Here is a 111,377-nt window from a genome sequence, read left to right as displayed (position 1 = left end):
GCTGTACGCGGGTTGACCGACCGGGAATCAAGGAACCCGGCATACCCGAAGGTATCCCACGCACAGCCACCGCGACACGTAGGTTCAGAAAGACTTCTGAATCCGGTCCTGGGCACTGGCACGCCTTGATTGAGTCGGACGGTCAAATCCGATCGCTGATTCGTCAGCGACCCGGAAACGATAGAGCCCACCCTCAAGGCGCACAAGCCGGCGGATTCTGGCGGATGCGTAGGCAAAGGCGCAAGGTTGCGTGGCTTTGCGGACATAAACTTCAACACTCTTCAACGAAGGTTTCCGTAGGCCCGAAAACGACAAAACCCGCGCTCCCCGTTGAAAGGAAGCGCGGGTTTACATAGTGGGGACTGGTAAATAAATGCGTCCCTTTTTTGGTACGTCCCTTTTTTCGCCTTTTTTCCGATTTTTTCCGTCAACTTTGACAGTAGCGACGAGTGGTCATGTGCCCAGGTTTGTCTTCATCGATTTCCAGCCGGCGGAAAAACCACAAAGGAAAGTCTGAAATACACAATTGGACAGATATACATAGTTATCGCGAACAACTCGCCACCCCGCAAAAACAACAGATCTGACTCTCGCCAAATTACCCCTGAAAACACTTGGAAAATAATCGCGAATACAAAACCTGCCGCGTTCGCTTAGTCTCGGCTCTTAGTTGCCATACCACCACGATTAAACTAATCGTCGACCGTAACCAAACATTAAATTCATCTGTAGAAAATGGATGCTCAATAATGTCTCCACAAAACAACGACGCCTCCGTTTCGGCGAATGCACTGCAAAAAAAAAAAACAATTCAGACCATTACAAACTTCATCAGCGATGAATACGCCGTTGAACGCCTCGACTGGAAATGCAACGAAATCCTTGTTCCGTGTGTGGAAGACAGCACATTCGACCGACTTCATCGCAACGGTAAAGTGTCGCTTTCCATACTTCTACGCCACGAGGATTTTCACTTTGTCCGCGCTCGACGCAAGATTCCGGACAACGCGGTTTTTCTGCTGGACGAGCATGGACGTCTCTACTTCAGTTACCGCAACATGGTCGCCAGCAACGACCGGCCCGCTACCCCCTTTGTTTCTCCCCGGGATATCACCGCGGATGTCGCAGGGCTGGCGAGCTTTGACGACAGCCTCGAACTTCTGGCCAAGGTCGCGGAACTCACTGGCGGGTGGATCATTACGGGAAACGAAGTCACGGTCGGCCAGTGGCTGCGATTGAACGGGCTGCAAGTGCCGGATACCGAACAAGACACCCGCAACTTGCTCGATCTGTTGAACTTCTCGACATTGCCTGAGCCTCCGAAGTTCGGAAACTATTGGCAACTTCTGGACGCGCCCGACGAGTCGCCGTTCAAACTTGTGGGAAACAAGCGGGTCATGATTCTTGATCTGACACAAAGTTGCAGGCAGGGTTCTGAAGCCATCATCAATGGCCTCGGCAGACGTGTGCTGATTGAAAGCGTACCGGGCGACGGCGCTACAACCAGCACGGACTATCGCCTGCAGCAAGTGCTCGAAAGTGCGGCGTCCCGGCACGGGCAATATTACTTGTCGAAATTGGGCTGGCTTGATGAACCAGCAGCAACAAACCAAACGACTGAGCTGGCAGAACAACTGGCGGCTGCCGTGATCTTGCTGGACCTCGACCCGGGGCTCAATATCGCCAATACCCACTTCGCCGGCTTCGATCTGTATTCAAAAAGCTACTTCAAACAGCACCCCTCCCGGATTCGGGTCGACCTGGAAGCGCATCTGATCAAGAACCTGCACGTCGCCCCCCCACTCGCGCCGCTGGTGGCACAAATGGTTTTGGCAGGCATGGCCCCCGAGTACCTTTTTCCAGACTGGCCGCCCAGCCTGCAGATGGGAACACCGGCCTGCGTGATCGCTACGCAGGCTATACATCTGGTTGAAGCGCTGGTTCCCGGCGCCAGCCGCAAAATGACCTATCAACATTTGATGGGGTTCAGCCAGTCGACTAAATCACTCGCGCCACTGGCGTCATTGCAGGCGGAGGGATCGGTGGACCCGGTGGTGACCTGGGCCTGGATGAACGGCCTCATCACACGCGATGCGCAAGGCAATCTCAAGCCCGATGACATCGAGCACGCCATACGCGAGTACGACCAGTACGTCGCCATAATGCTGGAAGCCACCGAACGTTTTTCCAGGCCATTTCCTGATCGCAGACAGCTCGCACTGCAAGAACTCAAGTCCCGGGAACCGGAATGCGACCCCGATGAACTGCTGGTCAAACACCGTGGCAGTGGCGGTGGCGCCGGTCGCAAAGTGTCGGTGCTGGATCTCTACATGAGTGACGAACTGCACACCCGGGACTGGGATCGCATCAGAGGCACCAGTATCTACAAATCCTTTGCGAGGCTGCCCGATCTGTTTCCCGTTGCCGAGCTTTACGAAACGGCGACCGCCAGTCATTTCGACGCCGTCCTCGAAGGTCTGACGCGCAACATCCAGATCGCCATTTCACAGCTGTTTCCGGAAGATGCAGCGTCTATTGAAGATGGAGCGATCGGTATCTATTGCGTTCAGCAGATGAACTACAAACCGGCGAGAGTCACCGGTCGTTATGGCTTCAGCCCTGCCACTTACATCCCGGGAGAAACCGGCCGTTATGGCGTCATTCTCTGTGTACAGCATGGCTACGCCATCAAGTGTTTTGAGCTGTTTCCTCTGCGGATGGAGTGTCGGCACAACCCTGATCTGGAAACACTCTTCAATCCGCTGGTTTCCGGAAGCGTCTTCCAGCTCGACACTCGATTCACCGATCAGAAGCAACTCGAAAGAGCCCCCGTTGATCTACAGGCCTACCTGCAAAACGTCACCCCCAGGGCCAACGTCAAATCCAGAATCCAGGTGCGCAAGATTGGTGCGTTTGAAGCCCCCGCCCCGTATAAAAACCGGGACGATCAAACACCCCTGTACCGATCCGCACGCGTGAAAGACCTGGGTTCACTGATCGCCAGAAAAAATCCGTATATCACCGAGCAGGAAATCCACCAACTGGGTCTGCAACAAACGGTACGGGAGAAGGCGATCGAGAAGACCGAGGCCATCTTCAACATGATTCTTAACCTGATCATCCCCTTCAAGAGCTGCGTCGAAGGACTGACCTCAGGGGATCCGAAGAAACAGGGTGGTGCAATTTTCGACTGCATTGTCGATGCCGCCGTTCTCGCAATGACCCTCTTCGCTGCGCCAGCGGCAATCGCTGCCGCCGCCAGTAAAGCCGCGAGCATCGCCGGCAAACTACTGTCGGCTTCGCGGGTTCTGGCCAGCACGGCCCTCAGTCTGTTCAACCCGTTATCCGGTTTGCCGCAACTGCTTAAGGTCGGTGGCAAACTGCTCGGCCGAGGTGTTGCGAAATTGAGCGGAAGTGCCCGCTCACTTGCGCACCAGGCGAAACAGCAACTGAGATACCTGACCGGCGCCAACAGTTATGACCTGCTCAAAGTCATTGATCACAGCGGCTCGGCAGCGCACGCGCGGATGTCGCTGGACACGGTTTCTCATGCTCGGGCACTGCTCAAAAGCGATGCCATCGAAACGGTACAACACGTCGTTACGCGTTTGAGCGACAAGAATTTCAAGCTGCCCAAAGGGGCAACTGAAACAGAATGGCGCCACCTCGCGAACAACGCCGTGAAGGAATCCGCTTACCAGTCGAAACAGGCAGGCGATCTGGAGTCGCTGATCGGTCGAGGGGCTTTGGAAGAACTGACAGAAGCATTCATCAAGGGCCACCCCGTCCAGCTCAACGATGCGCGCAGCACGGTGCAGGGTTACACCGAAACACTGGCTGTCCTCTACGAACTCGAGAGCAGAAAAGCCCGATACATGAAGGGCTATCAGCAAGACATTCTGAAACTGGATCTGGGCAAATCGCCGTACAACGACGTGATGCCGGAAGCGAGCTTCAATCCCCTTGGCTATACCGATCCTTCACAACGAGCCACCGCGTGGATGTTGAACGGCTCGAGCTCCAGTGGTAACGACTTCGACAATGTCCTTGGGGTATTGCGCGATTACACCGCGAACAAGGCCCCCCTGAACGACCCGAACGTGATCAGGGAGGTTCATCGAAAACTGGTACCGGAAGCTTTCGGCAAAGTGCGCGATGCCGGTGCCCCTACCAAATACGGCAGCAGCCCTACCGGATTCGCGCTGCTCGAACAACATCTGAAAACCCTGGACCCAAGCCATCCGCACTTTGATAAACAGGTATTGGGCGCGGTAGTCGGCTTTCAGGGCTTCGGTGACGGCAACGGTCGTACGGCCAGCGCGCTGTATTCGATCAGCCAACTGCGAAATAACCGATTTACGGCCATGCCGCCCCACGTTTTCCGGGAACTCAACGGCATTTTCTGACGATGCCTGATTGATCTGACTACAAGCTGATCCGTACTCCACTTGCCGGAGTACGGATCAGGGCAGCAGCAAATACCCCGCACTTACAGCCAACAGCAACGCCATCACCCGGTTGAACAAGCGCATCCCCGCCGGGTTGTGCAGATAGCCGCGCAAAAACGTCCCGGCGTACACCCAGCAACCCACCGACAGATAGCAGATCACCAGATACACCGCCGCAAACTGCCACACCAGCCGCGCCTCGCCATCGGCGACAAACGCGCCCATCCCCGCCACGCAGGCCAGCCAGGCCTTGGGATTGAGCCATTGCATCACTGCGCCGTAGAGCATCGATGGTGCTCTGCCTGATTCCCCGGCATTCAACTGTCCGTCATCGGTGGCCAGTTTCCAGGCCATGAACAGCAGAAACGCCACCCCGGCCAGTTGCACCACGCGGGTCAGCGACGGCCACAGCGCAAGCACTTCATGCAGCCCAAGCCCCATCAACACCAGCAACAGCACAAACCCCAGCGTCGCTCCGGCTACATGCCGCTGGCTGGCGCGAAAGCCGAACTGCGCCCCCGAGCTCAACGCCACGATATTCACCGGCCCCGGAGTAATGGACGCGGCCAGGGCAAACGCCGCCATCGACACAATCAGACTCATCGCACACCTGCTTCAAATCGAGGAACAAGGCGCTCACGGTAGCCGGCGCACAGCAGGCGGTATTGAAGGAAATTACCCCCCCGCTCGCGCAGACCCACTACGCTCTGGCTATGCGATTACTCACGATCTGGAAGTCTGTCCTCGATGATTCTGATTCTGTTGCCCTGCGCCGATTACGACCCCACCGAAAGCAGCGTGCCCTGGCAGGCGATGCGTGATGCAGGCATTGAGGTGCGTTTTGCCACGCCCCAAGGCTTGCCTGCCCACGCCGACCCACGGTTGGTGGATGTCGGCTTCGGCCCGTTGAGTTCGCTGCTGATGACGCGCAAGGCCGATCTGGACAGTTACGCGAAAATGATCGAATCCGAAGCGTTCAGGCAGCCGCTGGCGTATGCCGATGTCGACACGAGCCGGTTCGATGGTCTGCTGATTCCCGGCGGACATGCCAAAGGGATGCGCACACTGCTGGAATCCAAACAGGCCCAGCAAATCACACTGCAATTTTTCAAAGCCGAAAAACCCGTGGCGGCGGTGTGTCATGGCGTGCTGTTGCTGGCGCGCACGCTCGACCCCGATACCGGGCGTTCGGTGTTGTTCGGGCGCAAGGTCACGGCGTTGCTCGCGGCAACCATGGAGTTGCCGGCGTGGCTGATGACCGCTGCCTGGCTGGGGCGCTACTACCGCACCTACAAGCAGACCGTCGAAGCGGAAGTGAAAACCGCGCTGGCCAGCAAATCCGACTTTATACGCGGGCCGCTGGTCGCCAAACGAGATTGCGCGCAGGCACCACAAACGGGATTTATGGTGCGCGACGGGCAACTGCTGACGGCGCGCTGGCCCGGCGATTGCCATCGATTCGCCGCCGAGTGGGTGGCCATGTTGCAGGCCCCCAAACGCCGATCCGCTTGATTAGTCCAGACGCGGCACGGTGAAACGGAACTCACTGCCCTGCCCCGGCTCGCTCTCGGCAACAATCTGCCCGCCATGGGCCTCGACGATGCCCTGCGTGATGTACAGCCCCAGCCCGGTGCCGGTCGGATTGCCTTCCTTTACCGTCCAGTAACGGTCGAACACGTGCGGCAAGTGATCCTTGGGAATGCCTTCGCCGCTGTCGCGTACCGTGAAGACGATATCGTCGCCGACCGATTTGGCATATACATCGACGGTGCCCAGGCGCGGGGTGAATTTGATCGCGTTGCCGACCAGATTCGACAACACCTGAAACAGCCGCTCGGGGTCGGCATGAATGCTCAGGTCGGGATCAGCCTCGAACGAGATGCTGATGTCTTTGTCCAGCGCCAGCGGCGCAAGCAGTGATTGAGCCTCTTCAAACATCTGCGCGACATCGAGTTTCTGCGGCGCGATGGTGTAGCGCCCGGCGTCGATTTTCGAGGTGTCGAGCAAGTCTTCCAGCAGCGTGTTCATGCGCCCGGCGGCTTGCTGCATGGTGTCGATCGCGGTCGAGATGCGCCGCGAAGTGTGCGGCCCGTCGGAGCTGAAGGCCTTTTGCATCATGCCGCACAGCATCGAAATGACCGTCATCGGGTTGCGCAGATCGTGGGACACCACCGCCACCAGCTCGTCGCGCGCGCGCACCGCTTCCTGCTCGCGGCACACCTGGCGGGCCAGGTCGTTTTCCAGTGCCGAGCGACGCAGGTCGTTGGCCGCAAACAAATCGCCATGGCTCCACTTGGTGGAGATTCCGGCCATCTCGACCTTCCAGATTTCGAACGAGGTACGCGGCCGCAGGCGCAGGCCGGCGTCGGAGTTTTCCAGGTCCAGCGGCTTGCGTGGATCACCGCTCCAGTTGATGTTCTCTTTGACTTCCGGGCGGAACCACAGCACGCCGTTGTCCACCGGTTTGGGCAGGCTCATGGCCAGCACGCCGCTGGCGACCTGCTGATAGTGCGCGGCCGGCGGATAGACACTGGCCAGGTGGTGACTGGCAAACACCGGCTCGCCGCGCTCCTGCAACCATTTGTGCAGCGCGCGAATCTCTTCCGGCTCCGGGCAATTGCCGTAACGGTGCAATTGCTTGTCTTCGATGATCGCGATGCCGCCGGCATTGGCCAGCGCCATCAGGACCTGCGGCTGGTTGGCCAGGCCATCGAAGACATTTTGTGGCGAGTCGATCATCGCCTGATTGAGCAGCGCCAGCGCTTCGACCTTTTCCTCGCGCTGCCGGCTGACTTCCAGCGCTTCCATCGCACTGATCTGCAACGACAGCACCTGACCGATGGTCTGGCACGCGGTGCGCAACTCGTGCGGCACATGCAGCGGCTGGCGATTGCCGCAACTGATCAGGCCCCAGAGCTTGTCGCCCTTGAGCAGGGAAATGCTCATCGACGACAGCACGCCCATGTTCTTCATGTACTGGCAGTGGATCGGCGACACGCTGCGCAAGGTGGCGAAGCTCAGGTCCAGCGGGGTCTGGGTGTCCGGGCGCAGCTTGGGGACCAGCGGCACTGGTTGGTAATCAGCGTTCGGGATGATCCGCAACCAGTTGGTGCGATACAGCTCCCGAGCCTGCTCGGGGATGTCCGAGGCCGGGAAGAACAACCCGTTGAAAACTTCCATCGACGGATCGGACGCTTCGGCGATGACCTGGCCGTGGCCCTCCTCTTCGAAGCGATAGATCAGCACCCGGTCGTAACCGGTCATGGCCTGGATTTCCTTGACGCTGATGTCGTACAGCGCCTGCAGGCTCTGGGCTTTTTGCAAACGTGCGAGCATCCGCCCCAGGTGGGTTTCAGTACCGGCGACGTTGCGCGGCTGGAAGTTTTCGACGTGGATTTCCAGCTCCAGGATCAGCACATCCTGATGCCGGTGCAGCAAACCTTCGAACGCCGTGCCATTAAGGCGAAAGTGCAGCGGCGGCGCATCGGCCCAGGCCGGTTGCTGCAACGCTTCGCGAACCTGCGCGGCGTGGGCATCACCGATCAGGCTTTGCAATGGCTGGCCGATCAGCTCTTGCGCCGGGCGCGCGAGCAAGGTCTCGACGTTGGCGCTGATCTGGATAATCGAAAGCTCCGGCTCGCTCAGGGTCAGCAGCAGACCGTGCGGCTGGATCGCGCCGGGAAAGCGGATCGGCTCGTCGGCGCAGTTGGCCAGCAACTCTTCAAAGGCTTCTTTGTCTTGCGGGGTCATACCAGAACCTCCTGGCTTTCGAGCCAGCGCTCGAAACAGCTGAATGTCGTGTGGGCAGCCGCTACAACGGCCTCACGCTCGTCGGCGTCCATCGGGCGGCTGCCCAGGTATTCGATGAAGTTGCGCCAGCGTCGGCCGGTGGCAGCACCGTAGATATCCAGAAACGCCGCGCCGTTGTTCGCGCCCAGATTAAGCCGTGTGGCGATTTCCCGGCGCAGAATCTGACCGCCGAGCGTCGCGCCTTCCAGCACGTACAGCACGCCCAGGCAGGCGGCGGTGGAGTCGATGGCGGGCAACTGGCGGCACAGCGAAAAGTCCCCGTCACTTGCGCCCAGCGCGTGCAGATCGCGTTTCAGCGTCGGCGTTTTGAGGCGCGAAACCAGATCGAAATCGGCGGGGAGTTGGCCACTGTCCTGCAATGCGCTTTCCAGTGGCTGGTAGAAGCCGTAATAGGCGCGCATCAGTCGCTCGAAAGCTTGCAGATCAAGGGTGTCGGAGAAAAAAGGAAGGCGTTTTTCCAGCGCAATGTGCAGTTCGGCCGTGCCAGCGCGCAGATCTTGCAACACCGGTGGCACATGAACCTCGCGAGCCTTTGCTTGCATGTAGTCGCTCGTACAGTGGGCCGCCTGCGGCCATGGGGGAATGGAAAAGCTTGGCGTGAAAGCTTACACGGCAATTGTCCTTTCTGACCCATCAGATGGTTTTTTCTGGCAGATTTATCACCCTGTAACGGTTTCAGAGTTGACGGTACGGTAGAAAGTTCGAATGGATTCACGCCCGTCCATCGCTGTACCGCGACTCTGCTGCCTGACTGTACGGTTCGGCCTCACTCGCGCACATGATAAAAATAGCGCTCCCGTCACCGGAGCCCGCCCCATGGATCTCGCCACCCTCTCCCTGTTTCTGCCCGCCTGTTTCGCCTTGAACATGGCGCCGGGGCCGAACAACCTGTTGTCGGTCAGCAACGCCACTCGCTACGGCTATCGTCGCGCCTGCGTTGCCGGTATCGGCCGGTTGCTGGCGTTCGCCGGGATGATCGCCCTCGCGGCGGCGGGGCTGGCGGTGGTGCTGCAAACGTCGGAACTGTTGTTCTACGGGATCAAGATTGTTGGCGCGGGGTATCTGCTGTATCTGGCGTGGCAGTTGTGGCGGGCTATGCCTGCCGCCGAAGACGCCATTGCGGCGCCGGCGAACGGGCTTCTGGCCCTGGCACGTCAGGAGTTTTTGGTGGCAGCGGGCAATCCCAAGGCAATCCTCATCTTCACCGCATTCCTGCCGCAATTCGTCGACCCGACCCGCGCCATCACTCCGCAGTTCACGCTGCTTGGCGTGCTGTTCCTGCTGCTGGAATGGATCGCCATCAGCGCCTACGCCTACATGGGCCTGCACATGCGCCGCTGGTTCGCCGAGCCGCGCGGCAAGCGGATTTTCAATCGCTGCTGCGCGGGGCTGTTGTCGGCGGCGGCTTCGGTGTTGCTGATGGCCAAACGGGCCTAAGCTTCGGACGGGCCTTTGAGTTCGACCTGATTGCCGTCCGGGTCGAAGCAGTACAGCGACAGGCCGTTGCCCTCGGCGCCAAAACGGGTGGCGGCCTTGTCGACGCTCAAGCCACAGGACTGCAGATGGCTGACCAGCGCCGCTTCATCGAACGGTTCGATGCGCAGGCAGAAATGATCGACATTGCGCCGTTCGCTGCCTGCAGCGGCGCCGCCCTTGCGGCCGATTTCGCCGTCGAGGTCGACCAGGTCGATCATCGACGTGCCGGCGCGCAAATGCACCAGACCGAACTTTTCGTTGCGCTTGACCACTTCGGCGCCGAAGACCCGGCCGTAGAAATCAATGCTGCGTTGCAGATCGGCAACGCGCAGCACGATGTGATCGATGTGTTGAATCGTGAACGGTGGCATACCTTCATTTCCCGAGTTGTAGCGACCCGATCACTGTAGTGCAGCGGCCCGAAAATTCACTGTCGATTTTTCGGTGGAGCCATCGAATAACTGGTTTTATCCTCGGCCCATGAACATACAGACCGCTGCCCTGCCCCCTCACGCCGAAATGGTTCGCGCCATGCTCGCAAGCGACACTGCCTATGAAGGCGTGTTCTTCACGGCGGTGAAAACCACCGGGATTTTTTGCCGCCCTACCTGCACGGCGCGCAAGCCGAAACCGGAAAACGTCGAATTCTTCGCCCACGCTGACGACTGCCTGTCCGCCGGTTATCGCGCCTGCCTGCGCTGCAAACCGCTGGACGCTGCCGCCATCGCCCCGGACTGGATACAACGGCTGTTGAAAGCCGTCGACGCCGATCCGGAACTACGCTGGAGCGATGCGCAATTGCTTGCCGAGGGCATCGAACCGCTGAAGCTGCGGCGCTGGTTCAAGCAGCATTTCGGCATGACCTTCCATGCGTGGCTGCGCACCCGCCGGCTCGGCATGGCGTTGGGCGGGATCAGGCAAGGCACGTCCATCGACCACGCCGCGTTCGATTCCGGCTATGAATCCCTCAGCGGTTTTCGCGATGCGTTTCAGAAGTCGTTCCACATCACGCCGGGCCGTGCAGCGGCCAGCGAACCACTGCTGTTCACCCGTCTGACAACGCCGTTGGGCCCGATGATCGCCATGGCCGAGCGGCGTGGGCTGGTGTTGCTGGAGTTTCTCGACCGCCCGGCGCTGACGAGGGAAGTCGAGGAGTTGCAGAACCGCTACGGCTACGTGGTCGCACCGGGACACAACGCACATTTGCAGCAGATCGAAAACGAACTGGCGCTGTACTTCGCCGGCAAGCTGAACGAATTCAGCGTGCCCTTGCACCTGCCCGGCAGCGAGTTTGCCCGTCAGGTCTGGGCCCAACTGCGACTAATCCCCTACGGCCACACCAGTACCTACGGTGCCATCGCCGCCCGGCTGGGCAAGCCCGGCGCCAGTCGCGCCGTGGGCCTGGCCAACGGGCACAATCGGCTGTCGATCGTGGTGCCATGCCACCGGGTGATCGGTGCGGACGGCTCGCTGACCGGTTATGGTGGCGGGCAACCGCGCAAGGCGTTTCTGCTCCGGCTGGAAAATGCCGCCGTGCAACTGACGCAACCTTTGGCGTTCTGACACACCGACACTCACGCCTTCCCGGCTTTCAAATCAATGGATCACTGACGTTGCCGATACCCGATCCCTACCAACCGGCCAGCGCGTTTCTGGCCAGCCTCGACACCGACTGGCAACGCCATATCGCTGCGGTCGGCCCATGTCTGCATCGGCCGCACCCGGCGCGTGATCCCTATGAATCGCTGGTGCGGGCCATCGCCTATCAGCAACTGCACGCCAAGGCCGGGGATGCAATTGTCGGTCGGCTGGTGGGGTTGTTTCCCGAACAGACGTTTCCACGTCCCGAGCAGATTCTGGCGACAGACTTCGAACGGCTGCGCAGTTGCGGGTTTTCGGCGGGCAAGATTGCGACGATTCAGGGGATTGCTCAGGCGACCCTGGACGGCGTGGTGCCGGATTACGCCACGGCACTGGTGATGGAGGATGAAGCGCTGATCGAGCGCTTGGTCAACCTGCGCGGGGTTGGGCGCTGGACGGTAGAAATGCTGTTGATCTACAGCCTGGAGCGACCGGATATTCTGCCGGCCGATGACTTTGGCGTGCGCGAGGGTTATCGGCGATTGAAGGGGCTGGAGGTGCAGCCGACGCGCAAGCAGATGATCGATATCGGGTTGGCGTGGCGCCCGTTTCGCACAGTGGCGGCCTGGTATTTGTGGCGGGTGCCAAAAGCGGTTTCAGCCTGATCCTCCCGCAATCTCGGGAAGGCTGGACAAGCGTATTCAGGTGCAATCCCCCGCCAGTTCTTACGGGAAAATCATTTTTATTTCCTTGTCCGAGTAGCTGTAGTTCCAACGCAACTCGGTTCCTGCCGGAATATCCTGTGAGGCAAACATCGCGTTCAGGACGTATGGCCGGTTGACCAGCCGGTCACCGATCAGAATGTCCGCTTCGACCTTGAAACCAACGGTCTGAACGTTGTAGCCGTCCGGCGCTTGACGAACCGGCTTGCCCGAGGCGTCGTATTCAAAGTTCGTGTTGATTCGCGAAATGATGTTGTCGCCGATGACCACTACCGGCTCTTCAATGAACTTGCCCGGTCCGTAACGCAAGTACACGCCCGCCAGCATGGTGAATGTCTGCTCTTCGCGCCTTATCAGGCGCAGCGGGCTGAGTGTTCCGCCATAAAGGCCCAGCGCTTCGCCTTTGGCGATGCGCCGGTTGGCGACCACCATGTTTTGTCCGATGAGGGCTTTTTCGCCCGGAACCTTCACGTCGGCCTCGGTAAAAATGCGCAGTTCGAGATTTTCTTCATAGAGCCTAGCCACGTTTTCATAGCCTTCAAACTGGATGTAAGGCTTGATCGGCCCCGAGCGAAATCGCTCACCCGTGGTCAGGGTGGCCAGGGTTTCCAGTTTGCGGATCCGCACCGGCCTGCCAAAGGTATCGCGCAACGGGTATTTACCATTGTTGGCGCGGTCGTAGGTACCGAGGCGATTTCCCCGCAACGAATAGCAAACCTCCTGGCGCATGGTGTCGAGTTCCTTTTCGGTGAAGGGCTTGATCGGCATGGATTCCGAAGCCAGCTCGAACTCGTCATCGGAAGAGTCGTGGCGCGGCCGTCCTTCATCGCCCTCCGGGCGAGACACGTTTTCCAGCGTCGCGTCGGCATCAGTGCGCGGATCGGGGATGCGGTAGCGCTCCGTGGCAAACTCCTCAAGCGGGTGCCAGACCCGGCCGTCGCTGTCGCGCTCCAGAACCGGGCCGGAGGGGTTGGTTTCGCTGGGCAGTCTGGCCCGGAACAGACCGGTCTGCGGATCGGCGCCCACCTGGACAATGCCCTGTCCTGGTAATTCGGCAAACTGACGCCCCTTGAAAGACCTGAAGCCTTCGGCATCGATGTCGGTCAGCCGGCCTGCTGCCGGGACGTGATACGCGTCCAACGAACGTTGACCAAGCTCGGGGCCCGGGCCCGAATCGATGACTGGCATTGCATCGCGCAAGCTGACCGATGGCACCGGGCTGGCTCGCCCTCCACCACTGACATTCGGCGTGCTGACGACATCGGGGTGCACAGACGGCGCGGGCGGGGTAACAGAGACCCCGGGCCTGATGGCCGGGCCCGGCGTAGCGGCATCGAGGGAAGGTTTCAGGTGTACATCACCCGGGCCGTTGCCCTTGGTTGGCGGTTTGATTGGCATGTTTTCTTCCTTGAATGAGGGCCATCTCAGAGCCTGATATCAGCAACTGACAGGGCGTCCGGCGTCATTGCCGGTTCAAATCCATGGCGAAAAACCTATCAGACTGCCCGCAGCACACCCACGCCCAAACCGCTTCAAGATGATTCCAGGCGTCCGCTCACAGCCCTGACTTCAATCGGCTGAAGGCCCGGATCAACGCCCGGTTGAACGCCTTGCCATTGTCGTTCTTGCTGTACAGCGAAGCCTTCACCGCCGCCGGCGGATAAGTCCCCGGATCGTTGCGAATCGCCGGATCGACCAAGCCGTCCGCTGCCGTGATCGCGTTGGCGTAGTGAATGGTGTCAGTAATCGGCGCAATCACTTCAGGCGTCATCAAGTAATCCATCAGTGCCAGCCCGGCCTCCGGATGCGGTGCATCCTTGGGAATGACCATGGCATCGAACCAGATCAGCGTGCCCTCCTTCGGGATCCGGTAATTCAACTTGAAGGGGTTTTTCGCCGCTTCAGCCTGGCCAGCCGCGATGGCAACGTTGCCGTTCCACGACATCGCCACGCAGGTGTTGCCGTTGGCCAGGTCGCTGATGTTCAGGTCGTTGTCGAAGTAGCGGATGTACGGGCGGATCTTCGCCAGTTGCTGCTCGGCGAGTTTCAGGTCATCCAGACTCTGGCGGTTGATGTCCAGACCCATGTACTTCATGACTGCGGCGAACACTTCGTTCGGATCATTGAGCAGGCTCACTCCGCAATCGGCGAATTTCGACACCACTGCCGGATCGAACAGCATCGCCCAGCTATCCCTCGGCGCGTCCGGCAGACGCTGCTTCACGGCCTCTTCCTGATAGCCGACACCGGTGGTGCCCCAGGCGTAGATGCCGGCGTAGCGGTTGCCCGGATCGAACACCGCCATGTGTTGACGGAACTCATCGCCGACCCCGGCAAAGTGCGGGAGCTGCTGCTTGTTCAAGGTCTGGATCGCGCCGCTCTCGATAGCCCGTGACAGGTGCTGGCCGGCGGTCAGCACCAGGTCGTAGCCGCTGCGGCCGGTGAGCAGTTTGGTCTCGACGGTTTCCAGCGAATCGAAGTGATCGGCGACCACCCGAATCCCGGTTTGCGCCTCGAAATTCTTCAGGGTATCCGGGGCCAGGTACTCGCCCCAGATGTACAGGTTGACCACCGGCTTCGCCGTTTCGGCGGCCTGCACACACAGGGGTGCAAGCACCAGCAATAACGCTTTACTCAGGTTGTGCAGGCCCATGCTCAGGCTCCTCTTTTCTGGCCGGCGTATTGCGGCATGGTGATGCACGCGACGTTACCGCCACCGAGCAGGATTTCCCGGGAGTTTTCGATGCCGACGATCTTGTGCTGCGGGAACAGTTCGGCGAGGGTTGCCAGCGCCACCTGATCGTTGCGATCACCGAACAACGGCACCACGATCGAGCTGTTGCCTGCGTAATAGTTGATGTACGACGCACAGATTCTGGTGCCGGCCTGACGGGTGTGGGTGCTGTCCTGCTGGTCGAGGCCTTCGGCTTCTTCGGCGGTCCACTCCAGCACATCCGGTTGCGGCAGTTTGTGCACGATCAGCTCGCGGCCCCGGCTGTCGCGGGTGCTGCGCAGGATGTCGTAGGCCTCCTGATAGATTTCCCATTGTGGGTCGTCGCGGTTGTCGGTCCATTGCAGCACCACTTCGCCGGGGCGCACGAAGCACGCGAGGTCGTCGACATGGCCGTCGGTTTCGTCGAACTTGCAACCGCGCGGCAGCCAGATCACTTGCTCGGCGCCGAGATAGTCGGTCAGGCGGCGGGTCACCTCGTCCTTGCCCAGGTGCTGGTTGCGATTGCGATTGAGCAGGCATTGCTCGGTGGTGAGGAGGCTGCCTTGGCCGTCGCTCTGAATGCCGCCAAGTTCGGCAATCAACGGCGCGCGATAACGATCGAAGCGTTCGATCTCGAGGATCTTGCTGGCGATCTGATCGTCCTTGTCCCACGGGTAGTAGAGCCCGCCATCGAGGCCGCCGTAGGCGTTGAATTCGAAGTCGACACCACGCACTTCACCGCTCTGGTCATTGACCACAAAGCACGGGCCACTGTCGCGGAACCAGGTGTCGTTGCAGGTCATCTCCACCACCCGCACCTGCGGCGGCAACTGGCGGCGGGCGGTGGCGAACTGGGCCGCCGAGGCGCACACCGTCACCGGTTCGCTGTGGGAGATCGCTGTCACGATCTGCACCCAGACTTTCTGCGCAGGCTTGGCGCCGTTGCGCCAGACATCGGTGCGCTCCGGCCAGCCGAGCCAGCAACCGGACTTGGCTTCAAACTCGCCGGGCAGACGGAAACCGTCCTGTTTCGGGGTGGTGTCGAGCAAACGTGCCATGGTCAAACCTCGTCATCGGGATGGGAATGACCTCAGGCTACGGTCGTGGGCCGTCACGTCGCCAACGATGATTATTTCGGAACAGTTGAATTCAACTCATCAATCCGCCAGCTGATCGTTGAACCACTCCAGCATCTGCGCCACCGCCGGACGCTCGAGCCGCACCCGCTCGCAAACCAGCGCGTATTGGCCCAGCGCGGTCATGCTGGAGGTGAACGGTCGCACCAGACGCCCGCTCTGCAAGTCTTCCTGCGCCGTGAGATTGTCGCCCATCGCCACGCCCTGCCCTTGTGCCGCCGCCTCCAGCGCCAGCCCGGCGTGGGCGAAATACAACTGACGCTCCGGACGCAAGTCGCCAGCATGGCTGGTAAGCCACGCGGTCCAGGTCTTGCCGTCCTGATCGTCGTGCAGCAGGCAATGGCGGGCCAGGTCCTTCGGGGTTTTCAGAGTGCCCTGGTTGAACAGGCCGGGGCTGCACACCGGGAAGAACTGCAACGCCGGCAACGGGCGGACGAAGTACGCGCTGCTGTCCACCGGGCCGGTGCCGTAAGTGATCGCCAGATCGATGTCCTCACCGGGCGCGGTGGCGTCGATCGGTTGTTCGTAGAGGTGCAAGGTGATGTGCGGATAGCGCGCGTAGAAATCGGTGAGACGGTTCATCAGCCACTTCTGCGCCAGCTCCGCCGTGACCGCCAGCCGCAACACGGCGAGCGAGGACGGATCGCGCAATTCATCGCAGGCATCGCCGATCAGCTCAAAGGCCTGTTGCAGGCTCTGCATCAAGCGCCCGGCGGCGATGGTCGGGCGAATCTGCCGGCCTTCGCGGATGAACAGCGACACGCCCAGTTGCTCTTCGAGCTGGCGGATCTGGTGGCTGACGGCGCTGTCGGTGACGCACAGTTCGGCGGCGGCACGGCCGAAATGCGCGTGGCGGGCGGCGCATTCGAAGGTCCGCAGGGCGGCCAGGGAAGGTAGTCGGCGCATGGGTTGGGGTCCCTTTTTTGCGGACATGCTGACCTTCGGATTCGTGGGCGTCCAGTTGTACCGCTTTATCGTTCATCGCGAGCAAGCTCGCGATAGCGGCGGCACAGGCGCGACATCTCTTCTAGGCTGAACCGCACCGACAAAAAATCCGGAGGCCACTCATGCACCTCGAAGGCTCCTGCCACTGCGGCGCGGTTTCATTCACCCTCGACAGCGCCCACCCCTACCCTTATCAACGCTGCTACTGCTCGATCTGCCGCAAGACCCAGGGCGGTGGCGGCTTTGCCATCAACCTCGGCGGCGACGCGGCCAGCCTCAAGATGCGCGGGCGCAAACACATCACGATTTACCACGCGAAAATGAAAGACGAAGGCGATGCCCGCGCCCACCGCAGCACCGCCGAACGGCACTTCTGCTCGCTGTGCGGCAGCGGTCTATGGCTGTTCAGCCCGGAGTGGCCGGAGCTGATCCACCCGTTCGCCTCGGCCATCGACACGCCGTTGCCGGTACCGCCGGAACACACTCATCTGATGCTAGGCTCGAAAGCGCCGTGGGTCGAAGTCCAGGCCAGCGCGAAAGATCAGCAATTCGAGGTCTACCCGGAAGAATCCATCGCCCAGTGGCACGAACGACTGAAATTGACCCGGTAGCTGCCCCCAGTCTCCGACAGATTGTTGATCGCGCTCAGAACAGCTCGCTGAACGGAATGAAACGCAACGGATCACCCATCTGCAAGGTGCTGTTTTCGGGGATTTCCACCAGTCCGTCGGCCCAGGTTGCGCCGAGCAAAACCCCGGAACTCTGGTTCGGATAAAGCGCCGCCCGCCCGCCTTCCAGACGCACCCGCAGGTATTCGCGGCGGCTGCCGGGTTTCGGCCAGTCGAAGCCGGCGTTGACCGTGAAGCTCAGCGGCATCACCTCCTCCACGCCTTGAATGCGCAGCAGATACGGGCGCGCCAGCAGGCCGAAGGTCACCAGTGCCGAAGTCGGATTGCCCGGCAAACCGATCACCGGCACCGTGCCGAAATGGCCGACCGTCAGCGGTTTGCCGGGCTTGATCGCCAGTTTCCACAGCAGCGGCTTGCCGTTGTCGCGCAGCACCTGGCCGAGGCAATCGGCGTCACCGGCAGATACGCCGCCGGTGGTCAGAATCAAATCGGCCGCCACTTGCAGTTGCTCGAGTTTGAGCCGGGTCTGCGCCGGGCGATCGGGAAGAATGCCGGCGTCGATCACTTCGCAACCCAGTTCGCGCAACCAGTGGTCGAGCAAGGTGCGGTTGCTGTTGTAGAGGCTGCCGGGACGCAGCGGCTGCCCCGGTTCCACCAGCTCATCACCGGTCGACAGCAATGCCACGCGTGGGCGACGAACCAGCGGCAGATGAGTCATGCCCTGCCCCGCGGCGACAGCCAGTTCGAACGGGCCGAGGCGTTTGCCGGCGCGCAGCAGGGTGTCGCCAACGCGATTTTCCTGGCCTTGGGCGCGGATGTTCTGACCGGCCTTCAGCGGTTGCAGGAAACGTACGCGGCCGTCTTCCTGCACCTCGACGTTTTCCTGCATCTCCACGCAATTGGCGCCATTGGGCAACGGCGCGCCGGTGAAGATTCGTGCGCAGGTGCCAGGCAACAAGGTGTCCGGCGCCAGCCCGGCGTAGACCCGCTGCGACACGCTCAACGGCTGGCGATGCAGGTCGGCGAGGTTCAACGCGTAGCCGTCCATGGCACTGTTCGGCCATGGCGGCAGGTCGAGGGTGGCGACCAGATCGCTGGCCAGCGCACGTCCGCGCGCGTCATTGAGCGGCACGGATTCGCTGTCCGGCAGGCGTCGTTCATCGGCCATCGCCAACAGTTGGTCGAGAGCCTCCTCGACCGGCATCAATCCCGGCTTGCTCATCCGCGCGGCCCGCAGGCTTGCACCGGTTTGAGGTGCGGAACGAAGTTGCAGGGGCGGTGACGGTTATCCAGCTGTTCGGCGAGGATGCCTTCCCACGCGGTGCGGCACGCGCCGGTGGAGCCCGGCAGGCAGCACACCAGCGTGCCGTTGGACAGCCCGGCCAGCGCACGGCTTTGCACGGTCGAGGTGCCGATGTCGAGAATCGAGATGGCGCGAAACAGCTCGCCGAAGCCGTCGATCTGCTTGTCCAGCAGGCAAGCCACGGCTTCCGGGGTGCTGTCACGCCCCGTGAAACCGGTGCCGCCGGTGATCAGCACCACTTGAATGGTGTCGTCGGCGATCCACTGTGCAACCTGGGCGCGGATTTTGTACAGGTCGTCCTTGAGCAGGTTGCGTTCACTCAAGGTGTGGCCGGCTTCCAGCAGGCGGCTGACCAGCAACTGGCCGGAGGTGTCGCTGGCGTAGTCGCGGGTATCGCTGACCGTCAGCACGGCAATATTCAGGGGAACGAACAAGGCATCCGATTTAACACTCATGGCACTCTCCGACCGTCGTCAATTCAATGGATGACGAGCCTAAGTGCCGCTTGTGAGGACTGTCTAATCACTCTGGCCAACCACACTATCGACCTGCTCTATCGGTGATTTTTTCCAGCACTTCATTCCCTGTCCGGCCCAATGAAACCGGGCGTCATCGAAGCCCTCGATAAGCTCTTAAACACGGCCGATTGGACGAAAAAAGCCGTCGATGGGATCGTCGCTCCCTGCGCTTTCCGTGCGCCGTACGCATCTGCGTCAATACTCAATCAAAATTCCTTATCGAGCAGGTGCCGTCGTGGACATCAAACAACTCAAGTTCCTGATCGCGCTGGACGAAACCCGCCACTTCGGCCAGGCCGCCGCGCGCTGTCACATCACTCAGCCGACCCTGTCGATGCGCCTGCGCAACCTGGAAGACGAGCTGGATCTGGTGCTGGTCAATCGCGGTCAGCGCTTCGAAGGTTTCACCCAGGCCGGCGAACGCGTACTGGCCTGGGCCCGCACGCTGCTGGCGGCCCACGACGGGTTGTTCGCCGAAGCCGCCGCCTGCCGGGGGCAACTGGTCGGTAGCCTGCGTCTGGGTCTGGTGCCGCTGAGCAACTTCAATCCGGTCAATTACATTCAGGGTTTGTCCGGGATTTATCCGGAGCTGAAGTACAGCCTGTCGTCGCTGAGTTCGGACGAGATCATCGAAGGCCTGGGCAACAATCAGCTGGATTTGGGCGTGTGTTATCTGGACCACGTCAACCCGAACTATTTCGATTTTTTCGAGATTGGCGAAACCCGCGTCGGCCTGCTCTACGACACCCGCCATTTCCATTTCGAAGGCCCGGAAATGAGCTGGGAAGACGCCGCCGAGCTGCCGCTGGGAATGATCACCACCGGCATGCACTACCGCAAATCCATCGACCTGAGTTTTCGCAGTCGCGGGCTGAATCCGCAGCCGATCATGGAAAGCGATTCGACCTATCAGCTGTTGCAGGCGATTCACCAGGGTTTCTGCTGCTCGATCATGCCGCTGGACAGCGGTCTGCAAGAGCCGATCGAACACCTGGCTTTCATCAATCTGCCGGACGCCAGCGTGCTCGCGCCGCTGGGGCTGGTGATGCGCAAGACCGAACCGCGTTCGGCGATTGCCGAGAAGTGTTTTGCCGAGGCGCGCAAGATGTTCGGGATCGAGGCGCCTGCCGATTAACGCCTCCAGTGATCGACCAATCCAATCACTGCATCGGAACAAGCGATTGGACGCCTTTTTCCCTGCCCCGTAGCCTGAAACCACTTCAGCGCTTCGGGGACTTTTCAGGATGCTGTGCCAAGTTGAACAACCCATCGAACCGGGCGACGCCAACGCCCCCGCGCCCCAACCGGCGCAAGTGGCGTACCGCGAATACCTCGACAACGCGCCGGTGTCCCACGCGGCGCTGGCGGCCGAAATCGCACTGGCCATCAGCTACAACGGCCTGAATCAAGCCGTGATGATGGTCTCGCCAGGCAACATCGAGGACTTCATTCGCGGCTTCAGCCTGAGCAATGCGATCGTCGACCGCCTCGACGATATCCATGACATTCGCCTGACCCACTTCGACCAGGCCTGCCAGGCCGACGTGCAGATTTCCAGCCGTGCATTCTGGGCCCTGAAGGATCACCGGCGGCAGATGGCAGGCACCAGCGGCTGCGGCCTCTGCGGCGTGGAAGCCCTGGAGCAGGCGCTGCCGCAACTGGAAATCCTGCCCCCGACACCGCTGCCACCGGCGGCCCACTTCGACGGTATCCGCCAGCGCATCGAACAGGCCCAGCAACTGGCCCGCAGCAGCGGTGCACTGCACGCGGCGTTGTACTTCGACGCCGCTGGCGAAGCGCTGCTGTGTCGCGAAGACATCGGCCGCCACAACGCCCTCGACAAGCTAATCGGCGCCCTGCAATTCGAAGGCCTCGATGCGCGTCAGGGCTTCGTCGTGGTCACCAGCCGTTGCAGCCTCGAGCTGATCCACAAAGCCGTGCGCGCTCGCCTCGGCACCCTCGTCAGCCTGTCCGCCCCGACTGCGCTGACCGTGCGCTGGGCGCTCAAGCACCGCTTGAACCTGATCCACGTCCCGCACCACAACGCCCCGCGAATCTACAGCCCGATCCAGGAGCCCACCCCATGAGCGACACCCTCACCCACCTCGATGATCAGGGCCGCGCCAACATGGTCGACGTCAGCGACAAAGCGGCGACCCGCCGCGAAGCTACCGCGCAAGCCTGGGTGCAGATGCGCCCCGAAACCCTGCAAATGATCCAGTCCAACGGCCACCCCAAGGGCGACGTGTTCGCCGTGGCGCGGATCGCCGGGATTCAGGCGGCCAAGCGCACCCACGAGTTGATTCCGCTGTGTCATGCGCTGCTGCTCAGTTCGATCCACGTCGAGCTCAAGGCCTGCGAACCTGACCGCGTGCAGATCACCAGCACCTGCCGCCTCACCGGCCAGACCGGCGTCGAACTCGAGGCCCTGACTGCTGCCAGCGTTGCCGCCCTGACCATTTACGACATGTGCAAAGCGGTGGACCGGGCGATGGTCATCGGCGACATCTGTCTGCTGAGCAAACAGGGCGGCCGCTCCGGCCACTTTCAATGGGAGAACCCGCAATGATTCTGATCAACTACTTCGCCAGCTACCGTGACCGCCTCAATCTGGGCGGTGAAAAAATCCCGGCCAGCGACACCCTCATTTGTGTTGAGGACGTGCGGCAAATGCTGATGCAGCGCGGCGATCTGTGGCGTGAAGTGCTCGGCGCCGGCAACCTGATGTGCGCGGTCAATCAGGAGCTGTGCCAGCCGGATCAGGCGATCGAGGATTTCGACGAAATTGCGTTTTTCCCACCGGTTACGGGGGGTTGAGGCCTGTTCGTTCATCATGGATGTGCTGAAGACCCGTGCGCCGCTCTGGAAGCGTGAGACTACGCCGCAGGGCTCACATTGGGTCGAGGCGCGGCAGAGTGATCAGAATGCGGCGGCTCGCTGGAGTTTGGCGCATGCCTGACGGGTCACTGTCGGCTGCAACAAAAGCCTGATTAGATAGCGGCTCCTGCCAACTCGACCGTGGAGCCGCATTTGAGCACAACGCCCCCCGAGGACTTGCCCCGCCCCCAGCCCGTCAGCCTGCGTCAGGCCTGGCCTTTCTGGCTCAAACTCGGCTGCATCGGCTTCGGCGGCCCCGCCGGGCAGATCGCGATCATGCATCAGGAACTGGTAGAGCGCCGGCGCTGGATCTCCGAGCGGCGCTTCCTGCACGCACTCAATTACTGCATGTTGCTGCCCGGCCCCGAGGCCCAGCAACTGGCGACCTATATCGGCTGGCTGCTGCATCGAAGCCGTGGCGGCGTGCTGGCCGGGGCGCTGTTTGTGCTGCCTTCGCTGCTGATCCTGATTGCCCTGTCCTGGGTGTACATCGCGTTTGGCGACGTGCCGGCGGTGGCCGGGGTGTTTTACGGAATCAAACCGGCGATGACCGCGATCGTGCTGCACGCGGCCCATCGCATCGGTTCGCGAGCCTTGAAAAACAGCTGGCTGTGGGCGATTGCCGGAGCGGCGTTCGTGGCGATCTTCGCCTTCAACGTGCCGTTTCCGCTGATCGTGCTCGGCGCAGCGTTGATCGGTTATGTCGGCGGACGCTGGGCCCCGCAGCGCTTCAGCAACGGCGGTCATCGTGGTAGCGAAAAATCCTTCGGCCCGGCGCTGATCGATGACGACACAGCCCCGCCCGAGCATGTGCGGTTCAGCCTGCCGCGACTGTTGCGCCTGGTACTGATCGGCGCGCTGCTGTGGTGCCTGCCGATGGTGTTGCTGACCGCGCTGTTCGGCTGGAACGGCACCTTCACGCAGATGGGTTGGTTCTTCACCAAAGCGGCGCTGCTCACCTTCGGTGGCGCTTACGCCGTGCTGCCTTACGTGTATCAGGGCGCGGTGGGGCATTACGGCTGGCTGACGCCGACGCAGATGATCGACGGCCTGGCGCTGGGCGAAACCACGCCGGGGCCGCTGATCATGGTGGTCGCGTTTGTCGGGTTCGTCGGCGCTTACGTGCAACCGACGTTCGGCCCGCAACACGCGTTCGCCGCCGGTGCACTGGCCGCGACGCTGGTGACCTGGTTCACCTTCCTGCCTTCGTTCCTGTTCATCCTCGCCGGCGGGCCACTGGTGGAGTCGACCCACAACGAACTGAAATTCACCGCACCGCTGACCGCGATCACGGCAGCGGTGGTCGGGGTGATCCTGAATCTGGCGTGTTTCTTTGCTTACCACGTGTTCTTTCCCAAGGGTTTTGCCGCACAGCCTGATTTTTTTGCGCTGTTACTTGCGCTCGGCGCCACCCTCGCGCTGTTTGTTTTCAAGCGCGGCGTGATCGAGGTGTTGATCGTTTGCGCCCTCGTCGGGCTGGGGTTTCATCTGTTGCGCTGAGCCGGTAGCTTGCCGCGCCCATCGGAATCAGGCGTTTACTTATCCCGGACTTCCCCCTTACTATCCAGCCACACCGGCATGGCGGGACACTCCCGCCGCCGACGTTTTCCGCCAACGGAAACACGCGTCATGAGCACGTCACTACAACAATCGGAATCGTTGAACATCTCTGCACTGTGCGCCCTCCTTCACAGGGGCCGCGCATGAATCGCATCGTCAATCTCCCCATGGCCCTGAGCCGTTCCAAGCTGCGTCACTCCGCACGCCCGCCGGATATCTGCCTGCACGTCTGATCGCGCCGCTAAAAATCGCGACAGCTTCCCCTCTTTTTTCGATATCCCTGCCAGGACGCCCGAGCCTTTTGCCGCGCTGCGTCCGGCCCGAATCTGCGCGCCTGTGCGGCGCCATCGTGAGTGATTGATTATGAAATTCGCAGCCATTGAAGACGCCCGTAACTTCCTCAAGCAGAACCCCGACATCGACATGATCGAGCTGTTCATCCTCGACGCCAACGGCGTGCCGCGCGGCAAGTTGTTGCACCGCGAAGAACTGCTCGCGGTGTACGAAAGTGGCCGCCCGCTGCCAAGCACCATTCTCGGCCTGACCGTGCACGGCGAAGACGTGGAAAACTCCGGTCTGGTGTGGGACGTCGGCGACATCGATTGCCGCGCCTACCCGCTGGAAGGCAGTCTGGTGCGGCTGCCGTGGCGGCAGATTCCGACTGCGGCGGTGCAGGTCAGCATGCACCCGGAACAAGGCATGCCGGCGAGCATCGCCGACCCGCGTCATCTGTTGATCAAGGTCATCGACGCCCTCAAGGCCGAAGGCTACCACCCGGTGATGGCCTGCGAGCTGGAGTTCTATCTGCTCGACGCCAAGCGCGATCACAACGGTCGCCCGCAACCGGCGCTGGATGCCGACGGTGGTCGACCGAGGCACACACAGGTCTATGGATTGCGTGAGCTGGAACAGATCGAGCCGTTCCTCGCCGACCTCTACAGCGCCTGCAAACTGCACGGCATTCCGGCGCGCACGGCGATCTCGGAATACGCGCCGGGCCAGGTGGAAATCACCCTCGAACACGGCGATGCGCTGGAGGCGATGGACCAGGCCGTGCGCTACAAACGGCTGGTCAAGGCCGTGGCGCACAAGCACGGGATGCAGGCGACCTTTATGGCCAAGCCGTTCGATCACCTGGCCGGCACCGGCATGCACATGCACGTCAGCCTCGCCGATGCCGAGGGACGCAATCTGTTTGCCTCCGAAGACCCGGCCGGCACCCCGCTGCTGCGCACGGCGATTGGCGGGATGCTCGCCTCGCTGCTCGATTCGCTGCTGCTGTTCTGCCCGAACGCCAACTCCTACCGCCGTTTCCAGGCCAACAGCTACGCGCCACTGGCGCCGACCTGGGGCGTCGACAACCGCACCGTCAGCCTGCGCGTGCCCGGCGGCCCGGCCAACACCCGGCACATCGAACACCGCATCTGCGGCGCCGATGCCAACCCGTATCTGGCAGCGGCCGCGATCCTCGCGGGCATTCATCGCGGGATAAAAGAAGACATCGATCCGGGTGAGCCGGTGGAGGGCAACGGTTACGCGCAGGCGAAAGAACTGCTGCCGACCGACTGGCTGACCTCGCTCACGGCATTGGAAAATTCGGCGTGGGCACGGGATGCGCTGGGGCAGGAATTCCTCGGGGTGTATCTGGCAGTCAAACGGGCGGAGTACCGGCAGTTCATGGCCGAAGTGGGTGAGCAGGACTGGCGCTGGTACCTCACAGAAGCCTGATTAATCACTCCGCCCCTTGTGGGGGCGAGCTTGCTCGCGAAAGCGTCGTCACATTCAACATTTCAGGTGACTGACACAACGCATTTCGCGAGCAAGCTCGCTCCCACAGGGTCCGTGCACCGACTCCCGAATCTGGACACTGAAATGACTGAACGCAGCAATTCCTACTACACCGCCACCCTCAACCGCGACACCGACTACCCGACCCTGCAAGGCCGGCACAAGGTCGATGTGGTAATCATCGGCGGCGGTTTCACCGGCGTCGCCACGGCTGTCGAGCTGGCGGAAAAAGGCCTGAAAGTCGCCATCGTCGAAAGCCACAAGATCGGCTGGGGCGCCACCGGGCGCAATGGCGGTCAGGTGACCGGCAGCCTGTCCGGCGACGGCGCGATGCGCAAACAGATGCGCAACACCTTGGGCGATGAGGTCGACGACTTCATCTGGCACCTGCGCTGGCGCGGCCACGAAATCATCCAGCAACGGGTCGAGAAATACGGCATCGATTGCGACCTCAAGCACGGTCATTTGCATGCGGCGTACAAGCCGAGCCACATGGACGGCTTGCGCAACGACTACAACGAAGCCGTGCGTCGCGGCATGGGTGATGAGGTCAGCCTGCTCGACCGCAGCCAAGTGCGTGACCTGCTGCAAAGCGACCTCTATCACGGCGCAATCAAGAACACCCGCAACATGCACCTGCACCCGCTCAACCTGTGCATCGGTGAAGCGCGGGCGGCGGAAAGCCTTGGCGCGCTGATCTTCGAAAACAGCGAAGTGCTGGAGATCATCCACGGCGTCAGCCCCGGCGTACGCACCGCTCACGGGCAGATCGACGCCAATCAGGTCCTGCTGGCCGGCGACGTCTACCACAAGCTCGAACCGGGCCAGCTCAAGGGCAAGATCTTCCCGGCCATGGGCGGCATCGTCACCACCGAACCGCTGGGGGATCTGGCCAAGCAGATCAACCCCGAAGACCTCGCCGTTTACGACTGCCGCTTCGTCCTCGACTACTACCGCCTCACCGCCGACGGTCGCCTGTTGTTCGGCGGCGGCGCCAACTACAGCGGCAAGGACTCACGGGACATCGCCGGCGAACTGCGGCCGTGCATCGAACAGACTTTCCCGGCGCTCAAAGGGGTGAAGATCGACTACCAGTGGAGCTGCGCGATGGGCATCGTCATCAACCGCATCCCGCAACTGGGCAAGCTCTCGGACAACGTCTGGTATTGCCAGGGCTACTCCGGCCACGGCATCGCCACGACCCACATCATGGGCGAAATCATGAGCCGCGCGATCACCGGGCAGATGCAGCAGTTCGACACGTTCGCCGCGTGCTCGCACATTCGCGTGCCGATGGGGGATCTGCTGGGGAATCCGATGCTGGCAGCGGGCATGTGGTACTACCAGATGCTGGAAAAACTGCGTTGATCGAACAGGCCCCATCGCCAGTGATGGGGCCTTTTTTTGCCGCAAAACCTCAGTCAGGCAACTGCTCAACCTCAATCCCCAACCGCCGATAATCCTCGACACTCCCCGACGTCACATGCCGCTCGGTGATCAGCGTATGCAAGCGCTCGCACGGCGCCACCACAAACGGTTCCACCGCGCCGAACTTGTCCGCCGTGGTCACGGCAATGACCCGCGCCGCACAGTCGAGCAGCGCCTGCTTGACCGGCACTTCATCGAAATGCAGCGAGGTGATGCCCACCTCCGGATGAATCGCGCAGACCCCGGTGATTGCCAGATCCGCCTTGATCCCCGACAGCAGCCGCAGCGCCTCATGACCACCGGCGGACATGGTTTTCGGATTCAACTGCCCGCCCGCCAGAATCACCTTGATGCCCGGATATTCGGACAACGCAATCGCCGTCATCGGCGATGCCGTGACCGCCGTGAGGTTGATATCCCTGGGCAACGAGCGCGCCACCTGCAACGCAGTGGAACCAGAGTCGAACATAACCGTTTGCCCGTTCCTGACCTGCTGCGCCGCCAATCGCGCCAGACGAATCTTCACCTCGTCGATCTCGTCCAGCCGGGTGAAGTAATCCTTGCCGGTGTCCTTGGGCCTCGGCAGCGCGCCGCCGTGCACCCGCTGCACCAGCCCGGCACTGTCCAGCTCGGCCAGATCACGGCGGATGGTGTCTTCCGACACCGCAAAATGCTGGCTCAACTCGGACGCCATGACCTTGCCGTCACGTTCGAGGATCAGCAGGATTTTCTGCCGGCGCAGGGAAGGAAGCTCGGAAGCGGAATGATCGTGCATGGTTTTGCCTGTTTGTGCTTGTCATTGCAGGTTTTTGCGAGCTTAGCCAAGCAAACAGGCAAACACAACGCCGGTATCAATGGCTTCGATCATTGGAATCACGAAGCCGAATTTTTTCTTTTGACCTGCCCCCGGCAGAATGGCCGCACTTTCAAAAGGACCAGGATGAACACCCCATGAACCTCAATTTCGCTTTTGCCTGCATGGTCGTCGTATCGTTTGCCATTGCGCTTGGGCATGCCTGATCGAAGGCGATTGCTGAAAAGTGCACTTTTATTCCGTAAACACCCGTGCCTTGCGCACGAACAACGCGTGCACCTTGTCCCAGAAATTGCCGCCCAGCACGAAAAAGCTGCCGACAAACATCAAGTCGCCCAGCGCCTGCATCTGCCAGAGGTTGGGCCGCACGCCTGGAAAGAAGTTGTCGAAATACGGCTCCAGGAAAGACGACAGCAGCGGCAGGCAGAACATCACCACGCCGATCTTGTGGCGCATCGGGCTGACTTCGGCCACCGGGGTCGGAATCACGCCGAAGATATAGCGGCCAATCGTGCGCTTGAGCTCGGCGAACCCGGCCTTGCCCATCACCGCAATCACCAGCAGCAACAGCACTTTATTGCTGATGAACAACACCCCGGTCAGCGCCGCGACTTTCGAGCCCGGTACATCGAGGGCGGCGGCAAGCGGCACCATCAACCACGAACCGAGCATCAGGCAGAGGATTGCCACGCCGACCTTGAAACGCCAATTGGCGCTGGCGGGGGCAAGCGGTTCTTGAGCAGTGTCCATGGTGTTTCCTACCTTTTCGTCGGGGGCGGTTCAGTGAAGTTCGCCTGAAAAAGCGTAGCAGCTGATTGCTTCGATCAACCTGCAATCTGCGGTCTATGCTCCAGTGACAATTCCCGTTGGGGCCACCCGGTATGCCTGCAACGCCAGCCCTGCTGATCCGTCCCGGCCACCTGTTGCTGCTCGGTGCGCTGAGCCTTGGTGGCTGCATGCGGCTGGGCCCGGATTTCCAGCCACCGGCCGAGGCCTGGAGCAAGCAGTGGCAAAGTCCGGCGCTGGAACAGGCCAGCGAACGCGGGGCGGTACCGGACCTGCGTCAGTGGTGGCAGGTGTTTGCCGATCCGGTGCTCGACCGCTTGATCAGCGACGCCGAAGCCCGCAACAGCAGCCTGAAGATCGCCGGTCTGCGGGTGCTCGAAGCCCGCGCGCAACTGGGCATCGCCGATAGCGGTCGCTACCCGCAATTGCAACAGGCCAGCGCCGACAGCCTGTACATCGACCGCCACCAATCCGGTGGCAACAATCCGCAGGACTTGCACTTCTGGCAGCACAGCGCCGCATTCGATGTCGGCTGGGAACTGGACTTCTGGGGCCGTTTCAGCCGCGCCATCGAGTCCGCCGACGCCAGCTACTTCGCCGCCCAGGCCAACTACGAAGACGCTCTCGTTCTGTTACGCGCTCAGGTGGCCGACACCTACTTTGCCCTGCGCACCACCGAAGCCCGGCTGCGAGTCGCCCGAGAAAACGCCGCCCAGCAAAAACGCAATTTCGAAATCACCGAAAAACTCTTTCGCAGCGGCCAGACCGCCGAACTCGACCTGCAACAAGCCAGAACCCAATACCTCGGCACCCTGAGCAGTATTCCAGCGTTCGAAGACCAGTTGCTGCGCACCCGTAATGCGCTGGCGGTGCTGGTCGGCCAGCCGCCCGGTGGCGCGGCGTTTCTGGCGGAACAATCGGGGCTGATTCCGCTGGTGGATCGCGCCGTGCTGCAGGATGTCCCGGCCAACCTGCTGCTGCGCCGTCCCGATGTGCGTGCGGCAGAGCTGAACGTTGCCGCGCAATCGGCGCTGGTCGGCGTAGCTGAAACCGATCTGTATCCGTCGCTGACGCTGCTCGGCAGCATCGTCTGGTCCAGCGACACCCTCGGCGCCACCCCGCGCAGCCTCGACCTGATCGGTGGCCCGAGCCTGCGCTGGAACCTGTTCGACTACGGTCGCATCCACAACAACATCCGCGTGCAGGATGCGCGCTTGCAGCAACTGATCGAAGCCTATCGCGACAAGGTCCGCCAGGCTGCCCGTGAAGCCGACGATGCCGCCAGCGGCCTGACCAAAGCGCTGGAACGCGAGCGCATTCTCGGCGAGGCCGAACGTGCGGCGCGACGTTCGCTGGTGCTGGCCAACACCCAATATCGTGAAGGTTATTCGGACTTTCAGCGGGTGCTCGACGCCCAACGTGCGTTGCTGGAGCTACAGGACAACTATCTGGTCAGCCGCAGCAACGCCGTGAGCAACCTGATCGCCCTGTACCGCGCCGTCGGCGGCGGCTGGCAAAGCGCCGGGCCGCAGATCGATCCAGCGACCCGCCAGCAAATGCAGCAACGCACCGACTGGGGGGATCTGCTGAGCGCCCCGCCGCCCCCACCGACCTATCCGATTCCCTCGCAGGTAGACCGCCATGAGTGATGAAGCGCCGCCGGATCCGGCGAAAAAAGGCATCCGCTGGGTGCTGCTGGTGATTGTGCTGAGCCTGGTCTGGTATCTGCTGGCCGACCGCTTTACGCCGTATACCCAGCAGGCACGGGTGGGCGCATTCGTGATCCCGGTGGCGGCGGAAGTCGCGGGCCGGGTGATCAAGGTCAACGTGCGCAACAATCAGGACGTGCAGGCCGGCGACATCCTTTTCGAACTTGATCCGCAGCCGCTGCAAATCGCTGTCGACCGGGCCCGCGCCGATCTGGAAAACACCCGTCGCACGGTCGGCGCCAGCACCGCCGGCATCGCGTCGGCCCAGGCGTCATTACGTGCGGCCCAGGCCAACGAGCTCAAGGCGCGCCAGGACAATCGACGGCTGGAAGACTTGTATAAAGAAGATCCGGGCACGGTGTCCGTAAGGCTTCTGGAAGTGTCCCGGGCCAACCACGAAGCGGCGCTCAGCCAGGTTGCCGCCGCCCGGGCCGAAGTGCTGCGCGCGCAGGAGCAAGAAGGCGGCAACACCGACACCAACGCCAAACTGCTCAGCGCCGCCGCCACACTGGCCAAGGCCGAACTGGATCTGGCCAACACCCGCATCCGCGCGCGCTCGGCGGGGCTGATCACCGACCTGCGCACCGACGTCGGCCAGTTTGCCGCTGCCGGCAGCCCGGTGATGACGCTGATCACGATCCAGGACGTGTGGGTCTCCGCCGACCTCACCGAAAACAACCTTGGCCGGATCAAGCCCGGCACGCCGGTGTCGATCATCCTCGACGCCCTGCCCGGCGAAGTGCTCGACGGCCGGGTACGCAGCGTCGGTTATGGCGTCAGCGTCGGCCAGACGCCGCCGCCCGGCACGCTGCCGACGATCCAGAACAGCCGCGACTGGCTGCGTCCGGCCCAGCGCTTTCCGGTGATCATCGAGTTCAGCGAAGAGGCGAAAAAGCGCCTGTTCGAGAGCCGTTCGATTCGCGCCGGCGGGCAGGCTGAAGTCATGGCGTTTCCCAGCGAAGGCAATCTGCTCAATCCGCTGGGCCGGGTGTTTGTCTGGCTGATGAGCTGGCTGTCGTATGCCTATTGAGCGCAGCGTCCCGGCGCAACGGGCCTTGCGCCTGGCTTGCGGCACGGCGTTGTGCACCGCCGCGAGTTACGGGCTCGCCTTGCCGTTGTCGTTTCTGTCGCCGGTGCTCGCGGTGTTGCTGCTGGCCAGCATGCCTCGACCGTTGCCGGTGAAAATGGCGCTGGTGCTGACTTTGGTCGCCGCATTCACCACCAGTCTCGGCCTGTTGCTGGTGCCGTTGCTGCGTTATTACCCGGTGTGCGGCGTGCTGCTGATCGGTGTCGGGCTGTTTCTGGTGTTCACTTACGGTTTGCGCGGCGGCAACGTGCTGATCATGACGTTTCTGGTGATCGGCATGACCATGATTTCCGCCGCAGGCTTCGCCTCATTCGAGCTGGCGATGGCGGTGATCGGCGCGCTGGTCAAAGGCCTGTTGCTGGCCGTCGTCATCGTCGGCCTGAGCCACGTCCTGTTCCCGGAACCGGCCAACAGCCCCGCGCCACCACCCGCCCCCGCCCTGCCCGCCGAAGACGTGCCCCGCGTAGCGATGCGCGCGACATTGATCGTGTTGCCGACCTTCCTGCTGGTGCTGATCGACCCCGCCAGCTACCTGCCGATCATCCTCAAAGCCGTCAGCCTCGGCCAGCAAAGCACCACCACCCGCACCCATCACGCCGGGCGCGAACTGCTCGGCTCGACCTTGCTCGGCGGGCTGCTGGGGGTGTTGTTCTGGTGCGCGTTGAGCCTGTTCGTGCACCTTTGGATGTTCTTTCTGTGGATGCTGCTGTTCGGGCTGTTGCTGGCGCGCAAACTCTATCGGTTGCACCCGACGCAACTGACGCCGTGGTTCTGGCTCAATACGCTGATCACCATGATTATCTTGCTCGGGCAATCGGTGGAGGACAGTGCGGCGGGTAAGGATGTTTACACCGCGTTTGCGGTGAGGATGGGGTTGTTCATTCTGGTGACGCTTTACAGCGGCGTGATGATGCACCTGCTCGTCGCACACCGGGAAAACCGTCAGGGCGTGACCTGACGACGGCATATCGATTTATCAAGCGTCTTCCCGCACCCGCCGAACCTGCACCAACAATGCCGGCGCAAAGTGCAGCACCACCATTCGCGCCATATGGTGGGTCAAGATAAACACCACATTCAGCCCGCCGGCGAACGCCACAATCGCGATGGTTTCGATGGCCCCCGGCATGTAGGCGAGCCATAGCGACAACGCATCGCTGCCCAACAATCGCGCCGCCGCCAATGCAAAAACCGCCGCGACCAGAATCATCAAACCCACCGACACCAACGCCGTGCGGCCATGACGTCCCAGTTCCGCGAGGCAAAGTCCCAGCAAAAGCGATTTTCACGCCTACCTCCCACAAAGTCACAAATGCCTTTATAAAAGGCGCAAGGGTTGTGCGGGTGTTCGGGATTGCATTCACTGCATACGATCTGAAAATCGCGACTGAAGAATCAATTAAACAAAACAGCATCAAGCCGATATCCGTTGAGGTTGTCAAACAGGCTGGTGGCTGGGGTGCGGCGATAGCCGGCGCCAGGATTGGCGTGGTGGTCGGAGCAGCAGTGGGAATCGAAACAGGCCCTGGCGCAGTTGTCAGCGGTGCTATCGGGGGCATTATATTTGGCACTGCCGGTTATTTAGGTGCTACTTGGCCAACTGAATATATGCAAGAGTGAGAGCAGCATGAGTTTTATCAAAAAAATAATTACACTGCTGAAGCCAGAACCTAGACAAGAGCAAATTGCCGGGTACAGCAAGCAGGAGCTTAAAAGCTTATTCTCTCGGCCTTTAGCTCATACCAACCTACCCGTTCAGCCTCCTACTACCTCATTGGAAAGCGCCGATATCTGCGCATTTTTTTCGCAGTTCCTTATCGAACCTAAAGATTTAGTTGAATTCGAAGCACTCGTTGAATCTCACTTCAGAAAAAATACTGAAAGAACCTTCAATGATCTTCCGGTATTTGAATACGAAAACGCTTTGAGCGGAGACCGACTGATATTCTTCGCATCTACTAGAGAATTCAACTCCGTCACTATTCGTTTGATAACGAACAGCCTTCACTTTCTAACGATGCTTAACCGCAAAAAATTCGCGGTTCCTCCGCCATGGTTTGCGTTCGAAGGCTACGAGCCTTCTTGGTGGGGAGGCAGCATGCAAGGTGCTCAAGAATATTACGACCACAACTATTTTTTCAGTTTTTTCACTCAATTGAGTGACGTCGAAAAGCAATCTTATTATTCGAGGTTTCGCGCAACTGATGAATGGATCGAAAGATTAGAGTTAATGTACGACACCGAGTGAGTTGAACAGGAGCATCTTCGCGTACTCTCACCGGAATGGTTGATGGAACCTTCCGAGACGACCCAACCTCGAAACCATAAGCGCCCCGCACCCGATCACACACGGCGCCATGGGAGAGTTCCAAGATGAACATCCGACTGTTGCTCCTGATCGCCACTTTCAGCGTCATCCCCACCTGCGTCATGGCCGAGGGATGCGACGTCAAGACCCGCTCCTCCAGCCCCTCGGTGCCCGCCGTCGAGACGCACAGCTGCTACGAATACGAAGGCATGCCGGTCAACGCCATCGACTGGTCATGCAGCAACGAAAGCAAGGACATGCTCAACAGCAGCAAAAACAAGGTCGAACACTGCGCCGACCACTATCAGGCCTCGTGTATCGCCACCCTCACCCAGGAATCCCTGGCCAACCCGCACTCCACCAGTAAGGATCAAAACGCCAAGGCCCTGAACATTCCGGACACCGCGCAAGTGACCACGTATTACTACGACGTGGAGCATCTGGCGCAGGCGCGGATTGATTGCGAGAACGGGGGTGGGCATTGGAAGGCGAAATAGCGGCGTTTAAGCTGTCTAGTCCTGAAAAAGGGACACCGATGGGTGTCCCTTTTTGGTCTCAATGACGGGTGGATTCAGCGCTTCATGGCCTCACACTGACTGCGCAGATCATGATCGCCGATTGACGAACAACTACTGCCCTTCTTCGCTTCACAAAACGCCCGCTGGTCATGATCACCAATGCTTGAACACGAACTGCCCTTCTCCGCTTCGCAGGCCGCGCGCATGTCGTGATCGCCGATGGAGGAACAGCTGCTGCCCTTTTTGGCTTCGCAAAAAGCGCGCTGGTCATGATCGCCAATACTTGAACACGAACTGCCTTTCTCCGCTTCGCAGGCCGAACGCAAGTCATGGTCGCCGATGGAAGAACAGCTGCTGCCTTCCTCCGTGGCCTGGCAATAACTGCGCTTGTCGTGATCACTGATACTGGAACAACTGGCGGAAACGTAACCGCTGAACAGCAACAACATTGCAAGAATCAATTTCATCTCACACTTCCTTGGGCTTGCCGGGAAACAGCCCTGCACTGGTTGATCCGTTCGAAATGAGCGTCGCGACACGCCAGCAAATTGACATCTCTTTTTAGGAAAGTTCCAAGACGAATGCAGTGCCGAATTTCGCGATCTGAAAACCTTGTAGGAAATCACTCCCCGTGGCGAGGGAGCTTGCTCCCGCTGGACTGCGAAGCAGTCCAAAACCTGCCGAAGCCTTTTCCTCTGACACACGGCAGCCCTTGATTTACGCCGGCTACGCAGCCGAACGGGAGCAATCTACCTCGCCCTAGGGGATGGATTTGCGTCCTACAGGCTGATTGCAGCGGTGGGGATCGGTGCCTAGAGTGGGTCTGTCGCTGAACGAATTTGGCGATAGGGTTTCGCAGCCCTAGCGAGCTAAGTCCACACCCGGCACAATGCGGCCCGGCTACTTGCCTGTGCTTCATTTTCATGGCGGTTGTGCGTGGGAGACCTTCGGGTCTGCCGGGTCTTAGCTCCTCGGTCTGCGAACCCACGCATAACTGCCACCCAACTCGTTTCGCAGCGAACGGTGGAAATTTTCTGAGCTAAGGATTTTTACCCATGACAAGTAAGTCACCGCAGTGCAACTACGCTCCAATGTCCCACCCCGCCACCGAGCATCCTGTTCTGTTCATTAACGCGGACGCCACAATCCGTGACCTCCATGCGTGCGCTAGCGAGCGCCTGAATGCCGCCCTTAAATACCTTGACCTAATGGCCTGCACCCGCCTTCACGACCATTCCGAACACGACATCAACACCGTCACCACCATCGCAAGAATCTTGGTTCAGGATGTGAATGATGTATTTCGAGTTATAGAACAACGAGGATTTGGCGTCATTGCCTAGAAAAATTGAAGGTGACGGACCTACACAAGTAAATCCGTCACGCTTTTATTCCATTTGTTGCACGGCAGTCATAAACTTCTGCACTTCCGAATCAAGCTCATCAAAGAACAAAACAAAAGAGTCAATCAGATTCGAAACAAACTCCGATTGAATATATACCCGATCACCTGGCTCACCACGCAACCCATCAGTCCGCTGCACAAATTTATTTAACTTGTCATTATCCTGAACCGGCAGAACTCCTCCTGCGTGCACCATCTTATTCCGAAGCCGACCTACCTCTTTTACAAAGGACAAACTTGAAATTCGACCAAGGTCAAAATTTGCAACCTTCGATAAGAACAAGAGAGCACGTTCAACGCCCATACCACTTATATCAGTCAGACGAAGTGGGGATTCTAAAGACTCGCCTATCGTCGAACACAACCCATTCAGCTGGTCCTCGAGGAAAACATATACGGCGACAACCAACGCGGACCTATGAATATCGGGATATTTATACTGATTAACATGCAAATCCCAAGCATAGGAATCGACAATTTCCTCGCGCGAGGCCTCCGGATACTTTTCAATAATTCCCTCAAGCTCTTTTTGGAGGGCCTCATCTTCGCGTTTCCACAAGGCCTCTGTACGCGAGTTAAATTCGGAGTAACTTAAAAGTTCATTTCTCGCCAAATGGCAGTAAAAACATAATCCATTTTCGAAAAAATCCACTTTCATAACTTCCCGCATCCCTGCCTATAGTTAATAAAGCCTCAAAAATTCGCCGGCGTATTCGCACTAATAATCTCCGCCTCATCCGCCCCGATATTCCGGAACTTGTGCGGCAGCGTCGTCGGGAAGTAATACCCGTCCCCGGCACTCAACACACTCACCTGCCCGTCCACCGTCAACTCGACCGTGCCACGGGTGACAAGCCCACACTCCTCACCCTCAGCGTGAACAATCGGCTCTTCCCCGGAACTGGCGCCCGGCGCGTATTGCTCGCGCAGCAAGCGCATCTGGCGGCTGGGGACCGAGGCGCCGATCAGCAGCAGGCGCAGGCCGTGGCGGCCGAGGTCGGGTTGTTCGTTGGCGCGGAAGACGTATTGGTGTTCGCGGGGAGGCTGGTCGAAGGTGAAGAAGTCGGCCAGGGACATCGGGATGCCTTCGAGCAGCTTTTTCAGTGAGCTGACGGAAGGACTGACACGATTCTGTTCGATCAGGGAGATGGTGGCATTGGTCACGCCGCTACGCCGGGCCAGCTCGCGCTGGGAGAGTTTGTAGCTTTCGCGTACTAGTTTGAGTCGAGAACCCGTATCCATGACAGCCTTATGTGAGAACGACTTAAGGGTAATGGGGGTGGGTGGCGGGTGCCGCGCAAGGCGCGCGGATCACGTTGCTCCCGTGTCCCGGAACCGTGAAAGGCGGCTATTAAATCACGTTTGTCGGTGTTGCTCAGCAGGTTCGATGGACGGCACCTGAAAAGAGCCTGTTGATGGTAATTGCGGGTCAGGCACAAGACCTGTGGGGTTGCTTGCCAAGTAAAAAACCGGCGGCGCCTGTGCGGGGCCACCGCCGGGGAGGTTAATCAGATGCCGAAACGGTCGCGCAGCGAGTAATACACCGCGCCGAGGGCGGTCAGCGGGGCCGAGAAGGTGCGGCCGCCGATCATCGGCATGTGTGGCAGCGAGGCGAAGGCGTCGAAACGTTCGGCGTCGCCGCGGATCATTTCCGAGATCAGTTTGCCGGCCAGGTGCGAGCAGGTGACGCCGTGACCGCTGTAGCCCTGCATGTAGTAGGCGTTTTTCTCGATGCGGCCGAATTGCGGCATGCGTGACATGGTCAGCAGGAAGTTACCGGTCCAGCGGTAGTCGATTTTCACGTCCTTGAGCTGCGGGAAGGTCTTGAGCATTTTCGGGCGGATCAGGGTTTCGATGTCGTCCGGTTCACGGGCGCCGTACACCACACCGCCGCCGTAGAGCAGACGGTTGTCGGCAGTGAGACGGTAGTAGTCGAGCAGGTAGTTGCAGTCTTCGACGCAGTAGTTGTTGGTGATCAGGCTGCGGGCCTGTTTTTCGGTCAGCGGTTCGGTGACGCAGATCTGCGAGCCGCACGGCATGCTCTTGGCGGTCACGCGGTTGTCGAGGCCTTGCGGCAGGTAGGCGTTGCCGGCGATCAGCAGGTACTTGGCGCGGACCTGGCCTTTGGCGGTGCGCACGACGTTGGGCTCGCCGTATTTGATTTCCACCGCAGCGGACTGCTCGTAGATCTTGCCGCCCAGACGCACGATGGCGGCGGCTTCACCGAGGGCCAGGTTCAGCGGGTGGATGTGGCCGCCCTGCATGTCCAGCAGACCGCCAACGTAGGCGTCCGAGCCGACTTCGCGGCGAATGTCCGCCGCGTCGAGCATCTTCAGGTTTTTATTGCCGTAGCGTTCCCAGCTGCGTTTTTGTTCGGCGAGGCCCTTGAGTTGCTTGTTGTTCATCGCTGCGAAAATACCGCCCGGGCGGTAGTCGCATTTGATGTCGTATTCCTTGATCCGCGAACGGATGATGTCGGCGCCTTCGAAGATCATGCTGCCGAGGATTTCCGCGGTCTTGTCGCCGTAGCGCTCTTCAATCACGTCGACGTCGCGGCTGTAGGAGTTGACCAATTGGCCGCCGTTGCGACCGCTGGCGCCGTAGCCGACTTTCGCCGCTTCCAGCACCGTCACTTTATAGCCGGCTTCGCTCAGGAACAGCGCCGAGGACAGGCCGGTGTAGCCGGCGCCGATGATGCACACATCGCAGTCCACCGACTCTTCAAGCGTCGGAAAATCGATCACTTCGTTGCGGGTGGCGGCGTAGTAGCTGTTCACGTGTTGCTGTTTCATTTTTTTATTCTCCGAGGGTCGCCGATTGCAGGCGACCACCGCTGTAAAAGAGTCAGAGCTTGATCCAGGTCGCTTTCAGCTCGGTGTACTTGTCGAACGCGTGCAGCGATTTGTCGCGACCGTTGCCCGACTGTTTGAAGCCACCGAACGGCGCGGTCATGTCGCCGCCGTCGTACTGGTTGACCCATACGCTGCCGGCGCGCAGGCCACGGGCGAAGGTGTGGGCCTTGCTCAGGTTGCTGGTCCAGACGCCGGCGGCGAGGCCGAAGATGCTGTCGTTGGCAATCTGCAGCGCTTCTTCAACGGTGTCGAAGGTGATCAGCGACAGCACCGGGCCGAAGATTTCTTCCTTGGCGATGGTCATGGCGTTGGTCACACCGTCGAAAATCGTCGGCTCGACGTAGGTGCCGCCGGTCTCTTCGAGGGTGCGACGGCCACCGGCGATCAGCTCGGCGCCCTGCTCCCGGCCGATGCTGATGTAGCGCAGCACGTTGTCCAGTTGACGCTGATCGACGACGGCGCCGACGTTGGTCGATGGATCGAGGGCGTGGCCCGGTTTCCACGCTTGCAGCGCTTCCACCAGCAACGGAATGAATTGCTCGCGGATCGAGCGCTCTACCAGCAGGCGCGAGCCGGCGGTGCAGACCTCGCCCTGGTTGAACGCAATGGCGCCGGCCGCCGCTTGTGCTGCCGCGCGCAAGTCCGGTGCGTCGGCAAACACCACGTTCGGGCTCTTGCCCCCTGCTTCGAGCCAGACGCGTTTCATGTTGCTTTGGCCGGCATAAATCATCAGTTGCTTGGCAATCGCCGTGGAGCCGGTGAAGGCCAGCACGTCGACGTCCATGTGCAGCGCCAACGCCTTGCCGACGGTGTGGCCGAAGCCTGGCAGGACGTTGAACACGCCTTTCGGAATGCCGGCATCCAGTGCGAGCTGCGCAATACGGATCGCGGTCAGCGGGGATTTTTCCGAAGGTTTGAGGATGAACGAGTTACCTGCCGCCAGCGCCGGGGCGAATTTCCAGCTGGCCATGATCAGCGGGAAGTTCCACGGCACGATGGCCGCCACCACGCCGGACGGCTCGCGAGTCACCAGACCGAGTTGGTCGTGCGGGGTGGCAGCGACTTCGTCGTAGATCTTGTCGATGGCCTCGGCGCTCCAGCGGATCGCGTTGGCGGTTGCCGGGATGTCGATGCTCATCGAGTCGCTGATCGGTTTGCCCATGTCGAGGGTTTCGAGCAGCGCCAGCTCTTCCTGGTGCTGCAGGATCAGATCGGCGAAGCGGATCAGGATGCGCTTGCGCTCGGCCGGGGCCTTGTTCGCCCATACGCCGGAGTTGAAGGACTGGCGCGCGACTTCAACGGCAAGGTTGGCGTCGGCTTCATCGGTGCTGGCCACGGAGGCCAGGAAACGGCCGTCGACGGGGCTCAGGCATTCAAAGGTCTCGCCGCTGATGGCCGGGCGGTATTCGCCGTTGATGAAGGCACGGGATTCGAGGGTCAGGGACTGGAAGCGTTGTTCCCAGTCGTTGCGGGTCATGGTCATGGGGGTGACTCACACAGGAAAATTAGTGACCGATATCCCTGTGGGAGCGAGCTTGCTCGCGAATACGGTGGGTCAGTCACCTTCAATGTTGAAGGTGATGGCCTCTTCGCGGGCAAGCCCGCTCCCACAGGGTTTTGCGGTGTTAGCGAGATCGCGCTTGAACGTCAGACGGTATGCAGATACCAGTTGTATTCAAGATCAGAGATCGAGTTTTCGAACTCGGCCAGCTCGCTTTCCTTGCACGCGACGAACACGTCGATGTACATCGGGTCGATGTAGCGGGCCATAACTTCGCTGTCGTCCAGCACGCGCAAGGCGTCGCGCAGGTTGTTCGGCAGGCTCTGTTCGTTCTGCTCGTAGCTGTTGCCTTCGACCGGGGCGCCCGGCTCGATTTCGTTGGTCAGGCCGTGGTGGATACCGGCCAGCACGGAAGCCATCAGCAGGTACGGGTTGGCGTCGGCACCCGCGACACGGTGCTCGATGCGCACGGCATCCGGCGAACCGGTCGGTACGCGGACGGCCACGGTACGGTTGTCGATGCCCCAGCTCGGCGAGTTCGGCACGTAGAACTGTGCGCCGAAGCGGCGGTACGAGTTGACGTTCGGGCACAGGAAGGCCATTTGCGCAGGCAGGGTCTCCAGCACACCGCCGATCGCGTGGCGTAGCGCGGCGTTCTGCTCGGGATCCTCGCTGGCGAAGATGTTGTTGCCTTCTTTATCCAGGATCGAAATGTGCACGTGCAGACCGTTACCCGCCTGGCCTGGATACGGCTTGGCCATGAAGGTGGTGTCCATCTCGTGGTCGTAGGCGATGTTCTTCACCAGACGCTTGAGCAGGATTGCGTATTCACACGCCTTGATCGGGTCGGACACGTGATGCAGGTTGACTTCGAACTGCGCCGGGGCGCTTTCCTTGACGATGGCGTCGGCAGGAATGCCCTGCTCTTTTGCGCCTTCGAGGATGTCTTGCAGGCAGTCGACGTACTCGTCGAGATCATCGATCAGATAGACCTGAGTCGATACCGGACGCTTGCCCGACACCGGCGAACGCGGCGATTGCGGACGGCCGTTCACGTTGTCCTGGTCGATCAGATAAAACTCGAGTTCAAACGCGGCGCAGATGGTCAGGCCCAGCGCGTCGAACTTGCGCACCACGTTGGCCAGCACTTCACGCGGGTCGGCGAAGAACGGCTCGCCTTCCAGTTCGTGCATGGTCATCAGCAGTTGTGCGGTCGGACGCTTCTGCCAGGGTTCGATGCTCAGGGTGCCGGGGATCGGGTAGCAGATGCGGTCGGCGTCGCCGATGTCCAGGCCCAGGCCGGTGCTTTCCACCGTGGAGCCATTGATGTCGAGGGCGAAAAGCGAGGCCGGCAGGTTGATGCCTTTTTCGTACACCTTATGAAGACTGGTGCGCTCGATGCGCTTGCCGCGCACCACACCGTTCATGTCTGCAATCAGAAGGTCGACGTACAAAACCTCAGGATGTTTCTTAAGGAATGCGTTTGCTTCGTTGAGTTGAACGGCACGCAGAGGGACCGACATGATGCACCTATTTAGCTGTTAATTATTATGTTCACTGCTGTTTCGCGGAGCCAGTCAACCCGAACGGCAAAGTGAAGTCAATAGCGAACACAGGGCCGTTCAGCGTTTATTTTTTAGGCTTTTTTTAACACTCACGTGCCAGATCAGGCGCTAGAGGGCCGGGATTCATGAAGATTTGATGAACGGCGTTTAGAATTTTTTACATGGGAGTTGTTAATTAAAATCAACAAGGCTAAGCTCCGGAAAAGCTCGTTCAAGTGTCAAACTTCGAGGTGAATAAAAATGGCATTCAAGCCATTGATCGGCGTTACTGCGTGCGTCAAACAGATTGGCCTGCACCCCTATCACATCAGCGGCGACAAGTACGTTCGCGCTGTCAGCGTTGCGGCGCTGGGGTTGCCCGTCGTCATTCCTTCCCTTGGCAAACTGACTGAAATCGACGACCTGCTGGGTCAGCTCGACGGTCTGCTGCTGACCGGCTCGCCGTCCAACGTGGAACCTTTCCACTATCAGGGCCCGGACAGCGCTCCCGGCACGGATCACGATCCGGCGCGCGATGCCACCACCCTTCCTCTATTGCGTGCAGCCATCGCGGCGGGCGTTCCGGTACTCGGCATTTGCCGGGGTTTCCAGGAAATGAACGTGGCGTTCGGCGGCAGCCTGCACCAGAAAGTGCATGAGCTGCCGGGCATGCTCGATCACCGCGAAGCCGACAGCCCGGATGTCGCCGTGCAGTACGCCCCGGCTCACGCTGTGTCGGTACTGCCGGGCGGGGTGTTCGAAGCGCTGGAGCTGCCGGGCGAATTCCAGGTCAACTCGATTCACAGCCAAGGCATCGACCGCCTCGCTCCCGGCCTGCGCGCCGAGGCCGTGGCGCCGGACGGCCTGATCGAGGCGGTCTCGGTGGAGCACAGCCCGACCTTCGCCCTTGGCGTGCAATGGCACCCCGAATGGCAAGTGCTGGACAACCCGAACTATCTGCGGATTTTCCAGGCGTTCGGCGAGGCTTGCCGCCAGCGTGCGGCGCGACGCAACCAGCGCTGACGCCACCCAACGATTGCAAAACCATTTACTGCCCCCACGGGGACGGCGGCTGCGCGCTTGCGCATCCGTCATCCGTGAAAACAACAAACCGTAATAACAACAAGTACTACCCAGGCAGCCAGGACGGCGGCGCCGACCAAGACGGATCGGCAAGAGCAGTGCCAATCGGATCAATGCAAAACCCTGTGGGAGCTGGCTTGCCAGCGATGAGGCCGTCACTTTCGACATAGAGGTGACTGACCCGCCGCCATCGCGGGCAAGCCCGCTCCCACAGGGGATGTGGTCCGACAGGAAATGCTCTTGCGGGTCTGCAATCCACTCTTAAGCCAGGCCGCGTTGGCCCGGCGACTGAAACCTGTTGGGAGTTTCACATGGCAAACGCCTCCAGCACTTACAGGAAGGCTCTTGAAGGTCATCAGCAACCGAAAAAGGTTCTGGTGAAAGTCGATCGAGTCACCAAGAAGTTCGACGAAACCACTGCGGTGGACGACGTGTCCCTGGAGATCCATCAGGGCGAAATCTTCGCCTTGCTCGGCGGCTCCGGCTCGGGCAAATCGACCCTGCTGCGCATGCTCGCCGGTTTCGAACGGCCGACTGAAGGACGCATTCTGCTCGACGGGGTCGACATCACCGACATGCCGCCGTACGAGCGGCCGATCAACATGATGTTCCAGTCCTACGCCCTGTTCCCGCACATGACGGTTGCGCAGAACATCGCCTTCGGCCTCAAGCAGGACCGTTTGCCGGCCAGCGAAATCGACGCCCGTGTCGAAGAGATGCTGCGTCTCGTCCACATGACCCAATACGCCAAGCGCCGCCCGCATCAACTGTCCGGTGGTCAGCGTCAGCGCGTGGCCCTCGCCCGCTCCCTGGCCAAGCGTCCGAAGCTGTTGCTGCTCGACGAGCCAATGGGCGCACTGGATAAAAAGCTGCGCTCGCAAATGCAGTTGGAACTGGTGGAGATCATCGAACGCGTCGGCGTGACCTGCGTGATGGTGACTCACGATCAGGAAGAGGCCATGACCATGGCCGAGCGTATCGCGATCATGCACCTGGGCTGGATCGCTCAGGTCGGCAGCCCGGTCGACATTTACGAGGCGCCGGTCAACCGTATGGTCTGCGAATTCATCGGCAACGTGAACGCCTTCGACGGCACCGTGGTCGAGGACCTTGAAGGTCACGCGATCATTCACAGCCCGGACTTGCAGCAAAAGATCTACGTCGGTCATGGCGTCAGCACCTCGGTGCAGGACAAGTCGATCACCTACGCGATCCGCCCGGAAAAAATGCTGGTCAGCACGATCAAGCCAGAGACCCGCTACAACTGGTCCGAAGGCAAGGTGCATGACATCGCCTACCTCGGCGGCCACTCGGTGTTCTACGTCGAGTTGCCGAGCGGCAAGATCGTCCAGTCGTTCATGGCCAACGCCGAACGCCGTGGTGCGCGGCCGACCTGGGATGACAAGGTCTACGTCTGGTGGGAAGACGACAGCGGCGTGGTACTGCGCTCATGAGAACCTTCAATCAGCAATTCCTGCGCCTGGTGCCCAGCGGGCGAAAGTTCGTCATCGGCATTCCGTTCATCTGGCTGTTCCTGTTCTTCATGCTGCCGTTCTTCCTGGTGATGAAGATCAGTTTCTCGGAAGCCGCGTTGTCGATCCCGCCGTACTCGGAGATCTACACCTACGCCGAACAGAAATTCCAGCTGCTGCTGAACATCGGCAACTACACCATGCTCGGCGAAGACGAGCTGTATCTGTCGGCGTACCTCGGTTCGCTGAAGGTCGCGGCGCTGAGCACGATGATGTGCCTGGTGATCGGCTTCCCGATGGCTTACGCGATCACCAAGGCCAGCAAGGAAGCGCAAAACGTCCTGCTGCTGTTGATCATGATGCCGACCTGGACCGCGATCCTGATCCGCGTTTACGCGTGGATGGGCATCCTCAGCAACAACGGTCTGCTCAACGCGTTCCTGATGTGGACCGGGCTCACCGATCACCCGATCGAGATCCTCAACACCAACACGGCCGTGTATATCGGCGTGGTCTACGCCTACCTGCCCTTCATGGTGCTGCCGCTCTACGCCAACCTGGTAAAGCACGACGGCAGCCTGCTGGAAGCGGCGCAGGATCTGGGTTCGAGCAACTTCAACAACTTCTGGAAAATCACCGTGCCGCTGGCCAAGAACGGCATCATCGCCGGCTGCATGCTGGTGTTCATTCCGGTGGTGGGCGAGTTCGTGATTCCGGAACTGCTGGGTGGCCCGGAGACCCTGATGATCGGTCGCGTGCTGTGGCAAGAGTTCTTCAATAACCGCGACTGGCCGGTGGCGTCCGCGCTGGCGGTGGTGATGCTGTTGATCCTGATTGTGCCGATTCTGCTGTTCAACCGCAGCCAGGCCAAAGAGATGGAGGGACGGGGATGAAACGCTTCGGATTTTCAAAGTTCATGCTGATCTTCGGTCTGATGTTCATCTATCTGCCGATGCTGATTCTGGTGATCTACTCGTTCAACGCCTCCAAACTGGTGACGGTCTGGGGCGGCTGGTCGGTGAAGTGGTACGTCGGTTTGCTCGACAACACTCAACTGATGGGCTCGGTGGTGCGCTCGCTGGAAATCGCCTGCTACACCGCGATCGCCGCCGTCGCGCTGGGCACCCTCGCCGCTTTCGTACTGACCCGCGTGACGCGCTTCAAGGGTCGTACGCTGTTCGGCGGTCTGGTGACCGCGCCGCTGGTGATGCCAGAGGTCATTACCGGTCTGTCGCTGTTGCTGCTGTTCGTGGCGATGGCGCAACTGATCGGCTGGCCGCAGGAGCGCGGCATCGTCACGATCTGGATCGCCCACACCACGTTTTGTGCCGCTTATGTGGCGGTGGTAGTCTCCGCCCGCTTGCGCGAGCTGGACCTGTCGATCGAAGAAGCGGCGATGGATCTGGGCGCGAAACCGTTCAAGGTGTTTTTCCTGATCACCATCCCGATGATCGCGCCATCGCTGGCGGCGGGCGGCATGATGTCGTTCGCCCTGTCGCTGGATGACCTGGTACTGGCGAGCTTCGTATCGGGGCCGGGCTCCACCACCCTGCCGATGGAAGTGTTCTCGGCCGTGCGTCTGGGTGTGAAGCCGGAGATCAACGCCGTGGCCAGTCTTATTCTGCTGGCGGTGTCGCTGGTGACCTTCCTGGTCTGGTACTTCGGCCGCAAGGCAGAAGCCAACCGCAAGCGTGCGATTCAGGAAGCGATGGATCAGACCGCCAACGAATCGTGGCAGCAACCGCAACCTCAACGAGTGGCAGCGACAGCCTGAGTACCGGGTGGCGCGGGAGCCTCTCCCCGCCACCGATTCACTGAAATTCCGCTTTGTGTTTTTGAATAAAGCTTTTGAATAAAAAGAATGGAGTTGTACCGATGAAAATGTTTGGCAGGACTCTGCTGACACTGTCCTTATTGGGCGCAATCGCCACGGGCGCCCAGGCCAACGACAAGGTGCTGCGCGTTTACAACTGGTCGGATTACATCGCCCCGGACACCGTCAAGAAGTTCGAGGACGAGACCGGCATCCGCGTGACCTACGATGTGTTCGACAGCAATGAAACCCTCGAAGCACGTCTGCTCGCAGGGAAATCCGGCTACGACATCGTGGTGCCGTCCAACAGTTTCCTGGCCAAGCAGATCAAGGCCGGGGTCTATCAGACCCTGGACAAATCGAAGCTGCCGAACTGGAAGAATCTCAACCCGGTGCTGCTGAAAAACGCCTCCGCCAGTGATCCGGACAACGCCCATGCGTTCCCGTACATGTGGGGCTCGATCGGCATCGGTTTCAACCCGGACAAGGTGCGCGAAGTGCTCGGCAAGAACGCGCCGACCAATTCCTGGGACCTGCTGTTCAAACCGGAAAACGCCGAGAAGCTCAAGGCTTGTGGCATCAGCTTCCTCGACTCGCCGACCGAAATGCTCCCGGCCGCCCTGCACTATCTGGGTTATCCGGTGAACGACAAGGACGTGAAACACATCGCCGAAGCCGAAGCGCTGTTCATGAAAATCCGGCCGTCGGTGGCCTATTTCCATTCGTCCAAGTACATCTCGGACCTGGCCAACGGCAACATCTGCGTGGCCGTCGGCTATTCGGGTGACGTGTTGCAGGCCAAGGCCCGCGCGGTGGAATCGGGCAACAAGGTCGAGATCGACTACAGCATTCCCAAGGAAGGCGCCGGCAGTTTCTATGACATGGTCGCCATCCCTCGCGATGCCGCCAACGTCGAGAATGCCTACCTGTTCATGAACTTCCTGATGCGCCCGGACATCATCGCCGAAGTCACCAACAGCATCGGCTACAGCAACGCCAACGAAGCCGCGACGCCGCTGGTGGACGAAGCGATCCGCAACGACCCGGGCTCGTACCCGCCGCAAGCGGTGATGGCCACGCTGTATGCGGTGCCGGATCAACCGATTGCCACGCAACGGATCATGACCCGGGGCTGGACCCGCGTGAAACTCGGCAAGTAACTGGAGAAACCTGTTGATCGTTCCCACGCTCTGCGTGGGAATGCCTCAATGGACGCTCTGCGTCCGCTTTGGGACGCTCTGCGTCCCGGGCTGCATTCCCACGCAGAGCGTGGGAACGATCAGCCAGTCAGCGATCAGAGTGACAAGTTTCCGTTCACGCAGCGCCTTACCACCGCTGCCCCCTGCTCTGAACGGCTTCACCTGGCTTTCCTCGGTTCAGGTGAATTCAGGCGCCCTCGGGCGCCTTTTTTTGTGGTCTCAGATCAGCGGCCAATCCTGAACAATTCGATAACGTCCCTTGTGGGATTCGAACAACGCAAAGCGCTCGGCGCGCAGGAAGAACTCCGGCGGCGTGGCGGATTCCGGTTCCGGCGCGCGATAGTCCCGGGCCAGCGTCAGGTGCGGACGATACTCGCGCGTCGCCTCTTCAAACCCGAACGGCAACATCGCCTGCTCCAGCGCATACACCAGACGCAGCAATCCCTGCGGTGCCTGCTCCGGAGCCAGCGACAACACTCCGGCACGTCGCCAGACCTGCAACCGATCCAATGAAATCCTCAGCGCTTCCCCCGGAGTGCGCACTTTCGCCACCGCCTCGCAGACTTCGCCAATCTGCGCCAATGGCACCGCGCCGAGAAACAGCAGCGTCAGGTGAAAGTTGTCCGCCGGCACCGGTTTGCCGGTGCGCAAACCCAGTTCGCTGCGCCACTGGGCAATCGCCTTGCGCTGCGCCGGCGGGCAGTCCAGGGCGAAGAACAGCCGCTTGAAGGGTTGATCTCCGCGCGTTTCGTCCGTCATGGTCACGCTCCTTCGTTCGTCGAAATCCCTGGATTCTACACGCCCGTTTCTGGCGACTCTCGGCATGGGGTTTATAGTTCAACGATTGCCATCAACCGGAGGACGTCATGCGCGAGATCCTCAGCAAAGAACCCTGGTGGGCCCGACCGCCGGATCCCGGACAGGATGAGAGTGAACTGGAATGGGGCTGGCTGGTGCATTACAGCGAAGGAGAGCCGCGTTTCGAATTCGTCCGCGAACGGCCGTCGGACGAGCAGATCCGCAACCGCAAAGGCTGCCGGATCACCCCGTCGGCGGAGTGATCCGGCAACGCAGCATCAGGACTCGAGAATGTCCTTGAAGCCGCCGAAAATCATCCGCTGCCCATCGAACGGCATTGGATTGACGTCCGGCTGCATGCGCGGATCTTCCATCATTTTGCCCATGCCGGCGTCGCGGGTGGCCTTGTCCGGCCAGACCAGCCAGCCCGCCGATACGGTTTCACCTTCCTTGAGTTTCACGGCCATCGGGAATGAGGTGACCTTGCCGTCCGGTACGTCATCGCCCCAGCCCTGAATCACCTCCAGGGCGCCGTACTCCTTGAACAGCTTCGCGGCGATCTCGCAGTGTTTTTTGTACTGTTCGCGGTTGGCATTCGGCACGGGCGCCACGAACACATCGATGTAAGCCATGATCATTCTCCTTGCAGGTTGGGTTCGATCTGCTGAGTAGTCGACTCGGGCGGCCGCCATTCGACACGGTGGACGCCCAACCCGACCGACGGTTCGTCCCGCCCGCGCAGATTGCCCTCGACCTGCGCCGCCATGTGCAGCGTGCCAGCCATCACGCCGGTGTTTGGGTCTTGCACCAGTTTCAGCCAGGCCTTGTCGAAGGTGTTGCCCAGGCTGCTGCGGATCAGCGCTTCGCTGTCGGGGCGATCGTTGGCCTGAATGATCGCGCGGATACCCGCCACCCCGACTGAAATCAGCGCCCCGGCCAGTTTGCCTGCCGCTGCCGCCACCGCACTGGCAGCGCCGCGCGGGGCCATTTCCGCCTCCATGCGCTGGCTGGCGCGCCTGGCCACCGGCGCCATCGCCGTATCGGTCGAGGCCACGCCTTTCGAGCCGCCGTCGATGTGGATCTTGTCGATCAGCGCGGCGTAGGCCGGCAGCGTGTTCAACGGCTCAGTGCTGACAACCTGATACAGCGAGGCATCGCGGGCCGGCGGCGGGCCAAGGGCGATGGCGGGGATTTTCTGCAACCGCCCGTTGAGCTGGGCGATGGGCACGCCGTGGCGCTGGGCGATGAGCGGCATCTGCTGCGCCATCAGTTGCGCGTAGAACGCCGTGGACTGGCCGAGAATCGCGTCCGGATCAATCTCCACCGCCACCGGCGCCAGCACCCGTTCCTGATATTGCTCCAGCAGATAGGCCGCCAGACGCCTGGCCGAAGCATCCTGCTCGCCGCTGGCACTGATCGTGTACCAGCTGACCTTCATCGACAGCCATTCCTGGGTCCAGTAACTGCTGAACCACGGGATGAAATTTTCTTCAGTTTGCTCATAGACCCGAATGCGCCAATGTTCCATCGAGCCACGGGCGAACAGCTTGACCTGCTCGGTGGCCTGCTTCGAGGCGCTGATGATTTCCCGATCGATCTGCTGCCAGGTGGCCGGCGAGACCACCACTGCAGGCGCGGTCACCGGGGCCCGCGCCGTGGTGGCGCAGCCGGCCAGCAACACCAGTGCGGCGACGAGCAGCGCGCGCAGGTTCACGGTGGCGATCCTTATCTGTTCTGCGGTCGCAAGACCTGAGATTCCGGGAGCGATGAAATGAGTATAGGTGCGTGCGGTGCGCCGATTATCCGCAGGTCCAGCCTGGATCAGTCCAACCATCAATGGCGTCGATATTCACCATTGCGACGATCGCCTTCCGCCGACCGCTCGCCGAAGGCACGATGCACCCATCCGAAACACACAGCACGAGGAGTTCACATCATGATCAGTACCGTCACCCTCGCCATGAGTTTTCCGGTCTTCGGCAGCAACTATTACGATCAGCACGCCGTGTCGCGCAAGACACAAGCGCTGGTGTTCGACAAAGCCTTCGAAGATCTGTTGATGCCCGCCGCCAGCAATCATTTCAGCAATGAAGTGGTCGGCTTCAACGATCAGTTCCGTTTTCTGAGCGACATTCTCGCCACCCATTTGCTGGACATCGAGGCCTCCGTGCCTGCGCGATCCAGCGTCCGGGCGAGCGCTCATTTTTAATGCCAGAGGGCGCTCCCGTCGGGGGAGCGCCCTCTTCGTTTCAGTCAGTCATCATCCCGGTCGCGGTAATAACGACGCCCGTCGCGGCGGTCGTCGTCGCGGTCGTCCCAGCGTCGGTCATGATCGTAGTAACGGCCATGATCGCGGTCGTAATGCCGGCCATGCCGATGGTCATCATCGAAATCCGCCACACAGCCGCCCAGCAATACGGCGGCGGAAACAGTCAGCAGCAGGCTTGTTGCACGCATCATTCAGATTTTCCCTAAAACCAAGGTCTTGACGACGGAAACAGTCAACGCAGCGCGGGTACGCGCTGGCGCAGATACGACCGGGGAAACCGGCTTAGATTCACTGGCCATCAACAACCGTTCATCGCCCTGCCTGCCGTGTACGGCCCGTCCACACGGTGGCCGATTGATGGCTCTGACCGGCACGACCACAAGACGAAATCCGACAAAACCTTTTCCTCCCCCCTGCGGTCACTCCTAGAACAGACCAAGACTGGCGACGACGCCGGCATGCCCGAGCGGGTCATTTGCAACCTGCCGACCTGAAAAGAGGAATCTGAGCCATGAACGACCAACCGCCGTCGGCGATTTCCCGACGCCGTTTCCTGATTCTCGGGGCCGTGACCGCGACTGCGTTTGCGATGCCGCCCTTCATCAGCCTCAAGGCCTACGCGGCCACTCTGGAGCAACCGGCCATGGCCAAAGTGACAATTGAAGTCAACGGCAAGCCGCAGACGCTGGAGATTGACACCCGCACCACCCTGCTCGATGCGCTGCGCGAACACCTGCACCTGACCGGCAGCAAAAAGGGTTGCGACCACGGCCAGTGCGGCGCCTGCACGGTGATCGTCGATGGCCGGCGAATCAATTCCTGCCTGAGCCTGGCGGTCATGCAGGACGGCGCCAAAGTCACCACTATCGAAGGCCTCGGGATGCCTGACCAATTGCATCCGATGCAGGCGGCGTTCATCAAGCATGACAGTTACCAATGCGGCTACTGCACGCCGGGGCAGATCTGTTCGGCGGTGGCGGTGCTTGAGGAAATCCGCAACGGCATCCCCAGCCACGCCAGCGCCAGCCTCACCGAAGCACCGCAACTGATCGCCAGCGAATTGCAGGAACGCATGAGCGGCAACATCTGCCGTTGCGGCGCCTACTCGAACATCATCGAAGCCATCAGCGAAGTCGCGGAGGTGCCAGCATGAGAGCGTTCAACTACAGCCGCGCCGACTCTCCCGCCGCAGCCGCAGCCCTGGCCGCGCAAATCGAAGGTGCGCGTTTCATCGCCGGCGGCACCAACCTGCTGGACTTGATGAAACTGGACATCGAAACACCGCAGCAGCTGATTGACGTCAATCACCTGGGCCTCGATCAGATCGAAGCGACCGACGACGGCGGCTTGCGCATCGGCGCACTGGTGCGCAACACCGATCTGGCCGCCGACAGTCGGGTCCGGAAAGACTACGCGCTGCTGTCCCGCGCCTTGCTCGCCGGCGCCTCGGGCCAGTTGCGCAACATGGCGACCACTGCCGGCAATCTGCTTCAGCGCACCCGCTGCCCGTATTTCTACGACACAAATCAGGCCTGCAACAAACGCAATCCCGGCAGTGGCTGCGCGGCGATTGGCGGGGTCAGTCGACAACTCGGCATCATCGGTGTCAGCGACGCGTGCATCGCGACCCATCCGAGTGACATGGCGATTGCGATGCGCGCGCTCGATGCTCAGGTCGAAACGATCAAGGCCGATGGCAGCACCCGGCGCATCGCCATGGCGGACTTCCATCAATTGCCAGGCACTACCCCGAATGTCGAAACCAGCCTGACACCGGGCGAACTGATCACCGGCGTAACCTTGCCCGCGCCAGTGGGCGGCACCCATGTCTATCACAAGGTGCGTGACCGTTCGTCATACGCCTTCGCCCTGGTGTCCGTCGGCATGATCCTGCAGAAGGATGGCAGCGGTCGCGTTGCGGTCGGCGGCATCGCGCCGAAACCCTGGCGGGTCGAAGCGGCGGAAGCGCTGTTGCCGCAAGGCGCGAAGGCCGTCAGCGCGCGCCTGCTCGACGGCGCCACGCCGACCTCTGACAACCAGTTCAAAGTGACGCTGGTCGAGCGCACCATTGCCTCGGTGCTGGCCCAAGCGAGGGATGAAGCATGAAATTCGACACGCCCGCCAAGACCAACCCGATTGACCAGTTGAACGTCATCGGCAAACCCACAGACCGCATCGAAGGCCCGCTGAAAACCAGCGGCCAGGCACCTTACGCCTACGAGCAACATGAAGCCGTGAAAAATCAGGCCTACGGCGTGATGGTCGGTTCGGCCATTGCCAAGGGCCGCATCACCCGCATCGATCTGGATGCCGCCCGCGCCGCGCCGGGGGTGCTGACGATCGTCACCGCCGCCAACGCCGGCAAGCTCGGCAAAGGCAAATACAACGCCGCGCACCTGCTGGCCGGGCCGCAAGTGCAGCACTATCACCAGGCCGTGGCGCTGGTGGTCGCCGAAACCTTCGAACAGGCGCGGGCCGCCGCGCAATTGGTCAACGTCGAATACGCAGCCGACAAAGGTCAATTTGATCTGGCCAGTGTGCGTGATCAGGGCGTGGAGCCGAAAGACGAACTGCCGGACGTCACCCACGGCGATTTCGCCAGCGCCTTCGCCGCCGCACCCGTGCAGTTCGACCAGACCTACACCACGCCGGATCAGTCCCACGCAATGATGGAGCCCCACGCGACCCTCGCCGCCTGGAAAGGCGATCAGGTGACGCTCTGGACCTCCAACCAGATGATCGCCTGGAGCGTCGGCGACATCGCCACCACTCTCGGCCTGCCCAAGGAAAACGTGCGGTTGATCTCGCCGTACATTGGCGGCGGATTTGGCGGCAAGCTGTTCATTCGTGCCGACGCGATCCTCGCCGCCCTCGGCGCGCGTCTGGCGAACCGGCCAGTGAAGGTCGCGCTCGCCCGTCCGCAGATCGCCAACAACACCACCCACCGCCCCGCCACCGTCCAGCGCATCCGCATGGGCGCCACGGCAGACGGCAAACTCACCGCCATCGCCCATGAGGGCTGGTCGGGCAATCTTGAAGACGGCAAGGTCGAAGTCGCGGCGCAGCCCAGTCAGTTGCTCTACGCCGCAGAAAATCGTCTGGTGAGCATGCGCCTGGCCCCGCTGGATCTGCCGGAAGGCAACGCCATGCGCGCGCCCGGTGAAACGCCGGGGCTGATGGCGCTGGAGATCGCCATGGACGAGATGGCGGAAAAGCTCAAACTCGATCCGATCCAGTTCCGCATCCTCAACGACACGCAGGTCGATCCGGTGAAAACCGAGCGACCGTTTTCCCGGCGGCGTCTGATCGAATGCCTGCAAACCGGCGCCGAACGCTTTGGCTGGGATAAACGCAATGCGACGCCCGGCAGCCGTCGCGAAGGTCGCTGGCTGATCGGCATGGGCGTCGCGGCGGCCATTCGCAACAACCTGCTGGTGAAGTCCGGCGCACGCGTGCGGCTGGAGCGCGACGGCAAAATCACCGTTGAAACCGATATGACGGACATCGGCACCGGCAGCTACACGATCATTGCCCAGACTGCCGCCGAAGTGATGGGCGTGCGTCTCGACGATGTGACTGTGCACTTGGGCGACTCGAATTTTCCGGTGTCGTCCGGTTCCGGCGGCCAGTTCGGCGCCAACTGCTCGACCGCCGGGGTCTACGCAGCGTGCATGAAACTGCGCGAAGCAGTCACCGCCAAACTTGGCATGAGCGCGGGTGAAGCGCAGTTTGCCGATGGACACGTGCGACTGGGCAACAAGAACGTGCCGTTACGCGAGGCCGCGCAACATGCCCCGATCGAAGTGGAGGACAGCATCGAATTCGCAGACCTCGCCAAGCAGTACCAGCAATCGACCTTCGGCGCGCACTTCGTCGAAGTCGCCGTCGATGCCGCCACTGGCGAAGTTCGTGTACGGCGCATGCTCGCGGTCTGCTCTGCGGGGCGGATTCTCAATCCGAAATCGGCCCGCAGCCAGGTGATCGGCGCGATGACCATGGGCGTCGGCGCAGCATTGATGGAAGAACTCGCGGTGGACAAACGCCAGGGATTTTTCGTCAACCATGACCTGGCGGGCTACGAAGTGCCGGTGCATGCCGACATTCCGCATCAGGAGGTGATTTTCCTCGATGAAACCGACCCGATTTCATCGCCGATGAAAGCCAAGGGTGTCGGTGAACTGGGGATTTGCGGGGTCAGCGCGGCAGTGGCGAATGCAATCTACAACGCCACGGGCGCGCGGGTGCGGGAGTATCCGATTACCCTGGACAAGATCCTGGATGCGTTGCCGCCGATGATCTGAAACCCCTCGCGCACTAGCATCGGGTGCTAGTGCGCGACTCATTCCCGAGAGATGACTAACTGACCAGTGCAATCAACTGCTGCCTCTGCGCATCGGTCAGCATCAGCCCGAATCCGGCGCCGGCATTGTCGGCCATGTACAGCGGATTGCTGGTGCCGGGAATCACGCAGGTCACCGCCGGATGCGCCAGCAGGAATTTCAACGCCAGTTGCGGCCAGCTTTTGACCCCGACTTGCGCCGCCCAGCCCGGCAGCGGTTTGCCCTTGAGCCGCGCGAGCAGGTCGCCGCCGCCGAAGGGCCGGTTGCAGATCACCGCCACTCCGAGTTCGCGGCACAGCGGCAGGATGCGTTTCTCGACCCCGCGATCATCCAGGGCGTAATTGATTTGCAGGAAATCCAGCGGCTCGGCCTTGAGCACCGCTTCGACCTCGTCATAGGCCGACGGCGTGTAGTGGGTTATGCCGATGTAGCGGATGCGGCCCTGCTCTTTCCATTCGCGCAGGGTCGGCAGATGGGTTTGCCAGTCGAGCAGGTTATGGATCTGCATCAGGTCGATGCGCTCGGTGCGCAGCAGGCTGAACGACTGTTCCATCTGCGCGATGCCCTCTTCGCGGCCACGAGTCCAGACCTTGGTCGCCAGGAATGCCGGCGAACGCGGTTCGTGGATCGAGAGCAATTCACCGGTGGTTTCCTCGGCGCGGCCGTACATGGGCGAGCTGTCGATCACCGTGCCGCCCTTTTTGAACAGCTCGCCGAGCACCCCTGGCAATTGTTTGTAGACCGGATCGCCGGGAGCGACGTCGAAACCGCGATACGTGCCCAACCCCACCAGCGGCAGTGGCTCGGAGCTCGAAGGGATGGGACGTGTCTGCATGGTCTCGGCTCCTGTGGCGTTCGGCGATGTAATGGCGGCCAGCGCCCGGTCAAAGGTGAAAACCGCTGACACCCCGGCTGCCAGCGTCAGCAACCGGCGGCGGGAATATCCCTCAGTGTGGTTCATGCTGGCGCCCTTGCCCTGTGGATCTGTTGCACCTTGTGTTTTGACGCAGCCCGCAAAACCGTTGGACTACACTGCGACAGCCAACCTGCGCGCCCGGTTAAAGTTAGTCGAATGTCCAGAACCTTGTTGTCACTCGTCGCATTGATCGTCGCCGTGTACTTGATCCTGTGCGCGGCACTGTTCGTATTTCAGCGGGCGCTGATCTATTTCCCCCAGCCCGCCAGCGTGGAGTCACCGGATTCACGGTTGACGCTGAACATGCCCGACGCCGAGATCCGCGTGACGGTGCGCGAGCGCTCCGGAGCCAAAGCGCTGATCTACTTCGGCGGAAATGCCGAGGACGTTTCGCGCAACCTGCCGGAGTTTTCCGAGGCGTTCCCTGACTATTCGTTGTATTTGCTGCATTACCGGGGTTTTGGCGGCAGCGGCGGTTCGCCCTCCGAAGAGGCGATCGCCGGGGACGCGCTGGCGCTGTTCGATCAGGTGTATGCCAGTCATCCGCAGATCGCGCTGCTGGGGCGCAGCCTCGGTTCCGGGGTCGCGGTGCGGCTGGCCAGCCAGCGGCCGGTGGCGCGGCTGATTCTGGTCACGCCCTACAACAGCCTCGAAGAAATCGCCGCCCGCCAATACCCGTGGGTACCGGTGCAGTGGTTGCTCAAGGATCGTTTCCGGTCAGGCCAGTACGCGGCGCACATCCGCGTGCCAACGCTGTTGCTGGCAGCGAGCGATGACGAGGTGATTCCACGGGCCAGCACCGAACGCCTGCTGCACAGTTTTCCCGACGGTGTGGCCACGCTCAAAGTGGTGGCGGATTCGGCACACAATTCGATTTCCGAACGGCCGCAATACCTGCAATGGATCGAGGATGTGTTGAATCGCTGAGCACTTCGTCGGCAGCCGTTGAAACCCGCTGCTGACGGGTGAACCAAGTGCAAAAAGGCCAGTCCTACCCGCGCCGTGTTCTGCGGTTGACTTTCCTTCAGCGTTGTCCTTTTCAGAGCTTTGCGTCCCATGCGCCACGCCGTACGTTCGTCTCGCTTCGTTTCTCTGTGCCTGTTGATTCTTTCTCCCCTGCTTTCTCCCCATGCCCACGCCGGCGCCGAGCGCCAATTGGTGGCCGCCATCAACGACTACCGCGCCCATCCGCAACGTTGTGACCGACGCCCGGCCCAACGGCTCGCGCCGCTGACGCTGAAGTCAAACCTGGCGTTGCCGGTCGGCTATGGCTACGGCGGTGGACTGCGCGAACGATTGAAGGATTCCGGCTACGCGGCCGTGGCGGTGCGCAGCATCCGGATCGTCGGTGCGCAGGACGCCGAAGAGGCATTCGAAATGCTGCAAGACGATTACTGTGGCGCGTTGCTCGACGGTCAATACGCCGACATCGGCATCAGCCGCGCCCGCAGTGAATGGCAAGTGGTGCTGGCCCGGCCAGTGCTCGACAGTCGCGTCGGCGACAACCGCAACGTCGGCAAGGCGTTGCTGGCCGAGGTCAACGCCGCCCGCGCCCGCCCGCGCATGTGCGGTCGCCAGCGCTTCGCCGCCGCCCGGCCCTTGAGCTGGAACCCGGCGCTCGGCGCCGCCGCCCAGGGCCACAGCAAGGCCATGGCCTACGGCAACTACTTCGCACACCGCGACCCGGACGGCGACGGCCCGGCAGATCGCGCCCGGGCGGCCGGCTACCGTGGCCGGCAGATCGGCGAAAACATCGCCGCCGGGCAAAGCTCACCGGGCAAGGCCATGGCCGGCTGGCTGGCCAGCCCCGGACACTGCGCCAACCTGATGAACCCGATGTTCACCCAGGTCGGCGCCGGGTTTGCCAGTGAGGCGCGCAGTGATGAAGGGGTTTACTGGACGATGCTGTTCGGCGCGCCTTGATCCGGTGTCATCCGAAAACCTCGAACAGCGCTGCAAGTCGCACTTCGACGACTGATCGTCAAACCGGAGAAATCGTGGCAAGGACGCCGATCATGATGGTCAACACAAGAAAGCCGCCGAGGAAAATCGCCATCTTAGCCATGAAGGCCTCCTGATTACTGAATGTCCGGCGCACCGGGCGCTCCGGAATGAAGCGCGTCGCGTGTGGCCGAACGGCAGGGCTATTCTGGGCCCGTGGCTGAGATGGTTACAGACGCAGATCCGACAGGAAAAAGCGGATCAGATGGATCGGGCTGGCGCATGGGTCGATATTCAGATCAGTACAGAGGGTTTCCATTGTGCCGCTTTGATCTAGAGTCATGGGCGCCGCGCCAAGAACAACAAAAAATACAGGAGTGAAACCATGTCCGATCTGAACCTGCACCCCCACGTTGCAGAATCCCTGAACCGCTGGCACGAGATGATCCGCACCGGCAACCTCAAGGCCCTGCCGGAGCTGCTCGACCCCAAAGCGGTATTCCGTTCGCCGATGGCCCACACGCCTTACCCGGGCGCACCGGTGGTCTCGATGATCCTCAATACCGTGTTCGAGGTGTTTGAAGACTTCAAATACCACCGTGAACTGGCGACGGCCGATGGCCTGAATGTGGTGCTCGAGTTCAGCGCCAAAGTCGGCGCGAAGGAGCTCAAGGGCATCGACATGATCCGTTTCGATGAACAGGGCAAGATTGTCGAGTTCGAGGTGATGGTGCGGCCGTTGAGTGGGCTGCAAGCCTTGGGCGAAGAGATGGGACGGCGTCTGGGGGCGTACCTGGCCGCCGCCAAAGCCTGATCCCCGGACACAAAAAAGCCCACTGACCGTCACCGGTTCAGTGGGCTTCGTGTGTCAGGCGTCTGGTTACAGAGCCATATCACGTGCAGCGCTTTCTTTTGGAGCCGGGGCTTTTTCAGCCGAGGCGTCCGCCGCTGGAGCTGCAGCCTGACCAATCACCGGAGGGGTTGGCAGTTGCAGGATCTTGGCGGTGTAGGCCCACTCTTCAGCCACTTTGGCCGGATCGTTGTTCAGCTGGGTGCCGTAGCTTGGAACGATCTGGTGCAGCTTGGCTTGCCACTCAGGGCTGGCGACTTTGTCTTTGAAGACTTTCTGCAGCACGCTCAGCATGATCGGTGCAGCGGTCGACGCGCCTGGGGATGCGCCCAGCAGACCGGCAATTGAGCCGTCCTTGGAAGCAACGATTTCGGTGCCCAGTTTCAGCACGCCGCCAGCAGCTTCATCACGCTTGATGATTTGCACACGCTGGCCGGCTTGCCACAGACGCCAGTCTTCAGCCTTGGCGTTCGGGAAGTATTCCTTCAGCGCGTTCAGACGGTCTTCATCCGACAGCATCAGTTGACCGGCCAGGTACTCGACCAGCGGGTATTCCTTGATGCCGACCTTGGTCATAGGCCAGATGTTGTGGGTGGTGGTGCTGGTCAGCAGGTCCAGGTACGAACCTTCTTTCAGGAACTTGGTGCTGAACGTCGCGAACGGGCCAAACAGGATGACGCGCTTGCCGTCCAGGACACGGGTGTCCAGGTGCGGAACGGACATCGGAGGCGCGCCAACCGAAGCTTTACCGTAGGCCTTGGCCAGGTGCTGTTCGGCGATGGCCGGGTTATCGGTCACCAGGAACGAGCCGCCTACCGGGAAGCCAGCGTATTCTTTGGCTTCTTCGATACCGGACTTCTGCAGCAGGTGCAGTGCACCGCCGCCGGCGCCGATGAACACGAACTTGGCGTCGGTTTCAGTCTTGGTGCCGTCTTTCAGGTTTTTGTAGCTGACGCGCCAGGTGCCATCGGCGTTCTTGGTGATGTCCTGGACTTCGCTCGACAGCTTCATGCTGAAGTTAGGCTTGGTCTGCAGGTAACCGGCGAACTGGCGGGTGATTTCGCCGAAGTTCATGTCGGTGCCCAGCGGGCTCCAGGTGGCCGCGATTTTCTGGTTCGGGTCACGCCCTTCCATCATCAGCGGAACCCACTTCTTGATCACAGCCGGGTCTTCGGAGTACTGCATGCCGGCGAACAGCGGGCTCGCTTGCAGGGCTTCGTAGCGCTTTTTCAGGAACTTGATGTTGTCATCGCCCCACACGAAGCTCATGTGCGGAGTGGTGTTGATGAACGAACGAGGGTCTTTCAGGACGCCTTGACGAACCTGCCAGGCCCAGAACTGGCGGGAGACCTGGAACGCTTCGTTGATCTCGACAGCTTTCGGGATCGTGACGTTGCCCTTGTCGTCTTCCGGGGTGTAGTTCAGCTCGGCGAGTGCGGAGTGACCGGTACCGGCGTTGTTCCAGCCGTTGGAGCTTTCGAGGGCGACGCCGTCGAGGCGCTCGACCATCTCCATCGACCAGGTCGGTTCCAGCTCATTGATCCACACACCCAGGGTGGTGCTCATGATGCCGCCGCCGATCAGCAGGACGTCGACTTTCTTTGCTTCTTCGGCATTGGCGGACGACATCCCCATCGCCAAAGCCAGCCCCAGCAAGGCTGTGTTCACTTTTTTAAACATCTGTTGCACCTATGATAAAACGCCTTCCGCCCGCCGCTGTTGTGCGTATGCGTTCCCCCTTTTTCGCGACACTCAGGCCAGCGTCGCGGGTTCCGGCACACTTCAATTTTGACGGGTGGGCACACAAGGCCGACTGGCTGCGTCGACCTCAGTTATATGTCCCTTCTGAACTGACTTTTTATCATTATTGGCTTCAGCTACTTGAGCGACAGGGGTTCTGCCTGGCCCGCCGAATAGCGCGCCCGACTGAATTGGGTCAAAACAAGTGGCGCGAAGAATATCACGTCATGGCAAACCCGCGCGTCTGTTCGCGACTCGATAGTCTTTATCCGTTCAAGGACTTATCGGCAGACAGCGCCCGAACATGACCCCGTCAGCGGCTCTGGCTTGAGTCTTTCAGCTGGTTGACAGGCTCTTCCAATCCGGCACCCGGACTTTCACCTGTTACAAATCGGGTCTCTGCACCACTCAGTTGTGCAGTCCGAAACTCCTCACAACCGAAACCGATCCACCGACTGCGCCAACTGCCCCGCCAGGCTCGACAGCTCATCGGTGGTAGTGGCCGTCTGACCGATCACCTTGCTGTTGCCCTCCGACATGCCCGCAATCATTTCCACCTGATGGGCAATCTCGTTGCTCGCCTGGCTCTGTTCGCCGATGGTGCGGGTGATGTCGTTGACCAGTTGCGTGGTGCTCAGGGTGGCGTCGAGGATTTCGCGGATGGCGCGTTCGACGTCGGCGGTGACGGCCATGCCCTTGTCGACCTGTGCAACACCGGCCTCCATGCTGCTGACGGCCTCGCGAGTGCTGTTCTGGATGCGCGCGACCATCGCGGCGATTTCCTGGGTCGAGGCGCTGGTGCGCGCCGCCAGACTGCGCACCTCATCGGCCACCACCGCAAAGCCCCTGCCCTGTTCACCCGCCCGGGCCGCCTCGATCGCCGCATTGAGCGCCAGCAGGTTGGTCTGGTCGGCGATGCTCTTGATCACCTGGATGATGTTGAAGATCCCTTCGGATTCCTGATCCAGGGTGCGGATCACCTGCGCCGATTGCTGGGCGGATCGCGCAATGTCGTCCATGTCGCTGACCACCTGATGAATCACCTGCCCGCCGTTTTTCGCCAGTGATTCGGCCTGGCTGGCCATGTCCAGTGCGCGCTCTGCGTGACGGGTGATTTCCTCGATGCTGGCGGTCATCTGGCTCGCGGCGGCCGCCATGGTGCCGGCGGCAGTACTTTGCTGCTGGCTGCTGTCGGCCACCTGATGGCAGCCGTGGCTCAGTTGTTCACTCATGCCACTGACGCCGTGAGCGTTGCGTCGCACCACGTCGATCATGTCCCGCAGGTCGTGCTGCATGGTGGCCAGCGTGCGGATCAGCGCACTGGCTTCGTCCTTGCCGGACGGTTCGGCGATCGGTTCGCTGAGGTTGCCGTGGGCGATGCTTTCGGCGATGCGGCTGGCGGATTTCAACGGCCCCATGATGCTCAGAATCACCCAGCGACCCTGGGCCAACAGCAGCAACAGGCTGGCGATCAGGACGATAGCGAGTGCGACATTGGCGTTGCGGATCGCCGCCCCGGTGCCTTCGCTGGTCTGCCGGGTATTGGTTTCGATCAGTTCGCTGAGGGAGGCCATCTGTTCTTCGAGCTGGCTGAATGCGGTGCTGAAGGTGCCCAGATGCTGCTGGGCGTTGTCCGGGTTTTCCAGTGCAAGGCCGACGATCTGCTCGCCGGCGCTGATGTAGGTATCGAGGCTGGGCTTGATCTGCTCCAGCCCGGACCTGATCGTCGGATTGAGCGGCAGCTTGAGGTTATCACCCAGCACCTCGCGAAAATGCGCCGCATGCTCCTCAACCGAACGGCGCACCTCGTCCGCCGAACTCGTGCTTTTGCCCAGCCCCACCAGCATCGCCGAATACACATCGGCACGCAGGGCGTCGTGCATCATGTCGGCTTCCATGTGGTTGCGCAGCGCGCTCATGCTGACCGCGTTGTCACTGACCGCCGACGCCATCCGCTGATTGCCGACGTAACTGACCAGGCTCACGATCAACGCCGTCAGCAGGCTGGTCGCAATCAGCAACACCAAACGCAGTTTGATCGACACCGTGATTTCCTCTCTGGTCGCGCCACGCGGCGCCTTTCAACGCTTCAGTTAAGCCTATTTGCGTGAATCCGCCGCTTTAGAGCGTCGCAGGGTGTGTCGTTACATCCGGTAAAAACGAGGACCGTGCAGCACTTCTCGTTCACGCTCGCTACCGCCGGGCCCGGCGTACGGAACTCCCGTGCTGTCCGGCACCTCTCACATTATGTGGTACTTCCTTTTCGCTTTACGCTGCTGGAGGAACACCGTCATGCGCCGTTTATTACTCGTTTCGTCTCTCATGCTGTGCCTGCCGTTCGGCTCGGCCCTTGCTCGCGTGGACGCAGGGGATGTCGCCACTTCGGCGGGGGTTTCAGCTTCGCTGTATTCGACCTTCAAGGATCACAAAATGGTGATTCCGGCCCGTGACGACTTGTCCGCATTCGTCGCCAGCGGCGGAACGATCCGTGGCGTGTACCTGGAATCGGTGCTGCAACAGGTGCGTCAGGACAATCCTGGCCTGAACGCCAGCGATGAAGAGCTGGCCAATGCCATCCTGGTTCATTACGAAGGTCTGTCGCAGTAACCACGGCACGTCCGATGATGGTGGCTGACGGATCCGCCACCGTTATTTCCTGCCGATGGTGTGCACTGCCGATGGACGGCTGTCGAACCACCATGGGCAAAACCGTCTGAGGGCCTCTATGATGGAGGCCATGACGATTTCCGCCTCCCTCCGCTCTCCTTGCCCGCCGGGTCTGTGCATCTGCGGGCGCGATCCGCTGCTGGATACACCCGGCGCGGATGTGCGCATCCTGCTGCTGACCCGCGAGGAGGAAAAGCGTCTGCTAGAGCGTCTGGAAAACCTCAAAGACCTCGCCGACCTTGAGCGTCTGCAAGGCAAGATGTTCGATCAGCTGGGGATTCGCGTGCTGATCGCACCGAAGTTCGGTGAAGTGCGGACGGTGCGAGGCGGCATCGAGATCGAGGTCGAAGAGCTTGCCGGGCTCTGCCGAAAAACCCGCAAAACCATTCCGGCCGCCATCCGCCGTGGCCTGGAAAACAATCCGCAAGTGGCGTTCGATCTGCTCAACGCCCACGACTTGCTGCGCGGCACTTGATCACTTTTTCATGCCCACCCGCTTGCGCATCTCGGCCGTGATGCTCTGCCGGGTTTTCTTCATCTGCGCCCAAGGCTCATCGCCCACCTCCGCCAGCCGTTCGTGAACGTTGCGCACGTTCCATTGATCGGCGCCCTTGATCTCGCCCACTTCGTCACGAAACAGCGGCACCGACACCGGCAACCCTTCGCGAGTACGCGCCGCGTAGGCGCAAATGGTGGTGGCGCCCAGACCGTTGCGCAGGTAATCGATAAAGATCCGCCCCACCCGATTTTTCGGCCCGGACACCGCAGAAAAACGCTCCGGCAACAACTTCGCCATGTGAGTGACGATGGCGTGGCTGAAATCCTTGACCTCGTCCCAGCCATGCTTGCGGGTCAGCGGCACTATCAAATGGATGCCCTTGCCGCCACTGGTCTTGAGGAACGCCTTGAGGCCCAGTTCATCGAGCACGGTCAGGGTCAGCGCCGTGGCTTCGACCATGCTTTTCCACGGCAGCGCCGGGTCCGGGTCGAGGTCCAGGACAAAGCGGTCGGGCTTGTCCAGATCCACCGTGGTGGCGTTCCAGGTGTGCAGTTCGACCGTGCTCATCTGCACCGCGCCAATCAAGGCTTCGGCGTTGTTGATCAGCATCACCGGCTGGCCGGTCAGCTCCTTGTCCAGCGTGCGGATGCCGGGGATCGCCAGGTTTTCGGCGTTTTTCTGGAAGAACAGCTCACCGCCGATACCGTCCGGCGCACGCACCAGCGCCACCGGGCGATCCTTGAGCTGCGGCAGAATCCATTCGGCGACGCTGGCGTAATACTCGGCCAGTTGCATTTTGGTGGTGCCGCTGCTGGCGTCGATCACCCGGTCGGGGTGAGTGATCCGCACCTTGCCGTCGGCCAGGCCGGATTGGGACGGCGCGGTTGATTGGGCCTTTGACGTTTTCATCGGTCTGGCGCGCTCCTCGGTGATGTCCTTGGCCGGTTTGTCCTCGCGCAAGCCATGGAACACGGCGTGGCGCACCGAGCCGTCCTGAGTCATTTCGGCAAACGCCACTTCCGCCAGCAGACTCGGCTTGAGCCAGTGCACCCCCTTGGCTTCGAAACCCGTGGGCGGATTGGCCACCGCCGGTTTCTTCACCCGCAGCGGTTTGAGCCGGGCAAGGATGCTCTTGAGGGTGGTTTCATTGAATCCGGTGCCGACCTTGCCGGCGTACCGCAACTCGCCGCTGTCACGATCATGCAGACCCAGCAGCAATGCGCCGAACGCACTGCGCGCGCCTTTCGGATCGGTGTAACCGACGATCACGAATTCCTGGCGGTGTTTGCACTTGAGCTTGATCCAGTCACTGCTGCGGCGCGACACGTAAGGTGAGCCGAGACGTTTACCGATCAAGCCTTCCATGCGCATCTGGCAAGCGCTGTTAAGCAATGCCTGCGGGGTTTCGTCGAACGCTTCGGAAAAGCGCAGCAGCGGATCTTCATGGGCTTTCAGCACCGTGGCCAGCGCTGCGCGTCGTTCCTGCACCGGCACTTCACGCAGATCGACGCCGTTGAGATACGGCACATCGAACAGGTAATAGAGGATGTTTTCGCTGCGCCCGGAATCGAACGCGTTTTGCAGGGCCTGAAAATCCGGCACGCCGTCTGCGTCGGCAACGATCATCTCACCGTCAAGCCACGCCGATTCCAGGCCCAGCGCCGCAAGGGCTTGCGCCTGTTTCGGCAATTTGTGCGTCCAGTCATGCCCATTGCGAGTGAACAACTGCACCTCTCCATGATCGATGCGCGCCATGATCCGGTAGCCGTCGAACTTGATCTCGTATTGCCAATCCCCTTGCGGCGCGCTCTCTACCAGGGTGGCCAGTTGCGGTTTGAGCTGCGCGGGGATATTGGCCTTGTGCGCGCCGGCGAGTTTGTCTGAGGCCGGTTTGCGCACAGCTTTCGACGAAACCTTCAATGGCTTGACCTGTTTTGCACTGAGGCGGGGTTTGTCGACGATCGTGCGTTCACTGAGCACGCTGTCGGGCTCGGCGACCAGCACGTCGTAGTCGCTTTGCGGGCGCGCGGCACTGTCCTGATGCTTGATCAGGAACCACTGCTCTTTCTTGCCCGGCATGTGGGTGCGCACCAGATTCCACACCCCGGCGAGCTTCTCGCCTTGCAGTTCGAATTTGAGCTTGCCCTTGGCGTAGGCCTTCTCGGGGTCTTCCAGCGGAATCCACACGCCGCGATCCCAGACGATCACATCGCCGGCGCCGTAATGCCCCTCGGGAATGCTGCCCTCAAAGGTCGCATAGTCCAGCGGATGATCCTCGACGTGCACCGCCAGCCGCTTGACCTTGGGATCCAGCGACGGCCCCTTGGGCACCGCCCAGCTCTTGAGTGCACCGTCGAGTTCCAGGCGAAAGTCGTAATGCAGGTGCGAGGCGTCGTGCTTTTGAATGCAGAATTGCAGGGCATGATCGCCGGCCGATTGCTTGCCCCGGCGGCGGTCGGCCGACGGTTCAGAGGTCGCCGAAAAGTCGCGCATCCGGTTGTAGTCGTCGAGATTCCTGCTCATCCTGCACCTGCCTTGTTTCAGCCAGTTCGAGTCACAGTCAGTGCTACCACGGCAATCCGGTCGACGCGCTGATAGCCTGGATTGAGCAATTCTTCACCAAACACATCGGGATCGAGTTCGCGATAGGTCCAGGCGAAGCGTTTTTCATCCAGCCGTGGCAATACCGTATCGAGGAAGGGATCGCGGCCATCGACCATCGCCACACCGGTGTACAGCAGCAACGAGCCGCCGGGGCTCAGGCGATTGAGCGCCTGTTCGACGATCCGCAGTGACAGCCCCGCCCCCAGTGTCCCGCCACCGTGGCGGTAAGCTCGCCCGGCCGGATCGGCCATGTAGGGCGGGTTGGCGACGATCAGGTCGAATTCGCCGTCGACGCCTTGCAGCACATCGCTGGTACGCACTTCGACATTGGCCACTTCGGCCAGCGCCGCGTTGATCGTGGTCAGGCGCAACGCGGCGGGATTGATATCGACGGCCAGCACTTGCGCTTCTCGCCGGGCTCGGCCAATCAGGATCGCGCCGACTCCGGCGCCGCAACCGATATCCACCGCACGGTGGATGGGCGCAAAGTTCTGCTGCAAATGGCTGTGGATCAGTTGAGCAAAGCGATAGGTGTCCGGGCCGAAGAACACCGAATCGGCGGCATCGGTCGGAAATCCGGAATGCACGAAAAGCAGGTCATCCAGGCTCGACCAGCGCACGCGGCTCTTCAAGCGCCCGTCGAACTGATCGATCACTTGGGCGTCCTGCAATTGCCGCTGTTCATCGGCAGACAGCAGGCCCGGTTCGAACGGGCGCGACCATCCGAATACATCCCGCAGGCAATCGGCGGCCTGCCCTTCGTCGCGCTGGTTGACCCGTTGATGGGTCAGCGGCGTCGGGGTGATGAAACGATAGCCGTCGGCCTGCAGGCGCCTACCCAGTTGCAGCAGCACAAGGTCGTTGGCGGTCAGTTGTTCTTCCTGATTCATTGATGATTCCTTAACGCTGGCCGGATTTGAGTTGGATGAAACGACGAGTAGCGAGCAGCCCGGCCGGATGTGCGTGCCGGGCCGGCGCAAGCCAGGGGATCAACGTCGCGATTTGGGTGTGCGCGTCCTGTCCCGGCAGTGCCGCATTCAGTCGCTGCACATCGGGGTCCTGTTCAGGCACCTCGATCGGCGCAGGGGCCGAGGGGCGGCGGCGGAACGCGACGGGTTTGTCCGCAGAAATCCAGTCACCGGCAATCCAGTCGTGTACCAGTTGTTTTTCATAAGCGCTGAACACGCCGAACATCGCCGCACCATCGCCATCGATCAACTGCCAGAAGCGACTGCCCTGTGGATCTTCGTGACGTTTGATCCAGCCCTTGTTCTGCATGGCTTGCAGGAAGCCGGACAACTGCTGCGGGTCGGCCAGCCATTGATTGACGGTCTTGCCTTCGAAGCGGCAATAGTCGGAGTGCATGTGCTGAGCGAACGGACACTTGCGCTCAAGCATCGCCAACAACTCGCGCTCCAGGTCGAACCCCTCGATGATTGCGCGGCTGCCCTGTCCCAGGTCATTGAGTCGATAGCCCAGCGAGACCCGACGCAGGAAATCGCTGCGATCAGCCTCCAGAGGCAGCAGATCAAGCACGGCCTGAACGGCTTTCTGTGCATGGCCGGTACTGGCGTTGTCGATGGTGACGTGCAGGGTGAAATAGTAAGGATCGATCCCCAGTTCACTCAGTTCGTAGCTGCTGATCAACAGGTGCAGTGGCAATTGCTCGTAGCCAAGGTTGTAACCGATCACCTCTGGCAGAAAATCCATGCCGCAGGCGCCGAGGGCCAATTGCAGCGCACCTTGCAGGTAACGTTCGTCAGGCAGCGGGCTGCCAGGTTCCAGACCGTGTTCGGCGAGCAATTGCCGGTAGATCACCACGTGATTCTGCGCCGGATTGCCCTCGCCCAATTCTTCAAGATAGGTGCTGATCAGAGTGCTGAATCGCGGATCGCGCCACTGTCCCAGCAAGCCGTAAAGCCAGGCGCCGTCGACCAGTTTGGTCGGTGCCACCGCTTGCAGAAAATACAGCGCATGAGCCTTGCAACTGAAAAACTGCCGCGCGCCTCCCGCTTTGCGTTGTTGCAGGTAGTCGGCATATTGCCGGGCAACATCGGCACAGTGCTGCGCCACCCAGGCATGCCAGAGCGCCGGATCAGTCGGCAGTTCTTCCTTCAATTGCGCGGCGCTTTTCAGATGGTGCTGCAAAAAAGCCTGCGCCAGGGGCTGAGTATCTTCATCGGACAACAGCGCTTCATGGATACGCCGCCACTCACCCAGTGAGTCGAGCGGTTGCGATTGGGCAGATTCACCTTGCAGGCGTGTCAGGACAGTCATGGCAATATTCTCGATCGATTGGCAGGACGCTCAGTCACTCGCCTCTACTGCAGCAGAGAGGCCTGGTGCGTCAAAAATTCAATCGGCTTGAAAATTGCCCTGACGGACGGAGCCTTCGACTCGCTCCTTGCTTGAACAGAACGGTCGAAGGCTGTGGGACGGGATGGTCAGGCCTCGCCCTTGGCCTGCTGCTCCAGGTGAACCTGCAACTGGGGGTCGATCTGCAACGCCGCCGCCAGTTCATCCAGATAATTGCGCTCGGCGTCCTGCTGATCGTCAACCAGCATCACGCTGGCCAGGTACATTTCGGCGGCCATGGCCGGATCGTTCTGCGCCGCCTGGGCGACTTCGGTGGCATTCAGGGGTTTGGCGACTTCGTCGTCGAGCCATTGCTGCAAGTTCGGGTCGTCGGTATGGCGGCCGATTTCGCTGCTGATCAGGTGCTTTTCCGACTCGTCGATCCGCCCGTCAGCCTTGGCTGCAGCGATCAACGCGCGCAAAACAGCGTGGCTGTGTTCTTCGACTTGCGGGCCGGACAACAGGTCCGCGGTTTGCGGGGTTTGCGGCGGCGCAGCAGAAGCCTGACTGCGTTGCCAGGCCTGATACGCCTGGAACGCCATCATGCCCAGCGAAGCCAGAGCCGCATAATTGGTGCCGCCGGAACGACGCTGCGCCCCGCCGCCTCCAAGCAGTCCACCGAGCAACCCGCCCAGGCCACCCAGCCCGCCGGCAGGAGAACCGCCGCCGCTGGTACCGCCACCGCCCAGCAGACCACCGAGCAATCCGCCCAGTCCGCCGCCGTTCGACGCGCCACCTTGTTGTCCTGCCGAGGCCTGGCCTCGCAGCAGTTGTTCAAGCAGATCACTGGTGTTCATGACGTCGTCCTCAGGCAAAGGTGCATGACTGCGTCAGGCAACGATAGTCCGCTTGATGCGATGTGCCAGCACCGTTGGGCTGACGTGGCCATGGGCGAGTGATTCTGCAGAGATTTTTTTCCCCGGCCAGCTAATCTTCATGAACGGGTGAACCTTGACCCGGCCCGACCGGTCGATACCTGCAACCCGACCCGGTTAGTCGCCACCCTTGCTGCGCAAAGGTTTACGCGGCTTGCTGCACTTTCTGGAGAACGCCTTCGTGATATCGACCGTCCACATCGCCAGGCTCAAGGCCTGGGGCGCCCATGGTTTCACCGCGACCGGCGTGGTCACCGCTTTTCTGGCCACCCTTGCCCTGCTGGAAAACCAGCCGATCCACTGCCTGATGTGGCTGGGCGTGGCGCTGATCGTCGACGGCCTCGACGGGGCACTGGCGCGCAAGGTCAACGTGCAGTCGGTGCTGCCGAGTTTCGACGGATCGATCCTCGATCTGGTGATCGATTACCTGACCTACGTGTTCATCCCGGCACTGTTCATCTATCGCTACATTCCCCTGCCCGACTACACCCTGTTGCTGACCGTGTCGTTGATTCTGGTGTCTTCGCTGTTCTGCTTCTGCAACGTCAACATGAAGAGCAAGGACAACTATTTCGTCGGCTTCCCCGCCGCGTGGAACGTGGTTGCCTTGTGTCTGTACATCATCGATCCGGGGCCGTGGCTCACTTTCCTGACAGTGATCGGCCTGGCGCTGCTGACCGTGACCCGCATGAAATTCCTGCACCCATTCCGGGTACGCCGGTTCATGCCGATCAACATTGCGGTGACGGCAATCTGGCTGCTGTGCAGTCTGTCGCTGGTGCTGAACCACCCGGTGATCAACCCGCTGGTGATGGGCCTGTGGCTACTGGCGTCGGCTTACTTCCTCGGCATCTGCATCTGGCGCACAGCGCTGGAGTGGTTTGACGGTGCGCATCTGAAATAGAAGCCCTGTCGGGATCCCTGTGGGAGCGAGCTTGCTCGCGAATGCGGCGTGTCAGCCAACAGAGATGTTGAATGTCAGTCTGCATTCGCGAGCAAGCTCGCTCCCACAATGGCTTCAGCGTTTGGTAATCACTACCTCCAGATACTCACTCGGTACCACCATCGATCCCGCCCCCGCCCGATTCAGTCCGTCGATCAGTTGCGTCAATTCCCCTTCCAGCGCCTGCCCGCTCTCCGGCGGCAATGCCGCGAACGCCTTGTGCACCGGGCCGTACCAGTGGCGAAACACATTAATGAAATGCGCCGCCGAGCGATAGCGGAAGTTGAAGTGACGGCGAGTCACCTGCACCTGAAATTGGCGATCGTCGAAGTGCGAATGCAGCCAGGCTTCCGCGCCCCAGTTTGAAGGTGGTTGCGCAACGGGGGGCGGTGGCAGGTAGCGGCCGAGGATCTTGAACATCTGGCCGACGAAGCCTTCCGGCGTCCAGTTGGCCAGGCCGATCCGTCCGCCACGGCGACAGACCCGACCCAGCTCCCTGGCCGCCTTGGCCTGATCCGGGGCAAACATCACGCCGAAGGTCGACAGCACTGCGTCAAAACTGGAATCGGCGAACGGCAACGCTTCGGCATCGGCAACCTGAAAGGTCACGTCCAGATGTTCGGCGCGCGCCCGGTCCTGGCCGCGCTCCAGCAGCGCCGCGACATAGTCGGTGGACGTCACCAGACAACCCCGGCGCGCCGCCGCCAGCGTGGCATTGCCATTGCCGGCGGCGACGTCCAGCACTTCTTCATCGCAGCGCAGGTCACAGGCCTCGGCGAGTGTTTCGCCGACGATCTGCAACGTGGTGCCGATCACGGCGTAGTCACCACTGGCCCAGGCGACCTTCTGGCGTTCCTTCAGGGCAGTGAGATCAATAGGGGTACTCATGAATGGATGCTCCACAGCATAGGGGTCATTCGGCGGTCGTCGGATCGATAATGCTCGTCACCCGGGACACGCTGTTGGCCGGAAATCCCCCACGCTTTGCGTGTTCACGCACCTGTTCTTCGTTGGGTGCGATGTACACGCAATAGATCTTGTCGGCAGTCACATAACTGTGCAGCCACTGCACCTCTGGCCCGAGTTCACGCAGCACGTTGCAGGACGTTTGCGATACGGCCTTGAGTTCTTGCTCCGATAGCTTTCCGGCTCCTGGAATCTCGCGTTCAATCACGAATTTCGGCATGGCAACCTCGCTTTCTTTTTATGGGTGTCAGAGCCATCGGCGGCCCTGCTCGCCCACTATCGCGCTGGCGCCGTGCGGCGTCCCTGCCAATCGTCCGGAGAGCCCGTAAAAACGGGCGCTGGCCGATGAATGGCGGGATTTTGTAAAGGCCCCGAAACACTGTCGGGGACAACGAACAATGGCTCATGGTGCGAGACCTGTGAGCCATTGAGTTTTGCGGTTTACGCAGCCGGCGCCTTGGCCTCTTTGAGCAGCTGCTGAATCATCTGCTCCTGCGCCTGGTAACTGCCTTCGCCAAAGTGGGTGTAACGCACCTGCCCCTTGGCGTCGACCAGGTAATGCGCCGGCCAGTACTGGTTATCGAAGTTGCGCCAGATTGTGTAATTGTTGTCGATGGCCACCGGGTAGGTGATGCCGAGCTTCTTCACTTGATCCTTGACGTTGTCAATGATCCGCTCGTAACCGTACTCCGGGGTGTGCACGCCGATCACCACCAGACCGTCCTTGCCGTACTTCTTCTCCCACTCCTTCACATACGGCAGGGTGTGCTGGCAGTTGATGCAGTCATACGTCCAGAAGTCCACCAGCACCACTTTGCCGCGCAAGGACTCGGCCGTCAGTTCCGGCGAGTTCAGCCATTGCACCGCGCCGGACAGCGACGGCATCGCACCTCTGCCGGCCTCGTCTTCGGTCGAGTCCGCACGGACTTTGCTGACGAAGTAGTCCACCACCTTCGGCACGTTTTCCAGCACGCTTTTTTCGACCGTGGCCACGCCTTGGGACGAAGTGTTGGCCAGCAGCAAATTGTCCGCACCGGTGGCAATCACCGCCGCTGTCGCCAACACCGCAACACCCGCACCACGGCGGAACCAGCCAGTGAACGGAATCGACGGTTTCAGCCGGTTGACAAGGCCGCGACCGGCGAAAATCAGCGTCCCCAGCGACAGCGCACTGCCGGCGCCGTAGGCCAGCAGCAACAGGCTGGTCTGGGCGTTGGCGCCTTGCAGCATGGCACCGGTGAGAATCACACCGAGAATCGGGCCGGCGCACGGCGCCCACAACAGACCGGTGGCCACGCCGATCATGATCGAGGCCATGGGGCCGGTCTTTTTCCGGCTGTCCGGATCGAGACGATTGCCCAGCAGCACGAAGGGCCGCGCCAGCCAGTCACCGATGCGCGCGGAAATCAGTGACAGCGCAAACAGCACCATCACCACCAGCGCGATGTGGCGACCGGTATTGCTGGCCTGAATGACCCACTCGCTGCTGACCACCGCCAGACTGGAGACAACGGCGAAAGTCAGGGCCATCCCGCCGAGGGTCAGCAGAATCGACGAACGGGTGCGGTCGGCACCGGCAAACAGAAACGGCACCACCGGCAGGATGCACGGACTGAGGACAGTCAACAGACCGCCCAGGAAAGCGATGAGAAACATGAGGTTCACCTTTTGAATGAAGGGTGTTCTGTCGACTGGATGGGGGCCGTCTGTTACAGGCAGCCCCCTTCAATCCTCAAGCCGTCCGGCTTTCCAGCCACTGGCTTTGCGGCGTACGGCTGGCACCGTTTTCCGCCACCATCTGGCCTTGCGGCGTATGGCTGGAACCGTCGGCGGCCACCATCTGCCCCTGCGGTGTGCGGCTGGCGCCGTCGGCGGCGATCAGAGCGTCGCTGCCCGGTTTGGCCACCGGGGCCAGTTGAAAGCAGGTGCTGCTGCCACAGCTGTGCTGTTCGACGGCAGCGTTGGCGTGGGCCGCAACGCCGGCGAGGGAGAAGGCAACAGCGGTCAGATAGCGCGATACGTTGTTCATGGCGATGTTCCTTTTATAGAGAGGGAGTAATCAGTTGTCCTGGTTGCAGCCGTCGGCGAATTTGCGGTAGTCGAGCACCTGGGTCTTGCCGGCCGAGTCGAGGTAGGTCAGGCGGGCGTCGACGATGCCGCAGGTCATCGAGTTGTCCTGGGTCAGCGACACCACTTTCTGGATGTCCAGGTGACTGCCGTAGGAGTAGGTTTGCGGGGTGACATCGGCTTCGGCGCGGGCCGACAGGGTGCAGATGTTCAAAGCGGCAAACAGGCAAGCGGCAGCGATCGATTTGGTCTTGGTGTTCATGGCGTTTTCCTCGGGGCTTCAATGGTTGAATCGTTGAGTGGGCCGAGGCGTTCTGTGTGTGCCTCGATGGAGCTCATTTAAAGCTCGCGAGGTATCGCGCATGTGTCGGCAAATGCCGTGTATAAATCGCTACGTATCCGCGCGCGTGCGGGATACACAGCGATACAAAACCCTGTGAAAATCCGCTTTTTGCGTCGGCGTGTATCCGTCGCAGCGCTGGATACACTGCAATACAAAGGCAGGCAGGCGGCCTCGCGCAGGCTCGATAAACTGCCCGGCAATCCCCTTTTATTGAGGTTTGGCCCCATGGAACATGTCGATCACATCCTGATCGTCGACGACGACCGCGAGATTCGCGAACTGGTCGGCAATTACCTGAAGAAAAACGGCCTGCGCACCACGGTGGTTGCCGATGGCCGCCAGATGCGCAGTTTCCTGGAAGCCAACACCGTCGACCTGATCGTGCTCGACATCATGATGCCCGGCGACGATGGCCTGCTGCTGTGCCGCGAATTGCGCTCGGGCAAACACAAGGCCACACCGATCCTGATGCTCACCGCGCGCAACGATGAAACCGACCGCATCCTCGGCCTGGAAATGGGCGCCGACGATTACCTGACGAAACCGTTCGCCGCCCGCGAACTGCTGGCGCGGATCAATGCCGTGCTGCGCCGCACACGGATGCTGCCGCCGAATCTGGTGGTGACTGAAAGCGGTCGGCTGCTGGCATTCGGTCGCTGGCAGCTCGACACCTCGGCCCGGCATCTGCTGGACACCGACGGCACCATGGTCGCGCTCAGCGGCGCGGAATACCGTTTGCTGCGGGTGTTCCTCGACCATCCGCAACGGGTGCTCAGCCGCGATCAATTGCTCAACCTGACCCAGGGCCGCGACGCCGATCTGTTCGACCGCTCCATCGATCTGCTGGTCAGCCGTCTGCGCCAGCGCCTGTTGGATGACGCCCGTGAACCGGCCTACATCAAGACCGTGCGCAGCGAAGGCTACGTGTTCTCGTTGCCGGTCGAAGTCCTCGGAGCCCCTGCATGAATGTCGCCCTGCGCTGGCCGCGCACCCTCGCCTCCCGCTTGTCGCTGATTTTCCTGATCGGCCTGATCCTCGCTCAGGCGCTGTCGTTCGGCGCGCAATATTACGAGCGCTACGAAAGCGCGAAGAACACCATGCTCGGCAACCTCGAAACCGACGTCTCGACCTCGATTGCCATCCTCGACCGCCTGCCCGCCGAAGAGCGCCCGATGTGGCTCAAACGCCTGGCTCGCAAGAATTACGGCTATCTGCTGAGCGAAGGCGAACCGGGCACACCACTGGATCCGCAGGACGTGCCGATTGCCGTCACCTCGATTACCGACGCAATTGGCGAGGCCTATCCGCTGACGTTCACCGATATTCCCGGCCCGATAAAACACTTTCAGGGCCACCTGCGCCTGAGCGACGGCAGCCCGGTGACCATCGATGTGCGCCCGTCGATGGTGCCGCTGTCGCCGTGGCTGCCGGTGGTATTGCTCGGGCAACTGGCGCTGATGCTCGCTTGTACCTGGCTGGCGGTGCGTATCGCCATTCGCCCCCTCACCCGCCTCGCCAACGCCGTGGAAACCCTCGACCCCAACGCCCACCCGATCAACCTCGACGAAAAAGGCCCGAACGAAGTGGCTTACGCCGCCCGCGCTTTCAATTCAATGCAGGCGCGCATTGCCGCGTACCTGAAAGAGCGCATGCAACTGCTCGCGGCGATCTCCCACGACCTGCAAACCCCGATCACCCGCATGAAACTGCGGGCGGAGTTCATGGACGATTCGGCCGAGAAAGACAAACTGTGGAACGACCTCGGCGAAATGGAACATCTGGTGCGCGAAGGCGTGGCCTACGCCCGCAGCATCCATGGCTCGACCGAGGAAAGCCGGCGTACCAACCTGGATTCGTTCCTCGACAGCCTGGTGTTCGACTATCAGGACATGGGCAAGGAAGTGCAGTTGAGCGGCAAGAGTGAGGCGGTCATCGACACCCGCCCCCACGCCTTGCGCCGGGTGCTGGTCAACCTGACTGACAACGCGCTGAAATTCGCCGGCGCTGCCGAGCTGCTGATTCAGCGCGACGGGACCGGCCTGTCGATCAAGGTCATGGATCGCGGCCCGGGCATCGCCGAAGAAGAACTGGCCCAAGTGATGGAGCCGTTCTACCGCGTGGAAAACTCGCGCAACCGCAGCACCGGCGGCACCGGGCTGGGGCTGGCGATTGCCCAGCAACTGGCGATGGCACTGGGCGGGTCGCTGACACTGAGCAATCGCGACGGTGGCGGGTTGTGTGCGGAGCTCAGGTTGCCGCTGCATTCGTGATCTCTGTTTAAACAACACCGACCACCGGACGTCAGGGATGACGTCATATGAAGCCGGCGGCTACACCTCTCTCGGAAATTGGCGATTTTTTTGATCCGGTGCGTGGCTCTATCGTGGGTCACCGCCGCCGCGTTTAGCTCCGTTGGTCGCGACTGTCAGTTCTGTCAGTCGCAATCGTCAACTGATCGGTATGCGATGGCACCTCATACAACCGTATCGTGGAGCACGCATGAATCTGCTCGAATCCGTAACCCGAACCTGTCAGCGATTGGCTGCGGGTGGCTGGCGTTCGCTGATGCTGGCGCACGGCCTGGATATTCTGGCGCCTTCATTGAAGGCAGAACTGCTCAAGCCACTGACCATCAACCGGACTCTCGAAGGTTTCGAGGATTTCTGCCCTGACGGTTACCGCGCCATAGAGCCGGCCCGCCCCGCACATAGCCTGCTCTACCACGCGCTCGCTTCACCGCGGGTCACGGCTGACGAGACTGGACGGCAACTGCGGGTTTTCCCTACCCATGCTGAAATCGAAACGGTTCTGAACTACGTGTTCGGCATCCAGCCACCCACACTCAACGACCTGATGCAACAGGCTCAATATGCACCACTGTCGGTGGCGGTATTCGCCAGCGAATACCGCTGTGCCGACGACACGGTCCACGGCCAGCATGCCGATTTGTGTTTCTCCCGCACCGGGATAGCTCGCACAGGGACTGCAGCTGCCCGCTATGACGAACGACTGCGATGCTTCCTGCCCTTCGTTGACGGTGATGCCCACGGGATACGGGTGATGCCGGTGCATTACAGCGCCTATATCGCGGTGCAATTGAAGGGGGATGGCGAGCGTTTCGGGCCCATGGACTTTCAGGCGGGACTGGATGACGGGCTGGATTTCCAGGTGCCATTGCACAAGCTCTTCAATGGCGTGGAGTGTCTGTCTGGGCTGGATCTGAACCTGACGCTGGGTATCCATCACATCAACGAGAAGATCCGTCATGTGCACTTGCGCCACAGCGGCACTGGCTGGCAGGAACCAGAGATTTCCGAATATCCGTTCATCATCACCGAAGACCTGGCGGGTTGGGCAGCGCAGCCGGATCTGGGGCCGGGAGTTCTGTCTCCCGAGCCCAGGCCACAGCTGGTCGAGCTGGCTCATTACAAGGGGCAACCACTGTCGTTCACGATGCCGGCGAACACCGGGGGGATGGTCCATGGCCGACATAAAGTGGGAGACGATGGCCAGATCGAGGACCTGAATGATCGTGAAGATGTTGCCGAGCTGGTCAGGCAAGGTGGTTACCGTGCCCTGCACTATCAGGATGGCACCGCAGACGGTTATGTCCGGGCAATCTGTCCGCCCCTTACGGACGAGCTGCCATCGAAGGCTGCCTACTCGGTCATCGGCGCCACGGATTACTTTCCGTTTTGTGTTCAGCGCCGGCTCCTGCACTGGGTGAAAGAAGAACCTGCCTTCTCCAGTCCCGATATCTGGCATGCGCGGCTGGAAGCCTTATCTAATGTGCGTAACTGCGCAAACCTTGGTTTGAAAGATCAGCCCTTCACGTCTGAGGATCGCGGGATCACCGCCATCGTGACGCTGCCGCACAAGTCGGCGCCGGGTCCAGCCTCCGGAACCTGGAGTCCCTCGCCCCCTCGCCCGTCTTCGTTACCGGACGCTGCCGCCGGAATTTTTGGTCCGGGCTGGGAGGTCGGTCAGGTCCGTCAGCAAGATATGGATGGAAACTGGATTCATATGCTGGCCGGTTATCAGATGGCGAGCCCCTTCTGTGAAGACAAGCGTATCTGTGCAGCACTCGGTTCCTACTGGCCAGGCGTTGCGCCGGACTCCGCCCGCACCTTCGAACCACGCTCCAGCCTGCACACCATCATCCCGTTGACCGATGCGGAAACCGGAATCGGCAACGTTGCCTGGGACAACCAGCCATCCCCGCAACTGATACAGGACCAGGGCCGCACGTTCGTCCGGTACCGCGCCTACGAATACAGCGATTACACACAAGTCGCCCTTGAAAACAGGTTCTCCCTGCAACAGACCGGCGCAATCACTCAGCAGCAATACCAGAACCGGATACTCTCGATGTACCGCGTATACAACGTACTCGGCGCAGGGACCGACAAGCTTCTGCGTCATGCGTGGCCGTTGCTGTCCTTCATCCACGTGCAGCGCCCCGATCCGGAACTTGATTCAGCGCAACAGCAGGTCGGCGTAACGTTGCGCGGGTGGGTCTTTCGCTTCCTGATGTACGAACGTGGCACCGTAAGCACGCCTGCCGAGGACTTCAGATGGAGGGATGTGCAGGTCAAGCAACAAGTGCGACTGTTTGTCAGCGCCGAAGCAATACTGGTCAAACACGAAGATGCTGCGTGGCGACTCGCCGATGAAGCCCTTTGACGTCGTGGTGATCGGCGGCGGTCCGGCAGGCTCTGCGGCGGCGATCAGCTGCGCCCAGCGTGGCCTGCGAACGGCATTGATCGAGCGTGATGAGTTCCCGCGATTTCGCCCCGGAGAAAGCCTGCATCCAGGGGTCGAACCTGTGTTGCAGCAGCTGGGCGTTGCCGAACAACTGTGTGCGCAGGACGCGTTGCGTTTCAGCGGGTACTGGGTGCAATGGCACGAACCGCTGCGCTTCAACGGTTTTGGTAGTGACGACAATGGTCCATGGCGGGGCTTTCAGATTCCCCGTGAAACGCTGGACACGACGTTATTGAAGCAGGCCGCAACGCTTGGAGTGAGGGTGCTTCAGCCGTGTCGCGCACTGGCAGTCCTCAGCGAAAAGCATCGCGTGACCGGCGTGCGAACCGATTCAGGCCCGTTGCACGCCGACTATGTGATCGATGCCAGCGGCGCATCCGCCTGGCTTCATCGACAACTGGGGTTGACCATCCGCCACTATTCGCCACGTCTGATTGCGCGCTACGGTTATGTCCGGGGTTGTCCGTCCGGTTATCAGAACGCGCCGCACCTATCGGCGGATCCCAATGGATGGACGTGGATAGCAAAAGTGCAGGCCCATTTGACGCACTGGACGCATCTGACATTCGACGCGCCAGACGTGCATTCCACGGCCGTTCCCCAACCGCTGCAACACTTGCCCATGCACGGCCCCCTCCACGGCGCCGATGTGACGTGGCGCATCAGTACGGCAGCAGCCGGTGGCGGCTACTTTACGGTCGGCGACGCGGCCAGTCAGCTCGACCCGGCCTCTTCCCATGGCGTACTCAAGGCCTTGATGACCGGAATGCAAGCCGCGCAGGCGGTGTACGACTGCGTCGGGCGGCCCTCCGTGCAATCGTCAGCTCAGAGGCAATACAGCCAATGGCTGGGCGACTGGTTCGAGAAGGACATGGCACAACTTCGTCACTTCTATCGCCTTCATCCCGATCCGCCGCGCTGGCTGCAACCTCGCGACTGACTCAGACAATGCCGATCACCCGGTCTTCATGCAGCTGCCTCAACAACGCCAGGCCGCTGTCCATGAACGACACCGTTCCCGGCAATCCCGCCTCCAGCGCCAACCCTTGCAGTTGCTCACGACCGCTCAGCAACGGGAACTCCTCGATCCGCTGCAACAACCGCCAGGCCAGCGGGCTCAACTCGGAAAATTTCACACGCCAGTCCGTCGTGCGCCGCACCAGCAAAAGCGTCGGTTGAGCCGGCGGCGTGGCCGGTTGATGATCCGGCCCGAGCATCTGCACCGGCCAGGTGTAAGCCAACGGCCAGGCCAGCGCCGACACTTGCAACGGCCGCTCCAGCAAATTCGCCGGATCACTCGCAGGCAAGGCTTCGGCGTCGGACTGCTGCAACACCATTTCCACCCATTCGTAATGCGCCAGTTCCACCAGAAACGCCGGCCACGCGCCCGCGTTCAACACGGCAGGTTCCGAGGCGAGATAGCTGACGAACTCCTCGGCGATCTCGCCGAATTTCGGTGTCTGCGCGCGGTAGTCCCGCAGGAAGCCACGAATCAATGTGCGCCAGCGCTCCTGGCCGATGATCCGGATCAGCACCGGAAACGTGCTGCCCAGCAGTTGCGAGACGTTGTTGAACACCAGGTCGCGATAGACATCGACCCGCGCCGCGTTCATGCCGGCCGGCGGCGCTTCGTGCTCGGGATCGCGCAGATAGCGGGTCAGGGCCTGTTGTTGCAGCAGAAGATTATCCACGCGGGGCTCCTTCGGTTTGCAGGCGGCGGATGGTTTGCAGTTCGGCCACCAGTTCAGAAAACGCCGGGAAATTGAAATCCCGCTCCAACAGCGTCGGCTGCGCGCCAAATCGGGCATAAGCGTCGGCCAGCAACGACCAGACCACCGGTTTGACCGAGGCGCCATGGGTGTCGATTTTCAGCGTGTCGGACTCATCAAAGTGCCCCGCCACGTGCATGCCGACGACCCGGCCCGGTTCAATGGCGGCCAGAAATGCCTGCGGGTCGAAACCATGGTTGATCGAGTTGACGTAGACGTTGTTGACGTCCAGCAGCAGGTCGCAATCGGCCTCACGCAGCACGGCGTTGGTGAAGGTCACTTCGTTCATGTCCTGCCGGGGGGCGGCGTAGTAGGAAACATTTTCCACCGCCAGTCGCCGGCCGAGAATGTCCTGGGCCTGGCGGATCCGCGCGGCGACGTGGTGCACCGCCTCTTCGGTGAACGGCAACGGCAGCAGGTCATAGAGATGACCGTCGTCGCTGCAATAGCTCAGGTGTTCGCTGTACAACGGCACTTTGTGATGATCGAGAAAGGCCCGGACTTCCCGGAGGAACCCGACGTCCAGCGGCGCCGAACCACCGAGCGACAACGACAGCCCGTGGCAGGACAACGGATATCGCTCGGCCAGCTCGCGCAATGCAGCGCCATGGGCTCCGCCGACGCCGATCCAGTTTTCCGGGGCGACCTCGAGAAAGTCAAAATCGCCGGTGCGCGCGGCTTGCAGGTCTTTCATCAGGCCGCGACGCAGGCCGAGCCCGACGCTGGCCTGCAAGGTGGGATGGGGAATCTGCATGGGCAAGTACTCTGTTTGGGAGCCGCCAGATCAGCGACTGACCATTGCAGTTAATGCGCCCACTGTGTCGCTGCTGTGTTCGACCGCCGGAACAATTGGCACCTTGTGTATCCAACAGCCACAGAGATACACAGCGATACATGACCACCACGGATTCCAACAGCGGCTAGACTCAATCAGTACCCAGTCGAGGGGGCCGCAGGACAGCAGTGTCGCCCTGCCCGTTTCCACGACCACCGCCCGGTGGTGAATGCCTCGACACCCCACCGCCACCGGACTGTGATCCTGTCAAAGGAGCACATGAAATGGACGAGGCCAGACTCAACGAATTCATGGGCAAACTGGTCAACGACATGGGTGGCGCGGCGATGCTCGCCAATGTCATTGTCGGCGAAGAACTCGGCCTCTACCGGGCAATGGCCGACAGTCAGCCGATCAGTCCCGAGTCCCTCGCTGCAAAAACCACCTGCAATCCGCGACTGGTACGCGAATGGCTGAGCGCCCACGCGGCGTCCGGCTATATGGAACACCACGACGGCAAATTCCGTCTGCCGGAAGAACAGGCGCTGGCCCTGGCCAAGGAAGATTCGCCGGTGTACGTGGCCGGCGGGCTCGGCGTGGTGGCGTCGTTTTTCCATGACAAGGACAAACTGGTCAAAGCCATGCGCGGCAACGGCGCCCTGCCCTGGGGCGATCACCATCCGTGCATGTTCACCGGCACCGAGCGCTTCTTCCGGCCAGGCTACAAGGGGCATTTGATTGCCGAATGGTTGCCGTCGCTGAACGGCGTGGTGGCCAAACTTGAAGAAGGCGCCAAGGTCGCCGATGTGGGCTGTGGGCACGGAGCGTCCACGGTGATCATGGCTCAGGCGTATCCCAACTCGCGGTTCGTTGGCTTCGACTATCACGCGCCTTCGATCACCGTCGCCACCCAACGGGCCGAAGAAGGCGGGGTCAGCAGTCGCGCGCGGTTCTTCCAGGGCACGGCGAAAAGCTATCCCGGCGATGACTATGACCTGATCTGTTATTTCGACTGCCTGCACGACATGGGCGACCCGGTCGGTGCGGCGAAGCATGCCTACGATTGTTTGAAGGACGACGGCACGGTGCTGCTGGTCGAGCCGTTTGCCAACGACACCCTGGACGAAAACATCACGCCGGTCGGGCGTTTGTTCTACGCCGCCTCAACGTTCATCTGCACGCCAAACTCGCTGTCCCAGGAAGTGGGCCTCGGCCTCGGTGCGCAGGCGGGCGAGTCGCGCTTGCGCAAAGTGTTCACCGAAGCCGGCTTCAAACACTTCCGGCGGGCAACGCAGACGCCGTTCAACCTGATTCTGGAGGCACGCAAGTAACCTCGGGCAGCGGATGCCTCTGAAAAGAGGCGTCCGTCGGTGCTAACCTGCAAGGCACTTACAGCCTGCGGAGCGCTGATCATGCTCGACCGTCCCTTCGTCGACCCACTCGATTATCTGCAACAGGCCATGGCCGACGGCGACTTCATTGTGCTGACCGGCGCCGGTATCAGCACGCCGTCGGGCATCCCGGACTACCGCGACACCGACGGTGTGCGCCGTGGCCGGCAGCCGATGATGTACCAGGAATTCCTCGCCGCCCCGCAATCGCGCCGTCGCTACTGGGCGCGGGCCATGCTCGGCTGGCCGCGCGTGCGCCAGGCCCGGCCGAACGCTGCCCATGAAGCGCTGGCCAGCCTGCAAAGCCAGGGGCGGATTGGCGGATTGATCACCCAGAATGTCGACACCCTGCACGATCAGGCCGGCAGTCACGATGTCATCGAACTGCACGGCAGCCTGCACCGGGTGTTGTGTCTGGATTGCGGCCAGCGCAGCGAGCGGGACTCGATTCAGCAATTGATGGAAACGCAGAACCCTTACCTGGCGGGTGTCGATGCCGTGCAGGCACCGGATGGCGATACCTTGCTCGACCCGGCCTTCGAGGCGCGGTTCCAGGTGCCGCATTGTCCGTATTGCGCAGGCGAACGGATGAAGCCGGACGTGGTGTTTTTTGGTGAAAACGTGGCGCAACCGACGGCGGCGCGGGCCATGGCGCTGGCGGAAAATGCCGCCGGGATGCTCGTGGTCGGCTCGTCGCTGATGGCCTATTCGGCGTTTCGCCTGTGCCGGGTGATTGCGGATCGGGGCAAACCGCTGATTGCGATCAATCTGGGGAAGACCCGGGCGGATGAGTTGCTGGATTTGAAGATTGAGGGGTCGTGCGAACAGTTGCTGCCGCTATTGGCACAACGCCTCAATGCTCAGCCTTAAGGATGTCGAACAACGCCTGAGCCGCTGCCGACAATTCATTACCCGAATCCGTCAGCACGCCAATCGCCCGCTCCACCACCGGCTCGTGCAAGGTCAGGCAATGCGCGCCCAGTTCGCGCATCTGCCCGGCACACAATGCCGGCACCGCACTGACGCCCAGTCCGCTCGCCACCATCCGCCCCACCGTCGCCAGTTGATGGCTTTCAAACTCCACCGGCAGTTTCATCCCTCGGGCCTGCAAGTGTTCTTCCAGCATCACCCGCACCGTGGACGGTCGTTGCAGGGTGATGAACGGTTCCTGCAGCAACGTCTGCCAGTCAATGTCACTGCAACCCGCCAGCGGCGAATCCTGCGGCACCACCGCGACGAAACGATCCCGGTAAAGCGGCGTGAAGCTCAGCGAAGTGTTCTGCATCGGCTCGAAGGCCACGCCAAGTTCGACCTGACGATCGCGAACCATTTCCAGCACTTGCTCGTTGATCACGTCGTTGACCGTGACGTTGACGTTCGGATAACGCGCGCGGAAGGTCTTGAGGATCGGCGGCAGCAGGTTGCCGGCAAACGACGGCATCGCCGCCAGCGTGACGCGCCCGCGCTGCAGGCTGAAGCGCTGGCGCATTTCGTCTTCGGCGTTGTCCCAGTCGGCGATCAGGCGCCGGGCCAGCGGCAACAGCGATTCCCCTTCAGGGGTCAGCGCCACGTTGCGGGTGTTGCGGCTGAACAGACGCCCGCCCAGCCCCTCTTCCAGCGCCTTGATGGTCAGGCTCAACGCCGATTGCGACAGGTGCAGGCGCTCGCAAGCCACGGCGAAGCTCAGGCTCTGGGCCACGGCGAGAAAGGCGCGGATCTGCTTGATGGTCATGAACGATTCACTCAAGGGACTAAGCTGAACACCTCATTGATCGTTCCCAAGCTCTGCGTGGTAACGCAGCCCGTGACGCTCCGCGTCACTGGGACGCGGAGCGTCCCCGGAGGCATTCCCACGCAGAGCGTGGGAACGATCAACGAGGCCAATATTGAGCTTTATCAATCAATCAACCTTAAAAATCAACTTAACAAATATATCCTCCAGCGCGACACTCCATCCATTCGGCTAGCCAGCCGCCCGACAAACAATAAAAGAGGTGCATATGGCAGGTTTCGACAAGCGCGTGTATTCCTACGAGGAAGCCATGGCAGGTCTTGAAGACGGCATGACCGTGATCGCCGGCGGCTTCGGCCTGTGCGGCATTCCGGAAAACCTGATCGCCGAGATCAAGCGCAAGGGCACCCGTGACCTCACCGTCGTTTCCAACAACTGCGGCGTCGATGGTTTCGGCCTCGGCGTGCTGCTGACCGACCGTCAGATCCGCAAGGTGGTCGCCTCCTACGTAGGCGAAAACAAACTGTTCGAAGAGCAACTGCTCAAGGGCGACATCGAAGTCGTCCTGACCCCGCAAGGCACCCTGGCCGAAAAAATGCGCGCAGGCGGCGCCGGCATCCCGGCCTTCTTCACCGCCACCGGCGTCGGCACCCCGGTCGCCGAAGGCAAGGAAGTGCGTGAATTCCACGGTCGCAAGTACCTGATGGAAGAGTCCATCACCGGCGACTTCGCCATCGTCAAAGGCTGGAAAGCCGACCACTTCGGCAACGTCATCTACCGCCACACCGCCCAGAACTTCAACCCGCTGGCCGCCACCGCCGGCAAGATCACCGTGGTCGAAGTCGAAGAAATCGTCGAACCCGGCGAACTGGATCCGGCACACATCCACACGCCCGGCATCTACGTCGACCGGGTCATTTGCGGCACGTTCGAAAAACGCATCGAACAACGCACCATCCGCAAATAATCCAGGCTGACGGAGAACAAGAACATGGCACTTACCCGCGAACAAATGGCTCAACGCGTCGCCCGCGAAATGCAGGACGGCTTCTATGTGAACCTCGGCATCGGCATTCCGACCCTGGTCGCCAACTACATCCCCGAAGGCATGGAAGTCATGCTGCAATCGGAAAACGGTCTGCTCGGCATGGGCCCTTTCCCGACTGAAGAAACCATCGACGCCGACATGATCAACGCCGGCAAACAAACGGTGACCGCGCGTATCGGCGCATCGATCTTCAACTCCGCCGAATCCTTCGCGATGATCCGCGGCGGCCACGTCGACCTGACCGTACTCGGCGCGTTCGAAGTGGACGTACAAGGCAACATCGCCTCGTGGATGATCCCCGGCAAACTGGTCAAGGGCATGGGCGGTGCGATGGACCTGGTGGCCGGCGCCGACAACATCATCGTGATCATGACCCACGCGTCCAAGGACGGTGAGTCCAAGTTGCTGAGCCAGTGCAGCCTGCCGCTGACCGGCGCCGGTTGCATCAAGCGTGTGCTGACCGACCTGGCGTACCTGGAAATCGAAAATGGCGCTTTTGTCCTCAAGGAACGCGCACCTGGCGTCAGCGTCGAGGAAATCGTCGCCAAAACCGCTGGTAAGCTTGTCGTCCCGGATCACGTACCGGAAATGCAGTTCGCTGCCGAGTGAGGAATTCGAAAATGCAAGACGTCGTCATTGTTGCCGCCACGCGTACCGCGATCGGCAGTTTCCAGGGTTCGCTGGCCACCGTCTCCGCCGTGGATCTGGGCGCAGCGGTCATCCGCCAGTTGCTTGAGCAGACCGGTCTGGACGGTGCTCAGGTCGATGAAGTCATCATGGGCCAGGTGCTGACCGCCGGCGCCGGCCAGAACCCGGCGCGCCAGTCGGCGATCAAGGCCGGCCTGCCCCACGCCGTTCCGGCCATGACCCTGAACAAGGTCTGCGGCTCGGGCCTCAAGGCCCTGCACCTCGGTGCACAGGCGATCCGTTGCGGCGACGCGGACGTGATCATTGCCGGCGGCCAGGAAAACATGAGCCTGGCCAACTATGTGATGCCGGGCGCGCGCACCGGTCTGCGCATGGGTCACGCGCAAATCGTCGACACCATGATCAGCGATGGTCTGTGGGATGCGTTCAACGATTACCACATGGGCATCACTGCCGAGAACCTGGTCGAGAAATACGGGATCAGCCGCGAGCAGCAGGACGCCTTTGCTGCCGCATCGCAACAGAAAGCCGCTGCTGCCATCGAGGCCGGTCGCTTCGTCGATGAAATCACCCCGATTCTGATCCCGCAGCGCAAAGGCGATCCGGTGGCGTTCAAGGATGACGAACAGCCACGCGGCGACACCACCGCCGAATCCCTGGCCAAACTGCGTCCAGCGTTCAAGAAGGACGGCAGCGTCACCGCCGGCAACGCTTCATCGCTGAACGACGGCGCGGCTGCGGTCATTCTGATGAGCGCCGAAAAAGCCAAGGCCCTGGGCCTGCCGGTGCTGGCGAAAATCGCCGCCTACGCCAATGCGGGCGTCGACCCGGCGATCATGGGCATCGGCCCGGTTTCCGCCACTCGCCGCTGCCTGGACAAGGCTGGCTGGAGCATCGGCCAGCTCGACCTGATCGAAGCCAACGAAGCCTTCGCCGCGCAATCGCTGGCGGTGGCCAAGGATCTGCAATGGGATCTGGACAAGGTCAACGTCAACGGCGGCGCCATCGCCCTCGGTCACCCGATCGGTGCATCGGGCTGCCGTGTGCTGGTGACTCTGCTGCACGAAATGATCAAGCGTGATGCGAAAAAAGGTCTGGCGACCCTGTGCATCGGTGGCGGTCAAGGCGTGGCCCTGGCGCTGGAACGCGCGTAAGCGCAAAACAGGTTCAACAGCGGGCGGCGGATCCACGACATCCACTGCCCGTTGGCAACAAACCCGGTACGGCTCACGTCGCACCGGGTATTTTTTCGCCTGCGGTTCAGCGAATCAGACGGCCATTTGCAGAATCAGCCACGCATTGGCTCCGCTGATCACCGCAAACAATCCCCACGCCAGAACCTTGGTAGGCAACCGGTTCACAAACGGCCCCATCAGCTGTTTGTCATTGGTCATGCGAATCAGCGGATACAGCGCAAACGGCAATTGCAGGCTTAACACCACCTGGCTCAGCACCAGCAACTTGCCCACCGCGCCGTCCCCCATCAGCCATACGCCGATGAACGCCGGAATCAGCGCCAGTCCGCGGGTGATCAGGCGTCGCTGCCAGCAGGGAATGCGCAGGTTCAGATAGCCTTCCATGATCACTTGTCCGGCGATGGTGCCGGTGAAGGTCGAACTCTGCCCCGAAGCCAGCAACGCCACACCGAACAGCACGCTGGCCAGCGCGCCGCCCACCAGCGGGTCGAGCAAGTGATAGGCGTCCTGAATATCGACCACATCGGTGTGCCCGGACTGATGGAAGGCTGCCGCCGCGAGAATCAGGATCGCCGCGTTGACCAGCAACGCCAGCGCCAGCGAACCGATGGTGTCGATGCGCGCCAGTTTTACCGCGTCCTGCTTGCTGGCAAGGTCCTTGCCGATCAGCCGCGTCTGCACGATCGAAGTGTGCAGGTACAGGTTGTGCGGCATGACGGTGGCGCCGAGGATGCCGATGGCCAGATACAACGGCGCCGCATCGCTGATCGCCGACAGTGACGGTTTGAAACCTTGGGCGACGTCTGGCCAGTACGGTTTGATCAGCAGCAATTCAACGAAGAAACACGCGCCGATGGTGCCCACGAGCACCAGCATGATCGCTTCCAGTCGGCGGAAGCCACGGTTTTGGAGGGCCAGCACTAGCAACGTATCGAACGCTGTCAGCGCGATACCGAACGTCAGCGAACAACCCAGCAGCAAGTGAAACGCCAGCGCGCAGCCGAGTACTTCTGCCAGGTCTGTCGCGATGATCGAGATTTCCGCCAGCACCCATTGCAGCCGCGCAGTCGGAGTGCTGTAACGCTCGCGGGACAGCTGCGCCAGGTCACGCCCTGTGGCAATACCCAGCCGCGAACACAGACATTGCACGACCATGCCCGACAGGCTCGCCAGCAACACCACGAACAACAGGCTGTAACCGAAGCGCGAACCGGCCTCGATCGCGGTGGCCCAGTTGCCCGGGTCCATGTAGCCGATCGACACCAGCAGACCGGGGCCGGCAAAACGCAACACGCGCTTGAAGAACGAGGCATTGGGGTCGACCGGGACACTGCCGGCCACTTCCGGCGGGCAGAACGGCGCCGTGGCGATTTTGGGCAAGCTGAATTTCACGCACACATCCAGAAACAAGTCGAAAGACGCAGCTTAGACGTTTCAGTCGGCGTGCCCAAGAGCAGATGTGCTGCGCTCAGGGTTTCGCATTGCCAAGCAATTGCTGGCGCAACTGGGGACTGCGCGTGCGCGGGTCGAGCCAGATGTCGAAAAACGCTCGGGCAAACTGCGGATCATCGATTTCATGCTGCAACTGTTGACCGACAAAAAACCGCGCGCCCTGCCCCGGCAGATACACCCCGGTGATCCGCGTGCCGGCCTGGACGTCGACGAACGATTGCTGCATCTGGGCCTGCCAGACCGCCAATTGCGCCGGGCTGATGGAAGCACCGGCCAGGCGTTTGATCTCATCGACACTGGCCTTGACCAGATCATCGCGAGACACGTTGCGCCGGTAGATCAATTCCAGGGCGAAGGGCTGACCGTCGGCCAGTGGACGCGCGGCACTCCACAGCCGAGCGTTATAAATGTCGAAACCGAACACACTGAAATCCCCGGTGCCGATGATCTGCGCACCGGGCACCGCATCCTGCCAACTGGCCCAGGTCGGCGTCAGCAACAGCGCCCACAAGCCGATTCCGCAACATCCACTCAACACCTTCGGTGTTCTGCTCATCGCGGTAATGACTCCGGTTAACCCTGATAGTCAGAGCATAGTCGGCGATCACGCCCGACACTTTGTATACATTTATTGCATGCATTTGCAGCAATCCACCAACGACAGTGCTAACGTGGCCCCCATTGACCCGATGGAGCGACCTGCGTGCTGATCCTCAAACTGCTGCTGATTCCCGGTTTCCTGCTGCTGATTTCCCTCGCCGGCAAGCGTTGGGGCCCCAGTGTCGCCGGGTGGCTGTCGGGTTTGCCGGTGGTGGTCGGGCCGATTCTGTTTTTCCTCGCCATCGAGCAAGGCCCGGCGTTCGCCGCGCAATCGGCGATTGCGGCGCTGTCGGCCATGTTTGCGATGATCGCGTTTTGTGTCACCTACGCGCAGGTTGCTCAGCGCGCCAACTGGCCGTTGGCATTGGTTGTTTCTTTATCGGTCTGGGCCGTGTTGGCGCTGATCCTGTCGCTGATTCCGGCGTCGCTGCCCTTCTCCATCGCTGCCGCTGCGACCGCCCTTCTTGCTGCGCCGTACCTGTTTCCCAAGGTGCAACCGGTGGTCGGCGGTCCGGCGCCGAAGTCGGACAAACTGGTCTGGCGGATGATCGCCGGGGCGGCGCTGACGCTGGTAGTGACGATGCTGGCCAGCACCGTCGGCGAGCGCTGGAGCGGTCTGCTCGCGGTGTTCCCGGTGCTGGGCAGCGTGATGGCGGTGTTTTCCCAGCAGACCCGGGGCCCGGCATTTACCGCCGCATTGTTGCGAGCGACGGCGACAGGGATGTATTCGTTTTCGGCGTTTTGTCTGGTGTTGGCGCTGACGGTTCCAAGCCTGGGTTTCGGCGGTTTCGTGGTGGCGGTGGCCGTTTCGGTGGCGATGCTGGGCGTCACCCGGCAACTGTTGGCCAGACCGGCGCCGGCACCGTCACCGAACTGACCCCGACCGGACAAACCGCGCTGGAGTGCCGGGCACGCTCCATGGGATGATCGCCGCCCAAGCGCGACCATCCCTCGGAGATTCGAATGTCATTGCTTAGCAAGAAAGCCGTCGTCCTGTTGCTGGCGGCGGTGGCCGGTTTCGGCGCCATCAATGCTCAGGCAGCCAAGGCCAAAGAGAAGGCTGTCACCGAGAAAGTCTCGATGCTCGACGGCAAGTTCAGTTTTGTTCTGCCCAAAGGCTTCGTCGGCGACCCGCTGCCAGCCGGGCCGACCGGTGCCAAGGGCACCATGTACAGCAACGACGCCACCAAGACTGTGGTCATCGTCGCCGAAAACCAGATTCCCGAAGGCAAAAACGTCAAGGACAACGACAGCGCGTTCCTCGACGGCACGGTGTCCGATTTCATCGATGCCCAGCACAAGGCGATGCCCGACTTCAACAAACTCAGCGAAAAGAGCCTGACCCGCAAAGGCAATGGCCTGGGCTTGCGTCAGGTCGACAGCACCGCCACCCAGGGCGGCGGCCAGACTCTCAACACCACATTGCTGGCCGGCTCCGGCACGCGCATGGCGCTGGTCCAGGTGATTTCCCGGGTCAGCGACAAGAGCGGTCACGAGGCGCTGGTGAAAACCATCCTCAAGGAAAAGTGATGCTCAGGGATTGAGTTGCTGCAGCCAGTCGTTCAGATCCCGCAGTTCGGCCGCACTGATACTGTGGCCAACGCCGGGGTAGGCATGAAGTTGCGGTTTGTAATCCAGTTTCTCCAGCAGCGCTTTGGCCGCTGTGGCGCCACTGTAAGGCACGCGGTCATCCGCCGTGCCATGGCCGATGAAGATCGCCAGCGGCGGATGCTGTTGCTCTGACTTCAGCTCACCCTTGAGCACCGGCAACACTCGCCCGCTCAACGCGGCGATGCCGGCCACCACCGCCGGCTGCCGCAGCCCGACCTCGTAGGTCATCATCGCGCCCTGGCTGAAGCCGATCAGGTACACCTTGTCCGGTTGCGCGTGATATTTCTGCGCCGCAGCGGCGATAAAGGCCCGCAGTTTCTGGCTGCTGGCCTTCAGATCATCGGTCTCGCCGTTGTAGGCGCCTTCGCCTTTCTTGCGAAACCACTGGAAACGCCCGTCTCCCAATACCATCGGTGCCTGCACCGACAGGTAGTTGTACTGTTTGGGCAACTGGAATTTCATGCCGATCAAATCCGCTTCGTTGCTGCCATAGCCGTGCAGGAAAATCACCAGCGGACGCTGTTCGGCATCCGGGTGCACCTGGGCCAGGTAGTTGAGCGGTAGATCGTTTTGCAGCGAGGTCTGAGCCTGAACGGCAGTGGACGCCAGCAGCGTCAACAGCGCAAACACCTTCAACATAAGCCTTCCTTCACACAGTGCAGGGTTCGGGGCAGAGCCTAACACTGTGATCCGGATGACGGGGTATCAGTCGTTGATCAGCTTGCCCGCCCGGATCGGCTCGCGCCCCGCTACTTTCGCCTGCCAGATACCCGGCTGGGTGTAGCGACCGCGATCGATGGCGAACAACACGCCGCTGGTGCCGGCGCGCACGGTGGTCACGCGGTCGTTCAACGGGTCGACCACTTCGAACAGCGCATCGCCGCGCTCGACCCATTCACCGGCATCGCGCAGGAAACTCACCACGCCGTGGTGCGGGGCGAACAGGTATTCGGTGCCTTCGAACGGCATGCCTTCGCAGCAGGCTTGCGGCGCCTTCGGCCATTCGCCGCTGATGAAGCCCTGCTCGGCCAAAAAGCCCAGGATCGCCTCGCAATTGGCCTGAGCCTGATCGACGCGGGTGTCGCCCATACTGCCCAGTTCCAGGGTGGTGGCGAGGTTGGCCGGTGGAATCGCAGCGTTCGGGAAGGCCCGGGCCAGGCGCAACCACGGCGAGGAGCAGGACTCGTCGAACGAACTGCCGCCAGAATCTTCACACAACAGTGCCACGCCAGCCTTCAGGCGTGCGGCAAGGGATTGCCACTGCGACCAGTGTTGCGGCAGTGCGTAAAGATGAATCGCGGCGTCGAAATCGCAATGCAGATCGAGGGTGATGTCGGCCTCACAGGCGTGGCGCAGCAACAGACGGTGCAGCGCTTCCAGTTGCGAGGCTGGCGCTGGCAGTTCGTCGAGGATCTGGCCCATGGTCTGGCGGATCAACGCAATGTTGGCCTGGGCATCACCGCCCAACTGCTCGCCGATACGCTCGGCCACCGGCGCACTGAGTTCGACGAAGGAGCGGTTGAAGTTCTTGCCGCTGCCCAGCTCGAAGCGCCCCATGTGGCTGCCTTGCAGATGCTGATCGAGGCCGATCGGGTTGGCCACCGGCACCAGTTCGACCACGCCTTGCAACTGGCCGTTGCTTTCCAGTTCGGCCAGGCGCTTTTTCAGCTCCCATGCGGTGCGCATGCCCGGCAGTTCATCGGCGTGCAGGCTGGCCTGGATGTAGACCTTGCGCGGGCCGGCGCCGTAACGGAACACGCTCAGGGAACGTTCGCTGCCCAGGTGGCTCCAGGGCAGAAGATGGTCGATGCGTTGCATGGGGAACTCCGGAAATTCTGTGGTCGCTGCCAACGCAGTGACCGCATTGAAAATGTGCTGACAGGATAAATCACGGGCGAAAAAAAAGTGGCCACCGCGTCAACGGGGCCACTTTTTCTACGGCGTATTAATGGCCGTACACGTCAAAGTCGAAGTACTTGTCCTGCACTTGCTTGTACTTGCCGTTGGCGCGGATTTCATTGATGGCCGTGTTGAATTTCTCTGCCAGCTCGGTATCGCCTTTACGCACTGCGATACCGGCGCCACCGCCGAAGTACTTGGCGTCTTCGTAGGTCGGGCCGACGAATTCAAAGCCTTTGCCGGCATCGGTTTTCAGGAAGCCGTCGCTCAGGTTGACCGAGTCGGCCAGCATCGCGTCGATACGACCGGAGACCATGTCCAGGTTGGCTTCCTGCTGCGAGCCGTAACGCACCAGCTCGATGCCGGCCGGCACCAGCACTTCGGTGGCGTAACGGTCGTGGGTACTGGCGCGCAGCACGCCGACTTTCTTGCCTTTGAGTTCGACCAGCGGGTCTTTCACGCCAGAGCCTTCCTTCATCACGAAGCGCGCCGGGGTGTGGTAGTACTTGATGGTGAAATCGACGTTTTTCTTGCGGTCGTCAGTGATGGTCATCGAGGACAGGATCGCGTCGATCTTCTTCACTTTCAGCGCCGGGATCAGGCCGTCGAACTCTTGCTCGACCCAGGTGCATTTGACTTTCATCTGCTCACACAGCGCATCGCCGATGTCCACGTCGAAACCGGCCAGTTTGCCGTCAGGGGTTTTCATCGAGAATGGCGGGTAACCGGCTTCGATACCGATACGGATCGGTTTGGCGTCTTCGGCCACGGCGGTCAGGGACAACATCGACAGTGCCAGGGCACCGAACATAACCAGCTTTTTCATTTATTACTCCCGTGTGCGGAGGCTTTTATTGGCAGCTTTCGATTGTCAGGTTCGGCCTTGGGCTGTGTCGCGCAAAGAAACCGAAGTGGCCGGCAGTCTATGGCGGCGCGCACGGGGCAAATTGTTTTTAAGCGACAAATACTTACAGAAAATCGGCGACTGCCGTCACATGGGAAAAGCGTGCGCCAGAGCGGTGCAAGCCTTGTAGGACAAAGCCGACAAAAGCTGCCGCCAAAGCGGCAACTTTCCGATTATCAGCAATCGCAAGCGATCGGGGCGGTGGCGGCGCGTGGTGTCGCAACACTCAACTGGAAGCCTTCATCCAGCCATCCGGTCACCCCGCCGATCATCTCCTTGACCGGATAACCCAACGCCGCCAACTTCACCGCGGCCTTATTGGCGCCATTGCAATGGGGACCGGCGCAATAGACCACGAAAAGCGTGTTTTTCGAGTAGGTCACCAGCCCCTCCGCCGTCAGCAAACGCCCGGGAATATTGATTGCCCCCGGCACATGCCCACGCTCGAAGGCCAGCGGCCCGCGCACGTCTACCAGGACAAAATCGACCTCGCCAGCCTGCTGGCTGCTGAAGACGTCGGAACAGTCGGTTTCGAAAGTCAGACGGTTGCTGAAATGCATCAGGGCAACGGCCGAAGGCGCTGCAGGAATTTCGCGAACCAGGCTGGGCATGTTGAATCACTCCTTTGTCTGTGGGGATGAACAGACTTTATCGAGCCGTCGCTTGCCGCTACAGTGGCGCACAAGACACTCACCGGGAATTTTCCGCCAAATGCCTGATTCACCTGGATTGGTCGCGATTCTGGCCTACGACGGCCTCTGCACATTCGAGTTCGGTATCGCCGTGGAGATCTTCGGCCTGGCCAGGCCGGAGTTCGATTTCCCGTGGTACGAGCACTGCATTGCGGCGGTCGATCAAGGCCCGATGCGCGCCATGGGCGGTATTCAGGTGCTGGCCGATGGCGGTTTTGAGCTGTTGGCAGAGGCGCGCACCATCATCATTCCCGGCTGGCGCGACCGCAGTGCGCCAGTGCCGGAGGCCTTGCTCGAAGCATTGCGTGATGCGCATTCACGCGGCGCCCGGTTGCTGTCGATCTGCTCGGGCGTCTTTGTGCTGGCAGCCAGCGGCCTGCTCGACGGGCATGGCGCCACCACCCACTGGCGCTACGCCTCGGAGCTGGCCGAGCGCTTCCCGGCCATCGATGTCGACCCGGATGTGCTTTACGTCGATTCCGGCCAGTTGATTACTTCGGCCGGCAGTGCAGCCGGGATCGACGCCTGCCTGCATCTGGTGGCGCGGGACTTCGGCACCCAGATCGCCAACGCGGTGGCACGACGGCTGGTGATGTCGCCGCAGCGCACCGGCGGCCAAGCGCAATTCATTCCCACCCCAGTCAGCCCGACGCCGCGCAGCGACCTGTCGCGCGTGATGCAGTGGGCCCGCGAGCGCCTGCATGAACCGCTGGAGGTGCGCGATCTGGCCAGCGAAGCGGCGATGAGCGAACGCACCTTCCTGCGCAAATTCACGGAGGCCAGCGGCCAGTCACCCAAGGCCTGGTTGCAACACGAGCGTCTGGCCCGGGCCCGTGAGTTGCTGGAAAGCACGCCGCAGAACACCGAGCAGATCGCCCTGCGCTGTGGTTATCGCTCGGTGGAAAGCTTTCGTGTGGCGTTTCGCAGCGTGGTCGGGGTGCCACCGTCGGTGTATCGCGAGCGCTTCGGTCGGGAGGTCAAGGCTTGCGCAACAGATAGGTGTCCATGATCCAGCCATGCTCGGCCCGGGCAGCCTTGCGCACCCGTTCGATTTCATCGGCAACAGCGCCGAGCTTGCCTTTGATAAGGATTTCATCCGGCGTGCCGAGGTAGGCGCCCCAGTAAATCTCTGTCTCCCGATCCGCCACGTGGTGGTAGGAATCTTCGGCATCGAGCATCACCACCAGACTGTCCGTGTCACTCACCTGCCCCGCTGCCAGGCGCCGGCCGGTAGTGATTTCAATCGAACGACCGATGGTGTTCAACGGCACCTTGTGCTGTGCCGCCAAGGCCTGAACGCTGGTAATGCCGGGAATGACTTCGAATTCAAACGCACATCGCCCCGAGGCCAGAATCGCCTGCAGGATGCGAATCGTGCTGTCGTACAGCGCCGGATCGCCCCACACCAGAAAACCGCCGCACTGCCCGTCAGGCAATTCGTCATTGATCAGGTGTTCGAAGGTTTGCTGCTTGGCACGGTTCAGCTCATCGACACTGGCGTTGTAGTCCACATCGCCGCGCTCGCGCTCAGGGCTGTGGGCTTCGGCGAAACGGTACGTACGATCGGTGATATAGCGCTCGCAGATTTCTCGCCGCAGGTCGATCAACTTGTCCTTGCTCTGGCCCTTGTCCATCAGGAAAAACACGTCCACCCGGTTCAGCGCCTTCACCGCCTGCATCGTGATGTAGTCCGGGTTGCCGGCACCGATGCCGATCACCAGCAATCGCTTCATTGCTCTGCTCCTTCCAGGTTCATGCCGGACAAGCGTAGTCGCCAGCGCCCGGCAAACCGCAGCTCGACCGCCGCCAGCGGTTCGACATCGAGGCTGTGAAACGCCTCGCCCTGCACGACCTGAGTCAATGCAGCGCGAATCACGAACGGATGAGTGACCGCCACCACGTGCCCCGGCGTGGCTTGCAGTGCAACCAGCCACGCGGCCACCCTTTCACGCAGCTGTGCCACCGACTCACCGCCATGGGGTGCGGCGTGCGGATCTTCGAGCCACGCTTGCAATGCCTCGGGTTCGTTTCGTTGCAAGTCCTTGAGCGATTGACCTTGCCACCGGCCCCAGTCGCAATCACGCAGGGCCTCATCGACGTGCGCTTCATGGCCAAACCACGCTGCCGTCTGACGGCTGCGCAGCTCCGGGCCACAAATCAGACGAGATGCCATGGCGAAACGCGAAGCCAGCGAACAGGACGCCAACTCCGTTTCTTCAACAGGTTCGTTCGTAGGAAAACACGCCAATTTTTGTGCGACGGTTCTGGCATGGCAGATCAATGTCAAACGGGTGGTCTGCACGGGGAGTCACTCGGCTGGAAGACAGGACAACCATCAACGCAATCGCGGATGGAGCGGCAATTGTGCCGTAAAACAGGAGGCTCCAAGCAAGTCGACCGGATGGCCTGAAGTGTGATAGTGCAATTGTCTGACACCACTATGGGCAATGGACTACAAGACTGATCGACAGCGGTGTAACCCTTGCGTTACGGGCATCCCGCCCCATTTTGGGGCTCGGTCTAAACACCAAAAAATTCGCTAGACATGTAGCGCCAGTTACATAAATACTGTTTTAAAGGATTATGAAGCGAATTCAACACCCCCCCATCCAGCAGGAGCCCGGATGCCCCCTCTAAGAGACCTGATCACCGACCCCGGCCTTGATCTGACGCCGTCGGAGCGCAAAGTCGTTCGCGCCTTGCTCGATCAGTATCCACGCAACGGGCTTGGCCCGATGGCGCGCCTGGCCGAACATGCCGGCGTCAGCGATCCGACCATCGTGCGGCTGGTTAAAAAGCTCGGCTTCGGCGGATACGCCGAATTCCAGGACGCCCTGCTCAGCGATATGGACCATCGCCTGCGCTCACCGCGCACGCTGTTGCAGCCGCGTTCGCATCAGAACAAGGACGATGCCTGGAGCCATTATCTGGCTCACAGCCATAACCTGCTGGCCGAAACCCAAGCCCTGACCCAACCGGAAGACGTGCGGATCCTCGCCGACTGGCTGCTCGACACCCGCCATCAGGTCTACTGCTTCGGCGGGCGCTTCAGTAGTCTGATGGCGACCTACCTGCTCAACCATTTGCGACTGCTGCGCCCCGGCTGTTTTGCGCTGGAGGACAACGCGCAGCTGCCGGATCGCCTGTTCGACCTGCAACGCCAGGACGTGGTGCTGGTGTTCGACTATCGCCGCTACCAGACCCAGGCGTTGCGCGTGGCCAGCGCCGCGAAAAACGGCAACGCCCGCGTCGTGCTGTTCACCGACATCTATGCCTCGCCGCTGCGCGAACTGGCCGACATGATCATCAGCGCTCCGGTGGAGTCGGCTTCGCCGTTCGACACCATGGTTCCGGCGCTCGCTCAGGTTGAAGCGCTGATCGCTTGCCTGACCCTGCGCTGCCCGGACCTGGCCGATCGCCTGGAAGGTATCGATGCCCTGCGCAACGACTTCGACACCCACTTGCTGGAGGATAAATAAGGATGTTCAGTCTTCCCCATCGCTCGCCACGGGACCTGCCGTTTGTCACCGACCACACCGCGCTGTTGCTGGTGGACATGCAGCGAGCCTGGCTTGAGCCCCAGTTCGACCCGCACCTCGAAGGCCCGGACGCCGCGTACTTCCTCAACCGCACGCGCTCGCAAGTGGTGCCCAATCAGGTTCGGCTGCTCAACGCCTTCCGCGACACCCGGCAGAACGTACTGCACACCCTGATCGAAAGCCTGACCGCCGATGGCCGCGACCGCTCGCTGGATCACAAACTGTCGGACATGCATCTGCCCAAGGGCAGCCCGCAGGCACAGGTCATCGCTGAACTGACGCCTGCGGAAAACGAAATCGTGCTGCCGAAGACCTCGTCCGGGGTCTTCAACTCGACCAACATCGACTACGTGCTGCGCAACCTCGAAACCCGCCACTTGATCATCGCCGGCATCGTCACCGACCAGTGCGTGGACATGGCCGTGCGCGACGCCGCCGACCGTGGCTATCTTGTCACCCTGGTGGCCGACGCCTGCGCGACCTACACCGAAGCGCGCCACGACGCTTGCCTGAATGCGATCAAGGGCTACTGCTGGATCACCGACACCGACACCGTGCTTGGCCGGTTGCAGGAGATGCAGCCATGACCGAACGCCTGTCGCCGTTGCCGATGACCACCATCGTCACCACCGACCTGATCGGCGTCACTCGAGGCCGTTCGTTTCCCACCGATGAGCTGGAGCACTATCAGGCCGCCGGTTGTGGCTGGGTGCCCGCCAACAGCGCGCTGACGCCGCAGGACATCATCGCTTCGACCAGTCCGTGGGGCGCTTATGGCGATTTGCGGCTGATTCCCGATCTGGCCAGCCGCGTCACCGTCGGCAACGGCCCGGACGCCGCCGCCCCGGCGCTGGACTTCATTCACGGTGACATCCGCGAGACCGACGGCCGACCATGGGCAGCCTGCCCGCGCACTCTGTTGCGCAACGAGGTCGAGCGCTATCGCGATGAACTCGGCTTGCAGGTCAACGCCGCGTTCGAACACGAATTCAATCTGCACGCCGGGTTTGCCGAACATCTGGCGTTCTCGCTCGAAGCCCAGCGCCAGGGCGCCGAATTCGGTGGATGGTTGCTCAGCGCGCTGCGCGCCGGAGGTGTCGAGCCGGAGATGTTCCTGCCCGAATACGGCAAGCACCAATACGAAATCACCTGCCGCCCGACCCTTGGTGTGGCGGCGGCGGATCGCGCGGTGAACGTGCGCGAGATCACCCGCGAAATTGCCCGGCAAATGGGCCTGGATCTGAGCTTTGCGCCGAAGACCGCCGCCGACGCGGTGTGCAACGGCGTTCACTTGCACGTCAGCCTGCTCGATCCGGCCGGTCAGCCGATGCTCTACGACGCCGGCACCAGCAATGGTCTGTCGACCCTCGGCCAGCACTGGGCGGCGGGCGTGCTGCATTATTTGCCGGCGCTGTGTGCGTTCACGGCACCGACGCCGGTGTCGTACGAGCGTTTGCAGCCGCACCACTGGAGCGCGTCGTACGCCTGCCTCGGCCAGCAAAATCGCGAAGCCGCGCTGCGTATTTGCCCGACCGTGAGCCTGGGCAACACACCCGTGGCAAAGCAATACAACCTGGAATTCCGCGCCATGGACGCCACCGCCTCGCCGCATCTGGCAATGGCCGCGCTGCTGATCGCCGGACGCCTGGGCATCGAACAGCGTCTGGCACTGAACGCGATCACCGATGAAATCCCCGATTCACTCAACCATGAACAACGCAAGGCCCGGGGCATCGTTGCCCTGCCCGCCTCCCTGGCCCAGGCACTGGATTGCCTGCGTCGCAGTGAAGCGCTGATCGAAGCGCTGCCAAGCGCGTTGCTCGAGACTTTTTTCGCCCTTAAAACCGAGGAACTGGCGCTGACGGAACAGCTCTCGCCCGCTGACCTGTGTGAGCACTATGCACGCCTGTACTGAATCCGCCGAGTTGGGGTTGTACACCCGACCGGTCTACAACCTGAGCCGTGAAGATTCGACGCACCCGCTGATTCTGGTGTGCGAACACGCCAGCCGCTACATCCCGGAGGCCCTGAACAATCTGGGCCTGGATGACACCGCGGCGCGCGAACACATTGCCTGGGACATCGGTGCGCTGGAACTGGCCGAGCAACTGTCGGAAAAAATTGGCGCCACACTGCTGAGCGCCAACTATTCGCGTCTGCTGATCGACCTCAACCGCCCCCGGCATGCACCCGACAGCATCCCGGCGCAGAGCGAGATCTATCAGGTGCCGGGTAACCGCGAGCTTGACGAGGCCACCCGCGAATACCGTCGCCAGTGCCTGTTCAAGCCGTTTCACACGCGGCTGCAGCAACTGATCGATGCACGTCTGGCCGAAGGTCGGCCGGTACGCGTGGTAGGCATTCACAGTTTCACCCCGGTGTACTACGGCCAGCCGCGCGAGCTGGAAGTCGGCGTGCTGTTCGGCCAGGCCAAGGCCTATGCCCGACAGATGCTCGACGGTCTCGGCAAGCACCCGCTGAAAGTCGCCGGTAACCAGCCGTACAAGATCGACCCGCTGGGCGACATGACCGTGCCGGTGCACGGCGATGCGCGGGGCCTGGAATCGGTGTTGATCGAAGTGCGCAACGACCTGCTGCGCAGCCCGGAAGCGGTGACCCGCTGGGCGAATTATCTGGCGCCATTGCTGTAAGAATTGTTGTAACCACTGCTGACGCTGTAAACGACGGACCGACATAACAACTAAAACGAACGATTGGCTGACAAGGAGTTGCGCTTCATGGAAATAGAAGAGTTTGGCTACAAACAGGAGTTGAAACGTAGCCTGACACTCACCGACCTGGTGGTGTACGGGATGATCTTCATGATCCCCATTGCCCCGTTCGGGGTGTATGGCTACGTCAACGCCGAGGCACCGGGGATGGTGCCCCTGGCGTACATCATCGGCATGGTGGCAATGGTTTTCACCGCGCTGAGCTACGGCAGCATGGCGCGGGCCTTTCCGATTGCCGGATCGGTGTACTCCTACGCGCAACGGGGCCTGAATCAACACGTCGGCTTCATCGCCGGCTGGCTGATGCTGCTCGATTACCTGCTGATTCCGCCGCTGCTTTACGTCTACGCGGCAATGGCGCTCAACCACCTGTACCCGGACATCCCTAAAGTCGGTTTTATTCTGGCGTTCCTGGTCAGCGCAACCTTCGTCAACCTGCGCGGCATTACCTTCACCGCCCGCATGAACATACTGTTCCTGCTGGCGCAGCTCGTGGTGCTGGGGATTTTTCTGTTCTACGCCTGGAACGCCCTGCACAACGGTGGCGGCAACGGTCAGTTGACCCTCGCGCCGCTGTATCACCCGGAAACCTTCAACTTCGCCTTGCTGATGCAAGCAGTGTCGATTGCGGTGCTGTCGTTCCTCGGCTTCGATGCGATCTCCACCCTCGCCGAAGAGATCAAGGGCGATCCGGGCCGCAGCGTCGGCAAAGCAGCGTTGATCACTCTGGTAGTAATGGGCGCAATCTTCGTCGTACAGACCTGGATCGCCACCGATCTGGCCGCCGGCATGGGCTTCAAGTCCGCCGACACCGCGTTCTATGAAATCGCCGAAATCGCCGCCGGCAGCTGGCTGGCGACTTTGACCGGCGTGGCCACGGCCCTGGCCTGGGGCGTGGCGGTAGCGATCACTTCGCAAGCGGCGGTCTCGCGCCTGCTGTTCGGCATGGCCCGCGACGGCAAGTTGCCGAAGGTGCTGGCCAAGGTCCACCCGAAACACAACACGCCTTACCTGAGCATTTATCTGGTGGCGGTGCTGTCGCTGGTGATCTGCTACCTGTTCATCAATTCGGTGGACACCCTGACTTCGCTGGTCAACTTCGGCGCCCTGAGCGGCTTCATGCTGCTGCACCTGACCGTGATCAATTACTACTGGCGCCGGCAGAAGTCCGGCCAGGTGATTCGTCACCTGATCTGCCCGGTGATCGGCTTCATCATCGTCGCGGCCATCATGTACAACATGGGCGTCGATGCACAAAAACTCGGCCTGATCTGGATCGCCCTGGGTCTGGTGTACCTGTTCTTCCTGAACAAACTCGGCGCCAGTACCGCGCTGCCCGACCCGAGCAATGGCTGACAAGAAAAAGGGCGGCGTCTGACAACAAATCAGGCGACCGCCGCTTTAACGCGTGGAAACCGACAGTGATAGTCAGGTTCGGCGAATGGGCCGAACCTTTTTGATACAGGAGTGCATCCATGCTGGTCTTACGTCCAGTCGAGCCAAACGACCTGCCTCAATTGCAACAATTGGCGCGCGACAGCCTGGTGGGCGTCACCTCCCTGCCGGACGACAGCGAGCGTCTGGGCGAAAAAATCGCAGCGTCCTGCGCCTCGTTTGACAGCGATGCGGCGGTCCAGGGCCCGGAGAATTACTTCTTCGTGCTGGAAGACCTGGACAGCCGCCGCCTGGTCGGCTGCTCCGAAATTCTCGCCACCGCCGGCCACGACGAACCGTTCTACAGCCTGCGCAACCGCCACTTCACCAGTGCTTCGCGAGAGCTGAACATCGAACACGGCGTGCCGGCACTGTCACTGTGTCACGACCTGAGCGGACATACGCTGCTGCGCGGTTTTCACATCGATGAAGCGCTGGTCCGCACGCCGTTTTCCGAATTGCTGTCGCGGGCACGCCTGCTGTTCATCGCCGCCCACGCGCCGCGATTTGCCGAAGCGGTGATTACCGAAATCGTCGGCTACAGCGACGAGCAAGGGCATTCACCGTTCTGGGATGCGCTGGGCAAACATTTCTTCGACCTGCCCTACGTCGAGGCCGAACGCCTGTGCGGCTTGCAGAGCCGTACGTTTCTCGCCGAACTGATGCCGCAATACCCGATCTACGTGCCGATGCTGCCGCAGGCGGCGCAGGACTGCATCGGCCGCGTCCACCCGGACGGCCAGGAAGCCTTCGACATTCTTGAGCGCGAGGGTTTTGAAACCAACAGCTACATCGATCTGTTCGATGCGGGCCCGACCTTGTATGCACGCACCGGCAACATCCGTTCGATCGCGCAAAGCCAGACCGCTACGGTTCAGGAAGCTCTTCTGATCGATGCACGCGGTCACTATCTGGTGAGCAACGATGCTCTGCATGGCTTTCGGGCGGTGGTCGCCGAGCTGGATTACCAGCCCGATCAGCCCCTGGCACTGGACCCTGCCCTGTGCGCGGCACTCAACGTCCGCGCTGGCGGCACGATCCGGGTGATCGCCCTGTGAACCGCGCCTCTACCCAACGACAGTGCCCGAGCAGGCGCGCAAAAGGAGTTGCAGCATGATTGTCCGTCCGGTTCAAGTCAGCGACCTGCCTGCATTGATGACACTGGTGCTACAGGCTGGGCCGGGGTTCACCACCCTGCCCGCCAATGAAGATCGCCTGGCCCACCGGGTACGCTGGGCACAGCGCACCTTCGCCGAGCAGGTCGAGCGGGCCGATGCCGATTACCTGTTCGTGCTTGAAGACGACGAACAGCGAGTGGTCGGTGTCAGTGCCCTGGCCGGGGCTGTCGGCCTGCGCGAGCCCTGGTACAACTATCGGGTCGGGCTGACGGTCAGCTCGGCACCGGACCTGGGCATTCAGCGGCAGATCCCGACGCTGTTCCTCAACAATGAACTGACCGGCCAATCGGAGCTGTGCTCGCTGTTTCTGCGCCACGACCAGCGCCACGGCAGCAATGGACGTCTGCTGTCGCTGGGGCGCTTGCTGTTTGTCGCCGAATTCCCGCACCTGTTCGGCGAGAAAATGATCGCCGAACTGCGCGGCACTGCCGACGAACGAGGCTGTTCGCCGTTCTGGGACAGCCTTGGGCGGCATTTCTTCCAGATGGATTTCAGCCATGCCGACCACCTGTCCGGGCTGGGCAACAAGGCCTTCATCGCCGAACTGATGCCGCGTCAGCCGCTGTACACCTGCCTGCTCACCGAACAGGCCCAGGCCGTGATCGGTCAGGCCCACCCCAACACCGAACCGGCACTGAAAATCCTCCAGTCCGAGGGCTTCGCCCACAAAGGCTACATCGACATCTTCGACGGCGGCCCGGTGATCGAAGCACCGATCGGCAGCATCCGCACCGTGCGTGACAGCCTGGAACTGACCCTGAGCATCGGCACGCCGGACGAACAGGCACCGCTGTGGCTGATCCACAACCGGCGTCTGGAAAACTGCCGCATTACCGTCGCTCCGGGACGCCGGGTCGGCAGCAATCTGGTGGTTGACCGCCTCACCGCCAAACGCCTGCAATTGCAGCCGGGCAACTCCGTACGGGCGGTGCCGCTGCCCAATCAACAGCAGCAGGCAGTGGCGGCCTGAGCGCCTCTGCCTGCAGCAAGAAAGCCTGAACAGGTTTTTCCTGGTTAACTTCCTCGTTAATTCGTCATGATCCTTGACCCATTGGCGTGATAGCCTTTTCACCTTCGGCGTTGACACCTTTGCTCAAGCCTTTCCATTCCTTTGTATTGGTGGAACTCGTATGACCAGGCTTTCTCATCAAGATTTGCGCCGTAACTTCCGTCAGTTGCTGGCTTCCGACACCTGCTATCACACCGCCTCGGTGTTCGATCCGATGTCCGCCCGCATCGCCGCTGACCTGGGTTTTGAAGTAGGGATTCTCGGCGGCTCGGTCGCCTCGTTGCAGGTTCTGGGCGCTCCGGACTTTGCCCTGATCACCCTCAGCGAATTCGCTGAACAGGCCACCCGCATCGGCCGCGTCGCCCAATTGCCGGTGATCGCCGACGCCGACCACGGTTACGGCAACGCGCTGAACGTGATGCGCACCATCGTCGAACTGGAACGCGCCGGCGTCGCTGCGCTGACCATTGAAGACACCCTGCTGCCAGCACAATTTGGCCGTAAATCCACCGACCTGATCACCGTCGCCGAAGGCGTCGGCAAGATCCGTGCGGCACTGGAAGCCCGGGTCGATTCGGAAATGGCGATCATCGCCCGAACCAACGCCGGCATCCTGCCGAACCAGGAAATCATCAGCCGCACCAAGCAGTACCAGGCCGCTGGCGCTGATGGTATCTGCATGGTCGGGATTCAGGACTTCGATCAGCTCGAGCAGATCGCCGAACACCTGACCGTGCCGCTGATGCTGGTGACCTACGGCAACCCGGCGCTGCGCGACGACAAACGCCTGGCCGAACTGGGTGTGCGAGTGACCATCGACGGCCACGGTGCCTACTTCGCGGCAATCAAGGCGACTTACGACAGCCTGCGCGAACAACGCCAGATCTTCACCCAGGCCTCGGACCTGAGCGCCACCGAGCTGACCCACACCTACACCCAGCCTGAGGAATACATCCTCTGGGCCAAGGAATACATGAGCGTCAAAGAGTAACCTCGCAACACGCGACAAAGAGGCAGAGCGGCCCGACGCCATTACGAGTCCCACTCGCATGGCGCCCGCCGCAAAACCGCTGGCTGCCGTTACTGTTTCGCCAACTCCATAATCATCCGCGACAACAGATAAATCCGCGGCGCAACGCTTTCCACCTCCGCATATTCCTCCGGCGTGTGAATGTTGCCGCCAACAATCCCGAACCCATCCAGCGTCGGCGTACCCACCCCGGCCGACAGGCTCGCATCCGCCGCCCCGCCGCTGCCTTCTTCAGTCAACTTGCGGCCGATCTCGCCGTAGATCCCTTGAGCCATCGCCATCAAACGATCCGACTCCGCCGTCTGCGGCATCGGTGGCAGGCCGCGTTGCAATGAAGTCTTCACTTCGGTGTCAGGAATCAGCTTGTCCTGAGACACCCGCGCCAGATCCTTCTCGATCCGGTCGAACTCTTCCGGCACTGCCGCCCGCACGTCAGCCTTGGCCGTGGCCTGATCCGGGATCACGTTGGTGCGATCACCCGCCTTGAGCACGGTGAAGTTGATGGTGGTTTTCCTGGCTTCATCGCCGAGCTTGCCCAGTTGCAGGATCTGATGCGCCGCTTCCATCGCCGCATTGCGTCCCAGTTCCGGCGCGACACCGGCGTGGGCAGCCTTGCCCTTGACCTCGACCAGTGCGGTGGCGCTGCCCTTGCGCCACACCACCAGCCCATCTGCCGGACGGCCCGGCTCGAGATTGAGCGTCACGTCGTGCAGCCTGGCGGTTTTCTTGATCAGGTCAGTGGCGACGTCCGAGCCGGTTTCTTCGCTGGCATCAAGCAGAAAAGTGATTTGCGCGTAATCCTTGAAGTCGAGGTTCTTGAGGATTTTCAGCGCGTAGATGCCGGCGACGATCCCGCCCTTGTCGTCCATCACCCCCGGCCCGTAAGCGCGACCGTCCTTGATGTGGAACGGTCGCTCGGCAGCGGAGCCTTCCTTGAACACCGTGTCCATGTGCGCCATCAGCAGGATCTTCGCCTTGCCGGTGCCTTTGAGCGAGGCGAGTACATGGTTGGTCTTTTCCGGGGAGTTGGGCACCAGTTCGATGGTGGCGCCGAGCTTTTTCAGCTCATCGATGGCGATTTCGCTGACTTGTCTGAGGCCTTTTTCATCGCCGGAACCGGAGTCGATATTGACCAGGCGTTCCAGCAGTTTCAGGGCTTCGGATTTGTATTGCTCGGCGTCGGCCAGTACTTGTTTGTGCGGTTCGGCGAAGGCGCCTGCGGTGGTGAAAGAGAGGGTCAGACCGAGACCGGCGGCCAGTAGGGAACGGGGGAATTTGAACGTCATGAATCAATCCTTGTTTCGTGTCGGGTACTGAACCGTACCTCACATACCCCCAAGGCTCTATCCCGGATGCGACACCCGATCCGTTCAGACCGAATCGAATACCTCGCGCCGCGGCTTGTTGTCGCTGCAGCAAATCACCCGGTTACGCCCGCCGGCCTTGGCCTCGTACAGCGCCTGATCGGCGTCATCCAGCCATCGTGTCGCATCACCGTGGGCGGGATCGAGCGCCGCCAGACCGATGCTCAGGCTGACTTTCAGCGCCGGGTTCTGTTCGTACACCAGAAAGGAAAAACGCTCACGCAACGCTTCCATCGCCTGCGCCGCGTTAAACAGCGGCAAGTCCGGCAGGATCACGCAAAACTCGTCGCCGCCGTAGCGCCCCGCCACATCGGCCATGCGCAGGTTCTGCTTGAGCATCTTGCTCAACTGACGCAGGACGAGATCGCCGGCCACGTGGCCGTAGGTGTCATTGATCGCCTTGAAGTGATCGATGTCGATCAGCGCAATCGTCGCGCCGGTCTGCTGACGTTTGCAGCGTTCAAACTGGATTTCCAGTTGATCCTTCCAGGCGCCGTGATTGAGCAGACCGGTGAGGCTGTCGGTGCGGCTCAGGGTCAGCAGTTCACGTTTATGCAGGCCGAGGGTGTAGGCCTGGCGAAAGCAGATCCAGCCCAGCGCCAGCGGATACAGCATCAGCAGCGGCAGACAGGCATAGAGTTGCGCCGGTGTGGTCATCGGGACGAACGCGGGCGCAAATACCACCAGCCCGACACCGACGCCAAGCAACTGTGCCGCCGCCCCTGCCACCAGAAAACGCAGGCCGCCGATGGCGACGTTGTTCATCGCCATCATCGAAATGGTCATGGCACTGGGCAAGGGATTGAAGTGCATGGCGGCGACCCAGAAGCCACCGAGGAAAGCGTCGATCAACAGGTTACGGTGTTCGGCGTGATAGGGAACCTTGGCCCGGCGGGCCCATTGATACGCAAGGTGCGGCCAGACCAGGCCGTTGAACAGCATCAGCGCCCAGACCCAGGTCGGCGGGACGAGTGGGTACATCGCGACGCTCACGCACAATAGCCCCAGGACCAGCCCGAGGGTTCGCGATGTATAGAGCCTCCTGGCCAGTGAAAGTCCTTTTCCTCCCGATCTTCCCATAGGGGCCTCGACCACTCGACGGTACTGCGCAGACCGCAGACCGTATGTGCTGGGAGTCTAACAGGGCAACGTTAAATAGCCATCACCGGCCAGCGGGCCGAATGCCCCGTCATCGGCGACACACGGCGGGCAAATGATTGGCTATACATGAAAGGAAGAAAATGGAAAAAAGACTCTAAGAAGGAGGCGCATGCAAACCTACCAAGTGCTGATCATCGGCAGCGGTTTTGGCGGCCAGTGCGCGGCGGTCAATCTGCTCAAGGCCGGTATCGACGACTTTCGCTTGCTGGAACGCCGGGACTTCTTCGGCGGCACCTGGTGCCAGAACACTTACCCCGGTGCAGCGGTGGATGTGCCGTCGCCGCTGTATTCCCTGTCGTTTGCACCTTACCGCTGGACCCGGATGTTCGCTGAACAAGCCGAACTGCACCGCTACACCGATCATGTGGTCGAACGCTTCGGCCTGCGCGACCGGGTGGAGTTACAGGCCAACGTCGAACGTGTCGAGTGGGACGACGCCGAAAAACGCTGGGCCGTCCATACCGGCACGAAAGGCACTTTTTATGCGCAGTTCCTGATCAATGCCACCGGGCCGTTGAGCCAACCGGTCATCCCACACTTCCCCGGTCAGGATCGCTTTCAGGGCAGGACCTTTCATACAAACAATTGGGATCACAGCTACGACTATCACGGTAAACGGGTAGCGATTGTCGGCAGCGGTGCCAGTGCGGCCCAAGTGATTCCGGCAATTGCACCGAAGGTCGCCCGGATGCACGTGTTTCAGCGTACAGCGCACTGGGTGCTGCCCCGCGCCGACCGCACGTTCGGGCGATTCCAGCGTTGGCTGCTGGGTCTGAAACCCGCCTACAAACTGCTGCGCTGGATGATTTACTGGCAATTCGAAACCCGGGTTATCGCCTTCAAGTATTCGAAACCGGCGATTCACATGGTGCAACGCCAGGCCCTGAAGTTTCTCGAACGCCAGGTGACTGACCCCCAGTTGCGGAAAAAACTGACACCGGACTTCACCATCGGCTGCAAACGAGTGTTGCTCTCCAGCACCTACTACCCGGCGCTGACCCGACCCAACGTCACGTTACACAGCCGCGAACAGGGTATCGCCAGCCTCGACGAAACCGGCATCATCACCACGGACGGCCAGCACATCGACGTCGATCTGATTGTCTGGTCGACCGGTTACGACGCCACCGATGGCGTGATTTCCTATCCGGTCAGGGGAAAAAACGCCGTGCAACTGCGCGATGTCTGGGCGCAATACCCACGCGCCTACCTCGGCACCAGCCTGCCGGACTTTCCCAACCTGTTTATCGTCACCGGGCCGAACACCGGCATCGGGCATACGTCGGCGCTGTTCATCATCGAATCGCAGATGAACTACATCCTCGACTGCATCCGCACCTTGCAGGCCAAAGGTCTGCGCAGCATCGAAGTTCGCCCCGAAGCGGAACGTACCTACACTCAGATGATTCACCGGGAAATGGAGCGCACGGTCTGGAAAACCGGCGGCTGCCACAGTTGGTATCAAAGCAGGAGCGGTCATGTGATCGCGATGTTTCCCGGCTTCAGTTTCAGCTACCACCGATTGACCCGGGCGCTGAAACCGGCCGACCACATTCTGTCTTGAACAAGGAAGACCCACGATGCTTTTGCTGTTTGTCGCCCTAGCGGTTTTCGTGGCCTGGAGCTGGTTGAGTTATCCGGCGGTCGGCCACTGGCTCTACGATCTGAGTGCGGCCCTGGAGGCCAGGCTGTACCGGTTGCACAAGATTGAAGTGCCGATTACCGAAATGACTGTGTCGACCTGGCAAGGCGGGCCTTATGAAGCGTCGAGCAGCATTTTGATGCTGCACGGCTACAGCGCCGAAAAAAACCTGTGGTTGCGCTTCGCCCGGCATTTTGTCGGCCAGTACCGAGTGATCATCCCGGACCTGGCCGGCCACGGCGAAACCGGCTTCAAGGCCGGCGGTGGCTATGACATTCCGGTGCAAGCCAAGCGCATGATCCAGTTGCTGGACGTCTGCGGTGTCGAGAAGGTCCACGTGATCGGCAACTCGATGGGCGGCTACATCGCCGCGTGGCTGGCGGCGACCTACCCTGACCGCATCGCTTCGGTGGCGCTGATCGACCCGGCGGGCGTCACTGCGCCCGAGGCCAGCGACATGGAGCGTCACCTGGCTCGTGGGCACAATCCGTTTCTCATCAACTCCCGGGAAGAATTCCGACGTTTCTATGCCATGACCATGGCCTCGCCACCGTGGGTGCCGGGTCTGGTACTCGACGCCATTGCCCAGCGCTACGAGCAACAGCGAGACGAACTGGAAGAGATCTTCCGCGATTTTCGCGCCAGCCCGCCGATGGAACCGAAGTTGCCGGACATCAAATGCCCGGCGTTGCTGCTCTGGGGCCGCAAGGACCGGTTGATCGATGTCAGCAGTGTGCCGGTATGGAGCAAGGGCATCGCCAATCTGCGGGTAGATGTGTGGGATGGCGTCGGGCATATGCCGATGGTCGAGCAGCCCTCGAACACAGCGCGTCTGTACCAGGAGTTTCTGGGGGAGCATTCGCGTCAGGACAGGTAAACGGTCAGTCGTTGGCAGAATGAAGTCCGTAGGATTCTTCGTTTGCCCGCGTCGGCGAAGGCTGCGATCTTTTCCGACATCCTTTACGTGACCGTGCCAGGAATTTTTTTCATGACCGTGCAGCCTTTCGTCAGCCCCGACCTGATCCGCCAACGCTTCTCCAAAGCGATGTCCGACATGTACCGCGAAGAAGTGCCGCTGTACGGCGCGTTGATGGAATTGGTGGAACAGACCAATCGCGACGTGCTGGCGCGCGAGCCGCAAGTCGCCAATCAACTGCAAAGCACGGGCGAAATCGAACGGCTGGACATGGAACGCCACGGTGCGATCCGCGTCGGCACCGCTGCTGAACTGGCCACCCTCGCCCGCCTGTTTGCAGTGATGGGCATGCAGCCGGTGGGTTATTACGACCTGACGCCCGCCGGGGTGCCGGTGCATTCGACGGCATTCCGTGCGGTGCATGAAGAGGCGCTGCAGGTCAGCCCGTTCCGGGTGTTCACTTCGTTGCTGCGACTGGAATTGATTGAAGACCCCGAGTTGCGAGCCTTTGCTGCATCGGTGCTGGATAAGCGTTCGATCTTCACCTCGGCGGCGCTAAAGCTGATCGAACAGGCCGAGTCTGCTGGTGGCCTGAATGAAGCAGAGGCCGGGGAATTCGTCCTGCAAGCGCTGGAGACGTTTCGCTGGCACCACAGCGCTACCGTCACCGCCGCGCAGTACCAGACCCTCAGTGCCCAGCATCGTCTGATCGCCGATGTCGTTGCATTCAAGGGCCCGCACATCAACCACTTGACCCCGCGCACGCTGGACATCGACATTGTTCAGGCGCAGATGCCGCTGCAGGGCATTACGCCCAAAGCGGTGATCGAAGGCCCACCGCGCCGGCAACATCCGATTCTGTTGCGTCAGACCAGCTTCAAGGCGCTGGACGAGCCAATCGCCTTCATTGACCAGACGCAAACCCGCGGCAGTCACAGCGCCCGCTTCGGCGAAATCGAGCAACGCGGCGCAGCGCTGACTCCCAAGGGCCGGGCGCTGTACGACCGCCTGCTGAATGCGGCACGCGATGAACTGGGTGATTTCCCCAACGAAGCCAACGCCTCACGCTACAACGCGCTGATGGCGCAGCATTTCAGCGAATTCCCTGACAGCCTCGAGGGCATGCGCGAGCAGGAATTGGCGTACTTCCGTTACTTCCCGACAGACAAAGTAGGTCGTCCCGCAGATGTAACGCTGCAAGGGTTATTACGCGACGGCTATGTGAAAGCCGAACCGCTGGTGTACGAAGATTTCCTGCCAGTCAGTGCGGCAGGGATTTTTCAGTCGAACCTGGGGGATGCGGCGCAGACGCACTATGGCGAGCATTCCAACCGACAGGCGTTCGAGCAGGCGCTGGGGCGTTCGACCATTGATGAATTGAGGTTGTATGCCGAGACGCAGCAACGCTCGATTGAGGACTGCCTCGCGGTGTTGACTCGATAACGCGGCGATTAGCCATACTGCGCAAGAAGTTGCGCAGTTCTCCGTATTAAACTTCCTACAAAACCTCTGAAACCCTTGCGCTACGAGGCCTCCAGCCAAGTGCGCAAGAAGTTGCGCAGCACTGCGCAACTTCTTGCGCACTTTTTGCCTTAATCCCCGCCCGCTTTCGTCAAAACCGGCACCAATCAGCTCCAACCCGTTGATTTATAAGGCTTCTAAAAAACTGGCACGCTCCTTGATAACAGTCAGG

At 61.2% G+C, this 111,377-nt stretch carries 107 protein-coding genes and 3 pseudogenes; 61 read left to right on the top strand and 49 right to left on the bottom strand.

Annotation, left to right across the window (positions count from 1 at the left end; all coding sequences use genetic code 11):
• Window positions 1-749 precede the first annotated feature (749 nt).
• On the top strand, window positions 750-4,406 hold the full coding sequence (locus tag AC1MDC_RS22830; RefSeq protein WP_480393712.1) for a hypothetical protein: 3,657 nt from the start codon (window positions 750-752) through the stop codon (window positions 4,404-4,406).
• Between the two features lie 57 nt (window positions 4,407-4,463).
• Here AC1MDC_RS22830 and AC1MDC_RS22825 read toward each other — a convergent pair whose 3' ends face one another.
• Window positions 4,464-5,051 carry a LysE family translocator gene (locus AC1MDC_RS22825; RefSeq protein ID WP_085704261.1) on the bottom strand — a complete coding sequence of 196 codons (588 nt, stop codon included), beginning with the start codon at window positions 5,049-5,051 and terminating at the stop codon, window positions 4,464-4,466.
• A gap of 144 nt (window positions 5,052-5,195) precedes the next feature.
• On the opposite strand from AC1MDC_RS22825, the gene AC1MDC_RS22820 reads away from it, so the two are divergent.
• On the top strand, window positions 5,196-5,960 hold the full coding sequence (locus AC1MDC_RS22820; protein ID WP_480393711.1) for a type 1 glutamine amidotransferase domain-containing protein: 765 nt from the start codon (window positions 5,196-5,198) through the stop codon (window positions 5,958-5,960).
• Here the strand turns inward: AC1MDC_RS22820 and AC1MDC_RS22815 are convergent, their stop codons facing one another.
• Complete coding sequence (locus AC1MDC_RS22815; RefSeq protein ID WP_085698806.1) at window positions 5,961-8,198, bottom strand: ATP-binding protein; 2,238 nt, start codon at window positions 8,196-8,198, stop codon at window positions 5,961-5,963.
• Window positions 8,195-8,800: a biliverdin-producing heme oxygenase gene (locus tag AC1MDC_RS22810; protein WP_085698804.1), complete on the bottom strand. Its 606-nt coding sequence runs from the start codon at window positions 8,798-8,800 to the stop codon at window positions 8,195-8,197. Before AC1MDC_RS22810 ends, AC1MDC_RS22815 begins: the two co-directional genes overlap by 4 nt.
• A gap of 274 nt (window positions 8,801-9,074) precedes the next feature.
• On the opposite strand from AC1MDC_RS22810, the gene AC1MDC_RS22805 reads away from it, so the two are divergent.
• Window positions 9,075-9,695: a LysE family translocator gene (locus AC1MDC_RS22805; RefSeq protein ID WP_085704256.1), complete on the top strand. Its 621-nt coding sequence runs from the start codon at window positions 9,075-9,077 to the stop codon at window positions 9,693-9,695.
• On the opposite strand, the gene AC1MDC_RS22800 is transcribed toward AC1MDC_RS22805, so the two are convergent.
• Window positions 9,692-10,105, bottom strand: a complete 414-nt coding sequence (locus tag AC1MDC_RS22800) for a VOC family protein (RefSeq protein WP_085704255.1) — start codon at window positions 10,103-10,105, stop codon at window positions 9,692-9,694. The two genes, AC1MDC_RS22805 and AC1MDC_RS22800, sit on opposite strands and share 4 nt — an antisense overlap.
• Window positions 10,106-10,214: 109 nt before the next feature.
• Here AC1MDC_RS22800 and AC1MDC_RS22795 point away from each other — a divergent pair, with 109 nt between their 5' ends.
• Complete coding sequence (locus AC1MDC_RS22795) at window positions 10,215-11,297, top strand: bifunctional transcriptional activator/DNA repair enzyme AdaA (RefSeq protein WP_480393710.1); 1,083 nt, start codon at window positions 10,215-10,217, stop codon at window positions 11,295-11,297.
• A 56-nt stretch (window positions 11,298-11,353) separates the two neighbouring features.
• The gene (locus AC1MDC_RS22790) at window positions 11,354-11,980 is read left to right on the top strand and encodes a DNA-3-methyladenine glycosylase family protein (protein WP_480393738.1); all 627 of its coding nucleotides are present in this window, start codon (window positions 11,354-11,356) and stop codon (window positions 11,978-11,980) included.
• 60 nt (window positions 11,981-12,040) lie between these two features.
• Here the strand turns inward: AC1MDC_RS22790 and AC1MDC_RS22785 are convergent, their stop codons facing one another.
• The 4 genes from AC1MDC_RS22785 to AC1MDC_RS22770 all read right to left on the bottom strand — a co-directional run bounded on the left by AC1MDC_RS22785 (window position 12,041) and on the right by AC1MDC_RS22770 (window position 16,792).
• Window positions 12,041-13,435, bottom strand: a complete 1,395-nt coding sequence (locus tag AC1MDC_RS22785) for a hypothetical protein (RefSeq protein ID WP_480393709.1) — start codon at window positions 13,433-13,435, stop codon at window positions 12,041-12,043.
• Window positions 13,436-13,592: 157 nt separating this feature from the next.
• Window positions 13,593-14,690 (bottom strand): extracellular solute-binding protein, encoded by a 1,098-nt coding sequence (locus AC1MDC_RS22780; RefSeq protein WP_480393708.1) that lies wholly within the window; start codon window positions 14,688-14,690, stop codon window positions 13,593-13,595.
• A gap of 2 nt (window positions 14,691-14,692) precedes the next feature.
• Window positions 14,693-15,808: an agmatine deiminase gene (aguA, locus tag AC1MDC_RS22775; RefSeq protein ID WP_085698794.1), complete on the bottom strand. Its 1,116-nt coding sequence runs from the start codon at window positions 15,806-15,808 to the stop codon at window positions 14,693-14,695.
• A gap of 99 nt (window positions 15,809-15,907) precedes the next feature.
• On the bottom strand, window positions 15,908-16,792 hold the full coding sequence (locus AC1MDC_RS22770; RefSeq protein WP_085698792.1) for a LysR substrate-binding domain-containing protein: 885 nt from the start codon (window positions 16,790-16,792) through the stop codon (window positions 15,908-15,910).
• Window positions 16,793-16,953: 161 nt separating this feature from the next.
• Between AC1MDC_RS22770 and AC1MDC_RS22765 the strand changes: the two genes are divergently transcribed.
• Window positions 16,954-17,442 carry a GFA family protein gene (locus AC1MDC_RS22765; protein ID WP_480393707.1) on the top strand — a complete coding sequence of 163 codons (489 nt, stop codon included), beginning with the start codon at window positions 16,954-16,956 and terminating at the stop codon, window positions 17,440-17,442.
• Between the two features lie 34 nt (window positions 17,443-17,476).
• Here AC1MDC_RS22765 and AC1MDC_RS22760 read toward each other — a convergent pair whose 3' ends face one another.
• Both AC1MDC_RS22760 and moaB read right to left on the bottom strand, forming a co-directional pair.
• Window positions 17,477-18,682, bottom strand: coding sequence for a molybdopterin molybdotransferase MoeA (locus AC1MDC_RS22760; RefSeq protein WP_480393706.1), 1,206 nt, complete (start codon window positions 18,680-18,682; stop codon window positions 17,477-17,479).
• The gene (gene moaB, locus AC1MDC_RS22755; RefSeq protein ID WP_179695525.1) at window positions 18,679-19,218 is read right to left on the bottom strand and encodes a molybdenum cofactor biosynthesis protein B; all 540 of its coding nucleotides are present in this window, start codon (window positions 19,216-19,218) and stop codon (window positions 18,679-18,681) included. Before moaB ends, AC1MDC_RS22760 begins: the two co-directional genes overlap by 4 nt.
• 298 nt (window positions 19,219-19,516) lie before the next feature.
• On the opposite strand from moaB, the gene AC1MDC_RS22750 reads away from it, so the two are divergent.
• From AC1MDC_RS22750 to AC1MDC_RS22715, 8 genes and pseudogenes are all read left to right on the top strand, one after another.
• Complete coding sequence (locus AC1MDC_RS22750; protein WP_234204858.1) at window positions 19,517-20,416, top strand: LysR family transcriptional regulator; 900 nt, start codon at window positions 19,517-19,519, stop codon at window positions 20,414-20,416.
• 109 nt (window positions 20,417-20,525) lie between these two features.
• The gene (gene fdhD, locus AC1MDC_RS22745; RefSeq protein WP_480393705.1) at window positions 20,526-21,368 is read left to right on the top strand and encodes a formate dehydrogenase accessory sulfurtransferase FdhD; all 843 of its coding nucleotides are present in this window, start codon (window positions 20,526-20,528) and stop codon (window positions 21,366-21,368) included.
• On the top strand, window positions 21,365-21,850 hold the full coding sequence (gene moaC / locus AC1MDC_RS22740; protein ID WP_480393704.1) for a cyclic pyranopterin monophosphate synthase MoaC: 486 nt from the start codon (window positions 21,365-21,367) through the stop codon (window positions 21,848-21,850). Before fdhD ends, moaC begins: the two co-directional genes overlap by 4 nt.
• Window positions 21,847-22,098 (top strand): MoaD/ThiS family protein, encoded by a 252-nt coding sequence (locus tag AC1MDC_RS22735; RefSeq protein WP_085698778.1) that lies wholly within the window; start codon window positions 21,847-21,849, stop codon window positions 22,096-22,098. Before moaC ends, AC1MDC_RS22735 begins: the two co-directional genes overlap by 4 nt.
• Window positions 22,088-22,240, top strand: a pseudogene (locus AC1MDC_RS22730) (molybdenum cofactor biosynthesis protein MoaE); the annotation flags it as partial. The gene AC1MDC_RS22735 and the pseudogene AC1MDC_RS22730, both read left to right, overlap by 11 nt.
• Window positions 22,241-22,311: 71 nt before the next feature.
• Complete coding sequence (gene chrA, locus AC1MDC_RS22725) at window positions 22,312-23,658, top strand: chromate efflux transporter (protein ID WP_480393703.1); 1,347 nt, start codon at window positions 22,312-22,314, stop codon at window positions 23,656-23,658.
• Window positions 23,659-24,081: 423 nt separating this feature from the next.
• The gene (locus AC1MDC_RS22720; protein ID WP_480393702.1) at window positions 24,082-25,446 is read left to right on the top strand and encodes a glutamine synthetase family protein; all 1,365 of its coding nucleotides are present in this window, start codon (window positions 24,082-24,084) and stop codon (window positions 25,444-25,446) included.
• 144 nt (window positions 25,447-25,590) lie between these two features.
• On the top strand, window positions 25,591-26,874 hold the full coding sequence (locus AC1MDC_RS22715) for an NAD(P)/FAD-dependent oxidoreductase (RefSeq protein WP_227235240.1): 1,284 nt from the start codon (window positions 25,591-25,593) through the stop codon (window positions 26,872-26,874).
• A 49-nt stretch (window positions 26,875-26,923) separates the two neighbouring features.
• Here the strand turns inward: AC1MDC_RS22715 and AC1MDC_RS22710 are convergent, their stop codons facing one another.
• Both AC1MDC_RS22710 and AC1MDC_RS22705 read right to left on the bottom strand, forming a co-directional pair.
• Complete coding sequence (locus tag AC1MDC_RS22710; protein ID WP_480393701.1) at window positions 26,924-27,709, bottom strand: DeoR/GlpR family DNA-binding transcription regulator; 786 nt, start codon at window positions 27,707-27,709, stop codon at window positions 26,924-26,926.
• A 273-nt stretch (window positions 27,710-27,982) separates the two neighbouring features.
• Complete coding sequence (locus tag AC1MDC_RS22705; RefSeq protein WP_480393700.1) at window positions 27,983-28,498, bottom strand: transporter suffix domain-containing protein; 516 nt, start codon at window positions 28,496-28,498, stop codon at window positions 27,983-27,985.
• A gap of 131 nt (window positions 28,499-28,629) precedes the next feature.
• On the opposite strand from AC1MDC_RS22705, the gene AC1MDC_RS22700 reads away from it, so the two are divergent.
• From AC1MDC_RS22700 to AC1MDC_RS22690, 3 genes are read left to right on the top strand one after another with little or no spacing between them, the layout of a single operon-like run.
• Complete coding sequence (locus tag AC1MDC_RS22700) at window positions 28,630-30,183, top strand: efflux transporter outer membrane subunit (RefSeq protein WP_480393699.1); 1,554 nt, start codon at window positions 28,630-28,632, stop codon at window positions 30,181-30,183.
• A complete protein-coding gene (locus AC1MDC_RS22695; RefSeq protein WP_480393698.1) occupies window positions 30,176-31,273 on the top strand; it encodes an HlyD family secretion protein in 1,098 nt (365 codons plus the stop codon). Before AC1MDC_RS22700 ends, AC1MDC_RS22695 begins: the two co-directional genes overlap by 8 nt.
• Window positions 31,263-32,288, top strand: coding sequence for a DUF2955 domain-containing protein (locus AC1MDC_RS22690; RefSeq protein ID WP_480393697.1), 1,026 nt, complete (start codon window positions 31,263-31,265; stop codon window positions 32,286-32,288). The genes AC1MDC_RS22695 and AC1MDC_RS22690 overlap by 11 nt, the downstream gene beginning before the upstream one ends.
• A gap of 18 nt (window positions 32,289-32,306) precedes the next feature.
• Here the strand turns inward: AC1MDC_RS22690 and AC1MDC_RS22685 are convergent.
• Window positions 32,307-32,600 (bottom strand): annotated as a pseudogene (locus AC1MDC_RS22685) (AbrB family transcriptional regulator); the annotation flags it as partial.
• Window positions 32,601-32,674: 74 nt separating this feature from the next.
• Here AC1MDC_RS22685 and AC1MDC_RS22680 point away from each other — a divergent pair.
• From AC1MDC_RS22680 to AC1MDC_RS22670, 3 genes are all read left to right on the top strand, one after another.
• On the top strand, window positions 32,675-32,950 hold the full coding sequence (locus AC1MDC_RS22680; RefSeq protein ID WP_480393696.1) for a hypothetical protein: 276 nt from the start codon (window positions 32,675-32,677) through the stop codon (window positions 32,948-32,950).
• Between the two features lie 7 nt (window positions 32,951-32,957).
• Complete coding sequence (locus AC1MDC_RS22675; protein ID WP_227235228.1) at window positions 32,958-33,578, top strand: hypothetical protein; 621 nt, start codon at window positions 32,958-32,960, stop codon at window positions 33,576-33,578.
• A 125-nt stretch (window positions 33,579-33,703) separates the two neighbouring features.
• Entirely contained in the window at window positions 33,704-34,135 is a 432-nt protein-coding gene (locus tag AC1MDC_RS22670) for a hypothetical protein (protein ID WP_227235227.1), read from the top strand.
• A gap of 74 nt (window positions 34,136-34,209) precedes the next feature.
• On the opposite strand, the gene AC1MDC_RS22665 is transcribed toward AC1MDC_RS22670, so the two are convergent.
• Entirely contained in the window at window positions 34,210-34,623 is a 414-nt protein-coding gene (locus AC1MDC_RS22665) for a hypothetical protein (protein ID WP_480393695.1), read from the bottom strand.
• Between the two features lie 588 nt (window positions 34,624-35,211).
• Here AC1MDC_RS22665 and AC1MDC_RS22660 point away from each other — a divergent pair.
• Complete coding sequence (locus AC1MDC_RS22660) at window positions 35,212-35,499, top strand: fructose-bisphosphate aldolase (RefSeq protein ID WP_480393694.1); 288 nt, start codon at window positions 35,212-35,214, stop codon at window positions 35,497-35,499.
• A 45-nt stretch (window positions 35,500-35,544) separates the two neighbouring features.
• Here AC1MDC_RS22660 and AC1MDC_RS22655 read toward each other — a convergent pair whose 3' ends face one another.
• From AC1MDC_RS22655 to AC1MDC_RS22635, 5 genes are all read right to left on the bottom strand, one after another.
• Entirely contained in the window at window positions 35,545-36,219 is a 675-nt protein-coding gene (locus AC1MDC_RS22655; protein WP_480393693.1) for a hypothetical protein, read from the bottom strand.
• Between the two features lie 35 nt (window positions 36,220-36,254).
• Complete coding sequence (locus tag AC1MDC_RS22650; RefSeq protein WP_011333561.1) at window positions 36,255-36,803, bottom strand: cupin domain-containing protein; 549 nt, start codon at window positions 36,801-36,803, stop codon at window positions 36,255-36,257.
• Window positions 36,804-37,069: 266 nt separating this feature from the next.
• Window positions 37,070-38,353, bottom strand: a complete 1,284-nt coding sequence (locus AC1MDC_RS22645) for an NAD(P)/FAD-dependent oxidoreductase (protein WP_085698738.1) — start codon at window positions 38,351-38,353, stop codon at window positions 37,070-37,072.
• Window positions 38,354-38,405: 52 nt separating this feature from the next.
• Window positions 38,406-39,896, bottom strand: a complete 1,491-nt coding sequence (locus AC1MDC_RS22640; protein WP_085704185.1) for an aldehyde dehydrogenase — start codon at window positions 39,894-39,896, stop codon at window positions 38,406-38,408.
• Between the two features lie 164 nt (window positions 39,897-40,060).
• Window positions 40,061-41,437 (bottom strand): glutamine synthetase family protein, encoded by a 1,377-nt coding sequence (locus AC1MDC_RS22635; protein WP_227235220.1) that lies wholly within the window; start codon window positions 41,435-41,437, stop codon window positions 40,061-40,063.
• Window positions 41,438-41,719: 282 nt separating this feature from the next.
• On the opposite strand from AC1MDC_RS22635, the gene AC1MDC_RS22630 reads away from it, so the two are divergent.
• The 5 genes from AC1MDC_RS22630 (at window position 41,720) to AC1MDC_RS22610 (ending at window position 46,986) form a co-directional block, all read left to right on the top strand.
• Entirely contained in the window at window positions 41,720-42,481 is a 762-nt protein-coding gene (locus tag AC1MDC_RS22630; RefSeq protein ID WP_085698732.1) for a gamma-glutamyl-gamma-aminobutyrate hydrolase family protein, read from the top strand.
• Between the two features lie 371 nt (window positions 42,482-42,852).
• On the top strand, window positions 42,853-43,995 hold the full coding sequence (locus tag AC1MDC_RS22625; RefSeq protein ID WP_085686388.1) for an ABC transporter ATP-binding protein: 1,143 nt from the start codon (window positions 42,853-42,855) through the stop codon (window positions 43,993-43,995).
• A 29-nt stretch (window positions 43,996-44,024) separates the two neighbouring features.
• Window positions 44,025-44,906 (top strand): ABC transporter permease subunit, encoded by an 882-nt coding sequence (locus tag AC1MDC_RS22620; protein WP_170929740.1) that lies wholly within the window; start codon window positions 44,025-44,027, stop codon window positions 44,904-44,906.
• On the top strand, window positions 44,903-45,787 hold the full coding sequence (locus AC1MDC_RS22615) for an ABC transporter permease subunit (RefSeq protein ID WP_011333555.1): 885 nt from the start codon (window positions 44,903-44,905) through the stop codon (window positions 45,785-45,787). Before AC1MDC_RS22620 ends, AC1MDC_RS22615 begins: the two co-directional genes overlap by 4 nt.
• 101 nt (window positions 45,788-45,888) lie before the next feature.
• Window positions 45,889-46,986 carry a polyamine ABC transporter substrate-binding protein gene (locus AC1MDC_RS22610; RefSeq protein WP_007957121.1) on the top strand — a complete coding sequence of 366 codons (1,098 nt, stop codon included), beginning with the start codon at window positions 45,889-45,891 and terminating at the stop codon, window positions 46,984-46,986.
• A 258-nt stretch (window positions 46,987-47,244) separates the two neighbouring features.
• Here the strand turns inward: AC1MDC_RS22610 and thpR are convergent, their stop codons facing one another.
• Window positions 47,245-47,784 (bottom strand): RNA 2',3'-cyclic phosphodiesterase, encoded by a 540-nt coding sequence (gene thpR / locus AC1MDC_RS22605; RefSeq protein ID WP_085698728.1) that lies wholly within the window; start codon window positions 47,782-47,784, stop codon window positions 47,245-47,247.
• A gap of 107 nt (window positions 47,785-47,891) precedes the next feature.
• Here thpR and AC1MDC_RS22600 point away from each other — a divergent pair, with 107 nt between their 5' ends.
• Complete coding sequence (locus AC1MDC_RS22600) at window positions 47,892-48,086, top strand: hypothetical protein (RefSeq protein WP_085698726.1); 195 nt, start codon at window positions 47,892-47,894, stop codon at window positions 48,084-48,086.
• A 15-nt stretch (window positions 48,087-48,101) separates the two neighbouring features.
• Here the strand turns inward: AC1MDC_RS22600 and AC1MDC_RS22595 are convergent, their stop codons facing one another.
• Together AC1MDC_RS22595 and AC1MDC_RS22590 are read right to left on the bottom strand one after the other, a co-directional pair.
• Complete coding sequence (locus tag AC1MDC_RS22595) at window positions 48,102-48,455, bottom strand: DUF1428 domain-containing protein (protein WP_085698724.1); 354 nt, start codon at window positions 48,453-48,455, stop codon at window positions 48,102-48,104.
• A gap of 2 nt (window positions 48,456-48,457) precedes the next feature.
• The gene (locus tag AC1MDC_RS22590) at window positions 48,458-49,537 is read right to left on the bottom strand and encodes a hypothetical protein (RefSeq protein WP_480393692.1); all 1,080 of its coding nucleotides are present in this window, start codon (window positions 49,535-49,537) and stop codon (window positions 48,458-48,460) included.
• A 222-nt stretch (window positions 49,538-49,759) separates the two neighbouring features.
• On the opposite strand from AC1MDC_RS22590, the gene AC1MDC_RS22585 reads away from it, so the two are divergent.
• Complete coding sequence (locus tag AC1MDC_RS22585; protein ID WP_480393691.1) at window positions 49,760-50,032, top strand: hypothetical protein; 273 nt, start codon at window positions 49,760-49,762, stop codon at window positions 50,030-50,032.
• Between the two features lie 44 nt (window positions 50,033-50,076).
• On the opposite strand, the gene AC1MDC_RS22580 is transcribed toward AC1MDC_RS22585, so the two are convergent.
• Entirely contained in the window at window positions 50,077-50,283 is a 207-nt protein-coding gene (locus AC1MDC_RS22580; protein ID WP_039770932.1) for a hypothetical protein, read from the bottom strand.
• Window positions 50,284-50,603: 320 nt separating this feature from the next.
• On the opposite strand from AC1MDC_RS22580, the gene paoA reads away from it, so the two are divergent.
• Genes paoA through paoC form a run of 3 tightly spaced genes read left to right on the top strand, consistent with a single transcriptional unit; the run spans window position 50,604 to window position 54,393 of the window.
• Complete coding sequence (gene paoA / locus AC1MDC_RS22575; RefSeq protein WP_480393690.1) at window positions 50,604-51,245, top strand: aldehyde dehydrogenase iron-sulfur subunit PaoA; 642 nt, start codon at window positions 50,604-50,606, stop codon at window positions 51,243-51,245.
• Window positions 51,242-52,198 (top strand): FAD binding domain-containing protein, encoded by a 957-nt coding sequence (locus tag AC1MDC_RS22570; protein WP_227235212.1) that lies wholly within the window; start codon window positions 51,242-51,244, stop codon window positions 52,196-52,198. The genes paoA and AC1MDC_RS22570 overlap by 4 nt, the downstream gene beginning before the upstream one ends.
• Complete coding sequence (gene paoC, locus AC1MDC_RS22565) at window positions 52,195-54,393, top strand: aldehyde oxidoreductase molybdenum-binding subunit PaoC (protein ID WP_085698703.1); 2,199 nt, start codon at window positions 52,195-52,197, stop codon at window positions 54,391-54,393. The genes AC1MDC_RS22570 and paoC overlap by 4 nt, the downstream gene beginning before the upstream one ends.
• Window positions 54,394-54,448: 55 nt before the next feature.
• Here the strand turns inward: paoC and AC1MDC_RS22560 are convergent, their stop codons facing one another.
• Entirely contained in the window at window positions 54,449-55,393 is a 945-nt protein-coding gene (locus tag AC1MDC_RS22560; RefSeq protein WP_480393689.1) for an aldo/keto reductase, read from the bottom strand.
• Between the two features lie 111 nt (window positions 55,394-55,504).
• On the opposite strand from AC1MDC_RS22560, the gene AC1MDC_RS22555 reads away from it, so the two are divergent.
• The 3 genes from AC1MDC_RS22555 (at window position 55,505) to AC1MDC_RS22545 (ending at window position 58,103) form a co-directional block, all read left to right on the top strand.
• Window positions 55,505-56,275 carry an alpha/beta hydrolase gene (locus tag AC1MDC_RS22555; RefSeq protein WP_480393688.1) on the top strand — a complete coding sequence of 257 codons (771 nt, stop codon included), beginning with the start codon at window positions 55,505-55,507 and terminating at the stop codon, window positions 56,273-56,275.
• A gap of 129 nt (window positions 56,276-56,404) precedes the next feature.
• Window positions 56,405-57,271, top strand: a complete 867-nt coding sequence (locus AC1MDC_RS22550; RefSeq protein WP_480393687.1) for a CAP domain-containing protein — start codon at window positions 56,405-56,407, stop codon at window positions 57,269-57,271.
• Window positions 57,272-57,674: 403 nt separating this feature from the next.
• The gene (locus AC1MDC_RS22545; protein WP_480393686.1) at window positions 57,675-58,103 is read left to right on the top strand and encodes a nuclear transport factor 2 family protein; all 429 of its coding nucleotides are present in this window, start codon (window positions 57,675-57,677) and stop codon (window positions 58,101-58,103) included.
• A 66-nt stretch (window positions 58,104-58,169) separates the two neighbouring features.
• Here AC1MDC_RS22545 and mqo read toward each other — a convergent pair whose 3' ends face one another.
• The 3 genes and pseudogenes from mqo to AC1MDC_RS22530 all read right to left on the bottom strand — a co-directional run.
• Window positions 58,170-59,819, bottom strand: coding sequence for a malate dehydrogenase (quinone) (gene mqo / locus AC1MDC_RS22540; protein ID WP_007957153.1), 1,650 nt, complete (start codon window positions 59,817-59,819; stop codon window positions 58,170-58,172).
• Window positions 59,820-60,310: 491 nt separating this feature from the next.
• Window positions 60,311-61,036, bottom strand: a complete 726-nt coding sequence (locus AC1MDC_RS22535; RefSeq protein WP_371917932.1) for a methyl-accepting chemotaxis protein — start codon at window positions 61,034-61,036, stop codon at window positions 60,311-60,313.
• 129 nt (window positions 61,037-61,165) lie between these two features.
• Window positions 61,166-61,924: pseudogene (locus AC1MDC_RS22530) on the bottom strand (MCP four helix bundle domain-containing protein); the annotation flags it as partial.
• A 247-nt stretch (window positions 61,925-62,171) separates the two neighbouring features.
• Between AC1MDC_RS22530 and AC1MDC_RS22525 the strand changes: the two are divergent.
• On the top strand, window positions 62,172-62,486 hold the full coding sequence (locus tag AC1MDC_RS22525; RefSeq protein WP_085698689.1) for a DUF2388 domain-containing protein: 315 nt from the start codon (window positions 62,172-62,174) through the stop codon (window positions 62,484-62,486).
• A gap of 130 nt (window positions 62,487-62,616) precedes the next feature.
• Window positions 62,617-63,021, top strand: coding sequence for a hypothetical protein (locus tag AC1MDC_RS22520; protein ID WP_176247761.1), 405 nt, complete (start codon window positions 62,617-62,619; stop codon window positions 63,019-63,021).
• On the opposite strand, the gene ligD is transcribed toward AC1MDC_RS22520, so the two are convergent.
• The 4 genes from ligD to AC1MDC_RS22500 all read right to left on the bottom strand — a co-directional run bounded on the left by ligD (window position 63,022) and on the right by AC1MDC_RS22500 (window position 68,801).
• Window positions 63,022-65,568, bottom strand: a complete 2,547-nt coding sequence (gene ligD, locus AC1MDC_RS22515; RefSeq protein WP_480393685.1) for a DNA ligase D — start codon at window positions 65,566-65,568, stop codon at window positions 63,022-63,024.
• A 17-nt stretch (window positions 65,569-65,585) separates the two neighbouring features.
• Window positions 65,586-66,539 (bottom strand): methyltransferase, encoded by a 954-nt coding sequence (locus AC1MDC_RS22510; RefSeq protein WP_085698683.1) that lies wholly within the window; start codon window positions 66,537-66,539, stop codon window positions 65,586-65,588.
• Window positions 66,540-66,549: 10 nt separating this feature from the next.
• Complete coding sequence (locus AC1MDC_RS22505; protein ID WP_480393684.1) at window positions 66,550-67,926, bottom strand: iron-containing redox enzyme family protein; 1,377 nt, start codon at window positions 67,924-67,926, stop codon at window positions 66,550-66,552.
• A 167-nt stretch (window positions 67,927-68,093) separates the two neighbouring features.
• Window positions 68,094-68,801 (bottom strand): tellurite resistance TerB family protein, encoded by a 708-nt coding sequence (locus AC1MDC_RS22500; protein WP_480393683.1) that lies wholly within the window; start codon window positions 68,799-68,801, stop codon window positions 68,094-68,096.
• A 259-nt stretch (window positions 68,802-69,060) separates the two neighbouring features.
• On the opposite strand from AC1MDC_RS22500, the gene pcsA reads away from it, so the two are divergent.
• Complete coding sequence (gene pcsA, locus AC1MDC_RS22495; RefSeq protein WP_041475528.1) at window positions 69,061-69,783, top strand: phosphatidylcholine synthase; 723 nt, start codon at window positions 69,061-69,063, stop codon at window positions 69,781-69,783.
• A 114-nt stretch (window positions 69,784-69,897) separates the two neighbouring features.
• On the opposite strand, the gene AC1MDC_RS22490 is transcribed toward pcsA, so the two are convergent.
• The 5 genes from AC1MDC_RS22490 to AC1MDC_RS22470 all read right to left on the bottom strand — a co-directional run bounded on the left by AC1MDC_RS22490 (window position 69,898) and on the right by AC1MDC_RS22470 (window position 73,117).
• Window positions 69,898-70,710, bottom strand: a complete 813-nt coding sequence (locus tag AC1MDC_RS22490; RefSeq protein WP_480393682.1) for a class I SAM-dependent methyltransferase — start codon at window positions 70,708-70,710, stop codon at window positions 69,898-69,900.
• Between the two features lie 25 nt (window positions 70,711-70,735).
• On the bottom strand, window positions 70,736-71,008 hold the full coding sequence (locus AC1MDC_RS22485) for a DUF4242 domain-containing protein (protein ID WP_085698675.1): 273 nt from the start codon (window positions 71,006-71,008) through the stop codon (window positions 70,736-70,738).
• Window positions 71,009-71,229: 221 nt separating this feature from the next.
• Window positions 71,230-72,444 carry a cytochrome c biogenesis protein DipZ gene (locus AC1MDC_RS22480; protein ID WP_085704130.1) on the bottom strand — a complete coding sequence of 405 codons (1,215 nt, stop codon included), beginning with the start codon at window positions 72,442-72,444 and terminating at the stop codon, window positions 71,230-71,232.
• Window positions 72,445-72,520: 76 nt separating this feature from the next.
• Complete coding sequence (locus tag AC1MDC_RS22475) at window positions 72,521-72,817, bottom strand: hypothetical protein (protein WP_085698673.1); 297 nt, start codon at window positions 72,815-72,817, stop codon at window positions 72,521-72,523.
• A gap of 30 nt (window positions 72,818-72,847) precedes the next feature.
• On the bottom strand, window positions 72,848-73,117 hold the full coding sequence (locus tag AC1MDC_RS22470; RefSeq protein WP_085698672.1) for a DUF2790 domain-containing protein: 270 nt from the start codon (window positions 73,115-73,117) through the stop codon (window positions 72,848-72,850).
• Window positions 73,118-73,423: 306 nt separating this feature from the next.
• On the opposite strand from AC1MDC_RS22470, the gene AC1MDC_RS22465 reads away from it, so the two are divergent.
• From AC1MDC_RS22465 to AC1MDC_RS22450, 4 genes are all read left to right on the top strand, one after another.
• Entirely contained in the window at window positions 73,424-74,164 is a 741-nt protein-coding gene (locus AC1MDC_RS22465; protein ID WP_085698671.1) for a response regulator, read from the top strand.
• Entirely contained in the window at window positions 74,161-75,468 is a 1,308-nt protein-coding gene (locus tag AC1MDC_RS22460) for a sensor histidine kinase (RefSeq protein ID WP_085698670.1), read from the top strand. Before AC1MDC_RS22465 ends, AC1MDC_RS22460 begins: the two co-directional genes overlap by 4 nt.
• A gap of 229 nt (window positions 75,469-75,697) precedes the next feature.
• Window positions 75,698-77,881 (top strand): hypothetical protein, encoded by a 2,184-nt coding sequence (locus AC1MDC_RS22455; RefSeq protein WP_480393681.1) that lies wholly within the window; start codon window positions 75,698-75,700, stop codon window positions 77,879-77,881.
• The gene (locus AC1MDC_RS22450; RefSeq protein ID WP_480393680.1) at window positions 77,868-78,902 is read left to right on the top strand and encodes an NAD(P)/FAD-dependent oxidoreductase; all 1,035 of its coding nucleotides are present in this window, start codon (window positions 77,868-77,870) and stop codon (window positions 78,900-78,902) included. Before AC1MDC_RS22455 ends, AC1MDC_RS22450 begins: the two co-directional genes overlap by 14 nt.
• A gap of 1 nt (window position 78,903) precedes the next feature.
• Here the strand turns inward: AC1MDC_RS22450 and AC1MDC_RS22445 are convergent, their stop codons facing one another.
• Complete coding sequence (locus AC1MDC_RS22445; protein ID WP_480393679.1) at window positions 78,904-79,653, bottom strand: HvfC family RiPP maturation protein; 750 nt, start codon at window positions 79,651-79,653, stop codon at window positions 78,904-78,906.
• Window positions 79,646-80,485, bottom strand: a complete 840-nt coding sequence (locus AC1MDC_RS22440; protein ID WP_085698667.1) for an HvfB family MNIO-type RiPP peptide maturase — start codon at window positions 80,483-80,485, stop codon at window positions 79,646-79,648. Before AC1MDC_RS22440 ends, AC1MDC_RS22445 begins: the two co-directional genes overlap by 8 nt.
• 305 nt (window positions 80,486-80,790) lie before the next feature.
• On the opposite strand from AC1MDC_RS22440, the gene AC1MDC_RS22435 reads away from it, so the two are divergent.
• Window positions 80,791-81,837, top strand: coding sequence for a class I SAM-dependent methyltransferase (locus AC1MDC_RS22435; protein ID WP_085698666.1), 1,047 nt, complete (start codon window positions 80,791-80,793; stop codon window positions 81,835-81,837).
• An 81-nt stretch (window positions 81,838-81,918) separates the two neighbouring features.
• Window positions 81,919-82,767 (top strand): NAD-dependent protein deacetylase, encoded by an 849-nt coding sequence (locus AC1MDC_RS22430; protein ID WP_480393678.1) that lies wholly within the window; start codon window positions 81,919-81,921, stop codon window positions 82,765-82,767.
• Here the strand turns inward: AC1MDC_RS22430 and AC1MDC_RS22425 are convergent.
• The gene (locus AC1MDC_RS22425; protein WP_480393677.1) at window positions 82,751-83,629 is read right to left on the bottom strand and encodes a LysR substrate-binding domain-containing protein; all 879 of its coding nucleotides are present in this window, start codon (window positions 83,627-83,629) and stop codon (window positions 82,751-82,753) included. The two genes, AC1MDC_RS22430 and AC1MDC_RS22425, sit on opposite strands and share 17 nt — an antisense overlap.
• 268 nt (window positions 83,630-83,897) lie before the next feature.
• Here AC1MDC_RS22425 and AC1MDC_RS22420 point away from each other — a divergent pair, with 268 nt between their 5' ends.
• Genes AC1MDC_RS22420 through AC1MDC_RS22410 form a run of 3 tightly spaced genes read left to right on the top strand, consistent with a single transcriptional unit; the run spans window position 83,898 to window position 86,479 of the window.
• On the top strand, window positions 83,898-84,596 hold the full coding sequence (locus AC1MDC_RS22420) for a CoA transferase subunit A (protein ID WP_085698663.1): 699 nt from the start codon (window positions 83,898-83,900) through the stop codon (window positions 84,594-84,596).
• 24 nt (window positions 84,597-84,620) lie between these two features.
• Window positions 84,621-85,286, top strand: a complete 666-nt coding sequence (locus AC1MDC_RS22415) for a CoA transferase subunit B (RefSeq protein ID WP_085704101.1) — start codon at window positions 84,621-84,623, stop codon at window positions 85,284-85,286.
• An 11-nt stretch (window positions 85,287-85,297) separates the two neighbouring features.
• Window positions 85,298-86,479: an acetyl-CoA C-acetyltransferase gene (locus AC1MDC_RS22410; protein WP_480393676.1), complete on the top strand. Its 1,182-nt coding sequence runs from the start codon at window positions 85,298-85,300 to the stop codon at window positions 86,477-86,479.
• Window positions 86,480-86,593: 114 nt separating this feature from the next.
• Here the strand turns inward: AC1MDC_RS22410 and AC1MDC_RS22405 are convergent, their stop codons facing one another.
• Both AC1MDC_RS22405 and AC1MDC_RS22400 read right to left on the bottom strand, forming a co-directional pair.
• On the bottom strand, window positions 86,594-87,862 hold the full coding sequence (locus tag AC1MDC_RS22405) for an Nramp family divalent metal transporter (RefSeq protein WP_416383552.1): 1,269 nt from the start codon (window positions 87,860-87,862) through the stop codon (window positions 86,594-86,596).
• A gap of 127 nt (window positions 87,863-87,989) precedes the next feature.
• A complete protein-coding gene (locus AC1MDC_RS22400) occupies window positions 87,990-88,529 on the bottom strand; it encodes a chalcone isomerase family protein (protein WP_085698659.1) in 540 nt (179 codons plus the stop codon).
• Window positions 88,530-88,676: 147 nt separating this feature from the next.
• On the opposite strand from AC1MDC_RS22400, the gene AC1MDC_RS22395 reads away from it, so the two are divergent.
• Entirely contained in the window at window positions 88,677-89,450 is a 774-nt protein-coding gene (locus tag AC1MDC_RS22395; protein WP_085698658.1) for a hypothetical protein, read from the top strand.
• Window positions 89,451-89,536: 86 nt separating this feature from the next.
• Window positions 89,537-90,103, top strand: coding sequence for a DcrB/PsbP domain-containing protein (locus AC1MDC_RS22390; protein ID WP_085698657.1), 567 nt, complete (start codon window positions 89,537-89,539; stop codon window positions 90,101-90,103).
• Between the two features lie 3 nt (window positions 90,104-90,106).
• Here AC1MDC_RS22390 and AC1MDC_RS22385 read toward each other — a convergent pair whose 3' ends face one another.
• The 4 genes from AC1MDC_RS22385 to AC1MDC_RS22370 all read right to left on the bottom strand — a co-directional run bounded on the left by AC1MDC_RS22385 (window position 90,107) and on the right by AC1MDC_RS22370 (window position 93,598).
• On the bottom strand, window positions 90,107-90,823 hold the full coding sequence (locus AC1MDC_RS22385) for an alpha/beta hydrolase (RefSeq protein WP_480393675.1): 717 nt from the start codon (window positions 90,821-90,823) through the stop codon (window positions 90,107-90,109).
• Window positions 90,824-90,889: 66 nt separating this feature from the next.
• Window positions 90,890-92,002: a succinylglutamate desuccinylase/aspartoacylase family protein gene (locus AC1MDC_RS22380; RefSeq protein WP_266201230.1), complete on the bottom strand. Its 1,113-nt coding sequence runs from the start codon at window positions 92,000-92,002 to the stop codon at window positions 90,890-90,892.
• A 127-nt stretch (window positions 92,003-92,129) separates the two neighbouring features.
• Window positions 92,130-92,909 carry an ABC transporter substrate-binding protein gene (locus tag AC1MDC_RS22375; RefSeq protein WP_085686295.1) on the bottom strand — a complete coding sequence of 260 codons (780 nt, stop codon included), beginning with the start codon at window positions 92,907-92,909 and terminating at the stop codon, window positions 92,130-92,132.
• A gap of 254 nt (window positions 92,910-93,163) precedes the next feature.
• Window positions 93,164-93,598: a rhodanese-like domain-containing protein gene (locus AC1MDC_RS22370; protein ID WP_480393674.1), complete on the bottom strand. Its 435-nt coding sequence runs from the start codon at window positions 93,596-93,598 to the stop codon at window positions 93,164-93,166.
• A 100-nt stretch (window positions 93,599-93,698) separates the two neighbouring features.
• Here AC1MDC_RS22370 and ftrA point away from each other — a divergent pair, with 100 nt between their 5' ends.
• Window positions 93,699-94,688, top strand: a complete 990-nt coding sequence (ftrA, locus tag AC1MDC_RS22365) for a transcriptional regulator FtrA (protein ID WP_085698653.1) — start codon at window positions 93,699-93,701, stop codon at window positions 94,686-94,688.
• Here ftrA and cobF read toward each other — a convergent pair.
• Entirely contained in the window at window positions 94,657-95,412 is a 756-nt protein-coding gene (gene cobF / locus AC1MDC_RS22360) for a precorrin-6A synthase (deacetylating) (protein WP_227235176.1), read from the bottom strand. The two genes, ftrA and cobF, sit on opposite strands and share 32 nt — an antisense overlap.
• Window positions 95,409-95,966, bottom strand: a complete 558-nt coding sequence (locus tag AC1MDC_RS22355) for a histidine phosphatase family protein (RefSeq protein WP_480393737.1) — start codon at window positions 95,964-95,966, stop codon at window positions 95,409-95,411. Before AC1MDC_RS22355 ends, cobF begins: the two co-directional genes overlap by 4 nt.
• Between AC1MDC_RS22355 and AC1MDC_RS22350 the strand changes: the two genes are divergently transcribed.
• The 9 genes from AC1MDC_RS22350 to AC1MDC_RS22310 all read left to right on the top strand — a co-directional run bounded on the left by AC1MDC_RS22350 (window position 95,851) and on the right by AC1MDC_RS22310 (window position 104,562).
• On the top strand, window positions 95,851-96,096 hold the full coding sequence (locus AC1MDC_RS22350; RefSeq protein ID WP_227235644.1) for a hypothetical protein: 246 nt from the start codon (window positions 95,851-95,853) through the stop codon (window positions 96,094-96,096). The two genes, AC1MDC_RS22355 and AC1MDC_RS22350, sit on opposite strands and share 116 nt — an antisense overlap.
• Window positions 96,097-96,303: 207 nt before the next feature.
• The gene (locus AC1MDC_RS22345) at window positions 96,304-97,158 is read left to right on the top strand and encodes a MurR/RpiR family transcriptional regulator (RefSeq protein WP_085698650.1); all 855 of its coding nucleotides are present in this window, start codon (window positions 96,304-96,306) and stop codon (window positions 97,156-97,158) included.
• A 2-nt stretch (window positions 97,159-97,160) separates the two neighbouring features.
• Window positions 97,161-97,805, top strand: coding sequence for a cysteine hydrolase family protein (locus tag AC1MDC_RS22340; protein ID WP_085698649.1), 645 nt, complete (start codon window positions 97,161-97,163; stop codon window positions 97,803-97,805).
• Window positions 97,802-99,133 carry a type I glutamate--ammonia ligase gene (locus AC1MDC_RS22335; protein ID WP_085698648.1) on the top strand — a complete coding sequence of 444 codons (1,332 nt, stop codon included), beginning with the start codon at window positions 97,802-97,804 and terminating at the stop codon, window positions 99,131-99,133. Before AC1MDC_RS22340 ends, AC1MDC_RS22335 begins: the two co-directional genes overlap by 4 nt.
• Window positions 99,117-99,869, top strand: a complete 753-nt coding sequence (locus AC1MDC_RS22330; RefSeq protein WP_085698647.1) for an N-formylglutamate amidohydrolase — start codon at window positions 99,117-99,119, stop codon at window positions 99,867-99,869. Before AC1MDC_RS22335 ends, AC1MDC_RS22330 begins: the two co-directional genes overlap by 17 nt.
• Window positions 99,870-99,956: 87 nt before the next feature.
• Window positions 99,957-101,306, top strand: coding sequence for an APC family permease (locus AC1MDC_RS22325; RefSeq protein ID WP_480393673.1), 1,350 nt, complete (start codon window positions 99,957-99,959; stop codon window positions 101,304-101,306).
• Between the two features lie 119 nt (window positions 101,307-101,425).
• A complete protein-coding gene (locus AC1MDC_RS22320) occupies window positions 101,426-102,442 on the top strand; it encodes an arginine N-succinyltransferase (protein ID WP_480393672.1) in 1,017 nt (338 codons plus the stop codon).
• 55 nt (window positions 102,443-102,497) lie between these two features.
• On the top strand, window positions 102,498-103,532 hold the full coding sequence (astA, locus tag AC1MDC_RS22315; RefSeq protein WP_085704066.1) for an arginine N-succinyltransferase: 1,035 nt from the start codon (window positions 102,498-102,500) through the stop codon (window positions 103,530-103,532).
• A gap of 160 nt (window positions 103,533-103,692) precedes the next feature.
• Entirely contained in the window at window positions 103,693-104,562 is an 870-nt protein-coding gene (locus AC1MDC_RS22310; RefSeq protein ID WP_007956238.1) for an isocitrate lyase/PEP mutase family protein, read from the top strand.
• A gap of 89 nt (window positions 104,563-104,651) precedes the next feature.
• On the opposite strand, the gene AC1MDC_RS22305 is transcribed toward AC1MDC_RS22310, so the two are convergent.
• Both AC1MDC_RS22305 and AC1MDC_RS22300 read right to left on the bottom strand, forming a co-directional pair.
• Window positions 104,652-105,887 (bottom strand): M20/M25/M40 family metallo-hydrolase, encoded by a 1,236-nt coding sequence (locus tag AC1MDC_RS22305; RefSeq protein ID WP_085698643.1) that lies wholly within the window; start codon window positions 105,885-105,887, stop codon window positions 104,652-104,654.
• 84 nt (window positions 105,888-105,971) lie between these two features.
• Entirely contained in the window at window positions 105,972-107,045 is a 1,074-nt protein-coding gene (locus tag AC1MDC_RS22300; protein WP_480393671.1) for a diguanylate cyclase, read from the bottom strand.
• A 190-nt stretch (window positions 107,046-107,235) separates the two neighbouring features.
• On the opposite strand from AC1MDC_RS22300, the gene AC1MDC_RS22295 reads away from it, so the two are divergent.
• The 3 genes from AC1MDC_RS22295 (at window position 107,236) to hglS (ending at window position 111,127) form a co-directional block, all read left to right on the top strand.
• Entirely contained in the window at window positions 107,236-108,690 is a 1,455-nt protein-coding gene (locus AC1MDC_RS22295; RefSeq protein WP_480393670.1) for a flavin-containing monooxygenase, read from the top strand.
• A gap of 16 nt (window positions 108,691-108,706) precedes the next feature.
• Window positions 108,707-109,645, top strand: a complete 939-nt coding sequence (locus AC1MDC_RS22290; protein ID WP_085698640.1) for an alpha/beta fold hydrolase — start codon at window positions 108,707-108,709, stop codon at window positions 109,643-109,645.
• Window positions 109,646-109,756: 111 nt separating this feature from the next.
• A complete protein-coding gene (gene hglS / locus AC1MDC_RS22285; protein WP_480393669.1) occupies window positions 109,757-111,127 on the top strand; it encodes a 2-oxoadipate dioxygenase/decarboxylase HglS in 1,371 nt (456 codons plus the stop codon).
• Window positions 111,128-111,377: the final 250 nt, after the last annotated feature.

Source organism: Pseudomonas sp. 1 (assembly GCF_056626735.1).
This window is presented reverse-complemented; position numbering and strand designations above follow the sequence as displayed.

Bases quoted from the DNA above. Each gene is read 5' to 3' on its own strand.
- AC1MDC_RS22830 (WP_480393712.1), top strand. From the start codon at position 750: ATGTCTCCACAAAACAACGACGCCTCCGTTTCGGCGAATGCACTGCAA.
- AC1MDC_RS22825 (WP_085704261.1), bottom strand. From the start codon at position 5,051: ATGAGTCTGATTGTGTCGATGGCGGCGTTTGCCCTGGCCGCGTCCATT.
- AC1MDC_RS22820 (WP_480393711.1), top strand. From the start codon at position 5,196: ATGATTCTGATTCTGTTGCCCTGCGCCGATTACGACCCCACCGAAAGC.
- AC1MDC_RS22815 (WP_085698806.1), bottom strand. From the start codon at position 8,198: ATGACCCCGCAAGACAAAGAAGCCTTTGAAGAGTTGCTGGCCAACTGC.
- AC1MDC_RS22810 (WP_085698804.1), bottom strand. From the start codon at position 8,800: ATGCAAGCAAAGGCTCGCGAGGTTCATGTGCCACCGGTGTTGCAAGAT.
- AC1MDC_RS22805 (WP_085704256.1), top strand. From the start codon at position 9,075: ATGGATCTCGCCACCCTCTCCCTGTTTCTGCCCGCCTGTTTCGCCTTG.
- AC1MDC_RS22800 (WP_085704255.1), bottom strand. From the start codon at position 10,105: ATGCCACCGTTCACGATTCAACACATCGATCACATCGTGCTGCGCGTT.
- AC1MDC_RS22795 (WP_480393710.1), top strand. From the start codon at position 10,215: ATGAACATACAGACCGCTGCCCTGCCCCCTCACGCCGAAATGGTTCGC.
- AC1MDC_RS22785 (WP_480393709.1), bottom strand. From the start codon at position 13,435: ATGCCAATCAAACCGCCAACCAAGGGCAACGGCCCGGGTGATGTACAC.
- AC1MDC_RS22780 (WP_480393708.1), bottom strand. From the start codon at position 14,690: ATGGGCCTGCACAACCTGAGTAAAGCGTTATTGCTGGTGCTTGCACCC.
- aguA (WP_085698794.1), bottom strand. From the start codon at position 15,808: ATGGCACGTTTGCTCGACACCACCCCGAAACAGGACGGTTTCCGTCTG.
- AC1MDC_RS22770 (WP_085698792.1), bottom strand. From the start codon at position 16,792: ATGCGCCGACTACCTTCCCTGGCCGCCCTGCGGACCTTCGAATGCGCC.
- AC1MDC_RS22765 (WP_480393707.1), top strand. From the start codon at position 16,954: ATGCACCTCGAAGGCTCCTGCCACTGCGGCGCGGTTTCATTCACCCTC.
- AC1MDC_RS22760 (WP_480393706.1), bottom strand. From the start codon at position 18,682: ATGAGCAAGCCGGGATTGATGCCGGTCGAGGAGGCTCTCGACCAACTG.
- moaB (WP_179695525.1), bottom strand. From the start codon at position 19,218: ATGAGTGTTAAATCGGATGCCTTGTTCGTTCCCCTGAATATTGCCGTG.
- fdhD (WP_480393705.1), top strand. From the start codon at position 20,526: ATGCTGTGCCAAGTTGAACAACCCATCGAACCGGGCGACGCCAACGCC.
- moaC (WP_480393704.1), top strand. From the start codon at position 21,365: ATGAGCGACACCCTCACCCACCTCGATGATCAGGGCCGCGCCAACATG.
- AC1MDC_RS22735 (WP_085698778.1), top strand. From the start codon at position 21,847: ATGATTCTGATCAACTACTTCGCCAGCTACCGTGACCGCCTCAATCTG.
- AC1MDC_RS22720 (WP_480393702.1), top strand. From the start codon at position 24,082: ATGAAATTCGCAGCCATTGAAGACGCCCGTAACTTCCTCAAGCAGAAC.
- AC1MDC_RS22715 (WP_227235240.1), top strand. From the start codon at position 25,591: ATGACTGAACGCAGCAATTCCTACTACACCGCCACCCTCAACCGCGAC.
- AC1MDC_RS22710 (WP_480393701.1), bottom strand. From the start codon at position 27,709: ATGCACGATCATTCCGCTTCCGAGCTTCCTTCCCTGCGCCGGCAGAAA.
- AC1MDC_RS22705 (WP_480393700.1), bottom strand. From the start codon at position 28,498: ATGGACACTGCTCAAGAACCGCTTGCCCCCGCCAGCGCCAATTGGCGT.
- AC1MDC_RS22700 (WP_480393699.1), top strand. From the start codon at position 28,630: ATGCCTGCAACGCCAGCCCTGCTGATCCGTCCCGGCCACCTGTTGCTG.
- AC1MDC_RS22695 (WP_480393698.1), top strand. From the start codon at position 30,176: ATGAGTGATGAAGCGCCGCCGGATCCGGCGAAAAAAGGCATCCGCTGG.
- AC1MDC_RS22690 (WP_480393697.1), top strand. From the start codon at position 31,263: ATGCCTATTGAGCGCAGCGTCCCGGCGCAACGGGCCTTGCGCCTGGCT.
- AC1MDC_RS22675 (WP_227235228.1), top strand. From the start codon at position 32,958: ATGAGTTTTATCAAAAAAATAATTACACTGCTGAAGCCAGAACCTAGA.
- AC1MDC_RS22670 (WP_227235227.1), top strand. From the start codon at position 33,704: ATGAACATCCGACTGTTGCTCCTGATCGCCACTTTCAGCGTCATCCCC.
- AC1MDC_RS22665 (WP_480393695.1), bottom strand. From the start codon at position 34,623: ATGAAATTGATTCTTGCAATGTTGTTGCTGTTCAGCGGTTACGTTTCC.
- AC1MDC_RS22660 (WP_480393694.1), top strand. From the start codon at position 35,212: ATGACAAGTAAGTCACCGCAGTGCAACTACGCTCCAATGTCCCACCCC.
- AC1MDC_RS22655 (WP_480393693.1), bottom strand. From the start codon at position 36,219: ATGAAAGTGGATTTTTTCGAAAATGGATTATGTTTTTACTGCCATTTG.
- AC1MDC_RS22650 (WP_011333561.1), bottom strand. From the start codon at position 36,803: ATGGATACGGGTTCTCGACTCAAACTAGTACGCGAAAGCTACAAACTC.
- AC1MDC_RS22645 (WP_085698738.1), bottom strand. From the start codon at position 38,353: ATGAAACAGCAACACGTGAACAGCTACTACGCCGCCACCCGCAACGAA.
- AC1MDC_RS22640 (WP_085704185.1), bottom strand. From the start codon at position 39,896: ATGACCATGACCCGCAACGACTGGGAACAACGCTTCCAGTCCCTGACC.
- AC1MDC_RS22635 (WP_227235220.1), bottom strand. From the start codon at position 41,437: ATGTCGGTCCCTCTGCGTGCCGTTCAACTCAACGAAGCAAACGCATTC.
- AC1MDC_RS22630 (WP_085698732.1), top strand. From the start codon at position 41,720: ATGGCATTCAAGCCATTGATCGGCGTTACTGCGTGCGTCAAACAGATT.
- AC1MDC_RS22625 (WP_085686388.1), top strand. From the start codon at position 42,853: ATGGCAAACGCCTCCAGCACTTACAGGAAGGCTCTTGAAGGTCATCAG.
- AC1MDC_RS22615 (WP_011333555.1), top strand. From the start codon at position 44,903: ATGAAACGCTTCGGATTTTCAAAGTTCATGCTGATCTTCGGTCTGATG.
- AC1MDC_RS22610 (WP_007957121.1), top strand. From the start codon at position 45,889: ATGAAAATGTTTGGCAGGACTCTGCTGACACTGTCCTTATTGGGCGCA.
- thpR (WP_085698728.1), bottom strand. From the start codon at position 47,784: ATGACGGACGAAACGCGCGGAGATCAACCCTTCAAGCGGCTGTTCTTC.
- AC1MDC_RS22600 (WP_085698726.1), top strand. From the start codon at position 47,892: ATGCGCGAGATCCTCAGCAAAGAACCCTGGTGGGCCCGACCGCCGGAT.
- AC1MDC_RS22595 (WP_085698724.1), bottom strand. From the start codon at position 48,455: ATGGCTTACATCGATGTGTTCGTGGCGCCCGTGCCGAATGCCAACCGC.
- AC1MDC_RS22585 (WP_480393691.1), top strand. From the start codon at position 49,760: ATGATCAGTACCGTCACCCTCGCCATGAGTTTTCCGGTCTTCGGCAGC.
- AC1MDC_RS22580 (WP_039770932.1), bottom strand. From the start codon at position 50,283: ATGATGCGTGCAACAAGCCTGCTGCTGACTGTTTCCGCCGCCGTATTG.
- paoA (WP_480393690.1), top strand. From the start codon at position 50,604: ATGAACGACCAACCGCCGTCGGCGATTTCCCGACGCCGTTTCCTGATT.
- AC1MDC_RS22570 (WP_227235212.1), top strand. From the start codon at position 51,242: ATGAGAGCGTTCAACTACAGCCGCGCCGACTCTCCCGCCGCAGCCGCA.
- paoC (WP_085698703.1), top strand. From the start codon at position 52,195: ATGAAATTCGACACGCCCGCCAAGACCAACCCGATTGACCAGTTGAAC.
- AC1MDC_RS22560 (WP_480393689.1), bottom strand. From the start codon at position 55,393: ATGAACCACACTGAGGGATATTCCCGCCGCCGGTTGCTGACGCTGGCA.
- AC1MDC_RS22555 (WP_480393688.1), top strand. From the start codon at position 55,505: ATGTCCAGAACCTTGTTGTCACTCGTCGCATTGATCGTCGCCGTGTAC.
- AC1MDC_RS22550 (WP_480393687.1), top strand. From the start codon at position 56,405: ATGCGCCACGCCGTACGTTCGTCTCGCTTCGTTTCTCTGTGCCTGTTG.
- AC1MDC_RS22545 (WP_480393686.1), top strand. From the start codon at position 57,675: ATGTCCGATCTGAACCTGCACCCCCACGTTGCAGAATCCCTGAACCGC.
- mqo (WP_007957153.1), bottom strand. From the start codon at position 59,819: ATGTTTAAAAAAGTGAACACAGCCTTGCTGGGGCTGGCTTTGGCGATG.
- AC1MDC_RS22535 (WP_371917932.1), bottom strand. From the start codon at position 61,036: ATGGCGGCCGCCGCGAGCCAGATGACCGCCAGCATCGAGGAAATCACC.
- AC1MDC_RS22525 (WP_085698689.1), top strand. From the start codon at position 62,172: ATGCGCCGTTTATTACTCGTTTCGTCTCTCATGCTGTGCCTGCCGTTC.
- AC1MDC_RS22520 (WP_176247761.1), top strand. From the start codon at position 62,617: ATGACGATTTCCGCCTCCCTCCGCTCTCCTTGCCCGCCGGGTCTGTGC.
- ligD (WP_480393685.1), bottom strand. From the start codon at position 65,568: ATGAGCAGGAATCTCGACGACTACAACCGGATGCGCGACTTTTCGGCG.
- AC1MDC_RS22510 (WP_085698683.1), bottom strand. From the start codon at position 66,539: ATGAATCAGGAAGAACAACTGACCGCCAACGACCTTGTGCTGCTGCAA.
- AC1MDC_RS22505 (WP_480393684.1), bottom strand. From the start codon at position 67,926: ATGACTGTCCTGACACGCCTGCAAGGTGAATCTGCCCAATCGCAACCG.
- AC1MDC_RS22500 (WP_480393683.1), bottom strand. From the start codon at position 68,801: ATGAACACCAGTGATCTGCTTGAACAACTGCTGCGAGGCCAGGCCTCG.
- AC1MDC_RS22490 (WP_480393682.1), bottom strand. From the start codon at position 70,710: ATGAGTACCCCTATTGATCTCACTGCCCTGAAGGAACGCCAGAAGGTC.
- AC1MDC_RS22485 (WP_085698675.1), bottom strand. From the start codon at position 71,008: ATGCCGAAATTCGTGATTGAACGCGAGATTCCAGGAGCCGGAAAGCTA.
- AC1MDC_RS22480 (WP_085704130.1), bottom strand. From the start codon at position 72,444: ATGTTTCTCATCGCTTTCCTGGGCGGTCTGTTGACTGTCCTCAGTCCG.
- AC1MDC_RS22475 (WP_085698673.1), bottom strand. From the start codon at position 72,817: ATGAACAACGTATCGCGCTATCTGACCGCTGTTGCCTTCTCCCTCGCC.
- AC1MDC_RS22470 (WP_085698672.1), bottom strand. From the start codon at position 73,117: ATGAACACCAAGACCAAATCGATCGCTGCCGCTTGCCTGTTTGCCGCT.
- AC1MDC_RS22465 (WP_085698671.1), top strand. From the start codon at position 73,424: ATGGAACATGTCGATCACATCCTGATCGTCGACGACGACCGCGAGATT.
- AC1MDC_RS22460 (WP_085698670.1), top strand. From the start codon at position 74,161: ATGAATGTCGCCCTGCGCTGGCCGCGCACCCTCGCCTCCCGCTTGTCG.
- AC1MDC_RS22455 (WP_480393681.1), top strand. From the start codon at position 75,698: ATGAATCTGCTCGAATCCGTAACCCGAACCTGTCAGCGATTGGCTGCG.
- AC1MDC_RS22450 (WP_480393680.1), top strand. From the start codon at position 77,868: ATGAAGCCCTTTGACGTCGTGGTGATCGGCGGCGGTCCGGCAGGCTCT.
- AC1MDC_RS22440 (WP_085698667.1), bottom strand. From the start codon at position 80,485: ATGCAGATTCCCCATCCCACCTTGCAGGCCAGCGTCGGGCTCGGCCTG.
- AC1MDC_RS22435 (WP_085698666.1), top strand. From the start codon at position 80,791: ATGGACGAGGCCAGACTCAACGAATTCATGGGCAAACTGGTCAACGAC.
- AC1MDC_RS22430 (WP_480393678.1), top strand. From the start codon at position 81,919: ATGCTCGACCGTCCCTTCGTCGACCCACTCGATTATCTGCAACAGGCC.
- AC1MDC_RS22425 (WP_480393677.1), bottom strand. From the start codon at position 83,629: ATGACCATCAAGCAGATCCGCGCCTTTCTCGCCGTGGCCCAGAGCCTG.
- AC1MDC_RS22420 (WP_085698663.1), top strand. From the start codon at position 83,898: ATGGCAGGTTTCGACAAGCGCGTGTATTCCTACGAGGAAGCCATGGCA.
- AC1MDC_RS22415 (WP_085704101.1), top strand. From the start codon at position 84,621: ATGGCACTTACCCGCGAACAAATGGCTCAACGCGTCGCCCGCGAAATG.
- AC1MDC_RS22410 (WP_480393676.1), top strand. From the start codon at position 85,298: ATGCAAGACGTCGTCATTGTTGCCGCCACGCGTACCGCGATCGGCAGT.
- AC1MDC_RS22400 (WP_085698659.1), bottom strand. From the start codon at position 88,529: ATGAGCAGAACACCGAAGGTGTTGAGTGGATGTTGCGGAATCGGCTTG.
- AC1MDC_RS22390 (WP_085698657.1), top strand. From the start codon at position 89,537: ATGTCATTGCTTAGCAAGAAAGCCGTCGTCCTGTTGCTGGCGGCGGTG.
- AC1MDC_RS22385 (WP_480393675.1), bottom strand. From the start codon at position 90,823: ATGTTGAAGGTGTTTGCGCTGTTGACGCTGCTGGCGTCCACTGCCGTT.
- AC1MDC_RS22380 (WP_266201230.1), bottom strand. From the start codon at position 92,002: ATGCAACGCATCGACCATCTTCTGCCCTGGAGCCACCTGGGCAGCGAA.
- AC1MDC_RS22375 (WP_085686295.1), bottom strand. From the start codon at position 92,909: ATGAAAAAGCTGGTTATGTTCGGTGCCCTGGCACTGTCGATGTTGTCC.
- AC1MDC_RS22370 (WP_480393674.1), bottom strand. From the start codon at position 93,598: ATGCCCAGCCTGGTTCGCGAAATTCCTGCAGCGCCTTCGGCCGTTGCC.
- ftrA (WP_085698653.1), top strand. From the start codon at position 93,699: ATGCCTGATTCACCTGGATTGGTCGCGATTCTGGCCTACGACGGCCTC.
- cobF (WP_227235176.1), bottom strand. From the start codon at position 95,412: ATGAAGCGATTGCTGGTGATCGGCATCGGTGCCGGCAACCCGGACTAC.
- AC1MDC_RS22350 (WP_227235644.1), top strand. From the start codon at position 95,851: ATGGCGAAACGCGAAGCCAGCGAACAGGACGCCAACTCCGTTTCTTCA.
- AC1MDC_RS22345 (WP_085698650.1), top strand. From the start codon at position 96,304: ATGCCCCCTCTAAGAGACCTGATCACCGACCCCGGCCTTGATCTGACG.
- AC1MDC_RS22340 (WP_085698649.1), top strand. From the start codon at position 97,161: ATGTTCAGTCTTCCCCATCGCTCGCCACGGGACCTGCCGTTTGTCACC.
- AC1MDC_RS22335 (WP_085698648.1), top strand. From the start codon at position 97,802: ATGACCGAACGCCTGTCGCCGTTGCCGATGACCACCATCGTCACCACC.
- AC1MDC_RS22330 (WP_085698647.1), top strand. From the start codon at position 99,117: ATGCACGCCTGTACTGAATCCGCCGAGTTGGGGTTGTACACCCGACCG.
- AC1MDC_RS22325 (WP_480393673.1), top strand. From the start codon at position 99,957: ATGGAAATAGAAGAGTTTGGCTACAAACAGGAGTTGAAACGTAGCCTG.
- AC1MDC_RS22320 (WP_480393672.1), top strand. From the start codon at position 101,426: ATGCTGGTCTTACGTCCAGTCGAGCCAAACGACCTGCCTCAATTGCAA.
- astA (WP_085704066.1), top strand. From the start codon at position 102,498: ATGATTGTCCGTCCGGTTCAAGTCAGCGACCTGCCTGCATTGATGACA.
- AC1MDC_RS22310 (WP_007956238.1), top strand. From the start codon at position 103,693: ATGACCAGGCTTTCTCATCAAGATTTGCGCCGTAACTTCCGTCAGTTG.
- AC1MDC_RS22305 (WP_085698643.1), bottom strand. From the start codon at position 105,887: ATGACGTTCAAATTCCCCCGTTCCCTACTGGCCGCCGGTCTCGGTCTG.
- AC1MDC_RS22300 (WP_480393671.1), bottom strand. From the start codon at position 107,045: ATGGGAAGATCGGGAGGAAAAGGACTTTCACTGGCCAGGAGGCTCTAT.
- AC1MDC_RS22295 (WP_480393670.1), top strand. From the start codon at position 107,236: ATGCAAACCTACCAAGTGCTGATCATCGGCAGCGGTTTTGGCGGCCAG.
- AC1MDC_RS22290 (WP_085698640.1), top strand. From the start codon at position 108,707: ATGCTTTTGCTGTTTGTCGCCCTAGCGGTTTTCGTGGCCTGGAGCTGG.
- hglS (WP_480393669.1), top strand. From the start codon at position 109,757: ATGACCGTGCAGCCTTTCGTCAGCCCCGACCTGATCCGCCAACGCTTC.